This is a genomic window from Streptomyces sp. NPDC051211 (assembly GCF_040689505.1).
Classification (GTDB): Bacteria; Actinomycetota; Actinomycetes; order Streptomycetales; family Streptomycetaceae; genus Streptomyces.
Genome location: NZ_JBFBAV010000011.1, coordinates 57,672 through 172,346, shown reverse-complemented (window position 1 = coordinate 172,346; position 114,675 = coordinate 57,672). Strand labels below are relative to the sequence as shown.

The following is a 114,675-nucleotide window of genomic DNA, read 5'->3' as shown; positions in this document are numbered from 1 at the left end:
CGCTTCGGCCGCCTCCGCTGAGCGGGGGTTGGTCTCCGGATTCCGGGGAAGGATGCGGGGGGCGATGACGAGCAGGGCCGGCTCGCTGACCGCCTCACAGAGTCCGATCACGATGGCCACGGCCAGGACCAGCGCGTCCAGATTCCCGTCCCAGAACAATCCCAGCGCGAGCAGCGCCCCCACCCGGGTGGCATCCGCGCTCACCGCGGCGATGACCGGATCAATACGGTCCAGCAGGGCGCCGCTGAACAACACCACGCCGCCGAGCGCAAGGAATCGGGCGGCAAATGCGGCGCCGATCGTTTCCGCCGGAGTTCCCGCTTGCGCAGCGGAAACAACCACGATAATCGGGAAAAGCGCGTCGCCGAGCAGGGATACGGCCTGCCCGAAGCAAAGCGCTGCGAACCGCCTGTGGCCGAGCAGCTGAAGATAGGTTCTCACCGGGAATGCGAAGCCTTTCGGGCGCGGCGGCGGACCATCGGCCCCGGACGGCGCACCGCACCGTGCCGGGGCCGGCGGTGCGATCGGGTCAGTTCCGGAAGCGGAACGCGTGGAAGGCCACGCCCTCGTCCAAGTCCTCGGCCTCGAGCACTTCGAGGCTGTCGAGGGACTCGATGTCCTCGATGATGGTCTGTTCGTTCACGGACTCGCCCATAATTCCTCCGATAAGGAAGAGGGAATCGATAGGCGGCTGCCTATCTGATGTGAGCGGTAGCGAGTCTATTGAGCCGGTTTCGCAGTAGTAAAGGGCGCAATTGGATTTGGCCGGAACGGTGCCCAGCGGTGCAAAGTGCAACGTTCGGGCATCTGGCTGACCTGGTTCAACACCCGCTGAAATCCGGCGCCCGCATTCCCCGGACCCGCCGGTGGCCGAATCCCGCCCGAGGGGGCGCACTTCCTGCGCCGGAATCACGCCCCCTCGAAACCTGCTGGCCGCCCGCCCGACCGCCGCCTACGCTCGCCCCCCATGAGCACCACGCCCACCACGACCCTCTGGCGACCCACCGGCCCCGTCGAGCTGGACCTGGTCCGCGACCTCGACTGGCGGGCCTGGCCGCCCCGGCTGCCGGAGCAGCCGATCTTCTACCCGGTCCTCAACGAGGACTACGCGATCCGCATCGCCCGCGACTGGAACGTCCGGTACGACGGCGCGGGCTTCGTCACCCGCTTCGAGGTGGACTCGGCCTTCCTCTCCCGCTATCCGGTGCAGCAGGCCGGCGGCGAGACGATCCTGGAGCTGTGGGTGCCGGCCGAGGAGCTGGACGAGTTCAACGCGCACATCGTCGGCCGCATCGAGCTCGTCCACGAGTTCCGCTGACGGCAGCCGCCGCGCCGGGCCGCCCGGGTCACTCCGGGTGGCGGATCGCGATCCGGAGGGCCACCGCGTACTGCTCCACGACCTCGCCGGACGGGAACCGGGCGGTCAGCACGGCCCGTTCGGACGCCAGGAACTCCTCGCCCTCGGCGCCCCGGGTCAGGAACAGCGAGTGGGTGGACAGCTTGGCCAGGTGGACCTCGACGGGGACGGTGCGGGACCAGGTCAGGGTGTGGTCGGTGAAGCCCAGGCCGAGGTCGGTGGCCGGGATCGCATGGTCGGCGATGTACCAGCCCTCGCCGAAGCGGGCCTTGATGCGGGCGTCCTGGTCCGCGATCCACGGGACCGAGACGTCCGGCTCGTTCCAGAACAGCGCCAGCGCCCCACCGGGCCGCAGCACCCGGGCCGCCTCCGGGACGGACCGGGCCGGGTCGGTCCAGTGGAAGGACTGCCCGTACGTCAGGAAGTCCAGCGAACCGTCCGCCAGCGGCAGCCGGTTGCCGTCCCCGCGCACCACCGGCACGTCCGGCAGCCGGCGGCGGAACTCGGCCGCCATCCCGCCGCCCGGCTCCACCCCCACCACCCGCGCCCCGCGGTCCCGCAGCTGCGCGGTGGCGATGCCGGTGCCCGCCCCGACGTCCGCCACCCGCGCCCCGCGCAGCGGCCGCCCGGACACCGCCTCCAGCGTGTCGAAGAGCTCCGCCGGGTAGGAGGGCCGGTAGGTCCCGTACCGCTCGGCGGCCCGACTGAAGGACCGCGCCCGGTCCTCGTGGTGTGTCGTCATACGTCCCATCCTGGCCCGGCCCGCCTGCCGGGCGGGGGACGGACGGCCGAAATCAGCGCAGTACCTCCGCCCGGCACTCCGACGGCGACCCCCACGCGTCCCGCAGCGGCCGCGCCTTGCGCAGCCACAGCGACAGGTCCAGCTCCTCCGTGTAGCCCACCGCCCCGTGCAGCTGGAGTGCGGACATCGCGGCCCGGTAGGCGGCCTCACCCGCCGTCAGCTTCGCGGCCGCCACGTCCCGGGGGGTCAGGGTCAGGGCCGCCGCCCACACCAGGGGCCGGGCGAACTCCAGGCCCAGCAGGGTGTCCGCCAGCCGGTGCTTGACCGCCTGGAAGCCGCCGATGGGCGTGCCGAACTGGGTGCGCTGCTTCGCGTACTCGACGGTGCGGCCGAGCAGGGCCTCGCCCACGCCCAGGCACTGGGCCGCCGTGAGCAGCCGGGCCCAGCGCAGTGCGGTGCCGGCCGCGGAGAGCACCGCCGGCCCGGCCGCCAGGAGTTCCCCGCCGGCCGCCGGCGGGGACAGCCGGCGGGCCGGATCGGTCGAGGCCAGCACCCTGTCCGGGCCGGGCGCCAGCCGGAGTTCACCGGCCGCCGAGACCGCGAACCGGTGGGTGGCCGGCTCCGCGTCCAGCGCGTACGGACCACCGCCCGGCAGGGTCAGCGTGGCCACCGACTCCCCCGCCGCCAGCCCGGGGAGGAACCGCTCGGCCAGGGTCTCGTCGCCGAGCGAGGACAGGAGCACGGCGGCCGCCGCCGTCTCCACCACCGGCCCCGGCATCCCGGCCCGGCCCAGCTCCCCGTAGGCCAGGGCCAGTTCCACCGGCAGCGGGCCGAGACCGTCGTACGCCTCGGGCACCGGCAGGGCGAACAGCCCGGTGCCGGCCAGCTTCCGCCACACCTGAAGCCCCGGCGCCGGATCCCCGCCCGCCCAGGCGCGGACCGCCGCCGGCAGCTCGCAGGCACCGAGCAGCCGGTGCAGCGTACCGGCGTAGTCGGACTGTTCGGCGGTCGGCAGGAAGCGCATCAGCGGCGGCCCTTCGGGAGGCCGAGCAGCCGCTCGGCGATGATGTCGCGCTGGATCTCGTTGGTGCCGGCGTAGATGGGCCCCGCCAGGGAGAAGACCCACGGCTCGGCCCAGTCCCCGGCAGCCAGTTCGCCGTCCGGACCCAGCAGGTCCAGGGCCGTCTCGTGCAGGGCGATGTCGTACTCCGACCAGAACACCTTGTTCAGGCTGGACTCCGCGCCGATCACCTCGCCCGCCGCGAACCGGGACGCGTTCGCCCAGGTGAACAGCTCGTACGCGCGGGCCCCCACCACCGCGTCGGCCACCCGGTCCCGCAGCGCGGTGTCGGAGGGGTCGGCCGCGGCCCGCCACAGCGCGGTCAGCCGGTCCGCCGCCGCCAGGAACCGCCCGGGGGAGCGGAGCGTGAGCCCCCGCTCGTTGCCGGTGGTGGACATGGCGATCCGCCAGCCCTGGCCGGGCTCCCCGATCACGTCCTCGTCGGGGACGAACACCCGGTCCAGGAAGAGCTCGGCGAAGGCCGGCTTGCCGTCGAGCCGGCCGATGGGCCGCACCGTCACCCCGGGCGCGCGCAGGTCGAACATCAGGTACGTCAGCCCCTGGTGCGGCCGCGCCGCCTCCGGGTCGGTGCGGAAGATGCCGAAGGCCCGGTCGGCGAAGGCGGCCCGGGAGGACCAGGTCTTCTGGCCGGACAGCAGCCAGCCGCCGTCCGTCCGGACCGCCTTCGAGGTCAGCGAGGCCAGGTCGGAGCCGGACTCCGGCTCCGACCAGGCCTGCGCCCAGATGACCTGCCCGCTCGCCATGGACGGCAGCACCCGGGCCCGCTGCTCCTCGGTGGCGTGGTCGAAGAGGGTGGGGGCCAGCAGGTTGATGCCGTTCTGGGAGACCCGGCCGGGGGCGCCGGCCGCGTAGTACTCCTCCTCGAACACCAGCCACGCGGCGAGGTCCGCGCCCCGGCCGCCGTACTCGGCCGGCCAGGACACCGCCGACCAGCGGCCGGCGTACAGCTCCGCCTCCCACTCCCGGTGTGCCGCGAAGCCCTCCGCCGTCTCCAGGGAGGGCAGCGGGGCGGCCGGCACGTGCTCGCGCAGCCATTCCCGGGCCTCGGCGCGGAAGGCTTCCACCTCCGGTGTGTGCGTCAGGTCCACTGTCGGGCACTCCTTCCCTAACAAGTGTTTGGTAGGTTAACGTACGCCCATGAGCAGCGTCGAGGAATCCCGCACCGCGCCGGAGCCCGTCCCCGGACACGGGCTGCTGCGCGACCGGACCGCCGTCATCACCGCCGCCGCCGGCGCCGGCATCGGCGGGGCCACCGCCCGCCGCTTCCTGGAGGAGGGCGCCCGCATCCTCCTCGGCGACGCGCACACCCGCCGGCTGAAGGAGACCGAGGAGGCCCTCGCCGCAGAGTTCGGCCCCGACCGGGTCGCCTCCCTGCCCTGCGACGTCACCGACGAGGAGCAGGTGCAGGCCCTGTTCGCGCGCGCCGAACAGGCCCACGGCGGGCTGGACATCGTCGTCAACAACGCCGGACTCGGCGGCACCGCCGCCCTCGTCGACATGACCGACGAGCAGTGGTCCACGGTCCTCGACGTCACCCTGAACGGCACCTTCCGCTGCACCCGCGCCGCCCTGCGGTCACTGAAGGCGGCCCGCCGCGGCGGCGTCATCGTCAACAACGCCTCCGTCGTCGGCTGGCGCGCCCAGACCGGCCAGGCCCACTACGCGGCCGCCAAGGCCGGGGTGATGGCCCTCACCCGCTGCGCGGCCCTGGAGGCCGCCGAGTTCGGCGTCCGGGTCAACGCGGTCGCGCCCAGCCTGGCCATGCACCCGCACCTGGTGAAGGTCACCAGCGCGGAACTCCTCGAGGAACTGACGGCCCGCGAGGCCTTCGGCCGGTACGCCGAACCCTGGGAGATCGCCAACGTCATCGTCTTCCTCGCCAGCGGCTACTCCTCGTACATGACGGGCGAGACCGTCTCCGTCAGCAGCCAGCGCGCCTGAGGACTGGCCCCAGAATGGTCGGGTGCCAACGAACAAGAAGAAACCCCAGGTGACCGCCTCGCCCGAGCGGCGCCGCGAACTCCTCGACACCGCCGCCGAGGTGTTCGCCGCGCAGGGCTACAACGCCACCACCGTCCGCAAGATCGCCGACGCGGCCGGCATGCTCGCCGGCAGCCTCTACTACCACTTCGATTCCAAGGAATCGATGCTCGACGAGATCCTCTCCGCCTTCCTGAACGAGCTGTGGGAGGGCTACGACGCGGTGCTCGCCGCCGGGCTCGGCCCCAGGGAGACCATCGAGGCCCTCGTCACCGAGTCCTTCCGCGAGATCGACCGGCACCGCGCCGCCGTCGCGATCTACCAGAAGGAGTCCCGCACCCTGTCCTCGCAGCCCCGCTTCCACTACCTCTCCGACTCGCAGGTGAAGTTCGAGAAGGCGTGGCTGGGGACGCTGGAGCGCGGGGTCGCCGCCGGGGTCTTCCGGGACGACCTGGACGTCCGCCTGACCTACCGCTTCGTGCGCGACACCGTGTGGGTCGCGGCCTCCTGGTACCGGCCGGGCGGACAGCACAGCCCCGAGGAGATCGCCCGCCAGTACCTGTCGATGGTGCTGGACGGGATCGCCGTACGCACGTGACCCGAGACCCGTGACCGTGACCCGTGAAGGAGCATCAGCCATGCCCGAGGCCTACATAGTCGAAGCGGTACGCACCCCCGTCGGCCGCCGCAAGGGAGGCCTCGGGGCCGTCCACCCGGCGGACCTCGGCGCGCACGTCCTGAAGGCCCTGGTGGACCGCTCCGGGATCGACCCGGCCGCGGTCGACGACGTGGTCTTCGGCTGCCTCGACACGGTGGGCCCGCAGGCGGGCGACATCGCGCGGACGGCATGGCTGGCGGCGGGACTGCCGGAGGAGGTGCCGGGCGTCACGATCGACCGGCAGTGCGGCTCCTCCCAGCAGGCCGTCCACTTCGCCGCGCAGGGCGTGCTGTCCGGCACCCAGGACCTGGTGGTCGCGGGCGGCACCCAGAACATGACGATGATCCCGATCGCGTTCGCCTCCCGGCAGGCGGCCGAACCGCTGGGCCTCACCGAGGGCCCCTACCTGGGCTCGGCGGGCTGGCGGGCCCGCTACGGCGACGCGCCCGTCAACCAGTTCCACGGCGCGCAGCTGATCGCCGAGAAGTGGGGCATCTCCCGCACGGACATGGAGGAGTTCGCCCTCCGCTCCCACCGGCGGGCGGTCCGCGCCATCGACGAGGGCCACTTCGCGCGGGAGACGGTGGCGTACGCAGACGTGACCGTTGACGAGGGCCCGCGCCGCGACACCACCCTGGAGAAGATGGCCGCGCTGGCGCCGGTGGTCGAGGGCGGCACCATCACCGCCGCGGTCTCCTCCCAGGTCTCGGACGGCGCGGCGGCCATGCTGATCGCCGGCGAACGGGCCGTCCGGGAGCACGGCCTCACCCCGCGGGCCCGCATCCACCACCTGTCCGTGCGCGGCGAGGACCCGATCCGGATGCTGTCGGCGCCGATCCCGGCGACGGCGCACGCGCTGAAGAAGACCGGTCTGACCATCGGGGACATCGACCTGGTCGAGATCAACGAGGCGTTCGCCCCGGTGGTGCTGGCCTGGCTGAAGGAGACCGGGGCCGACCCCGCACGGGTGAACGTGAACGGCGGAGCCATCGCCCTGGGCCACCCGCTCGGCGCGACCGGCGTCAAGCTGATGACCACCCTCCTCCACGAACTGGAGCGCACCGGAGGCCGCTACGGCCTCCAGACCATGTGCGAGGGCGGCGGCCAGGCGAACGTCACGATCATCGAACGCCTCTAGGGGGTGTCGTGCCGATCGGCCCGCACCGGCGTGTGCTAACTTGGATGCATTGCAGTTGTGGTACCCATGAACGTTATGTGCGCCTGACGGAATGATCCTCAGGCGCATTATTGTTTTCCGGCATCTCCGGATGGGGCCCTGCCTATTTTCAGGAGATTGCTATGGCCAACGGCACCGTGAAGTGGTTCAACGCGGAAAAGGGCTTCGGCTTCATCGAGCAGGAGGGTGGCGGCCCGGACGTCTTCGCCCACTACTCGAACATCGCCACCCAGGGCTTCCGTGAGCTCCAGGAGGGCCAGAAGGTGACCTTCGACGTCACCCAGGGCCAGAAGGGCCCGCAGGCCGAGAACATCCTGCCTGCCTGACACTCGTCACACGCCGGGGTCCGCATCGCCAGGTGCGGGCCCCGGCTTGTGTGCTGTCTCGACCGATTGTGTACACCTGCCGGTTTCAGAAGGGCTACCCCGCATGACCAGCTCCAGCTCCAGCTCCGCACGTTCCGGCCGACGCCCCGCCCGGGGCCGCGGCGCTGACCAGGGACGTCCGAAGGCCGGCGCGGGCCGGTCGAAGGGCACCTCCACGTCGCAGCCCGCCCGGCCGCAGGAGTTCACGATGCCCGAGACGCTGACCCCCGGGCTGCCGCCCGTGGCGGCGTTCGAGGACCTCGACATGCCCGAGGCGCTGCTGAAGACCCTCGCCGAGCAGGGGGTCACCGCGCCCTTCCCGATCCAGGCAGCCACCCTCCCGAACTCGCTGGCCGGGCGTGACCTGCTCGGCCGCGGCCGCACCGGCTCCGGCAAGACCCTCGCCTTCGGGCTGGCGCTGCTGGCCCGGACCGCCGGCCGCCGTGCCGAGCCCAAGGCGCCGCTCGCGCTGGTCCTCGTACCGACCCGCGAGCTCGCCCAGCAGGTCACGGACGCGCTGACCCCCTACGCGCAGGGCCTGCGGCTGCGGATCACCACCGTGGTCGGCGGGATGTCGCTGAACCGGCAGGCGACCGCGCTCAAGCGCGGCGCCGAAGTGCTGGTCGCCACACCGGGCCGGCTGGCGGACCTGATCGACCGGGGCGACGTGACCCTGGAGCGGGTCTCGGTCACCGTGCTGGACGAGGCCGACCAGATGACCGACATGGGCTTCCTCCCGCAGGTCACCAAGCTGCTGAAGCAGGTGGAGGCGGGCGGCCAGCGGCTGCTGTTCTCCGCGACCCTGGACAAGAACATCGACAAGCTCGTCAAGATGTTCCTGACCGACCCGGTCACCCACTCGGTCGACCCGTCGGCGGGCGCGGTGACGACCATGGAGCACCACGTCCTGTACGTGCTGGACGAGACCGACAAGAAGGCCGTGGCGACGAAGATAGCCGCCCGCGACGGCCGGGTGATCCTCTTCCTGGACACCAAGCGTGCGGTGGACCGGATGGTGAAGAAGCTCCTGGCGAGCGGTGTACGGGCCTCCGGCCTGCACGGCGGCCGCTCCCAGCCGCAGCGCAACCGCACCCTGGACTGGTTCAAGACGGGCGAGGTCACCGCGCTGGTCGCCACCAACGTGGCGGCCCGCGGCATCCACATCGACGACCTCGACCTGGTCGTGAACGTGGACCCGCCCACCGACCACAAGGACTACCTGCACCGCGGCGGGCGCACCGCGCGGGCCGGCGAGTCGGGCAGCGTGGTCACCCTGGTCCTGCCGGAGCAGAAGCGCGAGATGACCCGCCTGATGTCGGACGCCGGGATCCGGCCGCGCACCGCCCAGATCAAGTCCTCCGACGAGGAGCTGACCCGGCTGACCGGCGCCCGCGAGCCGTCCGGCGTACCGGTGGTCCTGGACGTGCCGCAGCCGACCCCGCCGAAGGCCTCGAAGCCGGGCGGCGGCAGGCCCTCGCGCCGCCGCGGCGCGGGCCCTTCTGCCGGCGGCTCCGGCTCCGGCCAGCCGCGCCGCTCCGGCGGCGAGCAGGGTTCCGGCCAGGGCGGACGCTCCGGCTCCGGCCAGGCCCGCCGCTCCGGCGGCGAGCAGGCCGCGGGCGCAGGCTCCCGGACGCGGTCCGGCGGCCAGGGCTCGGGTCAGGGCGGACGCTCCGGCTCCGGCCAGGCCGGCAGGAGCGCCAACGGCACGGGCTCCGGCTCCGCCGGCCGCCGTACCGGTGCCGCGGGCTCCGGCGGTGCCGCCGCGGCCTCGGCACGCAGCCGCATCGGCTCCGGCCGCCGCACCGGCGCCTGACCGGCACCCCACGCCGCTCCACGACGGCCGCCGCCCCGCACCGGGGCGGCGGCCGTCCGCGTACCTGCGCGCACTCCGCGGACCGGAAATATGATGGCCTCGGGTCTTGCCCACGGCGGAAGCAGAGATCACGTGGATACAGCCCGGAGCGGTCCGTGACCCGGCGCCGCGCCCCGGGGGCGGCCAGCGCCGAGCTCCTCAGCACGCTCGGACGGCTCGCTGCCCAGGCGCGGGAAGGCGCGGAGCTGCAGCACGCCCGGCTCGAGCTGGCCGAGGCACTTCAGCGCGAGATGCTGCCCGCCGCGCTGCCCGTCGTGCCCGGCCTGCGGGCCGCGGCCCGGTACGCCCCCGCCCGCGACGGCCTGGACATCGGCGGCGACTGGTACGACGGCTTCCGGCTGCCCGAGGGCGCCCTCGCCTTCTCCATCGGCGACGTCCAGGGCCACGACGTCGAGGCGGCCGCCTTCATGGGACAGGTCCGGATCGGCCTGCGCGCGGTGGCCGCCATCGTCGGGGACCCCGGCGAGGTGCTGAGCCGGGCCAACGACGTCCTGCTCGCCATGGACTCCCGGCTCTTCGCGACCTGCTCCCTGCTCCGCTTCGACCCGGAGACCTGGGAGATCGAGAGCGCGCGGGCCGGCCACGTACCCGCCGTCTGGGCCACGGTCGACGGCCGCTACGGCGTCTCCCGGGACGAGGGCGGCCTGCCCCTGGGCATGCTGCCCGGCTCGGGATACGCGGTCACCCGGCACCGGCTGGAGCAGGCGGGGGCCATCGTCCTGCTCACCGACGGCGTGGTGGAAGGGCCGTCGTTCCCGATCGACGAGGGACTGGCGCGGGTGGTCCGGGTCGTCAGGGAGGCGGCGGCCGCCGATCCCGACGAGATCGCCGCCGAGGTGATGAAGGTGGCCGACTCCACCGGCCACGCGGACGACGCCGCGGTACTGGTCCTCCGCCACGACGCGGCGGGAGCCGCCCCCGGGTAGCGCGTGTCGTGCTCCTCCGGGGCGCGGCCGCTGTTGTCTGATGCTGGGGTGCCCACCGCGGAATGGCGACGCCTCCCCCGAACTCTTCTCGGGATCCTCGCCGTCGCCGTCGCCTACTACGCGGCCGGGCGGATCGGCCTGCTCCAGCGCGTGGTCGTGGACGGCGCCATGGTCACGCCGCTGTGGCCGCCCACCGGCATCGCCCTGGCCTGCCTGCTCTGGATGGGGCTCGGGATCTGGCCGGGGATCGCGCTGGGCACCTACCTCTCCATCGAGCGGATCAGCGAGTTCGACCCCGTCGACCTGGGGATCGTCGCGGGGAACACCCTCGCTCCGGTGTGCGCCCTGCTGCTGCTGCGCCGGGCGGGTTTCCGGGTCGAACTGGACCGGCTGCGGGACGGGGCCGCGCTGGTCTTCCTGGGCGGCCTGCTGCCGATGCTGATCAGTGCGACCGTCGGCACCGTCACCCTCATGCTCACCGGCGACATGACCCTCGCCGACGCCTGGCCGGTCTGGGCGGCCTGGTGGGCCGGGGACGCGATGGGGGTCCTGGTGCTGACTCCGCTGCTACTGGTGCTGCCCAGGGCCCGGATGCCCGAGGACCCCCTGCGGGTGGCCGAGGCGATGGCCATGGGTCTCATCGCCGTCGTTGTGACCCTGGTGGCCACCCGGAGCTCCCTGTCCCTCCTGTTCTTCGTCTTCCCCATGCTGATCTGGGCGGCGGTGCGCTTCCAACTGGCCGGGAGCGCGCCCTGCACCCTGCTCGTCTCCGTCCTGGCGATCTCCGCGGCGATCGACCGGGTCGGACCGTTCGCCGACCGCAGCCTCCTGGAGATCATGGTCAACCTCCAGGCCCTCAACGGGGCCGCCGCCCTGACCGGGCTGTTGCTCGCCGCGCTCGTCACCGAGCAGAACAACATCCGGATGAGGATCGAGCAGGCCGTCGAGGACCTCGCCGAGGTGGTGCAGCACCTCAGCCCCGGGGGCCGGCCGGCCGACGGCGGCCGGCCCCCGCCGGACCTGCCCTAGCGCACCAGCTTGTCCTGGAGCTTCACCAGATCGCGCAGGTCAAGGCCGAGGCCCTGCGTCAGGTAGCCGTAGAAGCTGCCGTAGTCGGCCGCCAGCTGTGCCGTCGCCGCGTTCAGGTAGTCCTGCCGGACCTCCTGGAGCGGGATCAGCAGATCCGGGTTCTGCATCCGCCCGGACTGCTTCAGCCCCTCCCGCACCTTCGCGTCGTACGCGGCCCGGTACGTGTTCGAGGCCAGGTAGTCCCGCTCGGCCGAGCTCTCCGGGACGGCGAGCGCCCGCAGCAGGACGTAGCTCAACCAGCCCGTCCGGTCCTTCCCGGACGTGCAGTGGTACAGGATCGGGCCCGACCCGGCGGCCGCCAGCTCCCGCAGGGTCGCCGCGAACTGCGCCCGGTTCTCGGGGCTGGTCACGAAGGTGCGGTAGATGTCGCGCATGTAGGCCTCGGCGCGGCCGCCGCCGAGCATCTGTTCCTGCTTGACCGGGTCCCCGCTGGAGATCGCGCCGACCAGGGTCCCGTACAGGCCGAGGTCGCTGACCGGCCGCGGGGTGGCGGAGAGGCCGGGCGGCAGCCGGTCGGCGCCGTCGTACTGGAGCTCCATGGGGATCCGGAAGTCCACGACCTTGGTGAGGCCCAGACCGGCGACGGTGGTGATGTCCGCGGCGGTCAGCTTGCTCAGCGCATCGGACCGGTAGACCAGCCCGTGGCGGACCTGGCCGCCGGTGTACGTGCGGTAGCCGCCGAGGTCGCGGACGTTGACGGCGCCCTGCAGGGGTATCTGGCGGATCGTCTCCGCCCACCGCAGCGCGGGAGCGGCAGCAGGGACGGGGGCCGCCTGATCGGCGTACGCGGAGGCGGGCAGGGTCCCGATGGCGAGCGCGGACAGCATCACCGCGGTCGCCAGGCGGATTCGGGCACGGCTCATCTTTGACGACTCCTTGCGGAGAAGGGGGATCACCCTGGTGGAGGCAGGGTGCGGAGCGGGTGCGGAGGGTGCGGAGGGTGCGGAGGGTGCGAAGGGTGCGGGGGGTGCGGCGACTGCAGGGTGTTCAGCGACTGCAGTGCCGCGTGTGCCTCGGCCATCACGCGGTCGACGAGCTCCGCACAGGACGGCAGATCCTCGATGACGCCCGCGACCTGGCCGGATGCCATGACACCGAGGTCCGTACGGCCCTCGACCATGGACGCCTTCAGGAGCATGGGGGTGTTCGCGGCGAGCAGGACCTGGCTCCAGGACAGGTCCTTGCCGTGTTTCATCGCCAGCCCGTCCCGGACCATCTGCGCCCAGGACAGGCCGGAGATCTTCCGGAACCCGGCCGCGTGCCGGACCGCCCGGGCCAGCGCCCCGGCGCGGCCCGCCCGCTCCAGGGAGTCGACCAGCTCGGTGCGGAGCATCCGGTGAGGCAGCCCGTCCACGGCCGTGGTGACGGTGACGTCCTTGACCGCGGCCGCCAGGTACCGGGCCTTGACCCGGTCCGGGACGGTGGAGTCGGAGGTCAGCAGGAACCGGGTGCCCATGGCGATGCCGGCCGCGCCGTAGGCGAGCGCGGCGACCAGGCCGCGCCCGTCGTGGAAGCCGCCCGCCGCGATCACCGGGATGTCGACGGCGTCGACGACCTGGGGGAGGAGGACGGTGGTGGCCACGTCCCCGGTGTGGCCGCCGCCCTCCCCGCCCTGCACGATCACCGCGTCGGCGCCCCAGGCGGCGACCTTCTCGGCGTGCCGGCGGGCCCCGATCGACGGGACGACCACCACACCGGCCTCCTTGAGCTCCGCGATCAGCTCCTCGGAGGGGGCGAGCGCGAAGGAGGCGACCCGCACCCCCTCGTCGATGATGATCCGGACCCGGTCGCCCGCATCCCCGGCGTCCGCCCGCAGGTTGACCCCGAAGGGCTCCGTCGTACGGGACCTGACCTCGCGGACCGCCGCACGCAGCTGGTCCACGGTCATGGTCGCGGAGGCCAGGATGCCGAGGGCCCCGGCGTTCGCGGCGGCCGAGACGAGGCGGGGGCCGGCCACCCAGCCCATGCCGGTCTGGACGATGGGGTGGCGGACGCCGGTCAGCCGGGTGAGCGCGGTCTCCATCAGGCGGCCGCCGTCCGGACTTCCCGCTCGCGCAGGCCCCGGGGGTCGATCACCTCGCGGATCAGCCGGAGTTCCGCCGCGCTGGGCTCCCGGGTGTACGGGACCTCGTCGGGGACGGCCAGCTCGAAGCCGGTGGCCTCCCGGACCTGCGCGACGGTGACGCCCGGGTGCACGGAGGCGAGCCGCATGCTCCGGTCGGGCGTGTCGAAGTCGAAGACACCCAGGTCGGACACCACGCGGGGGAGCCGGTGGTAGCGGGTGGCGGAGGGGCCGGCCGCGGCCGCCCGGTCGTACCCGACCCCGCTGACCATGTCGACCCGTTCGACGAAGACCCGGGTGGAGTGCTTGGGAACCCAGTAACTGACCGGGTTGTTGAGGGTGTTGACGGGGGCGCCGCGCACGCCGAGGAGCTGGCGGGCCGGACGCTCCCAGTCGCCGATGCAGGAGATGTTCTGGTTGCCGTACCGGTCGATCTGGCTGGCGCCCATCATCACGTGCCGGCGGCCGCCGGTGACCATGGTCAGGTGGCGGCGGTAGGGCAGCCAGCCCTCGACCGTGCCGTCCAGGCCGACCAGCATGGCCTCGCCGTCCGTCAGCAGCAGGTCGGGGGCGAAGGTGCGTTTGGCGAGCCGGGCCCCGAAGGAGGGGATCAGGCCCATCGGGCTGGCGAGCACCTCGCCGTTGTCGCGCCAGGCCTCGGCGCAGGCGATCAAGCAGATCTCCGGGCGGGTGGGCGGGAGAAGGGGGGTTCGACCGGTCACTGCTGCTCCTCGTGCCAGGTGCGGACGGCCCTCTGGTAGTCGTGCTCGCTCGCACCGGAGAGGAAGCGGGCGGCGAACTCGGCCCAGGGAGTGGTCGCGTACAGCTTCTGGAAGGCCTCGTCCCGGCCGTAGTCGGGGACGCAGGAGGTGAAGTGCGCGCCGTTCGGGGTCTCGCACACGCCGGTGACGGAGTGCCGGCTGACGAGGAGGGACTGCGGGGGGCCGGCCTTGGCGAGTTCGGCGGACTCGACGAGCTGCTCGCAGGAGACGTACGCGGAGTCGGCGGCCTCGCAGAACAGGTCGTCGAAGTAGGGGTCGGGTCCCAGGTACTGGCCGTTGCCGAGGCGGTCGGCCCGGTTGAGGTGGACCAGGGCCGCGTCCATGCGCAGGGCGGGGACGGCCACGAGCTCCTCGCCGTCGGCGTAGGGGGAGCGTACGGTGCGCAGTTCCGGGTTGACGCGCAGCACGTCGGAGCCGAGGCCGGCCCGGACGGGCAGGAAGGGCAGCCGGTTGGCGGCGGCGTGCAGGCCCCACATGAACATGGCCTCGTCGAGCTCGGTGAGGGCGAGGGCGCCGCTCTCGCGGGCCGCCCGGAAGTTCGGCTCCAGGGGGATGGAGTCGAGGGTGGCGAAGGGCGCGACCAGTCTGCGGATGCGGCCGGCGGCGGCCAGCAGGCCGACGTCGGGGCCGCCGTACGAGACCACGGTGAGATCGGTGATCTCGGAGCGGAGCAGTGCCCGCACCAGGGCCATGGGCTTGCGGCGCGAACCCCAGCCGCCGATTCCGAGGGTCATCCCGCTGTGCAGCCGCCCGACCACCTCGTCGGGGGTCATCACCTTGTCGGTCATCACTTCTCCTCGCTGCCGAAGGTGCCGCGGACCCGGTCGGCGACCCCGCTGAGGTTGGCCTCGAAGGTGAAGCCCTGCTCGAAGCGGTAGCTGCGGCGCACGTCCACGGGGTCGATGCCGTTGATGGCGGCCTTGGCCAGGCGGATCAGGTAGCCGTCCTTCCGGGCGATCTCCGCCGCCAGTTCGAGTGCGCCCGCGCGGAGTTCCTCCCGCGGGACGACCCGCCACACCGAGCCGTGGGCGTGCAGTTCGGCGGCGGTCGCGGTGCGGGAGGTGTAGTAGAGGGCGCGCATCAGGTGCTGGGGGACCAGGCGGGCCAGGTGGGTGGCGGCTCCGAGGGCGCCCCGGTCCAGCTCCGGCAGGCCGAAGGTGGCGTCCTCGCTCGCCACGATGGCGTCGGCGTTGCCGGCCAGGCCGATGCCGCCGCCCAGGCAGAAGCCGTGCACGGCCGCCACCACCGGCACCTCGCATTCGTACACGGCGGCGAAGGCCTCGTAGCAGCCCCGGTTGGCGCCGATCAGGGCGGTGTGGCCGGTGTCGCGCTGCATCTCCTTGATGTCGACGCCGGCGTTGAAGCCGCGCCCCTCGGCGGCCAGTACGACGCACCGGGTCCCGGGGTCGCGGCCGGCCGCGCGCAGGGCGTCGGCGAGCTCGTACCAGCCGTCCACGGGCAGTGCGTTGACGGGCGGGAAGTCGACGGTGACCAGGGCGATGCCCTTGCCCGGGCTCGAGGTGGAGACACCCATCAGCAGATCAGCTACCTTTCCACCAAACATTTGTTAGGTGAGGAAGGTAGCAGCCCATGGAGCTCGACGGGAGGGTCGTCGTCGTCACCGGCGGCACGCGGGGCGTCGGCGCCGGCATCGCGCGGTCGTTCCTCGCGGCCGGCGCGGAGGTGGTCGTCTGCGCCCGCAGACCCCCGGAGGAACCCCTGTCCGCGGACGGCCGCAAGGCCGCCTACCGGCCACTCGACCTGCGGAACCCGGCCGCCGTACAGGAGTTCTTCGACACGGTCGCCGCCGCCTACGGACGCCTCGACTGCCTGGTCAACAACGCGGGCGGGACCCCGTACCGGCTGCTCGGGGAGGGCGGCCCGGAACGCCACGCACGGGTGGTCGAACTCAACCTGATCGCGCCCCTGACCGCCTCGCTGGCGGCCCACCCGCACCTGTGGGCGGCCCGCGGTTCGGTGTTGATGACCGGCAGCGTCAGCGGAACCCGGCCCTCACCCGGCACGGCGGCCTACGGGGCGGCCAAGGCCGGACTGGAGAACCTGGCCCGCTCCATGGCCGTGGAATGGGCGCCCGAAGTCCGGGTGAACACCCTGGTCCTGGGCATGGTGCGGACCGAGCTGTCCCACCTGCACTACGGGGACGAGGCCGGCATCGCGGCGGTCGGGGCGACGGTCCCGCTGGGCCGGCTGGCCGAACCGGCCGACGTGGGCGCCGCGGCCGTGTTCCTCGCCTCCGACCGGGCCGGATACGTGAGCGGGGCGAGCCTGCTGGTGCACGGCGGCGGGGAGCGCCCCGCGTTTCTGGATGCGGCAACCGTCAACAAGGAGGACTGAGATGGCTCGGACGCCGGGATTGTGTGAAGGGCGGGTCGTGGTCGTGACGGGCGCGGGTCGGGGGCTGGGCCGGGCCCACGCGCTGGCCTTCGCGGCCGAGGGCGCCCGGGTCGTGGTCAACGACCTGGGGGTCGGCCTGGACGGGGCGGGCCCCTCCGGGAGCCCGGCCGGCGAGGTGGTGGCGGAGATCCTCGCGGCGGGCGGCTCGGCCGTGGCACACGGCGGGGACATCGCCACCGCAGAGGGTGCGGCCTCGCTGATCGCCTGCGCGGTCGACACGTACGGCCGGCTGGACACCCTGGTCAACAACGCGGGGTTCCTGCGCGACCGGATGCTGGTCAACCTCGACGAGGACGACTGGGACGCGGTGATGCGGGTCCACCTCAAGGGCCACTTCCTGCCGCTCAAGCACGCCGCGGCCTGGTGGCGTGCCGAGTCCAAGGCGGGCCGCGAGGCGGCGGCCCGGGTGGTGAACACCTCCTCGGGGGCGGGGCTGCTGGGCTCGGTCGGGCAGGGCAACTACAGCGCGGCCAAGGCCGGGATCGTCGGCCTGACCCTGGTGGCGGCGGCGGAGATGGGCCGGTACGGGGTCCAGGTGAACGCGATCGCCCCCGCCGCCCGCACCCGCATGACGGAGCGGACCTTCGCGGAGACGATGGCCGCACCGGAGGCCGGTGCCTTCGACGCGATGGCGCCGGAGAACGTCTCCCCGCTGGTGGTGTGGCTGGGCGCGGCCGCGTCCGCCGGGGTGACCGGCCGGGTCTTCGAGACGGAGGGCGGCCGCATCACGGTCATGGAGGGCTGGCGCCCGGGCCCGACGGCCGACCGCGGCGCTCGCTGGACCCCGGCGGAAGCGGGCGAGACGGCGGCCAAGCTGCTCGCCGCCTCAGAACCTCCGCTTCCGGTCTACGGCAGCCGCTGACACGGCGGCCGGGCGGGAGGGTGGGTCCTGGGGGACGACCTGAGGCCCGGCCCCCTGGCGAGGGGTCGGGCCCGGAGCCGTGACTCGTGCGATGGGGGATTCCTACCCACTCCGCCTCTTGGCTGAACCGCGTCCGGCCCCTCGTGTTGTGCGCGGCCGGGCGGCCGTCAGGTCTCGCAGTCCAGGACGGTGCCGCAGAGCGTGCAGCGGGCCTGCAGCCGCCCGCGGACCGGGACCTGGATCCGCTGCTCGCACACCGGGCAGGGGAAGCTGACCCGCAGCCCGGCCCCGCCGCTCTCGAAGCGGTACGGTTCCCCGCCCGGCGCCGCCCCGGCCCGCCGGGCCTTCGCGTAGCGCCGGCGCGCGGCCGGACCTGCCGCGGCCAGCGGGGGCCGCTGCAGGTCCTGCCGGGCGGCCGCGGCCCCGCGCGCGTACGCCTCGTACGCCTGCGGGCTGGTGAACCGGACGGAGGGGTCCTCGCCGGGCCCGAACAGCGCCGCCCGCTTGGCGAGGACGTACCCGAACTCCTCGGGGGTGAGGTAGCCGAGCTTCTGGTGGCCGAGGGAGTCCTCCCGGTAGGCGTCGAGCAGCAGCCAGCCCACGCCCAGGTAGGCGGCCGCGGTGTCGGTGAGGATCTCGTCGGCCGGGGTGCCGTCGGGTTCGGTGCCGGGCAGCCGCAGGTCCAGCCGGTGCAGCAGCACATGGGTGACCTCGTGGGCGAGGGCGGCGGCGAGATCCCGGCGGTGGGTCCGGAAGCGGTCGTGGACCTCGATGAAGTACTCGGGGCCGGCGGCGAGTTCGACGGCCGCGGCCTCCGTCATCGGCCGGAAGGAGACGACCATCCGGGCATCGGGCAGCCGCAGCTGCCGGACGATCGCGGAGGCCACCCGCTGGGCGCCCAGGTACAGGTCGTCGGCGTCGGTGAAGGCCGCGTCGGCGGGGACGAGGCCGGCCGCGTAGGTCCGGATCCCGTCACGGGAGAGCCGCCGGTGCAGTGCCGTGATGCCCGTCCGTACGGTCGCCAGGTGTGGAAACCCGTGCTCCACCGGGCTCGTCCGCCTGCGGTTCTGCGTCATGCCGCCCCCCGGACGGGAAACCTTGCCGGAGATTGGCCAAAAACGCCTTCTTGTTGAGCCCTCACCGACTGATGTGACATGGACTCGTCATTCACCCGATGACGCGCACAGCCCAACCCCCCACGAAAGGCAGCGTGTTCACCGTGTCCTTCACCCGGTTCCTCAAGCGCTCCCTCGCCGCCGGCGCCATAGCCCTCGCCGCCGTCAGCCTCCAGCCCGGCACCGCCAGCGCAGGCACCGCCCCCGTCGTCGGCGGCACCCGCGCCGCCCAAGGCGAATTCCCCTTCATGGTCCGCCTCTCCATGGGCTGCGGCGGCGCCCTCTACACCCAGCAGATCGTCCTCACCGCAGCCCACTGCGTCGGCGCCAGCGGCAACAACACCTCCATCACCGCCACCGCCGGCGTCGTCGACCTCAACAGCGCGAGCGCCATCAAGGTCAAGTCCACCAAGGTGCTCCGCGCCCCCGGCTACAACGGCTCCGGCAAGGACTGGGCCCTCATCAAACTCGCCCAACCGATCAACCTCCCCACCCTCAAGATCGCCGAGACCACCCAGTACAACAACGGCAACTTCACCGTCGCCGGCTGGGGAGCCACCCGCGAAGGCGGCGGCCAGCAGCGCTACCTGATGAAGGCCACCGTCCCCTTCGTCTCCGACGCCGACTGCCAGGCCGCCTACAGCGGCGACATCATCCCCGGCGAGGAGATATGCGCCGGCCTCCTCGACCAGGGCGGCGTCGACACCTGCCAGGGCGACTCCGGCGGCCCCATGTTCCGCCGCGACGCCGCCGGCGCCTGGGTCCAGGTCGGCATCACCAGCTGGGGCATCGGCTGCGCCCGCCCCGACTACCCCGGCGTCTACACCGAGGTGTCCACCTTCGCCACCGCCATCAAGAACGCCGCGGCCACCCTGTAACCACGGCCCGCACCGCACGCCCGCCTCGTCCTTCCGGCCGGACCCGAACCGGCCGGAAGCACGACGCGACCCGCACCACCCGCACGTACCGTCGCAAGAGGTGCCGCGAGGCCCCGGCCGCGCACCCCGCCCGGCCGGCCCCGCCCCGCACACCCCTCCCGACGGCCCGCCGTGCGGTTGCGGGCCGCCGCCCCGCCCGGTCCCATGGGAAGGACCCATCGGCAGCGGGCAACAGCGGGGCAGGCAGCGCATGGCGATCAGCGTGGTCATCGCGGACGACCAGGAAATGGTCAGAACCGGATTCCGGATGATCCTGGAGAGCCAGCCCGACATCACGGTCCTGGCCGACGTCGTCGACGGCGAGGCCGCCCTCGCAGCCGTCGAGGAACACCACCCGGACGTCCTCCTCCTCGACATCCGCATGCCCAGACTCGACGGCCTCGAAGTCACCCGCCGCCTCGCCGGCCGCACCTCACCCCGCATCGTCATCGTCACCACCTTCGACCTCGACGAATACGTCCACGCAGCCCTCCACGGCGGAGCCTCCGGCTTCCTCTTGAAGGACGCGAGCCCCGCCATGCTGGTTGAAGCCGTCCGCGCGGCCGCCGTCGGCGACGCCCTGGTGTCACCGGCCATCACCGTCCGCCTGCTCCGCGAAATGGCGCTGCGCACCCCGGCGGCCGCCGCCGCCCGCCGCCCCGCGGAGCCGCTCACCGAACGCGAACGGGACGTCGTACGCCGCCTCGCCCGCGGCCTCACCAACGCCGAGATCGCCGCCGAACTGTACGTCTCGCTCTCCACGGTCAAGACCCACCTGGCCAACGTGCAGGCCAAACTCGACGCCAGCAACCGCGTCGAGATCGCCGCCTGGGCCTGGGAAACCGGCCTGGCCCCGACCACCTCATGACCGGCCACTCCGGCGGACGCGGGCCCGCGCGGCCGCCCGGCCCGCAGACCCGTCAGGGGGCCACGGCCGGGAGGACCCTGTGAACCCGCCCGCCCGGCACGGCCCGTCCGCAGACCGGCCAGGGACCCCCGCGGCGCAGGTCCCGGAGGGTCCGGTCGGTGAGTGCGCCCGCCCGGCACGGCCGGTCCGCCTGGCCCGCAGGCCCGCGCCGCCCGCTTCACCCGCCTGGCCGCCGACCCGGACCCCGCCCGCGCCGACGAGGTCTTCGCCCGGATCGAAACCGCCGGCGACGAGGCCCTCGGCTCCATGCGCCGCCTGGTCAAGGTCCTCCGCGAAGAGGACGGCCCACCCGGCACCACCCCGGTCGCCGGCATCCAGGAGATCCGCGAGCTCACCGAACGGTTCTCCGCCACCGGCCCGCCCGTCGTCCTCTACGTCGAGGACGGACTCCAGGACCGGCTCCCCGGCGACATCGCCGCCACCGCCCACCGCATCGTCCTCGAAGCCCTCACCGACATCGGCAAACACGCCGCCACCGCCACCACCGTCCGGATCGGCCTCCGCACCACCCCCGCAGGCCTCGAACTCCGCATCGCCGACGACGGCGGCCGCCCGGCCCGCCTCTCCGACCAGGCCCGCGGCGGCGGCTACGGCCTCGCCGGCATGGCCGAACGCGCCGAAGCCATGGGCGGCACCCTCAAAGCCGGCCCCGCCCCCGAAGGCGGCTGGCGGGTCACCGCGATCCTCCCGCTCCAATGACGGCCGGAGAACACCGGAGCCCCCGTCTCACTGGCCGACTGCTCGAGAAACCCGCCGCCTCCGCCACGTAAGCTCGGGAACCATGAACAGCAGCGACATCGACGAGAACGTCCCCCACGCGAAGGCCGGCTCGGCCGCCTCCGCCGACGACGTGATTGCCGAAGCCCTCACCGCCGAGGACCTGACCGCCCCCGAGGTCATCGCCGAACTGGCCCGCCTCCGGGACAGCATCGACAACATCGACGCGGCCGTGGTCTACATGCTCGCCGAACGCTTCAAGTGCACCCAGCAGGTCGGCCACCTCAAGGCCCGGCACCAGCTGCCCCCCGCCGACCCCGGCCGCGAGGCCCGCCAGATCGCCCGCCTGCGCCAGCTCGCCGAGAACGCCAAACTCGACCCCGCCTTCGCCGAGAAGCTCCTCAACTTCATCATCGCCGAGGTCATCCGCCACCACGAGACGATCGCCGCCCGCGAAGAAGGCGACGCATAAGGCCACCGGGGGCCCCTGTGGCCCGCGCGCTCCGTGGGGCAGCATGGGCCCATGCCCGTACTGACGCGCAACGAAGCGCAGACCCGCGCCCAGCTCCTCGACGTCCACCGCTACACGGTCACCCTCGACCTGACCGGCGGCGATGACACGTTCGACTCCACCACCGTCATCCGCTTCACCACGCGCACCGCGGGCGACACCTTCGTCGAACTCAAGCCCGAAGAGCTGCGCTCCGCCACCCTCGACGGCGACCCCGTCGACCCGGCGGCCCTCACCGACAACCGGCTCCCCCTCACCGGCCTCACCGAAGGCCCCCACGAGCTGCGCGTCGACACCCGCATGCGCTACTCGCGCACCGGCGAAGGCATGCACCGCTTCACCGACCCCGCGGACGGCCGGACGTACGTCTACACCCAGATGTTCATGGACGACGTCCAGCGCGTCTTCGCCGCCTTCGACCAGCCCGACCTCAAGGCCGTCTTCGAGTTCACCGTCACCGCCCCCGCCGACTGGACCGTCCTCGCCAACGGCATCACCGAACGCACCGGCACCCGCCCCGGCGACGACGCCGGCATCTGGCAGGCCGCCGCCACCCCCGTCATCTCCACCTACCTCGCCGCCGTCGCCGCCGGCCCCTGGCACTCGGTCACCACCGAACACGCCGGCCTCCCCTTCGGCATCCACTGCCGCCAGTCCCTCGCCCCCCACCTGGACGCCGACGCCGACGAGATCCTCTCCGTCACCAAGGCCTGCTTCGACCGCTACCGGGAAAAATTCACCGAGCCCTACCCCTTCGACTCCTACGACCAGGCCTTCGTCCCCGAGTTCAACAGCGGCGCCATGGAGAACCCAGGCCTCGTCACCTTCCGCGACGAGTTCATCTACCGCTCCGCCGTCACCGACACCGAACGCCAGACCCGCGCCATGGTCATCTCCCACGAAATGGCCCACATGTGGTTCGGCGACCTCGTCACCCTCCGCTGGTGGGACGACATCTGGCTGAACGAGTCCTTCGCCGAATACATGGGCTACCAGACCGCCGCCGAAGCCACCCGCTTCACCGATACCTGGACCGAATTCGGCATCACCCGCAAGGCCTGGGGCTACGACGCCGACCAGCGACCCTCCACCCACCCCGTCGCCCCCGACCCCGACGGCGTCCCCGACACCGCCTCCGCCCTCCTCAACTTCGACGGCATCTCCTACGCCAAGGGCGCCTCCGCCCTCCGCCAACTCGTCGCCTGGCTCGGCGAAAAGGACTTCCTGGCCGGCATCAACACCCACTTCGCCCGCCACAGGTTCGCCAACGCCTCCCTCGCCGACTTCGTCGACTCCCTCGCCGCCCACACCGACCGCGACGTCCACGCCTGGGCCGACACCTGGCTCCGCACCACCGGCATCGACACCCTCAGCCCCCGCATCGAGGACAGCACCGGCGGCTGGACCCTCACCGTCGACCGCACCGGCAGCCGCCCCCACCACATCGCCGCCGGCCTGTACGACCGCACCCCCGACGGCGCCCTCGAACTCCGCGAACACCTCGACCTCGACGTCCCCTCCGACGAGATCGTGTCCGTCGCCGGGCCCCGCCCCGCACTGCTCCTCCTCAACGACGGCGACCTCGGCTACGCCAAGATCCGCCTCGACGAGACCTCCCTGGAGACGGCGCTGCGCTCCGTCTCCGCCCTCCCCGAGGCCCTCACCCGCGCCGTCGTCTGGAACACCCTGCGCGACATGGTCCGCGACGGGGAACTCGAGCCGGTCGCCTACCTGGAGACGGCACACGCGCACCTCCCCGAGGAGACCGACCTCGCCATCGTCCAGGGCGTCCTCGGCTTCGCCCGCACCCAGATCGCCGACCGCTACCTGCCGGCCGAGGACCGCCCCGCCGCCCTCGCCCTCATCACCTCCATCGCCAAGGCCCTCATCCGGAACACCGAGGACCTCACCGCCGAGGACTGGAACGGCGCACACGGCGGAACCACGGCCGGACTGCGCCTCTCGGCCGTACGCACCTTCATCGACAGCGCCACCCAGCCCGACGCCATCGCGGCCTGGCTGGCCGACGGCACCGTCACCGGCGGCCCCGAACTCGACCCCGAGCTGCGCTGGCGCATCCTGGCCCGCCTCGCCGTCCTCGGTGCCATCGGCGAACCCGAGATCGCCGAAGCCCTCGCCGCCGACCCCAGCGCCACCGGCCGGGAAGGCGCCGCCCGCTGCCGGGCCGCCCTCCCCGACGCGGACGCCAAAGCCGCCGCCTGGCAGAGCCTGTTCAGCGACGACACCCTCTCCAACTACCTGTTCAGCGCCACCGCCCAGGGCTTCTGGCAACCCGAACAGGCCGAGCTGACCGCCTCCTACGTCCCCCGCTTCTACGCCGACGCGGTCGCCCTCGCTGCCCGCCGCGGGCCCGCCATCGCGGAGGCGGCGGGGCGGCATGCGTTCCCGGCGTACGCGATCGACGAGGCCAACCTCAAGGCGGGCCGCACCTGCCTGGAGCAGGAGCAGATCCTCCCCCTCCTCCGCCGCAAACTCGTCGACCAACTGGACGACCTCACCCGCGCCCTCCACACCCGCCCAACCCCCTGACCCGTCCGGAGCACCCCAGCCCCGCCGGGCGGCACCCCCCAGCCTTGCCTGGCGGTACCCCCCCCAGCCCCTCCGGCGTTTGAGGAGCGGGGTCTGGGGCGGAGCCCCAGTTCGGGAAGGGGCGGGTAGGGGAAAGGCTCCGCGCAGCGGCCGCCTGCCCGGGTGCGGCGCCGTTGCCGGGGGCCGGCCCCCGGACCCCCGCGCCTCAATCGCTGGCGGGGCTGGAATTGCAGCTGCGCGGCAGCCCAGCCGTAACGGCCCAGCGAGCTGGAGATGCCTGCGGCAACCCAGCCGCAAGGGGCCGGCGGGGCTGCGGGCACCCGGTTGGGTGCGGCGCCGTTGCCGGGGGCCGGCCCCCGGACCCCCGCGCCTCAATCGCCGGCGGGGCTGGAATTGCAGCTGCGCGGCAGCCCAGCCGTAACGGCCCAGCGAGCTGGAGGCGCCTGCGGCAACCCAGCCGCAAGGGGCCGGCGGGGCTGGGGAGGGCGCAAACGCCGGCGGGGCGCAGGGGCTGGAAGGGCCGGTGGAGCTGGAGGGGCCTGCGGGGCTGGAGGGGCCCGCAGGATGGAAGGCCCCGCGGGGACGGAGGTGGCACGGCCGGGGGAGCGTGCCGGGGGTGATCGACCGGGTGGCCGGAAGGGGTGGTTACCTCTGGCGGCGTTCGCTCGTTGGGCCGGGCGGGAGCGACCCCCGCCCCCGCCCAGCCCACGAGGACCCCATGCCCGCGCACCCCGGCCACCCCCCACTCCCGCCCCTCGCCGGCGGACCCCCCGGCCCCGCCGCCCTGCGCCCCCTCCTCGACACCGTCCTCGACGCCCTCGCCGCCGGCGCCCGCGACCGCCGCGGCCCCCTCCCGGCCGGCGGGCCGCAGGCCGTCGCCGCCGCGATCGCCGCGCTGGGCGACGTACTCCCCACCACCGGCACCGGCGCCGCCGAAGCCCTCAGCACCCTCGTCCACGCCCTCGCCGCCGGCGCCGCCGACCCCGCCGACCCCCTCTGCGCCGCCCACCTGCACTGCCCCCCGCTCGCCCTGGCCGCCGCCGCAGACCTCGCCGCCTCCGTCCTCAACGCCTCCCTCGACTCCTGGGACCAGGCCCCCGCCGCCTCCACCCTCGAAGCCGCCCTCACCCGCGCCCTCGCCGCCGCCCTCTACCCCGGCCGCCCCACCGCCGACGCCCTCGTCACCACCGGCGGCACCGAGTCCAACCAGCTCGCCCTGCTCCTCGCCCGGGAACGCCACGGCCCCCACCTCACCGTCCTGCACGGAGCCAACGCCCACCACTCCGTCCCCCGCGCGGCCTGGCTCCTCGGCCTCCCCCCGGCCACCGCCCTCCCCACCCCCACCGGCACCCTCGACCCGGCCACCCTCGACCAGGCCCTCGCCGCCACCCCCGGCCCCGCCCTGGTCACCGCCACCGCCGGCACCACCGACGCCGGACTCATCGACCCCCTCGACGCCCTCGCCGACGTCTGCGACCGCCACCACGCCGACCTCCACGTCGACGCCGCCTACGGCGGGGCCCTCGCCCTCAGCTCCGACCCCCGCCACCGCACCCCCCTGCACGGCATCGAGCGCGCCCGCTCCCTCACCCTCGACCTGCACAAACTCGGCTGGCAGCCGGTCGCCGCCGGCCTCCTCGCCGTCCCCGACGACACCCTCCTCGCCCCACTCGCCCACCAGGCCGACTACCTCAACGCCGCCGACGACACCGAAGCCGGCCTCCCCGACCTCCTCGGCCGCTCCCTGCGCACCACCCGCCGCGCCGACGCCCTCAAGATCGCCGTAACGTTCCGCGCCCTCGGCCGCGACGGCATCGGACAGCTCATCGAAGCCACCCTCGAAGCCGCCCGCCGGCTCGCCGCACTCCTCGAAGCCCACCCCCACTTCGAACTCCACGCGGCACCCACCCTCAGCACCGTCCTCTTCCGCCCCACCGGAGCCCGCGACGAAGACCTCGCCGCCCTCCGCCGCCGCCTCCTCCACGGCGGCCACGCCGTCCTCGGCCGGGCCACCGCCGACGGCCGCCTCTGGCTGAAAGCCACCCTCCTCAACCCCCACACCACGGCAGCGGACCTGGACACCCTCGTGCGACTCCTCGAGAAACCCCCGGAAGGTACCCACCGATGACCGCCCAGCTCGATGCACCCCACGACCTCGTCGGAATCGGCATCGGACCCTTCAACCTCTCCCTCGCCGCCCTCGCCCACGGGCTCCAGCAACAGCAATGGCCCGGCGGCGGCCTCGCCACCGCCTTCTACGACGAGCGCCGCGACTTCCGCTGGCACCCCGGACTCCTCATCGACGGCACCACCCTCCAAGTCCCCTTCCTCGCCGACCTCGTCACCCTCGCCGACCCCACCAGCCCCTGGAGCTTCCTCAACTACCTGAAGCACAAGGAACGCCTCTTCCCCTTCTACTTCGCCGAGCAGTTCCACATCCAGCGCGCCGAATACGACGCCTACTGCCGCTGGGTCGCCGGCCGCCTCCCCGGCCTCCACTTCGGCCACCAGGTCGACGCCGTCCGCTGGAACCCCGAACGCGAACTCTTCGAAGTCGACTTCACCCAACTCGACGCCGACGGCGAAGCCGAAGCCCTCGGCCGCACCCACACCCGCCACCTCGCCCTCGGCATCGGCACCACCCCCTACATCCCCGAACCCCTCCGACCCCTCGCCGAAGCCCCCACCGTCCCCGTCATCCACTCCGCCGAATACCTCGACAACCGGGCCCGCATCCTCGCCGCCGAACACGTCACCGTCATCGGATCAGGCCAGTCCGGAGCCGAAGTCTTCCTCGACCTGCTCCGCGCCCGCCCCGCCGGCCGCGAACGCCTCACCTGGCTCGCCCGCACCCCCGCCTTCGCCCCCATGGAGTACTCCAAACTCGGCCTGGAACACTTCACCCCCGACTACACCCGCTACTTCCACGCCCTCCCCGAACCCGTACGCGACCAACTCGTCCCCGCCCAATGGCAGCTCCACAAAGGCATCGACGCCGACACCATCGCCGCCATCCACCAGGAGCTCTACCGCCGCACCCTCCACGGCGGCTGGCCCGACACCGTCCTCACCCCCGGAGTCACCGTCCGCACCGCCGGCCGCGTCGCCACCACCAAGGTCGAACTCCACCTCGAACACACCCAGCAGGGCGCCCGCACCCGCCTCACCACCGACGCCGTCGTCCTCGCCACCGGCTACACCGAACGCCCCCTCGACCGACTGATCGCCGGACTCGACCCCTACCTCCGCAAGGACACCGCCGGCCGCCCCCGCATCGACAGCACCTACCGCATGACCCTCGACCCCGCCGTCACCGGATCCGTCTTCGTCCAGAACGGCGAACGCCACACCCACGGCGTCGGCACCCCCGACCTCGGCCTCGCCGCCTGGCGCAGCGCAGCCATCCTCAACACCCTCACCGGCAAGAACCCCTACCCCCAGCCGGCCCGCACCGCCTTCACCACCTTCGGCCTCGACCAGCGGGAACAGCACCGCCCACCCGCCCCCGGCGCACTGCTCCCGCTCGTCGAACAGCTCTGACCGGCTAGAACACGGGCACACCCGCCCGCGTCAGCCGCCAGTCCACCGAAGCGAACTGCGCCGGATCCACCGTGCCCTTCGCCTTCACCCACTGGATGATGGTGTTACGGATCTCGTCGGAGTTCGCCCACACCTGCCGGGCCCCCGGCACATGCGGGAACGCCCCGCCACCCGAAGCCCGGTAGTTGTTCACCGCCAGCACGAACTGCGCCGCCGGATCCACCGGCCCACCCCGGAAGGACAGCCCGGAGATCCGCGACCCCGCCGGCTGCGCGATGTCGATGTCGTACGCCAACCCGTACACGGCGTCGTAGTTGTAATCCGGGATCCCCTCAGCGTTCGTCAGCTTCGCCGGATCCACCGGAGCATCCGGCGCCGTCCGCACGAAATAGCGCGCCGAATACTCCAGATAGTCCTTCAGCTGCGCCCCCGTCACCAGCCGCGCCTCCAGCGTGTTCTCGAACGGGTACAGACCCGCCGCATCCCGGATCGTCACCTGCCCCGCCGGAATCGCCGCCGTCCGCGAGAAACAGGACGCCTGCGACAGCACCGGCAACTCCGCCCACTCCGTCCCGGCAAGAGCCCCCTTCACCGTCTCCGCCTGCACGTGGTTGATCAGATCGATCACCGCCACGTCCTTGACCGGCCCCTCCGCCGACGACATCGCCTGCGTCGACGTCCCGATCACCTGGTTCACGTACGCCACGACCTTGCGGTGCTCGTCCTCCAGCAGCCGCACGACCTTCGGGTCCTCGGCAACCGTGTTCGAGTTCAACACCTGCGCCGCAACCTTCTCCACCGTCCAGCGGCCCTTCGACCAGGACAGCTCGAAATCGAAGAGGGTCAACCGCTGACCCCACTTCAGCGGCTCCGACAGCACCACGTCCTTGCCGGTCACCTTGTTCTTCACCCGGTACTCCGGGATCTCCGTGTGCGCATGCCCCACCAGGATCGCGTCGATCCCCGGCACCTGCTCCGCCACCAGACCCGCCGCGTTCTCGATGTACGGCAGCTGGTCCCCGTACGAAGACGTACCGCTCGACCCCGAATGCGCCGACACGATCACCACATCCGCACCCAGCGACCGCAACCGCGGCACGTACTTCGCCGCCTGCTCCTCCAGCCCCGGGAACGTCATCTTCCCCTGCACGTTCTGCTTGTCCCAGATCGCGATCCCCGGATTCGTCAGACCCAGCACCGCCACCCGCACATCCGGCCCGTGCGGGGTCCGCAACCGGTGCATGCTGTACGGCGGAAACGCCGGCCGCAGCGTCTTCGCATCCAGCGCGTTCGCCCCCAGCAGCGGAAAATCACACTGCTCCTCGAACTTCCGCAGCACCGGAATCCCGTAGTTGAACTCGTGGTTCCCCAACGCCGCCGCGTCATAGCCGATCGCGTTCATCGCCTGCGCCATCGGATGCACCGGACCCCGGCGCGCCGTGATCGGATCCACCTTTGCGTAGTAGTACGACAGCTGCGTGCCCTGAATCGTGTCGCCCGCATCGATCAGCAGCGTGTTGCACCGCCCCTTCTCCGCACGCACCCGCTCCACCAGCGTGGAAATCTTCGCCAGGCCCACATCGTTGTGCGCCTTGTCGTCGAACTCCTTGTCCGTGAAGTAGTCCCAGTTGAAGACGTTTCCGTGCAGATCCGTCGTACCCATCACGGTGAACGAGTACGTCCGCGGCCTCCGCCCCTTCAGTGAACCCTGCTCCGACTGAGCGGCCGCCGGGGTGCCCGCGGCCCCGGCCAGAGCGACCGCCGCCCCCGTCGCAGCCGAAGTACCCAGAAACGTCCTACGGTCGAACGCCATGCCATCTCCCCTTGGTGACGCGCCTTGGTGACGCGTGAACAACGCGCGTAGATTCTGCCCCCCAACGAGTGACAGTGCGAGAGTGATGTTCATGACCTCAGACGCAGCGCCCGCCCAGCCCTACGGAACCCCCGAAGTGCCCCGCGTCGCCGTCCGCGGCGAAGCCCGCCTCGAAGTCGACCCCGAAATCGCCCGCATCGGCATCAGCGTCAGCGCCCGCGGCACCGACCGCCGCACCGCCCTCGAAGACCTCACCCGACGCAACAACACCGTCCTCGACCTCATCAAAAGCTACGGCGACCCCGTCGAAAAACTCGAAACCGGCGCCTTCTCCATCACCCCCGAACTCACCCGCCACGGCCGCGGCGAACGCATCCGCGCCTACCACGGACGCGTCCACATCACCGCCGAACTCAACGACTTCACCGCCCTCGGCGAACTCACCACCCGCATCGCCGACCTCGACCTCACCCGCGTCGACGGCCCCTGGTGGGCCCTGCGCCCCGACTCCCCGGCCCACGGCCAAGCCCGCCGCCAAGCCGTCCTCGAAGCCGTCCAACGCGCCCGCGAATACGCCGAAGCCCTCGGCGCCCGCCTCGCCGCCCTCGTCGAGCTCGCCGACCTCGGCGCCGAGAACGCCACCCCCGTCGCCATGGCCGCCCCCGGCGGCATGCTCCGCTCCATGGCCTACGGCGCAGCCGAAGAAGCCGGAGCACCCCCGCTCGACCTCGAACCCCAACGCCAGACCGTCTACGCCCAGGTCAACGCACGCTTCACCATGACCCCGCCACAGCTCTGACCGCGACACCCGGGGGTGCTCATCAGAGCACCCCCGCGCCCATTCAATAAATGTCAACAACCTTTTGCCCAAAGGTTGTTGAGCAGACACCCACACCCCATTTCCTACCGCCCGGTAGGGCATACCCTCGCCCCATGCGCCGAGCAAAAATCGTATGCACCCTGGGCCCCGCAACCGACTCATACGACCAGATCAAAGCCTTGGTCGAAGCCGGAATGGACATCGCCCGCCTCAACCTCAGCCACGGCACCTACGCCGAACACGAGGAGCGCTACCAGCGCGTACGAAAGGCCTCCGACGAGACCGGCCGCAGCGTCGGCATCCTCGCCGACCTTCAAGGCCCGAAGATCCGACTCGGCCGCTTCCACGAAGGACCCGTACTCCTTGAACGCGGCGACGACTTCACCATCACCGTCGAAGACATCGAAGGCGACCGCCACACCTGCGGCACCACCTACGAAGGCCTCGCCGACGACGTCACCACCGGCGAACGCATCCTCGTCGACGACGGCCGCGTCACCCTCCAGGTCACCGCAATCGAAGGCCCCCGCGTCCACACCACCGTCATCGAAGGCGGCATGGTCTCCGACCACAAAGGCCTCAACCTCCCCGGCGTAGCCGTCTCCGTCCCCGCCCTCTCCGAGAAGGACGTCGAAGACCTCCGCTGGGCCCTGCGCACCGGCGCCGACGTCATCGCCCTCTCCTTCGTCCGCAGCGCCGACGACATCAGGGACGTCCACCGCATCATGACCGAGGAAGGCCGCCGCCTCCCCGTCATCGCCAAGATCGAAAAGCCCCAGGCCGTCGAAAACATCGACGAAATCGTCGCCGCCTTCGACGGCATCATGGTCGCCCGCGGCGACCTCGGCGTCGAAATGCCCCTCGAACTCGTCCCCATCGTCCAAAAGCGCGCCATCAAACTCGCCAAGCGCAACGCCAAACCCGTCATCGTCGCCACCCAGATGCTCGACTCGATGATCGACAACTCCCGGCCCACCCGCGCCGAAGCCTCCGACGTCGCCAACGCCATCATCGACGGCACCGACGCCGTCATGCTTTCGGGCGAAACCAGCGTCGGCAAACACCCCGTCGAAACCGTCCGCACCATGTCCCGCATCGTCGAAGCCGCCGAAGAGGACATCCTCGCCAAGGGCCTCCCACCCCTCACCGACCGCAACAAGCCCCGCACCCAAGGCGGCGCCGTCGCCCGCGCAGCCGCCGAAATGGGCGACTTCCTCGGCGCCAAGTTCCTCGTCGCCTTCACCCAGAGCGGAGACACCGTCCGCCGGCTCTCCCGCTACCGCTCACCCATCCCCCTCCTCGCCTTCACCCCCGAACCCGCCACCCGCTCCCAGCTCAACCTCACCTGGGGCGTCGAAACCTTCCTCGGCCCCCACGTCGACTCCACCGACGCGATGGTCGCCCAGGTCGACGAAGAACTCCTGCGCATCGGCCGCTGCGTCCCCGGCGACATCGTCGTCATCACCGCCGGCTCCCCGCCCGGAGTCCCCGGCTCCACCAACCTCGTCCGCATCCACCACATCGGCGACCCGGCCAGCTGACCCCCGTCCCGCTCCGCCCCGCTCCAGCACCGGCCCTGAGCTCAGTACTTGGGGCCGACGTGGACGTCCATGAGCGCGACGGACGCCTTGCGGGCGACGGAGATGTTGTAAGGCTTCCCGTACCGGGTGCAGCTCTTCCACGCGACCCCGAGGCGGTCGAGCGTGTCCGTCAGCAGGCGCCGGATGTCATCGGACCGGTTGGTGAAGAAGTAGCGGGGGTACTCGTACCGCTTGCCGTTCCGCTCGGTCCAATTGGTGATCCGGCACCCGTCGGAGTGGATCAGCCCCCTCACGAGCTTCCAGGGGTGGGCGTCCACGATCTCCTGCTGCCAAGGTTCGAGGGCGATCCGCCGCTCGTGCTTCTTCCCCGGCCCGTGCTGTGGGAACAGGCACGTCCAGTGGCGCCCGTAGCTGGTGACGGCCACGCAGCCTTGGCGCTGGAGGACGTAGACGCTGTCGTCGGGACGTACGGCTCGGATCGCCTCCCGGCAGAGATCGATGAGGCCGGGCCAGGCGTCGGCGCAGGCGATGCGGAGGTGATGTCCGCCGCGCGGATGCGGGCTGATGCAGCCGTCGCCCAGGTAGAGGCCGAGGAGATAGGCGTACGCGGCCGTGTCGGTCGGACGTGTGCACGGTGCGTCCTGCATCCGGGGGAGGGGATCGATGCGGGTCCGCCAGGCGCGGATCGCGGCGCGGGAGATCCCGGATTCCCTGCTCACCGAGCTGATGCTGCGTCCGTCTGCGAGCAGGTTCAACGCATGTCGGCGCGTCTCGAGGTCGTACATAAGGTCGACGCTGGGGAATTTTTTCCACTCGCGAGTGCCGAATGGCTCTGGGTTCGTCCGATAGAGCGGATAACGCTCGATTGGCTGTGACCTTGGAATTCGAGGAAAGGTGCCCCAGGTGGGATTCGAACCCACACTGTCCGCTGTTTGAGAGCGGCCTCTCTAACCAGTTGGAGTACTGGGGCCTACGAAACGAAGGTCTGCGTGAACCCTGCGTGACACCACCTTACAGGAGCTAGGTAGGCTCGTGGCGAGCAGTTCTGCCCCGCATCAAGGAGCCACCGTGACCGCCGAGCACGAGTCGACGCCCGCGCCCGACGCCGACCAGTCGCACATCCCCCCGCTGACGACCCGCGTCGTCATCGCCGAGGACGAGGCGCTCATTCGGCTCGACCTCAAGGAGATGCTGGAGGAGGAGGGCTACTCCGTCGTCGGCGAGGCCGGGGACGGGCAGACGGCCGTGGAGCTGGCTCGGGAGCACCGGCCGGATCTGGTGATCCTCGATGTGAAGATGCCGGTGCTCGACGGGATCTCGGCGGCGGAGAAGATCGCCGAGGAGTCCATCGCGCCGGTGCTGATGCTGACCGCGTTCTCGCAGCGGGACCTGGTCGAGCGGGCCCGGGACGCCGGGGCCATGGCGTACCTGGTGAAGCCGTTCAGCAAGAGTGATGTGGTGCCGGCCATCGAGATGGCGGTGTCGCGGTTCTCGGAGCTGAAGGCGCTGGAGAAGGAGGTCGCGGACCTCTCGCAGCGGCTGGAGACGCGGAAGCTGGTGGACCGGGCGAAGAGTGTGCTGCAGACGCAGTACGGGCTGACCGAGCCGGCCGCGTTCCGGTGGATCCAGAAGACGTCGATGGACCGGCGGATGTCGATGCAGCAGGTGGCCGAGGCCGTCATCGAGGATGCCGAGGAGAAGAAGAACGCCGCCAAGGGGTGACCTTGTGCAACGCGTGAGGCCCGGCTCCCCCGAGGGAGCCGGGCCTCACGTCGTTCGGCCTGGGCGGGAGGTCAGTCCTCGCCGAGGTAGGCCTTGCGGACGTCCTCGTTGGTGAGGAGGTCGCGGCCGGGGCCGGAGAGGACGACCTTGCCGATCTCCATGACGTGGCCCTGGTCGGCCAGCGAGAGCGCGGCCTGGGCGTTCTGCTCGACCAGGAGGATGGTCGTGCCGGCTGCCTTGAGCTCGGAGATCGTCGCCATGATCTTCTGCATCATGATCGGCGAGAGGCCCATGGAGGGCTCGTCGAGCATGAGCAGCTTGGGCTGGGACATGAGGGCGCGGCCCATGGCCAGCATCTGCTGTTCGCCGCCGGAGAGGGTGCCGGCGGCCTGCTTGCGGCGCTCTCCCAGGATGGGGAAGAGGTCGTAGGCGCGCTGGACGTCCTTCTGGATGCCTTCCTTGTCCTTGCGGAGGAAGGCGCCGAGGAGGAGGTTGTCCTCGATGGTCATGCGCGGGAAGATGTGCCGCCCCTCGGGGGAGTGGGCGAGTCCGAGCGAGACGATCTGGTGGGCGGGGACCTTCTTGAGGGACCGGCCGTTGAACTTGATCTGGCCGCCCTTGGGCTTGATCAGGCCGGAGAGGGTCCGCAGGGTGGTGGTCTTGCCGGCGCCGTTGGTGCCGATGAGGGTGACGACCTGGCCGGCGTCGACCTTGAAGGAGATGCCCTTGACGGCTTCGATTTTGCCGTAGGCGACGCGGAGGTCCTCGACCTCCAGGAGTGCGGTCACTTGGCTTCTCCGTCCGTGCTGGTGGTGCTGTCCGCCGTGGTGTCCGCCGTGGTGTCCGGGGCGGTGTCCTCCTGGGCGATGGCCTCGGCGGCCTCGATCTCGGCGGCTTCGACTTCGGCGACTTCTTCGGCGCCGGGGGCGCCTTCGAAGGGTTCGCCGAGGTAGGCGGCGATGACGCGTTCGTCGCTCTGGACTTCGGTGGCGGTGCCTTCGATGAGCTTTTCGCCCTGGACGAGGCAGGCGACGCGGTCGCAGAGGTTGAAGATGAAGCGCATGTCGTGCTCGATGACGAGGACGGCGATGCCCTGGTCCCGGATGGCGAAGATGAGTTCTTCGGTGGCCCGGGTTTCCTGGGGGTTCATGCCGGCGGTGGGTTCGTCGAGCAGGATGAGGCCGGGGTCGCTGGCGAGGGCGCGGGCGATTTCGAGCTTGCGCTGTTCGCCGTAGGGGAGGTTGCGGGCGAGGTGTTCGGCCTTGTGGGCGAGGCCGATGAACTCGAGCAGCTCCATGGCCTTCTCGCGGCTGGCGGCTTCTTCTTTGTGGAAGCCGGGCAGGCGGAGGAGGGCGGACCAGAGGCCTTCGCGGGTCCTGGTGTGGCGGCCGACGAGGACGTTTTCCAGGACCGTCATGTTGTTGAAGAGACGGATGTTCTGGAAGGTGCGGGCGATGCCGGCCGCGGTGACCTTGAAGGACTTGGGGGGCAGGACCGTGCCCTTGTACCGGACTTCGCCCTCGGTGGGGATGTAGAGGCCGGTGAGGCAGTTGAAGAAGGTGGTCTTGCCGGCGCCGTTGGGTCCGATGAGGCCGACGATTTCGCCGCTGTTGACGGTGAGGTCGACGTTCTTGACGGCGGTGAGGCCGCCGAACCGCATGGTGACGCCGCGGGCGTCCAGGACCGTTTCGGTCGTGGTGGTCGTCATGGGTCAGGCCCCTGTCTTGCCGAGGACTGTGGGCGCTTCGAGGTCCTTGTGGAGTTCGAGCTGGTTGCGCCGGTTGGGGATGAGGCCTTCGGGGCGCAGGCGCATCAGGATGATGAGTGCGACGCCGAAGGCGAAGAGCTGGAGCTCGCCCAGGGACTGGAGCTTGTTGGGGAGCAGGAAGAGCAGTGCACCGCCGACGAGGGGGCCGGAGATGGTGCCCATGCCGCCGAGGACGACGGCTGCGAGGAGGAAGGCGGAGTTCGGCGGGACGGCGTTGGCGAACACGTACTGGTCGGGGGTGACCGTGTAGTTGACGTGTGCCTGGACGGCTCCGGCGAGTCCGGCGAGGGTGGCGCCGAGGGCGAAGGCGACGAGCTTGACGCGGAAGCCGTTGATGCCCATGGCTTCGGCGGCGGTTTCGTCTTCGCGGATGGCGACCCAGGCGCGGCCGATGCGGGATTCGGCGCTGCGGCGGAAGACCAGCACCACGATGAGGGTGATGATCAGCATCAGCAGGAAGTAGTTGCTGAAGCGGCCGATGGTGAATCCGGCGAAGCTGTGGGATGCGCCGAAGTCGAACCCGAAGAGGTTGATGTTCGGGATGTTGGCGATGCCGTTGGGGCCGTTGGTGATGTCGGGGCCGGAGACGCCGTCGAGGTTGTTCATCGAGATCCGGAAGATCTCTCCGAAGCCGAGGGTGACGATGGCGAGGTAGTCGCCGCGGAGTCGCAGGGTGGGGGCGCCGATGAGGACGCCGAAGACCATGGATGCGGCGGCGCCGACGAGGAGTGCGGCCCAGAAGGGGAGGTGCACGCCGAACGGCGAGTTGGGGGAGCCGGAGACCAGGGCCGCGGTGTAGGCGCCGACGCCGAGGAAGGCGACGTAGCCGAGGTCGAGGAGGCCGGTGAGGCCGACGACGATGTTCAGGCCGAGGGCGACGGTGGCGAAGATGAGGATGTTGACGCCGAGGGTCGCGTACTGGTCGTCGGACTGGGTGAGCGGGAAGGCGGCGGCGGCCGCGAACGCGCCGATGAGGGCGACGTTGCGGTGCTTGGCGGTGAGCGCGGAGAGGCGGGCGACGAGGCCGGCCTTGTTGAGCGCTGCGAAGCCGAATCCGGCGGTGATCAGGAAGCCGATGAAGAGTTCCTGGTACGGGGTGGTGATGCCGTAGGTGAAGACGGCGAGGCCGAGTCCGAGGACGGCGGCGATCAGCAGGATTTCGGCCCAGGCCGGGAGGGCGCGGGCGGGTGCTGCGGTGCCGGTGGTGAAGGCGGCCTTGACGGTCGTCCAGCGGTTGGCGGCGCCGTGCTTGAACTGGTCCCAGGGGCCGTCGTCGGGGTCTGCTGCTTCGAGCGCGGGGCGCTTGAAGGGCAGTGCGAGGGCGCCGAGGAGGGTGATGAGGGTGGTGAGGGCGACGACGGCGCCGCCGGGTTCGAGGTCGACGATCGCGCCGAGCTTGGCGATGATCGCGATGACGGTGTACCAGGCGGTGGCGAACGCGGCGAGGGCGGAGAGCTTGATGGCCGCGTCGGTGCCGGCGGGGGCGAGCCAGCCCAGGCCCTTGACTCCGTAGGAGGCGAGGCCGAAGAGGGTGGTGAGGGCGCCGCCGACCAGGACGAGCCACTGGAGGCCGCCGGGGTATCCGTAGACGGTGAGGTCGCCGGGGAATGCGGCGGTCCAGGTCCAGGAGAGGAAGCAGGAGGCGACGGTGAGGAGGCCGCCTGCGGTGGCGAGGGCTCGGGCGGTCTTTTCGGGGATGCCGATGAAGCCCTTGTCCGCTGCGGGGGTCTTTGCGGTGTCCGCGGTGATGGTCGTCATGGTTCTCACGCCCTGTCCGCCACGCGCTCGCCCAGCAGGCCCTGGGGCCGGAAGAGGAGCACGAGGATGAGGAGGACGAACGCCCAGGTGTTGCCCCAGGACTGTCCGCCGAGCTGCTGCATGCCGGGGATCTCGGAGACGTAGACCGTGGTCAGGGTTTCGGCGAGGCCGAGGACGAGACCGCCGATCATGGCGCCGTAGATGTTCCCGATGCCGCCGAGGACGGCGGCGGTGAAGGCCTTGAGGCCGAGGAGGAAGCCCATCTTGAACTGGACTTCGCCGTACTTGAGGCCGTAGGCGACGGCTCCGACGGCGGCGAAGACCGCGCCGAGGGCGAAGGCGACCGTGATGATGCGGTCGGTGTTGATGCCCATGAGCTTGGCGGTGTCGGGGTCCTGGGCGGTGGCCTGCATGCCGCGGCCGGTGCGGGTCTTCTGGACGAAGAAGCCGAGGAACGCCATGGAGACGGGGGCGGCGATCAGCAGGAAGACGTCACCGGTCTGGATGGTGATGCTGCCGAGGTGGAAGGGGCCGCCGGGGATCTCGGGGAAGACTACGGAGGACTTCGCGTCGGGGTACCAGGCCCAGACCGCCTGCTGGAGGGCGAGGGAGAGGCCGATGGCGGTGATGAGCGGGGCGAGCCGTGGGGCGTTGCGGAGGGGGCGGTAGGCGAAGCGTTCCGCGCCGACGGCGATCGTTGTGGCGACGATGACGGCGCCTATGAGCATGAGGGGCAGGGCGACCCACATGGTGGTGCCGCTGGGGAGCATCAGCCAGACCGTGAGGGCTCCGAACCCGCCGGTCATGAAGATCTCGCCGTGGGCGAAGTTGATGAGCTGGACGATGCCATAGACCATCGTGTAGCCGATGGCGACGAGCCCGTACATGGATCCCAGTAGCAGGCCGTTGACCAGCTGTTGCGGCAGTTCGTGCACCGCAGGTCCTCCGAGTCTTTCGACGGATGTGACACCGCGCGGGGCGCATGTGCGCGCCCCGCGCGGCAGGTGTGGTGGGTGCTAGCCGGTCAGTGGGCTAGCGGGAAGGTGTCAGCCGCCGTAGGTGCCGGACTCGACGGACTTCCATTCCGTGCCCTCGACCTTGTAGACGGTCAGCTGCTTGTTGGTGGCGTCGCCGAACTCGTCGAAGGAGACCTTGCCGGTGACACCTTCGAAGGAGACGCCCTGGACGGCCTCGAGGACCTTGGCGCGGGCGCCGTCGGGCAGCTTGCCGCTGTTGCCCTCGACGACCTTCTTGACGGCCTCGATGATCGCCCAGGCGGAGTCGTAGGAGTAGCCGCCGTACGCCGCGAACGGGTCCTTGAAGCCGGCCTTCTCGTAGTTGGCGATGAACTCCTTGGCCGAGGGGAGGGTCTCGACCGGGGCGCCGACGGAGGTGGCGAGGTCGCCGGCCGCGCCGGTGCCGGCCAGCTCGACGTACTTCTTGTCGTAGATGCCGTCACCGCCGACGAGCGGGATGTTGGCGCCTGCGGCCTTGATCTGCTTGCTGAGCGGGCCGGCCGCCGGGTACTCGCCGCCGTAGTAGACGGCTTCGGCGCCGGAGCTCTTGACCTGGGTCACGATCGAGGAGAAGTCCTTGCTCTCCGGGTCGATGTGGCCCTCGCCGGCGACGGCGCCGCCGAGCTTGGTGAATTCGCCCTTGAAGGTGCCCGCCAGGCCGGCGCCGTAGGTCTTCTTGTCATCGATGATGAAGACCTTCTTCTTGCCCGCCTTGTTGTAGAGGTACTGCGCCGCGAACGGGCCCTGGATGGCGTCCGTGGTGGCGGTGCGGAAGTAGCTCTTGTAGGTGCGGGTCTTCTGGCCCTCGGCCCACTTGGGGCCCTGGGTCAGGGACGGGCTGGTGTTGGCCGGGGAGATCTGGGCCAGCTTGGCGTCGTCGAAGACCTTCTGCATGGACTCGGAGACCGAGGAGTTCAGCGGGCCGACGACGCCGAGGACGTCCTTGTTGGCGACGAGCTTGGTGGCGTTCTGCTGGCCGGAGGAGGCCTGCGCCTGGTCGTCGAGGGCCTCGATCTTGAAGGTGACGCCCTTGACGTACTTCTTCTCGTTGGCCGTGCGGGCGGCGAGGTCGGCGGAGTTCTTGATGCCGAGGCCGAGGGCGGAGAGGTCACCGGTCAGCGGGGCGTCGACACCGATGACGACCGTGACGTCGCCGGCGTTGTCGCCGGTCTTGTTGCCCTCGTCGCGCGATCCACAGGCGGTGAGCGTGAGGGCTCCCGCTGCGAGCGCGGCGGTCACGGCAATGAGCTTGGTTTGACGCACGATCAGTCCTTTCCAGGCACGGCGTCCCCCCTGGGACGCACCGAGTCGAACGCGGGAAACCGAACTGAATGGAATCCGGTGTCGCGGTGACTGGCCGTGACTCTAGGCGGCGGACCGGAGGTTATGGAGGGCTCGGGCCAATGATGTGACTCTCTTGTTATGCCACGGCGTAATGCATAGCGGATGACTGCGGGTGGAACGGGGGAATTCCGGCCGGTTCGTCTTGTCCGGATGCTGAGATGGTGCAGGACTGTCCGTGGGTTTGAGTCCTGACCGCCCAGGAGTCTGAAGGGTTTTGGTCATGACGGCCCTGTTGCCCTCTGGTCTCGATCTTCGGGACAGGCCCTGGTCAGAGCGGCGGAAAGATCCCTGGCATATCGGTCACCGAGGATGTAACTGTGCGCCTCTTTTCGGATTTCATTACTGAGGGTTACCTCCAGGAAAGGGAGCCCCGCATTCCGTGCTACATGCACGCAATCGGCCGCCAGAATCTCCACGAGAACCTCACGCACCCCGCCCGCCACCACCGTCACGGGCGGTTGTGGCCGGACGGTCACCCTCAGTGCCCGTGAAGGCTGGTCGATCCGCTCGATCGTCACGGGCTTCGGGGAGGAGCTGCGAACACGGACGGTGAACGCGAACGCGCTTCCCGCCGGGGCCGGATCCGCCGGTTCCCCGTACGTGAACGACACCTGCTGGGAGGGTGCGGGAGGGGGCGCCGGCTCCGGCGCGGGGGCGCGCTCCGGGCGGGTGGCGAGGAGGTATCCGGCGGTCGCGCAGACCGCGGCCGCGGTGGCCGCGGCCAGGGCGGTGCGGCGGTGGCGGAAGGCGGGCGCACGGGTGCGGGCGGGCGGCGGCGGTGCGCTCTCCGCGGTGCCCTCTCCGGGCTCGACCGGGCCGATGCCGTTCATGTCCACGGGCCTGTGGTCGGCGTGCCGGAGCGGTGGCGTTCGACGCACCGCCGTTCGGCCTCGCGTGCGGCCAGGTCGCGGGCGGCGGCCCTGCCGCGTGTCCGCTCCGCGGTACGGGCGTCGGCGACGACGGCGCGCAGGATGTCGTTCTGGTCGCCGGACAGGCCCATCGCCTGGTAGTCGAGGCCGGCCTGCTCGCCGCCGTCGAGGACGACCCCCGACCAGTGGGTGATCAGGCGGGTGCACAGCTCCTGTGCGGAGGTGGTCGGCGGGGTTCCGTCCGGGGGGTGCGGATCGGGGCGGCCGGAGGGTGCCGAGCAGCCGGCGAGGGCGGCGGCGAGGGCGGTGGCGAGGAGGGCTGGCAGGAGGGCGGCGCGGAGAGTGGCGTGGAGGGCCGCGCGGAGGGTGGCGGCGTGGAGGGTGGCGGCGTGGAGGGCCGCCGCGCCGGTCGCGCGGGCGGCTGCCGAGGTGCGCCGCGGCGCCGGTCCCGTGCCCATGCGGGCACGCTAGACCGGCGCCGGGAGAGTTACAACGGTCAGTTGTCGCCGGGCTGTTGCGGGTTTGCGTCGCGGAGCAGGCAGGTGAGGCGTGCGGTGCAGACCCGCTTGTCCTGATCGTCGGTGATGACGATCTCGTACGTGGCGGTGGACCGGCCGCGGTGGACGGGGGTGGCGGTGCCGGTGACCAGGCCGGACCGGGCGCCGCGGTGGTGGGTGCAGTTCAGGTCCACGCCGACCGCGATCTTGTTGATCCCGCCGTGGAGCATCGAGCCGACGGATCCGAGGGTCTCCGCGAGCACCGCGGAGGCGCCGCCGTGGAGCAGGCCGTACGGCTGGGTGTTGCCCTCGACCGGCATGGTGCCGACCACGCGCTCGGCCGAGGCCTCCAGGATGCGGATGTCCATCCGCTCGCCGAGGTGGCCGGCCGAGAACAGCGAGGGCAGGTCGATGCCCAGGGCTGCGTACTCGTCGAGGACCTCCTGCGGGAACTTCACCGCGTGCTGCTCGCCCATGGGCCGTCTCCGTTCTCGTTGCGTCAACGCTCGTTAACGCACACTTCCTATCAGCCTACTGAGCGAGCGCTTGCTCGGGGGTCGGTTCGGTGGGCTCGAAGCGGACGATCACGGATTTGCTCGCCGGGGTGTTGCTGACGTCCGCCGTCGAGTCCAGCGGCACCAGCACGTTCGTCTCCGGGTAGTAGGCGGCCGCGCAGCCGCGGGCCGTCGGGTAGTGCACCACCCGGAAGCCGGGCGCCCGCCGCTCCACCCCGTCCGACCACTCGCTCACCAGATCGGTGTACGCGCCGTCGGCGAGGCCGAGCTCCGCCGCGTCCGCCGGGTGGACGAGGACCACCCGGCGGCCGCCGGTGATGCCCCGGTAGCGGTCGTCGAGCCCGTAGATCGTGGTGTTGTACTGGTCGTGGCTGCGCAGGGTCTGCAGCAGCAGCCGGCCGGCCGGGACCTCGGGGTACTCGACGGGGGCGGCGGTGAAGTTGGCCTTGCCGGTCTTGGTAGGGAAGCGGCGCTCGTCGCGCGGGGCGTGCGGCAGGGTGAAGCCGCCGGGGCGGGCGATGCGGGTGTTGAAGTCGGCGAAGCCGGGGACGACGCGGGAGATCCGGTCGCGGATGGCGGCGTAGTCCCGCTCGAACTCCTCCCAGGGCGTGGCGGAGGCCGGGCCGAGGACGGCGCGGGCCAGCCGGGCGACGATGGCCGGTTCGGAGAGCAGGTGCGGGGAGGCGGGGGCGAGGTTGCCGCGGGAGGCGTGGACCATGCCCATGGAGTCCTCGACCGTGACGAACTGCTTCCCGGAGGCCTGTACGTCCTTGTCGGTACGGCCGAGGGTGGGCAGGATCAGGGCGCGCCGGCCGGTCACCACGTGGGAGCGGTTGAGCTTGGTGGACACGTGGACGGTCAGCCGGGCGCGGCGGATCGCCGCCTCGGTGACCTCGGTGTCGGGGGTGGCGCCGACGAAGTTGCCGCCCATGGCGAAGAGGACCTTGGCGCGGCCGTCGCGCAGGGCCTGGATGGAGCGGACCACGTCGTAGCCGTGGTGCCGGGGCGAGGTGATTGAGAATTCCTTGTCGAGGGCGTCGAGGAAGGCGGCGGCGGGGCGTTCGAAGATGCCCATGGTGCGGTCGCCCTGGACGTTGGAGTGGCCGCGGACCGGGCAGACGCCGGCGCCGGGGCGGCCGATGTTGCCGCGCAGCAGCAGCAGGTTGACGACCTCGCGGATGGTGGCGACGGCGTGCTTGTGCTGGGTGAGGCCCATGGCCCAGCAGACGATGGTCCGCTCCGAGGCGAGGATCATGGCGAGGGCGCGCTCGATCTCGGGCCGGGTCAGGCCCGTGGCGGTGAGGGTCTCCGCCCAGTCCGCTTCCTTGGCGGCGGCGGCGAGCTCCTCGTAGCCGTGGGTGTGTTCGCGGATGAAGGCCTCGTCGGTGGCCCCGTCCGTCTCGATGACGAGCTTGTTGAGGAGACGGAAGAGGGCCTGGTCGCCGCCGATGCGGATCTGCAGGAAGAGGTCGTTGAGGGCGGTGCCCTTGAGCATGCCGAGGGGGGTCTGCGGGTTCTTGAACCGCTCCGTGCCGGCCTCGGGCAGCGGATTCACCGAGATGATCTTCGCGCCGGCGGACTTGGCCTGCTCCAGGGCGGAGAGCATGCGCGGGTGGTTGGTGCCCGGGTTCTGCCCGGCGACGATGATCAGGTCGGCCCGGTGGAGGTCTTCGAGGGAGACGCTGCCCTTGCCGACGCCGATCGTCTCGTTCAGTGCGGAGCCCGAGGACTCGTGGCACATGTTGGAGCAGTCCGGCAGGTTGTTGGTGCCGAACTCGCGGGCGAAGAGCTGGAAGAGGAACGCGGCCTCGTTGCTGGTCCGGCCCGAGGTGTAGAAGAGGGCCTCGTCGGGGGAGCCGAGCGCCTTCAGCTCCTCCGCGATGATCGCGAAGGCCCGCTCCCAGCTGACCGCCTGGTAGCGCTCGCCGCCCTCGGGCAGGTCCCCTCTTTCCAGAAGCATCGGCTCGGTGATCCGGCCCTGCTGGCCGAGCCAGTAGCCGGAGCGCGCGGCCAGGTCGGCGAGCGGGTGGGCGGCGAAGAACTCGGGGGTGACCCGGCGCAGCGTGGCCTCCTCCGCGACGGCCTTCGCGCCGTTCTCGCAGAATTCCGCGGTGTGCCGCTTCTCGCCCTCGGGCCAGGCGCAGCCGGGGCAGTCGAAGCCGTCCTTCTGGTTGACCTTGAGCAGGGTGCGGGCGGCACGGGCCAGGCCCATCTGCTGCTGCGCGACCTTCAGGGTGTGCCCGATGGCCGGCAGCCCGGCGGCCGCGTGCTGGGGAGGCGCGACCTGGGGTGCGTCCTGTACCGGATCACCTGCGGGCGGCTTGGTGGCCATGGCGCTCCCCTTCGAGCAGTCTTCGCGTACGCCTCCGATCCTGTCACGCCCGGCCGACATCGCCGACGGCGGAATTGTCGGTGGGGGCGCCTAGGATCGGGGGCGTGGCAGATTCAGCATCGAAGAAGACCGACCAGACGACCGCAGCGGACCGCCCCCGCCTGATGCTCATGGACGGGCACTCCCTGGCGTACCGGGCGTTCTTCGCGCTGCCCGCGGAGAACTTCACCACCGCGAGCGGCCAGACGACCAACGCCATCTACGGCTTCGCGTCGATGCTGGCGAACACGCTGCGCGACGAGGCGCCCACGCATTTCGCGGTGGCCTTCGACGTGTCGCGCAAGACCTGGCGTTCGCAGGAGTTCCCCGAGTACAAGGCGAACCGCTCCAAGACCCCCGACGAGTTCAAGGGGCAGGTCGAGCTGATCGGCGAGCTGCTCGACGCGATGAGCGTGCCGCGGTTCGCGGTGGACGGCTTCGAGGCCGACGACGTGATCGCCACCCTGGCCACGCAGGCGGAGGCCCTCGGCTTCGAGGTGCTGATCGTCACCGGTGACCGGGACTCCTTCCAGCTGGTGTCCGACCACGTCACCGTGCTGTACCCGACCAAGGGCGTTTCCGAGCTCACCCGGTTCACTCCGGAGAAGGTCGAGGAGAAGTACGGACTCACTCCGCAGCAGTACCCGGACTTCGCGGCGCTGCGCGGCGACCCGTCCGACAACCTGCCCGGCATCCCGGGCGTCGGCGAGAAGACCGCGGCGAAGTGGATCAACCAGTTCGGTTCGTTCGCGGAGCTCGTGGAGCGGGCCGAGGAGGTCAAGGGCAAGGCCGGGCAGAACCTCCGGGACCACCTGGAGGCGGTGAAGATGAACCGGGTCCTGACCGAGATGGTCAAGGACGTGGAGCTGGGGAAGACCCCCGCCGACCTGGCCCGGCTGCCGTACGACCGCTCGGCCGTGACCGGCGTGCTGGACGTGCTGGAGATCCGCAACGCCTCGCTGCGCGAGCGGCTGCTGGCCATGGACCCGGGCGCCGAGCAGGAAGAGGCGCCCGCGCCGGCCGCCGGGGTGGAGCTGGACGGGTCCGTGCTGGCCGCGGGCGAGCTGGCGTCCTGGCTGGAGGCGCACGCGGGCGGCCCGCTGGGCGTCTCCACCGTCGACAGCTGGATGCTGGGCGCCGGCAGCGTCAGCGAGATCGCGCTGGCCGCGGCCGACGGCGCCGCCGCCTGGTTCCAGGCCGCCGAACTGGACGAGGCCGACGAGCGGGCGCTGATCGGCTGGCTCGCCGACGCGGACCGGCCCAAGGTGGTCCACAACGCCAAGAACCTGTGGCGGGTCTTCCCGGAGCACGGCTGGCCCACGGCGGCCGGTATCACCATGGACACCGCCCTCGCCGCCTACCTGGTCAAGCCGGGCCGCCGCTCCTTCGCCCTGGACGTGCTGTCCGTCGAGTACCTGGGCCGCGAGCTCCAGCCGCCGGCCGCCGACGGCCAGCTGGCCTTCGGCGCCGACGAGACGGCCGAGGCGGAGGCGCTGATGGCGCAGGCCCGCGCCGTCCTGGACCTGGGCGAGGCCTTCACCGCCAAGCTCGCCGAGGTCGGCGCCACCGCCCTGCTGCACGACATGGAACTGCCCACCTCCGAGCTGCTCGCCCGGATGGAACGCAACGGCATCGCCGCCGACCGCGACCACCTGGAAGCGATGGAGCAGCAGTTCGCGGGCGCCGTGCAGCAGGCCATAAAGGAGGCGCACGCGGCGGTGGGCCACGAGTTCAACCTCGGCTCGCCCAAGCAGCTCCAGGAAGTCTTCTTCGGCGAGCTGGACCTGCCCAAGACGAAGAAGACCAAGACCGGCTACACCACGGACGCGGACGCGCTGGCCTGGCTGGCCACCCAGACCGACCACGAACTGCCGGTGATCATGCTGCGGCACCGTGAGCAGGCCAAGCTGCGGGTCACCGTAGAGGGCCTGGTCAAGACGATCGCCGCGGACGGCCGGGTGCACACCACCTTCAGCCAGACCGTCGCCGCGACCGGCCGGCTGTCCTCCACCGACCCCAACCTGCAGAACGTGCCGGTCCGCACCGACGAGGGCCGGGCCATCCGCCGCGGCTTCGTCGTCGGCGAGGGCTTCGAGTCCCTGATGACCGCCGACTACAGCCAGATCGAACTGCGCGTGATGGCCCACCTGTCCGAGGACGCGGGCCTGATCGAGGCCTTCCTCTCCGGCGAGGACCTGCACACCACCGTCGCCTCCCAGGTGTTCGGCGTGGAGCGGTCCGCGGTCGACGCCGAGATGCGCCGCAAGATCAAGGCGATGTCGTACGGCCTGGCGTACGGCCTGTCCGCCTTCGGCCTCGCGCAGCAGCTGAACATCGAGCCCGCCGAGGCGCGCGGCCTGATGGAGACCTTCTTCGAGCGGTTCGGCGGCGTCCGCGACTACCTCCAGCGGGTCGTCGACGAGGCCCGCGCCACCGGCTACACGGCCACCGTCTTCGGCCGCCGCCGGTACCTGCCCGACCTCAACAGCGACAACCGCCAGCGCCGCGAGGCCGCCGAGCGGATGGCGCTGAACGCCCCCATCCAGGGCACCGCCGCCGACATCGTCAAGGTGGCCATGCTCCGGGTGGACAAGGCACTCGTCGAGGCCGGGCTGGCCTCCCGGATGCTGCTCCAGGTCCACGACGAAATCGTGCTGGAGATCGCCCCCGGCGAGCGCGAGCGGGTCGAGGAACTGGTGCGCCGCGAAATGGCCGCCGCCGTCGACCTCCGGGCCCCGCTCGACGTGTCGGTGGGTGTGGGCGCCGACTGGGAGTCCGCCGCGCACTGACGCTCCGTACGGACGTCGCCCACGGGCGACGGGGCGCCCGCTCCTACCGGTGGCCGGTGGGGGCGGGCGTCCGCGTACGGTGCCGCAGCCGGACCAGCACGGCGTACAGCACCAGACCCGCCAGCAGCCCCGTCCCCGCGCCGAAGCAGACGGTCGGCACGATGTCGAGCGGAGTGCGGACCCGGTCGAAGTACGTGAACCAGCGCAGCACCCGCTGCGTCACCCCCACCGCCACGCACACCGCGATCAGCGCCAGCGCACCCCACCACTCGCTCCGGCCCAGCACCGGAACGGACTCCGGAGCCTGCGAGACGGGCAGCCGGCGCAGCGCCGTCACCAGGAACCACACCAGCGCCCCGGCCGCGAGCGCGGAACTCCCGTACTGCAGGTACGTGTAGAGGGGGAAGCCTCCGTAGTAGCCGGACAGCCACGGCCACATGTCCGTCCCGTACCGGTCCATGTGCGTGAAGCTGTCCCACACCACATGCGTCAGCGAGCCGACGACCGCCGACAGGTAGAACCAGACGGCCAGCCGTGCCGACGGCCTGCCCGCAGGCCACCGCGCCCCGCGCACCAGCACGTACGCACGCCCCCGCCAGGCGGCCGGCAACAGCGCCGCCAGCGGCTCGCGCAGCAGCAGCCAGCACCCGACCAGTGCGGCCGTGATCAGCGCGTCGACGGTCAGCACCCCGGTCAGGGAGTGGGTGACCGAACCGAACGCCATCGCCCCGGGCACCACACTCGCCGTGAAGTAGGTCATGTCCGGCGCGAACGACCCCATGACCAACGCCGAGGCGACCAACGGCCCCCGGCCCCGGCCGTCCCGCCGGACGGCCGGCAGCACGGCGGCGGCATGGCTGAGAGTGAACGGCATCGAACCTCTTTCCCACTTGACGGACCGGCCCAGTATGCGGGGCCGTGCGCGGCTCGTGGAAAAACGGTGAACGCGCAGGCCAGACCGTTTCCTCCGCAGCCCTGTTGACATAGCGTCAGCCGGACGTCGACGGGGAGGGGTGCGTCACATGACCAGGACGGCTCGGTACGGACGCAGGCTGCGCAGGGGCGGTACGGCCGCCGTGGTCTCGGCGCTGGTGGCCGCCGCGGTGACGGCATCGCAGGCCCCGCCGGGCCCGGGAGACCGGATACGGGCGGCCGGCGCGGGCGGCCCACGGGCCCAGGCGGCCCCGCCCGCGCCGGCCGAACCCGGCGGCGACTCGGCGTACTTCACCGAACTCCCGCCCCTGATCAGCCCCGAACCGCCGGCCGTGATCCTGGACGACGCACCGCCCGCCCCGGCCCCCACCGCCACACCCGGCCCCACGGCTCCGGCCACCCCGCCCGGCGGGCCGCGCACCCCGCCGGCGGTGCTCACCGGCGGCGCCCGAGGCATACCGGCGAGCGTCCTGGCCGCCTACCTCAAGGCCGAGCGGACGGTCGCGGCCAACGACCCCGGCTGCGGATTGCGCTGGCAACTCCTCGCGGCGATCGGCAAGGTCGAGTCCGGGCAGGCCCGCGGCGGCCGGGTGGACAGCACGGGCACCACCCTGACCCGCATCCTGGGACCCGTACTGAACGGCAACGGGTTCGCGAACATCCCGGACACGGACGGCGGGGCCTACGACGGCGACCCCGTCTACGACCGGGCGGTCGGGCCGATGCAGTTCATCCCGTCGACCTGGGCGGCCTGGGGCCAGGACGCGGACGGCGACGGCCGCCGGAACCCCGACAACGTGCACGACGCGGCCCTGGCGGCGGGGCGCTACCTGTGCGCCGGCAGCCGCGACCTGCGGCAGGTCGCCGACCTGGACCGGGCGATCCTCTCCTACAACCACTCGTCGGAGTACCTGCTCACGGTGAAGTCCTGGTTCGCCTACTACGACAAGGGCACGCACGCGATCCCGGACACTCAGGGCCCGGCCCCGGCCCCGAAGCCGCCCGCCAAGCCCCACCCGAAGCCCACACCGACCCCGCCCAAGCCAAAGCCGACGCCGAAGCCGACTCCGACCCCTGAACCGAAGCCGACGCCCAAGCCGACGCCCACCCCGACGCCGACCCCTCAGCCGAAGCCGACGCCCACGCCGAAGCCGACTCCCACGCCCACGCCGAAGCCGACCCCCACGCCGACGCCTACGCCTACGCCGAAGCCGACCCCCACCCCTACGCCTACGCCTACGCCGAAGCCGACCCCCACCCCTACGCCGACCCCGAAGCCCAAGCCGACGCCCACCCCGAGCCCCACCCCCACGCCGACCGGGACGGCGACGGAGGCTGCGACTGCGACTGCGACTGCGACTGCGACTGCGACTGCGACTGCGACTGCGACGGAGACGGAGACGGAGACTGCGCGGGAGGCGTGACTCCGCCCGGCCCGCCCGCTTTACCGCCCCGCCGACCGGGCGGGGCGGCCGGGCGACGAACCGTGGCCGAGACGGTTCTCATCTCACCCCCGCGTTGCTACGGTGCCCCGTCCCTGACGCCGTATCAGATCTCGGAGGCTCCGGCATGCGCGCACTCGTCGCCGCCGCCATCGGGCTGGGCTTCGCGCTGGCCATCGTCTTCGCCATCACGGCGCTGGGCGTGCCGGAGGGCAAGACCTCGCCCAAGCCCCTGCTCACCACCGCGCCCGCCGCGCCCGGACAGTAGAGGAGGCCGACCGTGCGACGCCGAGCCAGCCTGGTCCTGCTCGCCCTCGCGGTGTTCTGCACCGCACTCGCGCCGCTGCTGCGCTGGTACGCGTACCCCCGGCTCGCCAAGATCCCCCCGAACCAGTACCAGGAGATCGTGCTGGAGGCGAAGGACGCGACCCTCCTCGACTACTTCGACGGCATGAAGCCCAAGAAGGTCGACAAGGTCACGATCATCCAGACCCTCAAGGGCAACGTCGAAGCCTCCCGCGAGATCGAGGCGAGCGCCGGCAAGGACGTGGTGGTCTGGGACGGGCTCTCCCACGTCGTGGGACCGGACGGGAAGATGGTCTCCCAGATACCCGAGCGGTACATCTTCGACGCCCACACCCAGGACCCGGTGCACGCCACCGGCGAGATGGTCGACGGGGACGAGGTGAAGCGCGAGGGCATCGAGTTCAAGTTCCCCTTCTTCACCGAGCCCCGCGACTACCTCTACTTCGACGCGCAGACCCGCACCTCCGCGCCGATCCACTACGTGGGCCCGCGGACGTTCCGCGGGATGGACGTCTACTACTTCGAGCAGACCGTCCCGTGGACCAAGGTGCCCATGCCGAAGAAGATGCCGATCGAGGGCATCGACCCGGCGACCATCGAGGCGACCACCGGAACCACCCTCTGGTACACGGCCAAGAGGATGTTCTGGGTCGACCCGGTCACCGGCGCGCCGGTCAACGGCGAGCAGATCATGGAGCAGGAGCTGCGCGGCGGCATCGCCGCGAGCGGCGAGGGTGGCAAACTCACCGCCTTCTCCGGGCACGTGAAGATGCGCGAGGACTACATCAGGCACACCGTGGACCTGGTTTCCGCGAACCGCACCAAGGTGCTCGCCCTGCACACGTACGCGCCGATCGGCCTCGGCGTCACCGGGCTCGCCCTGCTCGGGCTGGCCCTGTGGCTGGAGGCCCGCAGCCGGCGCGGGCCGTCCGGAGCCGAGCCGTCCGAAGCCGGGCCGTCCGGCGCGGGTTCGTCCGGAGCCGGACTTGCCGGTGCCGGGCCGACTATCCCCGCCTGAGCCTGGCGTTGGTGTGCCGGGTGGGCTCGGCGGTCGCAGGGTCCTCCGGCCACGGGTGCTTGGGGTAGCGGCCGCGCAGCTCGGCCCGCACCGCGCGGTAGCCGCCCTGCCAGAAGGAGGCGAGGTCGGCGGTCACGGCCGCGGGCCGGCCGGCGGGCGACAGCAGATGGACGAGCACGGGCACCCCCGGCGTTCCGCCCACCCTGGGGGTCTCGGCGAGCCCGAACAGCTCCTGGAGCTTCACCGCGAGGACGGGCTGCTCGGCGGAGTAGTCCACCCGGATCCGGGACCCGGACGGCACCTCCAGCCGCTCCGGAGCCAGCTCGTCCAGCCGGGCCGCCTCCCCGGTCGCCCAGGGCAGCAGCCGGGTCAGGTCCTGTCCGGCGTCGATCCGGCCCAGGTCGGCGCGGCGCCGGGCCCGGGACAGCTCGGGCTCCAGCCAGTCGCCGGCCCGCGCCAGCAGTGCCTCGTCCTGTACGTCGGGCCAGTCGCCGCCGAGCGTCCGGTGCAGGAAGCCGAGCCGGGACCGGAGCCCCGCTCCGTCCGGGGTCCAGCGCAGCAGGCCGAGCCCGTCACGGCGCAGCCCGTCGAGCAGGGCCTCCCGGACCGGTTCGGGGTCGGGGTCGCGCAGCGGGCGTACGGTCAGCTCGATCGCGCCCACCCGGCTCACCCGGCGGGCGACGACATCACCCTCCTCCCAGTGCACCTCCTCCCCTTCGGACAGCAGGTGCGAGGCAGCGGCCTTGGCGGTCTCCTCGTCGATCACGGCCGCGAGCCGCACCCGGGCGGAGGCGGAGTGCGCGGACCGGTCGGCGACGGCCACGGCCAGCCAGGGCGCGCTGCGCAGCCCGGAGCCGTCGCCGAGCTCGGCCCCGGTCCCGTTGGCCATCAGGAACGCGCCTTCCCCCTTGGCCCTGGCGACCCGCTCCGGGAACGCCAGAGCCGCGACCAGCCCGGCGGTGGTGTCGTCGGGCGGGGCGGGGGACGGGCTCCGCGCGGCGGTGCCCGCGCCGGGCCCGCCGGCGGGGGCGGGCGCAGAGGAGCCCAGGGCGCGGCGCAGCCGGGTCGCTTCGGCGCGCCAGCGCGCGGCGTACCCGTCGCCCCCGCGCCGCGCCGCCCGCCACGCCCCCGCCAGATCGTCCCCGTACTCCCGCGGCGGCTCCTCGCTCAGCAGCGCGACCACCTCCGCGGCCCCCGGCGGCCCGTCCAGCAGGGCGCGGGCCAGCCGCGGGTGCAGGCCGAGGCGGGACATCCGTACGCCCCGGTCCGTCGCCCGCCCCGACTCCGCGTCCACCGCACCCACCGCGGCCAGCACCTCCCGGGCGGCGGCCATCGCCCCGGCCGGCGGCGGGTCCAGCAGGGCCAGCCCGGTCGCGTCCGGGTCGCCCCAGCAGGCCGCCTGAAGGGCGAACTGTGCCAGGTCGGCGATCCGGATCTCGGGGGAGGGAAAGGCGGGGAGCCGGCCGTGCTCGGCCTCCGGCCAGCAGCGGTAGACGGTGCCCGGGGCCTCCCGGCCGGCCCGGCCGGCGCGCTGCTTCGCCGCCGCCCGGGACGCCCGTACGGTCGTCAGCGCGCCCAGTCCCCGCGCGTGGTCCACCCGCGGCTCCCGGGCCAGACCCGCGTCCACCACCACCCGGACCCCCGGAACCGTCAGCGAGGACTCCGCGACGGCGGTCGCCAGGATCACCCGGCGGCCCGCACCGGGCCCGGAGCCGGCCAGGACCGCGTCCTGGACGGCCGCCGGAGCCCGCCCGTGGATCTGCAGGACCTCCGCGTCCACCCCGGCCAGCTGCCCGGCCACCCGGGAGATCTCCCCGACCCCGGGAAGGAAGACCAGGACGTCACCGGAACGTTCCGCCAGCGCCCGCCGCACCACGGCGGCCACGTGCGCCAGCTGCGCCGGATCCACCCGCATTCCGTGCGGCGGCCGCACCGGCCGGGCCGGCGGGGACCACACCACCTCCACCGGATGCGAGACCCCGGCCGCCGTCACCACCGGGGCGTCGCCGAGCAGCCGCGCCCAGCCCGCCGCATCGGTGGTCGCGGAGGCCGCGACCAGCCGCAGCTCCGGCCGCAGGGCCGCCCGTACGTCCAGCAGGAAGGCCGCGACGGTGTCCGCGTCCAGGTGCCGCTCGTGGCACTCGTCGAGGATGACCACGTCGGCGCCGGCGAGTTCCTGGTCGCGCTGGAGGCGCTGGAGCAGGACGCCGGTGGTGACCACCTCCACCGCGCAGTCCGGGCCGACCACGCGTTCGCCGCGCACGGTGAAGCCGACCGAGGCGCCCACGGCCTCGCCCAGCAGCCAGGCCATCCGGCGGGCCGCCGCCCGGGCCGCGATCCGCCGCGGCTCGGCCACCACCACCCGGCGCCGCGGCCCGCCGCCCACCAGGCCGGCCAGCACCAGCGGCACCAGCGTGGTCTTGCCGGTGCCGGGCGGGGCGCACAGCACCGCGGTGCCGTGCGCGTCGAGCGCCTCCACGAGGGAGGGGACGGCCTCGCGGACGGGCAGCGCGTCCAGGGCGGCGGAACGGATCACGCGCCGTACCTCCTCAGTCCCGTTCGCAGACGAAGATCGCCGTGCCCGGGATCAGGTTGCCGCGCAGCGGGGACCAGCCGCCCCACTCCTGGCTGTTCCAGGCCGGCCACTCCGGCTCGACCAGGTCGAGCAGCCGGAAACCGCCCGCGACCACGTCACGGACCCGGTCGCCGATCGTCCGGTGGTGCTCGACGTACACGGCCCGGCCCTGCTCGTCCTGCTCCACGTACGGGGTCCGGTCGAAGTAGGAGGCGGAGACGGACAGGCCCTCGGGGCCCGGCTCGTCGGGGAAGGCCCAGCGGAGGGGGTGGGTGACGGAGAAGACCCAGCGGCCGCCGGGGCGCAGCACCCGGTGCACCTCGCGCATCACGTTCACCGGGTCGGCGACGAAGGGGATCGCGCCGTACGCGGAGCAGGCCAGGTCGAAGGAGCCGTCGCGGAACGGCAGCGCGGCGGCGTCCGCCTCGACGAGCGGTACGTCCCCGCCGATCCGCAGGGCGTGCTGGAGCTGGCGGTGCGAGAGGTCCAGGGCGACCGGGCGGGCGCCGCGGGCGGCCAGCCAGCGCGAGCACTGGGCCGCGCCGGCGCCGATCTCCAGTACGTCCTTGCCCTTCAGGTCCGCGGCCGGGCCCAGCAGGGCGGCCTCGGCCTCGTCCAGACCTTCCGGTCCCCATACGAAGCGGTCGTCCCCGAGGAACGCTCCGTGTTCGCTCTGGTACTCGTCGGCGTTGCGGTCCCACCAGCCGCGGCTGGCCCGGCTGCTCTCCGCATCCCCGGCGTCACGGCGCGTGGCCTCGGCGTCGTCCTGCGCGTCGTACGCGTCTTCCGGGGCGTAGTCCTCTTGGTTCATTGGGCCCATCGTCGTAGTCTGCGAAAAAGCTTTTGGGACGGGCTGAGGCGGTCGCTCGCCCACGAGTTGTGCCGGGTATGCGGCGATCTGCCCCGGGTGTGCGCCTTCGCGCATTGACCCTGTCCGGCTGCCCCCGTATGCTACAAGTTGCGCTGCGAGCCTGTGCTCCTCAGACCTAGCAGGCTGCGCTCGCTCTGTTGTTGTCCCCTCGGTTTTCGAGGCCCTCGCCGTTTCGTGCGGCGAATCCGGGCCTCCTTGGCTGTCCGGCGTATGCAGAGGCGATAAGGGCTCCCGGCGTAGCAGTACCTACGACCTTCTGTCCGTAACCGGAGCCCTTTCCCACATGACGAGCAGCACCGAGACCACCGCCACCACCACTCCGCAGGTAGCGGTCAACGACATCGGTAACGAGGAAGCCTTCCTCGCCGCGATCGACGAGACGATCAAGTACTTCAACGACGGCGACATCGTCGACGGCGTCATCGTGAAGGTCGACCGGGACGAGGTCCTGCTCGACATCGGTTACAAGACCGAAGGCGTCATCCCGAGCCGCGAGCTCTCGATCAAGCACGACGTCGACCCGAACGAGGTCGTCAAGGTCGGCGACGAGATCGAGGCCCTGGTTCTCCAGAAGGAGGACAAGGAAGGCCGTCTGATCCTGTCCAAGAAGCGCGCTCAGTACGAGCGTGCCTGGGGCACGATCGAGAAGATCAAGGAAGAAGACGGCATCGTCACCGGTACCGTCATCGAGGTCGTCAAGGGTGGTCTCATCCTCGACATCGGCCTCCGTGGCTTCCTGCCGGCCTCCCTCGTCGAGATGCGCCGCGTCCGCGACCTCCAGCCCTACGTGGGCAAGGAGCTCGAGGCGAAGATCATCGAGCTGGACAAGAACCGCAACAACGTGGTCCTGTCCCGCCGTGCCTGGCTGGAGCAGACCCAGTCCGAGGTCCGCCAGACGTTCCTCACCACCCTGCAGAAGGGCCAGGTCCGCTCCGGCGTCGTTTCCTCGATCGTCAACTTCGGTGCCTTCGTGGACCTGGGTGGCGTCGACGGTCTCGTCCACGTCTCCGAGCTGTCCTGGAAGCACATCGACCACCCGTCCGAGGTTGTCGAGGTCGGCCAGGAAGTCACCGTCGAGGTCCTCGACGTCGACATGGACCGCGAGCGTGTCTCCCTGTCGCTGAAGGCGACCCAGGAGGACCCGTGGCAGCAGTTCGCCCGGACCCACCAGATCGGCCAGGTCGTCCCGGGTAAGGTCACCAAGCTGGTTCCGTTCGGTGCGTTCGTCCGCGTGGACGAGGGCATCGAGGGCCTGGTCCACATCTCCGAGCTGGCCGAGCGCCACGTGGAGATCCCGGAGCAGGTCGTCCAGGTCAACGACGAGATCTTCGTCAAGGTCATCGACATCGACCTCGAGCGTCGCCGGATCTCGCTGTCCCTGAAGCAGGCCAACGAGTCCTTCGGTGCCGACCCGGCGTCGGTCGAGTTCGACCCGACCCTGTACGGCATGGCCGCGTCCTACGACGACCAGGGCAACTACATCTACCCCGAGGGCTTCGACCCCGAGACCAACGACTGGCTCGAGGGCTTCGAGAAGCAGCGCGAGGAGTGGGAGCGCCAGTACGCCGAGGCGCAGGTCCGCTTCGAGCAGCACCAGGCGCAGGTCATCAAGAGCCGCGAGGCCGACGAGGCCGCCGCTGCCGAGGGTGCTGCCGCCCCGGCCGCCGGTGCCGGCGCCGGTGCGGGCATCTCCGGTGGTTCGTACTCCTCGGAGTCGGACGACAACGCCGGTGCGCTCGCCTCGGACGAGGCCCTGGCCGCGCTCCGCGAGAAGCTGGCCGGCGGCCAGAGCTGATCGCAGCAGCGCATCACGCCTCGGCGTGAGCTGAGCTGAAACGGTAAGGCCCGCCCCCTTCGGGGGCGGGCCTTACTGCGTTTACTGCGTTTACTGCGTTTTCTGGGTGCACATGCATGCACAGGCGTGCACTGCGTTTTCTGCGTGCACTCCGTTTGAGCGTTGCCGGGCTGCCGCGTGGTGGCGATGGCGTCCTCCCTCGACTTGAGGAAGTGTGCGGCGTTCATGGCGCTTTCGTGTGTCGGGCGCGTCAACTGGGGAATGGTGCGGACTCCTTGGACGTTCCTGTCAGAGAACGCGGCGAGGAGGAGTGGTGAGGGTGCTGGATCCAAAGGGTTTGTACGCATGGGACGCGCAAGGCCTGGCGGTGGTCGACCTGGCGCTCGCCCAGGACTCGGCCGGACTGGTCATGCTCTACCACTTCGAGGGATACATCGACGCAGGTGAGACGGGGGAGCAGATCGTCGAGCGGCTCCTGGACACGCTGCCGCACCAGCTGGTGGCCAGCTTCGACGCCGACCGGCTGGTCGACTACCGGGCCCGCCGGCCGCTGCTGACCTTCCAGCGCGACCGCTGGACCGAGTTCGACGCGCCCAAGCTGGAGGTGCGGATCGTCCAGGACGCCACCGGCGCCCCCTTCCTGCTGCTCTCCGGGCCGGAACCGGATGTGGAGTGGGAGCGGTTCGCGATCGCCGTCCGGCAGATCATCGAGCGCCTCGGAGTCCGGCTCTCGGTCAACTTCCACGGCATCCCGATGGGCGTCCCGCACACCCGCCCCGTCGGCATCACCCCGCACGGCAACCGCACCGACCTGATGCCGGGCCACCGCAGCCCCTTCGACGAGGCGCAGGTGCCGGGCAGCGCGGAATCCCTGGTCGAGTTCCGGCTCGCCGAGGCAGGGCACGACGTCCTCGGTGTCGCCGCGCACGTCCCGCACTACGTCGCGCGCTCGCCCTACCCGGATGCGGCCCTGACCACCCTGGAAGCCATCACGGCGGCGACCGGCCTGGTCCTGCCGGGCGTGGCGCACGCGCTGCGCACGGAGGCGCACCGCACCCAGACGGAGATCGACCGGCAGATCCGCGAGGGCGACGAGGAGCTGGTCACGCTGGTGCAGGGCCTGGAGCACCAGTACGACGCGGCGGCTGGCGCCGAGACCCGCGGGAACATGATCGCCGAGCCGGCCGAGATCCCCTCGGCCGATGAGATCGGGCGCGAGTTCGAACGCTTCCTGGCGGAGCGCGAGGGCGACGGATAGCGGGGGCGGCGGATGGCGGGGGCGGCGCGGCCGCGATGGCCATCCTGGCCGTCGTAGCCGTCGTAGCCGTCGTAGCCGTCGTGGGCGTCGTGTGCGTCGTGGCGGGAGATTAAGCTGCGGCCCATGCTGAAGGTGGGCCTGACAGGCGGAATCGGTGCCGGCAAGAGCGAGGTCTCGCGGCTGCTGGCGGGGTACGGGGCGGTCATCGTCGATGCGGACCGCATCGCGCGGGAGGTCGTGGAACCGGGCACGCCCGGTCTCGCGGCCGTGGTCGAGACCTTCGGGGAGTCGGTGCTCACCCCCGAAGGAGACCTCGACCGGCCGAAACTCGGCTCGATCGTCTTCGCCGACCCGGCGAAGCTGGCCGCCCTGAACGCCATCGTGCACCCGCTGGTCGGGGCCCGGTCGGCCGAGCTGGAGGCCGCCGCCGGGCCCGACGCGATCGTCGTGCACGACGTACCGCTGCTCGCCGAGAACGGGCTCGCCCCGCTGTACGACCTGGTGGTCGTGGTGGACGCCGCGGCCGAGACCCAGCTCGCCCGGCTCACCGGGCTGCGCGGCATGGCCGAGGAAGAGGCGCGGGCCCGGATGGCGGCCCAGGCCACGCGCGAGCAGCGGCTGGCCGTCGCCACCCTGGTGATCGACAACAACGGGCCGCTGGAGGAGCTGGAGCCGCAGGTCCGCAAGGTGTGGGCGGAGCTCACCGCGCGAGCGGGCGCCTCCTAGGTGGTGTCCGAGCCTGAGCCGCGCGCCGCGCTCGCTGACGTGTTCATGGAATAGCGGGCGGGGTCGGGGCGTTGAAGGCGCCCGTAGAGGGAAGGAGACACACTGTGTCCGAGACAAGGCAGCCCACGCCGTCCTCCGCCAGCCCCGAGACGCACGTCATCGACTACCGCGCCGCCGAGCAGCTGCTGGCGGCCCGGGACCCGCGCGGCGCGGTGCGGCTCCTCGACTCGGTCATCGCGGCCCACCCCGAGAACACCGCGGCCCGGCTGCTGCGCGCCCGCGCCTTCTTCGCGGCGGCCCAACTGAGGCCCGCCGAGCTCGAGTTCGAGCTGGTGCTGGAGCGGGAGCCGGACAACGCGTTCGCGCACTTCGCCCTCGCCCGCACCCACCAGCGGGCCGGACGGCCCGGGCCGGCCCGCAAGCACTTCCGGCTGGCCGCTGCCCTGGACCCGCAGCCCGAGTACCTGGAGGCGGCCCGCTTCGAGGGCTGAGCCCCACCCGCGGGCCCGCGCCCGCTGGGGCACCTCCGGGTCCTCACCCGCGGGGCGGCTCGTACGGCGGGATGTCCGGGCCGGGCTGGTAGTGCGGCCCCTGGCGGATGTGCCGGACCACCATGACCAGGTCCACGACCACGATCAGGGCCAGCACCCCGCAGGCGGCCGCCCACCCCGGGCGGCCCGCCAGCGAGAAGGCGGCCGTCCCGCCGGCGGCCCAGAGCAGCCCCCAGACACCCAGCCAGAACCGCAGGCGCAGCGGGCTGCGGGCGGTCACCGGCTCGTTTCCGGAACGCATGGACCTCGCCTCCCGGGCTCAGCTTCCCGTGCCCTTCCATGGTCCCACCGGTGCCGCCGGCCCCCGGTCCTACCGGGTTCCCCCGCCTACCGGGTCCCCCCGTTCCCCGGTCCCCACGGTCTGCCGGACCCCCGGACCCCCGGACCCCCGGACCCCCCGACCCCCCGGTTCCTCCGACCCCCCGGACCCCCCGACCCCCCGGTTCCTCCGACCCCCCGGTTCCTCCGGGCCCCCGGTTCCTCCGGGCCCCCGGTTCCTCCGGGCCCCCGACCCCCCGGTTCCTCCGGGCCCCCCGACCCCCCGGTTCCTCCGGGCCCCCGGTTCCTCCGGGCCCCCGGTTCCTCCGGGCCCCCGGTTCCTCCGGGCCCCCGGGTCCCCCCGATCCCCCGGGTCCCCCGGGTCCCCCGATCCCCCCCGAGCCCCCGGTCCCACTGGGGACCCGTACGGCTACGGGTTGAGCTTGTTGACGGCCGTGGTCGTGGTCTTCTTGAAGGCCGGGACCGGGGCGTCGGACAGGTGTCCCATCTGGCTCCACTTCACGACGGTCACCGTGGAGCCGTCGCGCCCGATGCCGTAGAGGCCCACGCCGGGCTCGGACTCGGGGATCGAGGTGTGCACCCCGTAGACGTGCGCCCCCTCCTCGACCTTGATCTTTCCGTAGTCCTGCCAGGAGGCCGTGCCGCCCGGGTTGGTCCGCAGCCAGTCGGCGGCGCAGGCCGCCACCTTGCGCTCCAGGGCCGCGGCCAGCTTGGCGGCCGCGGCGCCGGAAGCGGTCCGCACCGAGATCTGCAGGGCGCCGGTGTCGAACTCGGTGCCGAAGGTGCGGTGCCAGGTCTTGGCCGTCGGCAGGGCGCCCTCCAGGCAGAACACCGGCCACTCGGGCAGTCCCGCGGTGACCGGGCCGGTGAACCACGGCGAGGTCGGGTGCGGGGGCAGGTCGCGGCCGGTGATGAACCCGGGGGCGGTGGCGGCCGTGGCAGTGGCCGAGGCCGTGAGGGTGAGGGCGGCGGTGGCCGCGAGGACGGCGGTGACAGTGGTGCCGAGGCGCTTGAGCATGGTGGTGCTCCCCGTTGTCGTGAGTGTGGTGCGGATGCTCGGTCAGCATTCCCCCGGACCGGGGTGTCGGGCGACGGATCGCGGCGGATTCGGGACACTGGAATGGCCGTACGTGCTGTCACCTGGGGGAACACCCCCGGCATGGAACGGCCGCTCGGGACGGTGCCAGGGGGTGCCGGCAGGGGATGGGGGGCGCGCCGTGGACGAAACGGCGATGTTTGCGCGGCTGATGCGGGAGCTGAAGGAGCGGTCCGGGCTGAGTTACGGGACCCTCGCGCGCAAGCTGCACACCAGTACGTCGACGCTGCACCGGTACTGCAACGGCGAGGCGGTGCCGACGGAGTTCGCGGCGGTGGACCGCTTCGCGCGGGCCTGCGGGGCCTCGCCGGGGGAGGCGGTGGACCTGCACCGGGCCTGGCTGCTGGCGGACGCGAGGCGAAGGGCGGCGGCCCGCGCGGAGCGGGTGCCGTTGGGTCGGGGCACGGCCGCGGCGCCCGGCAGGCCGGTCCACGGCACACCCGGCCCGGCGGACGAGCCGGGGCCGGGGCCGGGTGCCCAGCCTGGCCCCCGGCGGCCGGCGCCCGATGCGGGGCAGGGGCCCTTGCCGGCCGAGGGGCAGGCGGAAGCCACCCGACCCGAGCGGGCCTCCGAGCCGGCGGCCGGGGCTGCACCGGCGCCGGAGCACGCGCCCCAGGTGCAGCGGGGCACCGAGCCGCAGTACGGAGCGGCGGCCGGGGTTGCGCCCGGGGCGGAGCGGTCGACGCCCGCCGACGGGCCCGGCGGTGTGGTGGACGGCAGGGGGCGGGCGTCGGCCGGCGGGCCGGCGACGCCGGACGAGGAGGCGGACCAGAGCGCGGATGCCGCACCGGAGGCGGGCGTCGACCGGGTGCCGGTCACGGGCGGCGGGCCGGCCGATGGGCCTCAGGCCGTGCCGGCCGCGGAGGCGGAGCGACGTCCCCCGGACGCGGTCGTCGTACCGGAGGGTCAGGTGGCGGCGGTGCCGGCCGGTGGGCCTCAGGCCGTGCCGGCCGCGGGGGTGGAGCGACGTCCCCCGGAGGCGGTCGTCGTCGTACCGGAGGGTCGGGGCGGGGCGGGCCCCGACGGCGGGGCGAGCGGGGAGCCGGGCGCGGTGGCGGCGCCGGCGCCGGCCGTCGGGCTGGCCGATGGGGCTGAGGCCGTGCCGGCCGCGGGGGCGGAGCGACGTCCCCCGGAGGGGGTCGTCGTCGTACCGGAGGGTCGGGGCGGGGCGGGGCCCGACGGCGGGGTGACCGGGGAGCCGGGCGCGGTGGCGGCGGTGCCGGCCGGCGGGCCCAACGGCCACGGGCGGGGCCGTTGGTATCGGGGGCGGCGGGCCGTCGCCGGGGCGGCCGTGGGGGTGGCGGCGGTCGCGCTGGCCGCCACCGGACTGGCCATGGCCGGTTCCTCGGGAGCGGGCGGGGCGGACGGGGCCGCCGGCGCCCGGAGCGGCACCTCCGCCCCGTCGGCAGGCGCGGGCGCGGGGGCGGGCGGGCAGCAGCCGACCGGCACGTCCTCCGGACCGGGCCGAGGCGCCGACGGGACCCTGAGCCCAAGCCCAAGCCCGAGTCCGAGTCGGAGTTCTGGTCCGAGTCCGAGTTCCAGTCCGAGCGGGTCCGTTTCGGGCGGCACCGGCAGCGGCCCGGCGCCGGGGTCGAATGCCTCCGCGCCCCCGGCCGGCACCGCATCGCTGCGTACCGCCGTCCGCTCGCACGTCTGGACCAACGGCTGCGACCACGCCTATCTGCTCCGGCAACAGCCGCAGGCGGTGCCCCCGCCCCCGGTGGAGGCGGACGCACCGGCCTGGGCGGCGGCCCGGCAGGCCGTGCACGCCGGGCAGCAGATCGTCGAGGTGACCGTGCACGGCACCGGCCAAGGCGCCGTCGTCCTGCAGGACCTGGAGGTACGGGTGACCGCGCGGCGCACCCCGCCGCCCTGGAACGTCTACCTGATGTCCCAGGGCTGCGGCGGCTCGCTCACCCCCGCGGGCTTCGCCGTCAACCTGGACGCACCCCGGCCGCTGGCCCGTCCGGTCACCGGCCACGACGGGGAACGGCCCCTTCCCGCCCCGGTGTTCCCGCTGCGCGTCACCGCCGACGACCCGGTGGTGCTGCGCATCGAAGCGTCCACGACCGGCTGCGACTGCGACTGGTACGCAGAGCTGCGCTGGACCGGCCCGGCCGGCTCCGGCGTGACCCGCATCGACGACAACGGCCGGGCCCTGCGCACCAGCGCCGCTGCCGGCCGCCCCCAGTACGGGTACGCGAGCGAGCTGGGCCGCTGGTCCTCCGGCTGACGCCCGGCCCCGCCCAGGCCGGGTGTCTGTGCAGGTCAGCGGTGTTGTCAGTAGCCGGACCTAGACTCGGCAGCAGTGATATCCGCGCCGAGTCGGCCGAGGCGGATGTCCTTGCCGAGCCGAGCCGCGCCGAGTCGAGTCGAAACCAGAGCCGAGGGAGGGAGCCCGCCATGACGGTCGCACCGGGCCGCCCCGCCCCGCTGAGGACGGCCGACCCACTGCCCGCGCCCGGCGCCCCCATGGCCGGGGCGGGCTCCGGGCTCCGCCGGCGCGCCGCGCTCTTCCTGCACGCCGCCGTGCCCCGGGAGAGCCGCATTGCCTTCTGGTGCCCCGACGGAGACCCCCTCCCCGCGGACGCCGGAGCCCCCGTCGAGCTCACCGTGGTGCGGCCGCACGGCGCCGGCGTGCGGAGCCGGACCGTGCCCGCCGTGATCCTGTCCGTCACCGATGCGCTCCCGCTGCTGGTGCGGGCTGCCCAGGATCCGGCGGCCCACCCCGCCACCCGCTGCTGGGGAGTCGCCGCCCGGCAGGCCCTGGCGCTGGTCGCGCGGGGGCGCCTGCTGCCCGGCCTGACCCCGGAGGGGTACGACGCCTGGCGGGCCGGCCCGCTGGACGCCGCGGATGTCGCCCAGCTCCGCGCGGTCGCGGCCGCCCTGCCGTACGAGGGATACGCATGCCCCCTGGCCGGGCGCCGCCCGCTCCAGCTGCCCGAGCCGGAGGCGCTGGTCCGGGCCTTCCTCGATGCCGTCGCCGACACCCTGCCCCGCACCCCGGCCGCCCCGTTCGCCGTCGGCCGGCCCTTCGCGGCGGCCGAGCCGCAGCGGGTGCCCGGGATACAGGACTGGGCCGCCCAGGTCGCGGCCGGCTCCGACGCGGGCGTCGGCATATCGCTCCGGCTCGACCTGTCCTCGTACCGGCTCTTCGACGAGGCCGAGCCGGAGGACATCCGGCGCGCGGGCGCCGCCGTGGTCCAGCTGCACAGCCTCGCCGACCCGACCCTCGTCACCGACGCCGCGCAGCTGTGGGCGGGCACGGCCGCCGCCGGGTTCGGTCCGCGCACCCGGGTCGACGCCGTGCTCGCGCTGCGCCGGGCCGCCCGGGTGTGGCCCCCGCTGCTGCGGCTCCTCGACCAGCCGGTGCCCGATGCGCTCCCGCTGTCCGACCCCGAGCTGGAGGAGCTCCTCGGCACGGCCGCGACCCGGCTCGCCGACGCCGGGGTCCTCGTGCACTGGCCGCGGGAGCTCGCCCGTACGCTGACCGCCACCGCCGTGGTGCGGTCCACCGCGCCCGGCTCCGCCACCGACGGCACCGCATTCTTCGACGCGGCCGGGCTGTTCTCCTTCTCCTGGGAGCTCGCCCTCGGCGGCGACCGGCTCACCCCCGGCGAGATGGACGCCCTCGCCCAGGCGCACCGGCCGGTGGTGCGGCTCCGGGACCAGTGGGTGCGGGTGGACCCGGAGCTGGTCCGCAAGGCGCGCAAGCGGGAACTCGGCCTGCTGGACCCGGTGGAGGCGCTGGCCGTCGTACTCGGCGGCACCGCCGAGGTGGGCGGGGAGCCGGTGCCCGCGGTGCCGGTCGGGGCGCTGGCCGCCCTCCGGGACCGGCTGACCGGGGAACTCGCCCCGCTGCCGCAGCCGTCCGGCCTCAAGGCCACCCTCCGCGACTACCAGGCGCGGGGCCTGGCCTGGCTCGACCGGATGACCTCCCTCGGCCTCGGCGGCTGCCTCGCCGACGACATGGGCCTCGGCAAGACCGTCACCCTGATCGCCCTGCACCTGCACCGGGCCCGCCCCGAGCCCACCCTGGTCATCTGCCCCGCCTCCCTCCTCGGCAACTGGCAGCGGGAGATCGAGAGGTTCGCGCCCGGCGTCCCGGTCCGCCGCTACCACGGGGCCGGCCGCACCCTCGACGGCCTCCCCGGCGGTTTCGTCCTCACCACGTACGGGACCATGCGGGCCGGCGCCGCCCGGCTGGCCGAGCAGCCGTGGGGGATGGTCGTCGCGGACGAGGCCCAGCACGTGAAGAACCCGCATTCGGCGACCGCGCGGGCCTTGCGCACCATCCCGGCGCCGGCCCGGGTGGCGCTGACCGGCACCCCGGTGGAGAACAACCTCTCCGAACTGTGGGCGCTGCTCGACTGGACCACGCCCGGGCTGCTCGGACCGCTGACGGCGTTCCGGGCCCGGCACGCGCGGGCGGTGGAACAGCAGCAGCAGGAGGACGGGGCCAACGAGGAGGCGGTAGCCCGGCTCGCGGCGCTGGTCCGCCCCTTCCTGCTCCGCCGCAAGAAGTCCGACCCGGGCATCGCGCCCGAACTCCCCCCGAAGACGGAGACGGACCACCCGGTGTCCCTCACCCGGGAGCAGGCCTCCCTCTACCAGGCGGCGGTGGACGAGGCGATGGCGGTGATCGAAGCCAGCGAGGGCATCGAACGCCGCGGCATGATCATGAAGCTGCTCGCCTCCCTCAAACAGATCTGCAACCACCCGGCGCAGTTCCTGAAGGAGGACCCGCCCCGGATCCCGCACCGCTCGGGCAAACTCGCCCTGCTCGACGAGCTGCTGGACACCATCCTGGCCGAGGGCGGCTCGGTGCTGGTCTTCACCCAGTACGTCACCATGGCCCGGATCCTGGAGAAACACCTGGCCGCCCGCGGGATCAACTCGCAGCTGCTGCACGGCGGCACCCCGGTGCCGCGCCGCGAGGAGCTCGTGGACCGCTTCCAGTCCGGCGAGGTCCCCGTCTTCCTGCTCTCCCTGAAGGCGGCCGGCACCGGACTGAACCTGACCCGGGCCGCCCACGTCATCCACTACGACCGCTGGTGGAACCCGGCCGTGGAGGAACAGGCCACCGACCGCGCCTACCGGATCGGCCAGACCCAGCCCGTCCAGGTCCACCGCATCATCGCCGAAGGCACCGTCGAGGACCGCATCGCCGAGATGCTGGAGATGAAACGCGCCCTCGCCGACGCGGTCCTCGGCTCCGGCGAAGCCGCCCTCACCGAGCTCACCGACCGGGAGCTCGCCGACCTCGTCTCCCTGCGCAGGCCCGCATGATCACCGCCAGGGACGACCGCCGCCGCACCTTCGACTCCGTGCCGCCGGGAGCCGACCCCGCCACCTGGTGGGGCCGGGCCTGGACCGAGGCGCTGGAGCAGCTCTCGCGCGACTCCGCCCGGCTGGCGCGCGGCCGCGACTACGCGGCCTCGGGACAGGTCGACGCCATCACCGTCACCCCCGGCCGGATCGTGGCGTACGTCCGGGGCAGCCGCCCCCGCCCCTACCGCACCGAACTCGCCCTGACCGCCCTCACCGACGGGGAATGGAGCGACCTCCTCGCCGGCCTCGCGGCCGACCCGGCCGCTCTCGCCGCGCTCGTCGAGCGGGAGGTCCCGCGCTCCCTCGCGGAGCGGATCCTCCCCGGACCCGGCGATCTGCTCCCGCACTGCTCCTGCCCGGACACCGGCCGCCCGCCCTGCAAACACGCGGCCGCCCTCTGCTACCGCACGGCCCGCCTCCTCGACCAGGACCCGTTCGTCCTCCTGCTGCTGCGCGGCCGCGGCGAGCGGGAGCTCCTCGAGGAACTCACCCGGCTCAACGCCGCCCACGCGGCCCGCGAACAGCCGGCGTCCACCCCGGACTTCCCCGGCATCCCGGCCCGTACGGCGCTCTCCCGCGCCTTGGCGCCGCTGCCCGCCCCGCCCGCGCCGCCCACCACCGCAGGCGCACCCCCGGCCTACCCGGGGGACCCGGCCGCCCCCGACCCGCTCGCCCTGGACCAGCTCGCCACCGACGCGGCCGCCCGCGCCCTCGCCCTGCTCTGCACCGGCGAGGACCCGTCCGCCGGGCTCACCCTGTGGCAGGACGCCGTCCGGCTGGCCTCCGCCCACCCCACATCCGGCCTCACCGCCACCGCCCGCCGCCTCTACCGCGACCTGGCCCACGCCACCGGCCGCACCACCACCGACCTCGCCCGCGCGGCCGCGGCCTGGCGCCAGGGCGGCCCGGCCGGCCTCGCCGCCCTCGACGAACCCTGGGACCCGCCGGCCGGCCCCTTCGACCGTGCCCGCCCCGCCCTCCTCGCCGCCGGCCACGGCCCCTTCCGCCCGCACCGCAACCACCTCACCGCCGCCACCCGCCAACTCCGCCTGGGCCGCGACGGCCTCTGGTACGCCTACGAGTCCCGCCCCTCCGAATCCGACTGGTGGCCCACCGGCACCCCCTCCCCGGACCCGATCCGCGCCCTCAGCCCGGCCGCAGGCCCATGAGCGGTCCCGGAACCGGGACGAACGGGAGCCCGTCCGCTGCCCGGAATCGACCGAACATGGGCAAGCACGTCCGTGCGAAGGTGGGATCCATGACGTTCGATGAAGAGTGGTTACGTGCGAAGGGCGAGGCGACCATGCGTCACGCGTCCGCCGGCGGTAATCCCAGCCCTGCCCCCGGACCCCAACCGGGGCCGAGCCCATCAGCGGACGCAGCCGATCTCGGGCTGGCCGACGGACCGGTTCGCTCCTCGGCGTCCGGTCTTCGGACGGCGAATGCCGACGCTCGCGGCAAGTCGACGCTGGACGACGCGGAAGCGGTCGGCGGGCTACACGCAGGCTGGACGGCCGGCCCGGCCAGCGACGACTGCGTCGGTGCCTGGCAGCGCAGGCTGCGGGAGCTCGCCGACCTGGTGGACGATGCGGCCGACGCTCTCACCCGCGGCATGAACGTCACGATCGGCGAGGACCGGGCGATCGCCGACCGCCTGCGCGCAGCCGGCGGCGTGCTGGAGGACGTCTGATGGTCTCCGTACCCGAACTGAACCAGGCGGACCCGCAGAAGTGGCGTGCGGCAGCCGATGACGCGGTGGCCGTGGCGAAGCAGTGCGACACCCTTGGCGCGTACGCCCGCGAGGACGTCGCCCGCACCGTCAACCGATGCTGGACGGGAGACACCGGCCGCGCGGCCACCGAGACCTTCGTCAAGCACGCCGACGACTACGAGACGGCCGCACTGGCACTGCGCGGCATGGCCAAGGTCTACGACACCCTGGCCGATGCGATATCCGGCGCTCAGGGAGACCTGCGCAGTGCCCTGGAGTACGCGCGCAGCCGCGAGCTGAAGGTCGACGAGAGCGGCCGGGTGCAGCTGTCCCGGCCGGTGATGGTGCCGCAGGGCAGCACGGAGCATCTGGCCTCGGTCAACCATGCGCAAGGCATCATCACCGATGCGCTGCGCAAGGCCACCGACGCCGATACGGAAGCCGCACGCTCCCTCCGCACCATCGAGGGCCTCACCACCGTCTCGGACCCGAAGCTAGCCAGGGAAGCGCTCACCCCCGGCTCGCCGATCGCCATCGCCCTGGCCCTGGCGGGTGGCACGGACGGCCTGCACCCGATCAACGTCTCACCGATGCAGATCGCGGCCGTGAACCGCGCAGCAGCGGAAACCGGCATCAGCCGCAAGCTGCTGCTGGCGGTCCTCTGGCAGGAGCAGCAGTGGTACCAGAACTTCAGCCCCGGGCTGGGCGGTCCGCTGACCCAGGCCGGCCGGATCTTCAACTGGGCGCTCCAGCAGTCGATCAAGCCGGACAAGTCTCTCGGCATCACCCACATCAAGCCGGAGACGGCGCGCGCCACGATGCGTGAGTACCGGGAGTCGTTCACGCTGCCTGACGGCACCTTCCTCGGGGATCTCAGCGATGCGCAGCTCACCAAGTACATCGAGGAGAACCCGAACGAGGACATCCGTCTCAGCGCCTTCCACCTGAAACAGTTGAGCGAGCAGCCGTACGGGGCCGAAACGGACAAGCAGCGCTTCGTCCTCTACGCAGCCGACACTCCCGATGTACGGGAGAAGAACGAGCAGCACGGGGATGAATCGGGCGCCCGTGGCGGCGACATCAAGGTCCGGGGAGAGAACTGGGACCGACTGGAACCTCACCTCGACGACGCCATGGCGTGGCACGCGCTGACCGAGGAGCAGCGGGCCACCGCGATCCGCCAGCTGGAATCCCAGACACCGGGCGGGCACCATGTCTCGGTCGGCCCGATCTACGACGACGGCGCCGGCCCGCACACCGGCACGGGGACCGGTGCTCCGGAGCCCGGCACCCCGTCCCCGAGCCCTGGGCCCGCGCCGACTCCGCCGGGGAGGGACTGAGCTGTGAGGGCGCCCCTGGGAACGTCCTTTCGGGTAGCGGCGGTCTGTGCTGCGCTGGTCTTCGCGCTGGGCGGCTGCGGGATGCCGTCCGGGAGCGGGGAGGAGGGGCGGCGGCCGCTCGTGCCCATGCCGAGCGAGGTTCCGGTCGGCCCGGAGTTCGCCACGGCCGACGACGTGGTGGCGGCGATGGCGGCTGCGGGCATCACCTGCGAGGTGCTGAGGCGCCGGCCGGCCGCGGAGACCGCCGGGTCCGGCCTGGACTGTGTGGCCGTGATGGACGGGGCCCGGGTGGAGCACGACGTCCACGTGCTGAACCCGCAGCGGTTCAGCCGCGACGAGGTGGGCGACTCGATCGCCGCAGGCCGCGGCGCCCCGTACCACCACACCCTCGTGGCGGCCGGCAACTGGTACATCCGCGTGCTCGTACCGGACTACGCGCCGCGGGTGGCGAAGGCGCTCGGCGGAGTCGTCCTGGGCCCCCTGCCCCAGGGCGAGCGGGGTGCCGCGCCGGACGGTGTGGGGGCGCGTCGGCCATCAATCGTGAAGTAGGCAGGGCGGAGTACACGATGGAGTGAAATACCTACCGGCTCTATAACCCGTATGGGTTTACCGCGTTGTTTCCGGTGCGGGTGGAACGCCCGTGAACACTCCGGAAGGCAGGGAAGCTCATGCGTCAGGGTCGTCGGAATGGCTTGATCGCGGCGGTGGTCGTGGGAGGTGCGGTCTCGGTCGGAGCCGGCGGGTTCGCGTTCGCCGACGCGGAGGCGGGCGGGCAGGCGGAGCGGTCGCCCGGGGTGCTCGCCGGGAATCTGGTGCAGCTGCCGGTCCACGCGCCGGTCAACGTCTGCGGGAACACCGTGAACGTGGTCGGACTGCTCAACCCGGCCGCGGGAAACACCTGCGTCAACGCGGACGGGAAGGGTTCCGGGCATCCCGGGTCGCGGCCGTCCACGCATCCGTCCAAACCGGGGGGCGGGAATCACGGGGGAGCGGTCGCCGAGGGGGGCGGAAAGGATTCGCCGGGGGTGCTGTCCGGCAACGGCATCCAGCTGCCCGTGCAGCTCCCGGTCAACGTCAGCGGGAACTCGGTGAACGTGGTCGGAGTCGGGAACGGCTCCCACGGCAACGAGTCGGTGAACGGGACGCGGCCCACCACCCGGCCGCAGCCCGTGCGGCCGCCGGCCGTGGCCCGGCCCGTCACACCGCCGCCCGCGGCCGCACCCGCGCCCGCACCCCTGCAGCCGACGGGTTCCTCGCTGGCGCAGACCGGGGCCGACGGCATGGGCTACCTGCTGCCGGGCGGCGGGGCGCTGCTGCTCGGCGGGGCGCTGCTGTACCGCAGGTTCCGGCTCAACTAGCCCTGTCCGGGGCCGGGGCCGGGGCCGGGGCCGGGGCCGGGGCCGGGGCTGGAGCCCGGACCTGGGCCGTGGCCGGGGGCGGAATCCGCCAGGAGTCCAGGATCGCGTCGATCCGGGGCGCCAGCTGCGCCCTGGCCCGGAACCGGGGAGTTCCGGCCATCAGGAGCGCGTCGTACTCGGTGTCGTCGTGCCGGACAGCCGCCCGCACCGCGACCGAGACGGCGAGCTCGTCCAGAGCCCGGCCGGCCGCGCTGCGGCCCACCCGGCCGCTGCCGCGCACCGAAGCGTGAGCGGCGATGGCCAGCGCGCGGTCGGCCGGGCAGCCCGGGAACAGCCGGCGTATCTCGGCGGCGAAGGCCGCCGTGAACCGGATGTCCTCGGCGGCCCGGCGCGCCCGGGCCCGGTCCCGGTGCCGGGCCCGGGCGTCCGCGTCGGCCAGGCAGGCCCGTTCGGCCCGGGCCAGGGCACCCCCTTCGACGAGCAGGCCCTGCCGCTCGTACCGGCGGCGCCGCTTGTTGAAGCGGACGACGACGGCACTGAGCGAACTGCCCTCGCGGGCGCGGCGGGTGAGCGCGGCATTGCCGCGCGGCAGGTAGACGAGATGCCCGAGGTCGGCGCAGTCCAGGCAGCGCGGCACACCGGATTCGCGGACCAGGTGCGGGATCGGACCGGTCCGGCACTCCGCGCAGCTGATCTGCTTCAGCGGCTCGAACACCACGAGGTTCATGGAGAGTTGATACCGCCGTCCGGGGGCCTTATCACCTCGGCGCCGATGATGTTCGGTGTTTCGGGGAATACGCCGAAACGGCCGATATTCGTCCTACGGTATGACGATGCTCAAGACGCAGTGGCCGGCCGATGTGGTGGTCAACCAAATCACCCTCAATCCCGGCGATTCCACGGGCTGGCACTACCACCCCGTCCCGCTCTTCGCCGTCGTGATCTCCGGCACCCTCACCCGGGTCCTGCACGACGGAACCGTCGAAGTCAGCCGGCCCGGCGCGATGTTCGTCGAGGCCGCCGGCCGCGACCACATCCACCTCGGCCGCAACCTCGGCACCGACCCGGTGGTCCTCCAGGTCGCCTACACCCTCCCTGACGGTGCCCCGCTCACCGTCGACGTGCCGGACCCGACCTGCTCCCACGGCCGGAGAATCCACTGGCGCGGCCCCCGGCCGCATGGCAGTCTGGCGCTGCCGGGAGGGGCGTAGCTCAATGGCCAGAGCGCCGGTCTCCAAAACCGGGCGATGTGGGTTCAAGTCCCGCCGCCCCTTCCGGCGCTGACCCCGCCGCTCAGACGAGCCGGCGTATCTCTCCGCGCACCCGGTAGAAGCCTCCCGAGGAGGCATGCAGCCCGTCCACCACGTACCGGGCGCCCACCTCGCGGATGCCGCGAGGGAACTGCACGTTCCAGGAGGGCTCGAAGCCGCCCGAGACCACCTGCACCCGCAGTCGCCCGCCCTGCTGGACGCACTCCACCACCACACCGCCCGCCGGCGCCGCGGCCGCCGACACCGTCGCCACCGCGGCCGCGGACACGGCCGGGGTGTAGACGGGCAGCGCCGCCGCCGACTTCACGTCCACCGCCGTCGGCACCGTGCCCTGCTGGGCGGCGGCGATGGCCGCCTCGCTCGCATCCACGCACACCAGCGAACCGTCCGTGGTCACCAGGTACAGACGCTCCTCCAGGTACTGCATGGACAGCGCGGAACCGCTCCCGGTGCCCAGTTTCCACAGCCGCCGCCCATCGGCGGCGAAGCAGTACACCGAGGAGCTGGAGTCACCGGCGAACACATGCCGGCCGTCGGGGGACGTCGCGCACGCGTACACCGCGGCATCGCACCGGTACGAGGCCTCGACCGCGCCCGTCGCCTTCGAGAGCCGCTGCACCAGGTTCCGCCCGGTGCCCGCGTACACCGCGTGCTCCTCCTGCCAGCCGAACAGCACTGCGCCGCTGGTCGGCGCGTGCCACAGCTCGCTGCCGCCGTCCGCCGCGTACGCCGTCACGCCCCGGGTGTGCCCGTGGTAGACGGCGCGCTCGTCGGCCCGCACCATCCACGCGTTGCTGCCCTCGGACTTCCGCGACCACTGGTGCTCCTCCTCGTGGTCGATGACCGTCAGACCGCCGTTGCGATCGGAGACGTTCAACACGCCCTCACGGATGTCCAGCCAGAAGATGTCCACGTCCGGCGCGATGTCGTACGCCCCGAACGGCACCTTCGCCGACAGGTCGTACACCGTGCCGTCATCGCATCCCGCGTATATCCAGAACTCGTCCGCGACCAGGCACTTCACCCCGTCCGGCAGCGAGTACCGGGCCAGCACCTCACCGCCGTGGCTCAGCGTGTAGACGTCCCCCGCCTGGTTGCCGACCCAGCAGCGGTCCTCGTCCACGTGGATGCCGAAGGCCGAGGCGCCCGTCCGGAACCGCCACAGCACCGGGGCCACCGCCCGCGCCGTGGACGGCGCAGAGGCGACCTGGCGGCGGGTCACCGCCCGCGCGGCCCGCTGCCCGGGGACCGCCGGCGCGTACCCCTTGCGGACCTTCTCGCCGATCTTCTTCGCGGCGGCGGCCCGCGCCTTCTCGGCCGTCGGGAACGAGGAGCTCTGCAGCTGGCCGTCCGCGCCGATCCGGCCGTACCGCACCGAGACGGCCGTGCCGTCCACGGTCACCTCGTAGAACTTGTGCGCACCCCCGCCGTCCTGGGACAGCTCCAGATACGTCGTCTCGCGAGCCATGACAGACCCCTCCCCAAGGCCGGGCCCGACGGCTCTGCCCCGCCGGTGATCCCTCGTTGAAAAACGCTACGGGCCACCACTGACAATGGGACCGTGCATCAACTCGAAGCGATCACCTGGGAGCGGCTGGCCGAGCGCATCGCCGCGCACCTCGACGAACGGGCCTCCGAAGACGCCTGGTTGAGGGTGGCCGTCGACGGGGCGCCCGCCGCCGGCACCGGCCCCCTCGCCGGGCTGCTCGCGGACGCGCTCCGCCTGCACGGGCGTTCGGTGCTGACCGTGGCCGCCGAGGGCTTCCTGCGGCCGGCCTCGCTCCGCTTCGAGCACGGCCGGCAGGACGTCGACTCCTACCTCGGCGGCTGGTACGACACGGCGGCGCTCTGGCGCGAGGTCTTCGACCCGCTGGAGCCCGGCGGCACCGGGCGGGTGCTGCCCGATCTGTGGGATCCGGTCACCGACCGGGCCACCCGCAGCCGGTACGTCGAACTCCCGCCGGGCGGTGTGCTGATCCTGCACGGCCCGCTGCTGCTGGGGCACTGGTTCCCCTTCGACTTCAGCGCGCACATCGCGCTCTCCCCGGGCGCGCTGGCCCGCCGCACCGGGGAGGCCGAACGCTGGACCCTGCCCGCCTTCGCCCGGTACGCGGCCGAGACCGACCCGGCCGCGGCCGCCGACACCCTCATCCGCGCCGACGACCCCCGCCGCCCCGCCTGGACCGGCCTTCCCTAGAGGTGTCTTCGGCCTGCCCGAGGCAGCCCGGGACGGCGTCCGAGGCGGCGCCTGAGGCAGCGTCCGAGGTGGCGTCGTGGCAGCGCCCGAGACGGCGTCCGTGGCAGCGCCCGAGACGGCGTCCGAGACAGCGCCCGAGACAGCGCCCGAGGTGGGCCCGAGGCGGGCCCGAGGTGGTGCCCGAAGCGGTCAGACCGGGCGGCCGCCCAGCCGGGTGACCGCCAGTGCCGCCGCCAGGCAGCCCGCCCGGGCCGCCTCCACCGCCGACGCGCCCGACAGCCGGGCCGCCAGGAAGCCGCCGGTGAACGCGTCCCCGGCCCCCGTGGTGTCCACCGCCCGGGAGGGAGCCGCGGCCACCTCGGCCGTGACCGCGCCCTCCCGGGCCACCAGGGCCCCGGCCTCACCCCGGGTGACCACCACCAGCGGCACCCGCCGGCTCAGCTCCGCGGCGGCCCGCGCGGCAGGGGCGTCCGGCGGCAGGCCGGCCAGCAGCCGTGCCTCGGCCTCGTTGGGCAGCAGTACGTCCGTTCCCGCGGCCGCGGCGAGGAAGCCCTCCGTACCCAGCCCGGCCAGGAACCCCACCGACGCCGGGTCCACGCTCACCGGCACCCCCCGCGCCACGGCCGCCCGGAGCGCCACCCGGGCCAGCTCCCGGCTCGAATCGGCGAAGAACAGGTAGCCGGACAGGTGCAGATGGGCCACCCCGTCCAGCAGGGCGGGGGCCCAGTCGGCCGGGGACAGGCGCAGCGCCGCCCCGCTGTCGGTGAGGAAGGTGCGCTCCGCGTCCCCGCCCACCAGGGCCACCACGGTCCCCGTCGGCACCGCCGGATCGACCACCAGCCGGGGCCGCACCCCGGCCGCCAGCAGCGCCCGGTGGTGCCAGTCGGCCGAGTCGGTGCCCACCCGGGCCAGCAGACCGACATCGGCCAGCCCCTCGTGCGCCGCCCAGCAGGCCGCGTTGGCTCCGGCGCCGCCCGGCAGGGTGCGGATCCGGGCGGCCGTGTCCGTGGCCGGGGTCAGCGGCTCCGTATGCACCGCGACGACATCCGTCACCACGTCCCCGACCACCAGCAGGGCTCCGCTCACCGGGCCGCCCAGGCCGCCGCGATCCGTGCACCCAGCCGCACATTGCCGCGCACCGCCGCCAGATTCGCCTCCAGGGAGGCCCCGGCGGTCGCCCGTACCAGGAAATCCAGCAGGAACGGGGTCACCGCCTGTCCGCCGATGCCCCGCTCCCGGCACGCGGCGAGCGCCTCCGCCAGCACCCGGTCGTGCAGCGCCGGATCCAGCTGCTCCGCCTCGGGCACCGGGTTGGCGACCAGCACCGCCGACTCCGGCCCGCCCAGGCCGTCCTGAGCCGCCATCACATCCGCCACCTCCTCCGGCCGCTGCACCGTCCAGTCCACCGGCAGCCCGGAATCGGCCAGGTAGAAGCCGGGGAAACGTTCCGTCCCGTAGCCGAGCACCGTCACCCCCAGCGTCTCCAGCCGCTGAAGCGTGGCCGGTACGTCCAGGATCGACTTCACGCCGGCGCACACCACCGTGATCCGGGTCCGCGCCAGCAGCGGCAGGTCCGCCGACTCGTCCTGCGTCTGCGCGAACTCCCGGTGTACGCCGCCCAGCCCGCCCGTCGCGAACACCCGCAGCCCCGCCCGCGCCGCCAGGAAGGCCGTGGCGGACACCGTCGTCGCCCCGGTCGCCCCGGCCGCCAGCGCAGGCGCCAGATCCCGGTGACCCAGCTTCCGTACGCCCTCCCCGCCCGCGATCCGCTCCAGCTGCGCCTTGTCCAGGCCGACCCGGGGGACCCCGTCGAGCACCGCGACCGTGGCCGGCACCGCCCCCTCCGCCCGGACCAGGGCCTCCAGTTCGGCACCCACCGCCAGGTTCCGGGGACGCGGCAGGCCGTGCGCGATGATCGTCGATTCGAGCGCCACGACCGGCTGCTGCCGGGCGAGCGCCTCGTGTACCTCTTCGGACAGGACCGGGATCTCTGCGTGCTGTGGCATGTCCCCATCCATGGCACGGCAGCCGGGCCCCCAAACTCCCTCCCGCGCCCCTGTCCGAGTAGCGTCGTTCCCGGTCGACAGGGTGACGGGCCGGACCCGCGGATCGTGGACGATGTGGTGACCCTGGCCGGCGGCCCGCCCGGGCTAGGGTGACGCGCCATGAGCACCAGTGATCACACCACCGCACCCGCCCCCGCACCCGCCCCCGGCCCTGCCTCCTTCGCCGTCCCGGTCCCCGACGTCCCGGACGCCGAACTGGAGGTGGAGGACCTCGATCCGGAGCAGATCGTCTCCGGCTCGCCCGTGGTGTCCGGCAAGGTGCTGTGGGAGTCCGCGGACGGCAAGCAGCTGCGCGGCATCTGGCAGATCACCCCGGGCGTGGTCACCGACACCGAGGCCGACGAGCTGTTCGTGGTGGTCAGCGGCCGCGCCACCATCGAGGTGGAGGGCGGAGCGACCCTGGAGGTCGGCCCCGGTTCGGCCTGTGTGCTGCGCGAGGGCGACCGGACCACCTGGACCGTCCACGAGACGCTCCGCAAGGCCTACCACATCAGTCTTTGACGGCCGGCCGCCGCGCGGTGAACAGGGCCAGCACCGCCAGCGGGACCAGCAGTGCGGCACCGAGGACGTTCAGCCAGCCGTAGCCCGCCTGGGCCACGACCAGGCCGGCCGCGGCGCCGCCCAGTCCGGCCGCCGTGTTCATGCTCAGGTCGGACAGGCCCTGGACGGCGGCCCGGGCGGCCTGCGGAACCGAGTCGGTGAGCAGCGCCGACCCGGACACCAGGCCCGCCGACCAGCCCAGACCGAGCAGGAACAGGCCGGCCGCGCTCTGCGCGTGGCTGTCCCCGGCGGTGCCGGCGAGCAGCGCGGCGATGCACAGCAGCCCGCCGGCCAGACCGATCACCGAGAGCCTGCCGATCCGGTCCGCCAGCCACCCCCACACCGGGGAGAAGGCGAACATGCCCGCGATGTGGCCGCTGATCACCAGGCCGATCAGGTCCAGCGAGGCGCCGTGGTGGGTGCGGTCGAGCGGGGTCATCACCATGATCGACACCATGGCGGTGTGCGTCACCGTGACCGTGACCAGCGCCAGCCGGGCCCGCGGCGATGCCTTCACCGCGGCCAGGCCGGCCCGCAGCGACCGGGCCTCCGCGGCCTGCTCCGCGGGCTCTGCCAGGGCGCGGGCGGTCAGCAGCGGGTCGGGGCGCAGCAGGACGGATATCAGCGCGGCGGTGACCAGGAAGATGACGGCGGCCCACAGGAAGGGGCCCGCCGTCTCGGGTATGGAGGTCCCGGCGAAGCTGCGGCTGGCCGGGGCGGACAGGTTCGGACCCAGTACCGCGCCCAGGGTGGTGGCCCAGACGACCGTGGAGATCGCACGGGCCCGGTGGTCGGGCGTGGCGAGGTCGGCGGCGGCGAACCGGGCCTGGAGGTTCGCTGAGGAAGCGGCGCCGAACGCGGCCATGCCGAGCAGCAGCAGCGGGAAGTTCTCGATCGCCGCCGCGAGGACGACCACCGCCGAGCCCAGCGCGCCGATCAGGTAGGCGAGCACCAGCCCGGGCCGCCGGCCGCGCCGGGTCATCAGGGCGGCCAGCGGCAGCGACAGCAGGGCGGTGCCGGCCACGGAGGCGCTGGAGGCCAGGCCGGACAGTGCCTCCGAGCCGCTGACCTCGGTGGCCATCACCGGCGCCAGGGCGATGCTGATCGGCACCCCGAGCCCGCCGATGACCTGGCTGGCCATGAGGACCGCCCGGGTGCGGCGCTGGATCCCCGGGAGGTCCTCGGGGGAGACGGGCACGGTGTGCGGGGTTTCGGCGGCGCTAGTGGTCACCGCCGCAGTCTTGCAGCCCTGACGCGGCAGGGGAACGGGATATGCGGTGCTCGGGAGACCGGGCAGAAGGCTGCCCGGAAGACTGCTGGGAGGAGGGCTCAGAAGAGGGGCTGCGGCAGTACGCCTTCCAGCGCGAGCAGCGCCCGCTTGGTCTCCACCCCGCCGCCGAAGCCGCCGATCCCGCCGTCGTTCTCCACCACCCGGTGGCAGGGCACGACCACCGGGAGCGGGTTCGACCCCATGGCAGCGCCCACCGCCTGGGCCGCGCCCGGCTGCCCGACGCGGGCGGCCAGTTCCCCGTACCCGACGACCGATCCGTACGGCACCGAGCTCGCCAGCTCGCGCAGGACGAGGCGGTTGAACCCGGCCGAGAGCCGCCAGTCCAGGGGCAGCTCGAAGCGGCGCAGGCTGCCCGCGAAGTAGGCCGTCAGCTGGCGTATGGGCTCGGCGAGCAGGTCCTCCCGGCCCGGGTCCGGGCGCCGGGCGTCGGCGCCGAGCCGGGACACCAGCGGATCGGCGAGATCCGGCCGGTCCGGCTCGGCATGGAACTCGACCCGGACCAGACCCTCCTCGGTCGCGGCCAGGAAGAGCGGACCGATGTCGCTGGCGACCACGGTCCATTCGAGGCGCGGCCCCCGGGGCCGCTCGGTGCTGTCCACGCATCCACCGTACGGCGCCCCACTGACAGCGCCGACTACGCCGACTACGCCGACAACGGCGACAACGGCGACGGCGCTGCCCGGAACCGGCTCAGAACCAGCCCACGGCCTCCCTGACCACGTCCGGAGCGTTGGTGATGATCCCGTCCACGCCCATCGCCTGGACCTTCCGGGCGAGCGCCGCGTCGTCCACGATCCAGGTGTCCACCCGCATGGTGTCGCCGTGCGCGCCCCGCACCCCGTGCACCGCCGCGACCCACTCGGCCGAGATCGTGGTGTGCCACGGGTTGATCCGGTCCGCGAACTCGGCGTACCGGGCGAGGTCGCCGACCGGCGGGGTGCCCAGGAAGGCCGTGATCAGGTCGGGCCGCAGGCTGTGCACGGTGCGGACGCAGTCGGCGCTGAAGCTCTGGACCACCAGGCGGTTCCGCACGGTGTCCTCGCCGAGCCAGCCGGCCTGCTCCAGGACCCGCAGGGTGTCCCGCTCGATCCCCGGGTACAGCTCGGGCTTCTTGATCTCCAGCAGCAGCCGCTGCTCGTTGGACCGCACCCGGTCGAGGTACTGGCGCAGGGTCGGCACCCGGGCGCCCGCGAACTCGGGGCCGAACCAGCTCCCCGCGTCGAGCCGGGCGATCTCGGCGGCCGTGAAGTCGCCGACCTTCCAGGACGTGCGGTTCGGGAAGACCTTCTTCACGTCCGTGGTGCGGGTGAGGGTGTCGTCGTGGATGACGACCAGCTGGCCGTCCTTGGTGCGCTGGACGTCGTTCTCCACCCAGTCCACGCCCAGCTCGTAGGCCGCGTCCACGGCGGCGAGGGTGTTCTCCGGGGCGTAGGCGGACGCCCCCCGGTGGGCGTAGAGGACGGGTACGCCCAGCAGCCGGTCCAGCTCCGGTCCGGCGGAGCGGACCGCACCGGTGCCGGGGGCGGCGACGCGGGCACCGGCCGCGGCGGAGGGAGCGGTTCCGCCGGTCAGTGCGAGGGCCAGGCCCAGGAAGGCGGCGGTTGCCGCGGCCAGGGGTCGTAGGTACATGCGCGTTCCCCTCCTGTGTGACTGTTGCATTTGTCCGGGATCATGCGGTTCGTGATCAACGCGACGCCAGTGAACTACGACAAACGGCCCACGTCGCCGCGTGTCGGGGTGACTGTCGGTGGAGGGTCGTACGGTGGACTCATGCGGCCCGTATCGAAGATCGAACGCACGGTGGCCCCCTTCGAGGTGGTCAGTTCCTACCAGCCCAGCGGAGACCAGCCGGCGGCCATCGCCGAGCTGGAGAAGCGCATCCGCGCGGGCGAGAAGGACGTCGTACTGCTCGGCGCCACCGGCACCGGCAAGTCGGCGACCACTGCGTGGATGATCGAGAAGCTCCAGCGCCCGACACTCGTCATGGCACCGAACAAGACCCTCGCGGCGCAGCTGGCGAACGAGTTCCGCGAACTGCTGCCCAACAACGCCGTCGAGTACTTCGTCTCGTACTACGACTACTACCAGCCCGAGGCGTACGTCCCGCAGTCGGACACGTACATCGAGAAGGACTCCTCCATCAACGAGGAGGTGGAGCGGCTGCGGCACTCGGCGACCAACTCGCTGCTCACCCGCCGCGATGTGGTCGTGGTCGCCTCCGTGTCCTGCATCTACGGCCTCGGCACCCCGCAGGAGTACGTGGACCGGATGGTCCCGCTCAAGGTCGGCGACGAGATCGACCGCGACCAGCTGCTGCGCCGCTTCGTCGACATCCAGTACACGCGCAACGACCTGGCCTTCACCCGGGGCACCTTCCGGGTCCGCGGCGACACCATCGAGATCTTCCCGGTTTACGAGGAACTCGCCGTCCGCATCGAGATGTTCGGCGACGAGATCGAGGCGCTCTCCACGCTGCACCCGCTGACCGGCGAGGTGATCAGCGACGACCGGATGCAGTACGTGTTCCCCGCCAGCCACTACATCGCCGGCCCCGAGCGCATGCAGAACGCGATCCGCGGCATCGAGACGGAACTCGCCGAGCGGCTCGCCGAGCTGGAGAAGCAGGGCAAGCTGTTGGAGGCGCAGCGGCTGCGCATGCGCACCACGTACGACCTGGAGATGATGCAGCAGATCGGCTCCTGCTCCGGCATCGAGAACTACTCGCTGCACATGGACGGCCGCGAGCGCGGATCCGCGCCGAACACCCTGATCGACTACTTCCCCGAGGACTTCCTCCTCGTCATCGACGAGTCGCACGTCACCGTCCCGCAGATCGGCGCGATGTACGAAGGCGACGCCTCCCGCAAGCGCACCCTCGTCGACCACGGCTTCCGGCTGCCCTCCGCCCTGGACAACCGCCCGCTGAAGTGGGAGGAGTTCCTGGGGCGGATCGGCCAGACCGTCTACCTGTCGGCCACCCCCGGCAAGTACGAGCTGTCCCGCGCCGACGGCTTCGTCGAGCAGATCATCCGCCCCACCGGCCTCGTCGACCCCGAGGTGGTCGTCAAGCCCACCGAGGGGCAGATCGACGACCTGGTCCACGAGATCCGGCAGCGGGTCGAGAAGGACGAGCGGGTCCTGGTCACCACCCTCACCAAGAAGATGGCCGAGGACCTCACCGACTACTTCCTGGAGCTCGGCATCCAGGTCCGCTACCTGCACAGCGACGTGGACACCCTCCGCCGGATCGAGCTGCTGCGCGAACTGCGGGCCGGCGAGTACGACGTCCTGGTCGGCATCAACCTGCTCCGCGAGGGCCTCGACCTGCCCGAGGTGTCGCTGGTGGCGATCCTCGACGCCGACAAGGAGGGCTTCCTGCGCTCCGGCACCTCGCTGATCCAGACCATCGGCCGCGCCGCGCGCAACGTCTCCGGCCAGGTCCACATGTACGCGGACAAGATGACCCCGGCGATGGAGAAGGCCATCGAGGAGACCAACCGGCGCCGGGAGAAGCAGATCGCGTACAACACGGCCAACGGGATCGACCCGCAGCCGCTGCGCAAGAAGATCAACGACATCGTCGCCACCATCGCCCGCGAGGAGGTCGACACCGAGCAGCTGCTGGGGTCCGGCTACCGGCAGGCGAAGGACGGCAAGGGCGCGAAGGCCCCGGTTCCCTCGCTCGGCGTGCACGCGCCCAAGGCGGGCAAGGGCGCCAAGGCGGCCAAGGGCGCGAAGGGCGCCGGCGCGGCTGTGCCCACCGACCGGCCGGCCGCCGAACTGGCCGGGATCATCGAGGAGATGACGGAGCGGATGAGGGCGGCCGCCGCCGACCTCCAGTTCGAGGTCGCGGCCCGGATCCGCGACGAGGTGAGCGAACTGAAGAAGGAGCTGCGGCAGATGAAGGAGGCGGGCCTCGCCTGACCGGGCCCGCGGTCAGTAGGGTGGCCGGGTAGGTGGCGAACGAGAGGGGACAGCGCGTGACGGTCAACATGACCAAGGGCCAGGCCATCAGCCTCGAGAAGTCCGACGGGGGGACGCTGACCGCGGTCCGCATGGGCCTCGGCTGGCAGGCGGCGAAGCGGCGCGGACTGTTCGGATCCCGGACCCGCGAGATCGACCTGGACGCCTCGGCGGTGCTGTTCGCCGGCAAGGAGCCGCAGGACGTCGCGTTCTTCCAGCAGCTGGTCAGCAAGGACGGCTCGGTCCGGCACACCGGCGACAACCTGGTCGGCGGCGTCGGCCAGGGCGGGGACGACGAGGCGATCCTCGTCGACCTGGCGCGGGTGCCGGTGCACATCGACCAGATCGTCTTCACGGTGAACTCGTTCACCGGCCAGACCTTCCAGGAAGTGCAGAACGCGTTCTGCCGGATCGTCGACGAGACCAACGGCCAGGAGCTGGCCCGGTACACGCTCGACGGCGGCGGCGCGTACACCGCGCAGATCATGGCCAAGGTCCACCGGGTCGGTTCCGGCTGGCAGATGACGGCCCTGGGGATCCCGGCCAACGGCCGGACCTTCCAGGACCTGCTGTCGGCCATCGCATCGCACGTCTAGCAGAACGCACAACGGGGGAGGGGCTGCAGGATGACGGCCGAACTGGTCCGGGGGCAGAACCATCCCCTGTCCCGGAGCCGGGTGGAGATCAGGGTCTCGGCGGGCACCGCTGTGCTCGCCCTGGCCCTGCTCACCGACGAAGCGGGCCGGCCGACCGGCCCCGCCGCGCTGGCACACCCCGGCGCCCGGCAGCTGCCGGGGCTGGAGGTGCCCGGCGAGGCCGCCGGGCAGCACCGGTTCGCCGTCGACCTCGACGCGGTCGGCGAAGAGGTGCACAGGGTCGGCGTGCTGCTCGTGCTCCCGCCGAACGGGCCGATCGGCTTCGGGGCCGTACCGGCCTCCCACGTCACGGTGGCCGACCCGGCGGGCGAGGAGCTCGCCGGGTACACCCTGTCCGGCCTGGCGACCGAGACCGCCGTGGTGGCGGTGGAGCTGTACCGCCGCCAGGGCGCGTGGAAGGTCCGCGCAGTGGGCCAGGGGTACGCCGACGGGCTCGGCGCCCTCCTCACCGACGCCGGGCTCGGCGCCCCGGCGGCGGCCGGGCTGGCCGCCGAGGCACTGGGCGCGGCCGCGCCCGCGCCCGCCCAGGTACCGGTCTCCGGCGTCCCCTACCCGGGCACGCCGGGCCCGGCCCCGGCTCCCCCCGCTCCGACGCCCGCACCGGCCTCACCCGACGGCACGCTCGGCCAGGGAGGCGGTCACGGCCACGGAGGCGGACCTGGCCGCGGCTCCGGCACGACCGGCGCCCCCGGTACGCCCGGTACGCCCGGGCCGGCGGAGGGCGCGGGTCCGCCCACCATCGACTACGCGCATCCGCGGCGCTCGCGCACCGTGCCGCCCCCGGCCGCACCGGAGGTGCCGCCCGCGGCTCCCGGCGAGCCGCCCCGGCCGGTCGCCGGCGATGCCAGCGGCTGGTCCATGGACGAGCGGCTCTACAACCAGGTCTGGGGCATGTTCGAGGACCTGGCCCGGGCCGTCGCCGCCTACCGCAGCGCCGTCGAGTTCGCCGACTCCCGGCTCGACCGCGAGCTGGACGAGGTCCTGTCCGACCCCCGGCACCGCCTGGGCGGCTCCGGCAACGCCGCCCGGGATGCCGCCCTGGCCCGCCGTACGGAGCTCGTCGACCAGGCCAGGTCCGTGCTGGACCGGGATCTGGCCCAGCTGACCGCCGAGATCGAGGTGGTCGAGCCCGCGCTGCCGGCCGCGTACGCCCGCTGGGACAACCCCGTCTGGCACGCCCACCGCGTGCCCGGCCCGGGCGAGGACGGCCCGATGGCGCTGCGCCTCGGCGACCTCCACCTGCCCGAGTGCCCCGGCCTGCGCATTCCCATGCTGGTCCGGCTCCCGCTGGAGCGCGGCCTCTGGATCGACAACGGGCGCACCGGCTCGGAAGCGGCCATGGCCATGGACACCGACCGGCTGCGCCGGGCCGCGCTGGACATGGCGGTGGCGCACGCCGCGCGGATGCTCGCCGTCCACCCCGGCGGCGGGCTCGGCGTCCACGTCATCGACGCCGCCGGGGCCGGCTCGGCCGCCCTGGAGCCCCTGGTCCGGTCGGGGGTGCTGGCCGCGCCGCCCGCCGCCGGAGCCGCGGGCGTCAGCCGGACCCTGGAAGAGCTCACCCGGCGGGTGGACCTCGTACAGATGGCGGTGCGGGCCGGGGCCCCGGAGGACCTGCCGCCCGACCTGGACACCGGCGAGCAGCTGCTGATCGTGCACGACTTCCCGCACGGCTTCGACGACCGGGCGGTCACCCGGCTGCGCTACCTGGCCGATGAGGGCCCGCGGGTCGGCGTGCACCTGCTGATGGTGGCGGACCGGGACGAGGCCTCGGCCTACGGGCCGCTGCTGGACCCCCTGTGGCGTTCGCTGATGAGGCTGTCGCCCGTTCCGGACGACCATCTCGCGGACCCCTGGGTCGGCCATGCCTGGACCCTGGAGCCGGCCCCCGTGCCGGCCGGCAGCGCGGTGCTGGACCGGGCGCTCGCGGCGGTCGCCCAGGTCCGGCGCACCACCGGCGGGTGACCGCCGCAGGCCCCGCCCTGACCATCAGCTGACCACTCCTTGGGCATCCCTTTACCTTTCCTACCCCATACGGGTACTCTTGGGCCTGCGGAGGGGAGTATTCCCGCTGTTTCCTGCTGCGACGTACCCGTCAATACGGACCGCGATCGGTCCCGGGGCGTCGGCCCGCGGCCCTCGGGCCGCAGGTGGAAGAGACCTCCGGCAGCGATGACGCTGACCTTGTGCTCGAGCCATCTGCCGGAGGCGTGGAAGTAGTGGACGTTTCGTGGACCCTCTGGGTGCTGACCATTGCCGGTCTGTGCATCCTCATCGGCGCCGATTTCTTCATCGGCCGCAAACCGCACGACGTATCGATCAAGGAAGCCGGCACCTGGACGGTCGTCTGGATCGTCCTGGCTGCGCTCTTCGGCCTCGGCCTGCTGTTCTTCGGCAACGGCCAGGCCTCCCAGGAGTTCTTCGCCGGGTTCATCACCGAGAAGTCGCTCAGTGTGGACAACCTGTTCGTGTTCGTGCTGATCATGGCGAAGTTCTCGGTGCCCTCCCACCTCCAGCAGCGCGTGCTGCTGGTGGGCGTGCTGATCGCCCTGGTGCTCCGCGCGATATTCATCGCGGCCGGCGCCGCGATCATCTCCAGCTTCGCCTGGGTGTTCTACATCTTCGGCGCGTTCCTGATCTACACCGCCTGGAAGCTCATCCAGGAGGCGCGCTCCGACGATGAGGACGAGGAGTTCGAGGAGAACCGCCTCCTGAAGTCCGTCGAGAAGAAGTTCGGTGTCGCCGACCGGTACCACGGCACCAAGCTCTTCATCGAGAAGAACGGCAAGCGCATCCTCACCCCGCTGATGGTGGTCATGCTCGCCATCGGCACCACCGACGTGCTGTTCGCCCTGGACTCCATCCCGGCCATCTTCGGCCTCACCCAGGACCCGTACATCGTCTTCACCGCCAACGCCTTCGCCCTGATGGGCCTGCGCCAGCTGTACTTCCTCATCGGCGGACTGCTCAAGAAGCTGGTCCACCTCAGCTACGGCCTGTCCATCATCCTCGGGTTCATCGGCGTCAAGCTCGTGCTGCACGCCCTGCACGAGTCCGGCGTACACGTCCCGCAGATCTCCATCCCCGTCTCCCTCGGCGTCATCTGCGGCGTGCTGGTGATCACCACGATCACCAGCCTGATGGCCTCGAAGAAGCAGGCGGCCGCGGAGGCCGCCCGCCAGGAGAGCATCGACGCCTAAGCCCTTGTCCGGGCGGCGTGCCCGGTCCGGGTCATGCGGGGGCGGCCGCTTCGGCCGCCCCCGTCCGCGTACCCGCGGCCACCGCCGGATTGGTCTCCGGCAGCAGCGCGAAACAGCCCAGGCTGAGCAGGGCGACCGCCGTCAGGTACGCCGCGACACCCCACGGCGGACCCGAACCGTCCGCCACCGCGGTCGCCACCAGCGGTGTCAGGGCCCCGCCCAGCACCCCGCCCAGGTTGTACCCGACCGCGGCACCCGTGCAGCGGATCCTCGGCTCGTACAGCTCCGGCAGGTACGCCCCCACCACCGCGAACATGGTCACCATGCCGAACAGCGCCCCGATGAAGCCCAGGGTCATCAGCAGCGGGTCGGCCGTCCGCAGCAGGGCGATCAGCGGGAACATCCACAGGGCCGAGGCCGCGCAGCCGGCCAGGCAGAGCGGCCGCCGGCCGTACCGGTCGCCGAGCACCGCCACCAGCGGGGTGACCGCCCCCTTCAGGGCGACGGCCGTCATGATGCAGGCCAGCATCACCGTCCGGTCCACCTTCAGGTGCTCCGTCGCGTACGCCAGGGACCAGGTCGTCACGGCGTAGAACACCGCATAGCCGACGGCCAGCGCCCCGCCGGTGAGGAGCAGCAGCCGCCAGTGGCCGCGCACCACCTCGGCGAGCGGCGCGCTCGCCGTCTCCCGGCGCTCGGCGAGCTCGCGGAACTGCGGAGTCTCCTCCACCGAGTGGCGCAGCCACAGGCCGACCAGGGCCAGCAGCCCGGCCGCCCAGAACGGCACCCGCCAGCCCCAGGAGGTGAACTGCGCTTCGGTCAGGCCGGCCGACAGCCCCAGGGTGATGCCGTTGGCCAGCAGGAAGCCGACGGCCGGGCCGACCTGCGGGAAGCTGGACCACAGTCCGCGCTGCCGTTCCGGGGCGTGCTCGGCGGTGAGCAGCACGGCGCCGCCCCACTCCCCGCCCAGCCCCAGGCCCTGCAGGAAGCGGAGCAGGAGCAGCAGGACCGGCGCGGCCACGCCGATGCTTCCGTACGTGGGAACGCAGCCGACCGCGACCGTCGCCAGGCCGGTCAGCAGGAGTGAGGCGAGCAGGACGGGGCGGCGGCCGTAGCGGTCGCCGATGTGGCCGAAGACGGCCGATCCGAGGGGCCGGGCGACGAAGCCGACGCCGAAGGTGGCGAAGGCGGCGAGGGTTCCGGCGAGCGGCGAGAAGGTCGGGAAGAACAGCGGGCCGAGGACCAGGGCGGCGGCGGTGCCGTAGACGAAGAAGTCGTAGAACTCGATGGCGGTGCCGGCCAGGGAGGCGGAGGCGAGCCGCAGCATGGACGGCCGGGGGGCGGCGGGGGATGCCGGGGTGGTGGCGGGGGCGGTGGCGGATGTGGGAATGGCGGGGTCTGTGCCGGGGGAGTGATCTTCGTGCATGGAGCTCCAACTACCCCTTCACGCGCGCTCGGGGGGTGCGTTCGGTCACGCTCGACCGGAAGGAGTGCACCGTACCCCGGTGTTGACCGGGGACCGACGGGTTCTCGCCAGGCGGCGGACGCGCGGGAGCGCATGCCCCGGCCGGTCCTCCCGAGGGGTCGGGAGGACCGGCCGGGAAGGGATCACCAGCCGCGCTCGCGCCACTCGGCCAGGTGCGGCCGCTCGGAGCCGAGCGTGGTGTCGTTGCCGTGGCCCGGGTAGACCCAGGTCTCGTCGGGCAGCTGCCCGAAGATCTTCTCCTCCACGTCCCCGATCAGGCTGGCGAAGGCGTCCTCGTCGCCCTGGGTGTTGCCGACGCCGCCGGGGAAGAGGCAGTCGCCGGTGAACACGTGCGGGTGGCCGTGCGGGTCGTCGTAGACCAGCACGATCGAGCCGGGGGTGTGGCCGACCAGGTGGCGGGCGGTCAGCGTGACCCGGCCGACCTGGATCGTGTCCCCGTCCTCGACGGGCACGTCGGTCGCGACCGGGATGCCTTCGGCGTCGTACGCCCCGGCGTACGTCCGTGCGCCGGTCGCCTCGACCACCGCCTGCAGGGCGCCCCAGTGGTCACCGTGCCGGTGGGTGGTGACGACGGACGCGATGCCGTCGTCGCCGATCAGGTGCAGCAGGGTGTCGGGCTCCGCGGCCGCGTCGATGAGCAGCTGCTCGCCGGTGGCCCGGCAGCGCAGCAGGTAGGCATTGTTGTTCATCGGGCCCACGGCGACCTTGGAGATCATCAGATCCGCGAGTTCGTGCACGTCGGCCGGTCCGCCGACCTTCACCGCTCCGCTGTACGTCATGTACGCAATCCTAGAGCGGCGGGAGGGCCGGAAGGGGGCCGCCCTCGGTGGTCAGGGAGGCGCCCTTGTCGGCGCGGCCGGCCAGCCAGGCCAGCAGCTGCGGGGCGGTGCCGCGGACGGTGACGGCGGGCTCCCCGGCCGAGCCGGTGCGCCAGGTGCCGCCGTCGGCGGAGACCAGCTCGGTGGCCGGTACGCCGGCGTTGCCCGACCAGCGGTCGGCGAGGAAGTCGATCTCCCGCGCGGTGAACTCCGCCGGCAGGTCCGCCAGCTCGTAGCCGATGTTCAGGTCGACGTGGTGCAGCTCGACCTCGACGAGGCGGCGGAAGGGGATCCGGGAGGCGGTGTCGGTGACGCCGTTGCGGAGTTCGACGGTCCGGGACCAGTCCTGCGGGGTCTCGGTGGTGGCCTGGAAGCGGGTCCAGGAATCACGGAGGTCCGCCAGCTGTTCTTCCAGAGGCCGGTCGGCGTCGCGTGCGATGTCGGCGTCCCGGGCCTCACCGCTCACGTACATCGGGCGGCCCTCGAAGACGTTGACGAGGGCGTCGGCGTTGCGGGCGAGGTGGGCCAGGACGTGGCCGCGGGTCCAGCCCGGGAGGTGTGACTCCTCGGCCAGGGCGGCGTTGTCCAATTTCGCGACCGCGCTCAGCAGCCGCTCGGTGGCTTCACGTACAGATTGCAGGTCGTGCACATGATCAATCATGGGCCGACCCTAGCCGTCGCCACACGATCGGGTGAAGCACCCGGTCGAGTGCCGAAAATCGAATGCACGTGCTATACGCTCGGAAGTCCGGACTCAATCCAGACTCCATCCGTTGCCGAGCCGCCCCCCATACCCTGGGACGGGGGCCCGTGCCCCCACCCTCTCCAGAAAGGTGCGGACCGGCGTGACCGACCGTCTCATCGTTCGTGGCGCTCGCGAGCACAACCTGAAGAACGTCTCGCTCGACTTGCCCCGCGACTCCCTCATCGTCTTCACCGGACTCTCCGGGTCGGGCAAGTCCTCCCTGGCCTTCGACACGATCTTCGCCGAGGGCCAGCGCCGCTACGTCGAGTCGCTGTCCTCGTACGCGCGCCAGTTCCTCGGCCAGATGGACAAGCCCGACGTCGACTTCATCGAGGGCCTCTCCCCGGCCGTCTCGATCGACCAGAAGTCCACCTCGCGCAACCCGCGCTCCACCGTGGGCACGATCACCGAGGTCTACGACTACCTCCGCCTGCTCTTCGCCCGCATCGGCAAGCCGCACTGCCCCGAGTGCTCCCGCCCGATCTCCCGGCAGTCGCCGCAGGCCATCGTCGACAAGGTGCTCGCCCTGCCCGAGGGCAGCCGGTTCCAGGTGCTCTCGCCGCTGGTGCGCGAGCGCAAGGGCGAGTTCGTCGACCTCTTCGCGGACCTGCAGACCAAGGGCTACAGCCGGGCCCGGGTGGACGGGGAGACCATCCAGCTGTCCGAGCCGCCCACCCTGAAGAAGCAGGAGAAGCACACCATCGAGGTGGTCGTCGACCGCCTCACGGTCAAGGAGAGCGCCAAGCGCCGGCTCACCGACTCCGTGGAGACCGCCCTCGGCCTGTCCGGCGGCATGGTCATCCTGGACTTCGTCGACCTCGCCGAGGACGACCCCGAGCGCGAGCGGATGTACTCCGAGCACCTCTACTGCCCGTACGACGACCTGTCCTTCGAGGAGCTGGAGCCGCGCTCCTTCTCCTTCAACTCGCCCTTCGGCGCCTGCCCCGACTGCACCGGCATCGGCACCCGCATGGAGGTCGACCCGGAGCTGATCATCCCCGACGAGGACAAGTCCCTGGACGAGGGCGCGGTCTCCCCGTGGTCCCTCGGCCACACCAAGGACTACTTCCAGCGCCTGATCGGCGCCCTCGCCGGTGAGCTCGGCTTCCGGACCGACATCCCCTGGGCCGGGCTGCCGCAGCGCGCCAAGAAGGCCCTGCTGTACGGCCACAAGACGCAGATCGAGGTCCGCTACCGCAACCGGTACGGCCGCGAGCGGGCCTACACCACCGCCTTCGAGGGCGCCGTGCCGTTCGTCAAGCGGCGGCACTCGGAGGCCGAGAGCGACTCCAGCCGGGAGCGCTTCGAGGGCTACATGCGCGAGGTGCCCTGCCCGACCTGTGAGGGATCCCGGCTCAAGCCGATCGTGCTCGCGGTCACCGTGATGGAGAAGTCCATCGCCGAGGTCTCCGCCATGTCGATCAGCGAGTGCGCGGACTTCCTCGGCCGGCTCCGGCTGGACGCACGCGACAAGAAGATCGCCGAGCGGGTGCTCAAGGAGGTCAACGAGCGGCTGCGGTTCCTGGTCGACGTCGGCCTGGACTACCTGTCCCTGAACCGCGCGGCCGGCACCCTCTCCGGCGGCGAGGCCCAGCGCATCCGGCTGGCCACCCAGATCGGCTCCGGCCTCGTCGGCGTGCTGTACGTCCTGGACGAGCCGTCCATCGGCCTGCACCAGCGCGACAACCACCGGCTGATCGAGACCCTGGTCCGGCTGCGGGACATGGGCAACACGCTCATCGTCGTCGAGCACGACGAGGACACCATCAAGGTGGCCGACTGGGTCGTCGACATCGGCCCCGGCGCCGGCGAGCACGGCGGCAAGGTGGTCCACAGCGGCTCGCTGAAGGAGCTCCTGAAGAACACCGAGTCGATGACCGGGCAGTACCTGTCCGGCAAGAAGTCGATCGCCGTGCCGGACGCCCGCCGCCCGGTCGACGGGGACCGCCGCCTCACCGTCCACGGCGCGCGCGAGAACAACCTGCGCGACATCGACGTGTCCTTCCCGCTGGGCGTCCTCACCGCGGTCACGGGTGTCTCCGGCTCCGGCAAGTCCACCCTGGTCAACGACATCCTGTACACGCACCTGGCGCGCGAGCTGAACGGCGCCCGGTCGGTACCGGGCCGGCACACCCGGGTCGCCGGCGACGACCTGGTCGACAAGGTGGTCCATGTCGACCAGTCCCCGATCGGCCGGACGCCCCGGTCCAACCCGGCCACGTACACGGGCGTCTTCGACCACGTCCGGAGGCTGTTCGCGGAGACGATGGAAGCCAAGGTGCGGGGCTACCTGCCCGGCCGCTTCTCCTTCAACGTCAAGGGCGGCCGGTGCGAGAACTGCTCCGGCGACGGCACCATCAAGATCGAGATGAACTTCCTGCCGGACGTGTACGTGCCGTGCGAGGTCTGCCACGGGGCGCGCTACAACCGGGAGACCCTGGAGGTCCACTACAAGGGCAAGTCCATCGCCGAGGTGCTGGACATGCCGATCGAGGAGGCACTGCACTTCTTCGAGGCGGTGCCGACGATCGCCCGCCACCTGCGGACGCTGAACGAGGTCGGTCTGGGTTACGTCCGCCTCGGACAGTCGGCGCCGACCCTGTCGGGTGGTGAGGCACAGCGCGTGAAGCTGGCGTCCGAGCTGCAGAAGCGGTCGACGGGGCGCACGGTGTACGTCCTGGACGAGCCGACGACGGGCCTCCACTTCGAGGACATCTCGAAGCTGATCAAGGTGCTGTCCGGGCTGGTCGACAAGGGCAACTCGGTGATCGTCATCGAGCACAACCTGGACGTCATCAAGACCGCGGACTGGGTCATCGACATGGGTCCGGAAGGCGGATACGGGGGCGGGCTGGTCGTCGCCGAGGGGACGCCGGAGGAGGTCGCGTCCGTGGGGGCCAGCCACACCGGCAAGTTCCTGCGGGACATCCTGGGGGACCGGGTGTCTGACGCGGTGCAATCGACGCCGGGTCGGCGGGCGCCGGCCAAGAAGGCGGCGGCGAAGAAGACGACGACCCGGGCGCGCAAGGCGTAGCGGGGCGGGGCGCGGGGATCCGCTGCGCGCGGCTGTTCCCCTACCCGCCCCTTCCCGAACTGGGGGCAAGCCCCCAGCCCCCCGGTCCGGCGCTTCGCGCCGGGTGCGCTCAAACGCCGCGCGGGCTGCTTGCAGCCCCGCCGGCGCTTGAGGCGCGGGTCTGGGGCGGAGCCCCAGTTCGGGAAGGGCACCGCGCAGCGGCTACGCCGAGATGCCGACCGTCTGGCGGACGTACGCGGGCTCCGCCACCGCCAGGAGCAGCGCGTCCGCGACGTCCGCGCGGGGGATCGACCGGCCGCCGGGGACGTTGCCGCCGAACACCCGGCGGTACCGGCCGGTGTGCGGCTTGTTCAGCAGCCGCGGCGGCCGGATCACCGTCCACTCCGTGTCGCTCGCAGCGATCACCGCCTCCATCACCGCCAGATCCGCGTACAGATCCCGCAGCGCCCGCCGCAGCAGCGGCAGCAGCACGGTCCGGGTCAGCACCCCGTCCTCCGGCACGTCCGGACCCACCGGCGCCGCGCTCACCACGACCAGCCGCCGCACCCCCGTCCGCCCCATCGCCTCCAGGATCGCTCCGGCCGCCGGCCCCGTGACCGGAGCCGCCTTCGCCTTCTTGTTCGTTCCGGCGCCCAGCGCCGAGATCACCGCGTCCCGGCCGGCCAGCACCGGCAACAGCGCATCCGCGTCGGTGAGATCCGCGACCGTGGCGATCAGCAGCAGAGGGTGCGCGGGCACCCCCAGCCGGCCCGGATCACGGACCACCGCCGTCACCTCGTGACCCGCGTCGAGTGCCTGCCGGACGACCTCGCGGCCGACCCCGCCGCTGGCACCGAACACCGTGAGTTTCATGGGCCCCCCAGGGCAGTCAGCGATGAGTGGTCAGTGAAAAGAGGCGCCCAGTGCACCGGCGCGCCTGCATTCACTCATGCCGCGCTTCAGGCCCGGCGGATACGCACTCGAGCTCGGCCGCATGCGGCGGCTCCGCCCCCGGGCGGGTGCAGGTGATGGCGGCGGCCCGGGCCGCGTACGCGAGAGCGGCGGCCCAGTCCACCGGGCCCGGCCCGGAAAGCCGGTGCAGCAGCGCCGCGTTGACCGTGTCGCCCGCCCCGATGGTGTCCGCCACCCGGACCCGCACCCCCGCCGCGCGGTGCTCCTCGCCCGCCCGCGTGCGGACCGTCAGGCCCGCCGCGCCCCGGGTCAGGACGACCGCCGAGGCCCCGGCCGCCAGCCAGTCCTCCGGCCGTCCGCCCAGCCACTGGGCGTCCTCCTCCGACAGCTTCAGCACGGACACGTACGGCAGCCAGGACCGGAAGCGGGAACGATACGCCTCCGGGTCCGCGATCAGCGCGGGCCGGATGTTCGGGTCCAGCAGGGTGAGCAGCCCGCGCCCCGCCTCCCGCCGCAGCAGCGCCTCGTACGCGCTCGCGCCCGGCTCCAGCACCAGCGAGCAGGTGCCGAGGGCCAGCGCCCGCGCCCCGGCCGGAAGCCGCTCCGGCAGGGCGAACAGCCGGTCCGCGGTGCCCTGCGTGTAGAAGCCGTACGCCGCCGAGCCGTCGGGGGCGAGCGAGGGCACGGCCAGCGTGGTCGGCTCGGGCCCGCGCTGCACCAGCGACAGGTCCACCCCCGCCGCCCGCAGCCCGGCCAGCAGGGTCTCGCCGAAACCGTCCGTGGACACCCGGGAGCAGAACGCCACCTCGGCACCGAGCCGGCCCAGCGCCAGGGCGGTGTTGTACGGGCCGCCGCCCGGCCGGGGCAGCAGCGCGCCCGGCGGCTGCGCCACGGGCACCAGGTCGATCAGGGCTTCTCCACCGACGACGATCACAACCGGAACCTATACCGGCCGGGGGCGGCCGGACCCCCGCCGGTAGGGTCGGAACCCTCCGTACCGCCCGCCCCGCCCCTGGGAGAGAACCGATGTCCGCGCAGCCCGCCGCCCGCCGTACCGTGCTCAAGGGCGCCGCCGCCCTCGCCGGGGCCGCCGGCGCCGGAGTGTCCCTCTCCGCCTGCTCCACCGCGACCAACAGCGGCGGCAACACCCCGGCGACCCCCACCGCCCCCGTGGAACTGGGGCCCGCGGCCGACGTCCCGGTCGGCGGCGCCAAGCTCTACCGGGAGCGGAAGGTCCTCGTCAGCTGCCCGGCCGAGGGCCAGTACAAGGCGTTCAGCGCCCAGTGCACGCACGCGGGCTGCGTCCTCGACAAGATCGTCGAGAACGAGGGGAACTGCCCCTGCCACGGCAGCCGCTTCGACGTCACCACCGGCAAGGTGCTGCGCGGCCCGGCCGACACCCCGCTGCCGGCGGTACCGGTGCGCGCCGAGGGCGGCAAGCTCATCGCCGGCTGAGGCCACGGCAAGAGGCCACGGCAGGGGTCAGGGCCAGGGAAAGGGGCCAGGAGCCAGGGCCAGGGGAAGGGGCCGGGAGCCAGGGCCGGGGGAAGGGGCCGGGGCCGCGGGCCGGGTGCTCATTCCCAGTCCCAGCCGATGCCCAGGATGCCCCGCCGGACCCCCTGCTCCACCAGGTGCACGCTGCGGTGCCGGCCGCTCGGCGTCAGGTCCGCCAGGCCGGTCCGCGGGGCGCCGGGCCCGGCCTGGCCGAACCGGGTGCAGCGCACCGGGAGGGCTGCCTCGTCGAAGCGGATCTGGAGCACGTACTGGCCGCCCGCATAGCTGAAGCCGCGGATGTACTCGCTGCTGCTGCCCGCGGTGCCGTCCTCGAAGCCGTACCCGAAGACGTAGGTGTCCCCGCTCCGCAGCCGGGCGTCGAAGAGCAGCTCGGCGACCACCACCCCGGCCTCCCGGTGCCACCGGATCCGCCCGGTCCGGCAGTTCTCCTCCGCCCGCACCCGCACCCGGGCCGGGTCGCAGCCCGGGTCGCCGTGGTGGATGGCCAGGTAGCGGTCGACGCCGTCGCGGTGCGCCCGTACGACGTGCTGGGAGTCGCGGCCCTGCAGCTCGCGGCCGGGCCCGATGCGCACCCGCTCGTGATGGCCGAGGGTGTGCAGGCCGCCGTCCGCCGGCACCTCCAGCCCGGCCAGCAGCTCCTCCACGGCCGCCCCGACCCCGATCAGCGCGCGGTACGGGCGTGCGGCCGGCCGGACCGGCTCGGCCGTGCCGTCCTCCGGGCCGAGCAGCCGCGCCAGCGAACCGCCCGGCAGCTCCAGGATCTGCTCCAGGGCACGCACCGCCTTGAGGGACTCCGGCCGCCGGGGCCGCCGGGCGCCCTGTTGCCAGTAACTGAGGCTGGTCACCCCCAACTTGATGCCGCGGGCGGCGAGCCGGTGCTGCACCCGGTGCAGCGGCAGCCCGCGCGCGGCGAGCGCGGCCCGCAGTGCGAGGTGGAAGGGACCGGCCCGGAGCAGCTGCGCGAGTTCGGCGGAATCCGTTCGGTCCGCAGGGTCCGTTGCGCGGTTTCCGGACGAGCGCATGGCGGCTCCTTACGTGAACGTTCACGCGGGACGGGGCGGGAGGGGGCGCCGGTGACTCCTGTGGTCCAGGTGGCAGCGCGACGGCCGTTCACACCGCAGTCTCCCCGTTCACACTGCAATGTCACCGTGCATTGAAGCCTGTTGACCTGATCGCGACAACAGCCTGATGCTCCTGCACAGCGTCCGGACGCGCTCCTCCACCCCCACTTCCCCACTGGGAGGAACGCGATGCGCAACCGAAAGGGGCGGCTTTCCCTGGCCGCCTTCATCACCACTCTGCTGTTCGCACTGCCCGCCGGCACGGCAACCGCCGCCGATGCCGGGGCCGCGGACGCGAACGCCGCCCTCGCCTACAAACGGCTGAACATCACCATGCAGGCCCAGCAGAAGACCAACTGGTGCTGGGCCGCGGGCGGCAACACCATCGCCACCTGGTTCGGCCGCAACTACAGCCAGAACCAGTTCTGCAACGCCGCCTTCAACCGGCAGCAGGGCACCGAGTGCCCCAACAACCAGGCCACCCTCGGCAACGTCCAGAACGGCCTCAGCTGGGCCGGCATCAACCCCGGCTCGTACGTGACCGGATGGCTGCGGTACAGCACCGTGCAGACCGAGATCAACGCGAACCGGCCGATCGAAACGCGGATCCAGTGGTCCAACGGCGGCGGGCACATGCACGTCATCTACGGCTACGACACCGCCAACAGCTGGGTGTACTGGGGCGATCCGTGGCCCTCCAGCGACCGCTACAACTGGGCGTCGCACGCCTGGTACGTCAACAACGACACCTTCTCCTGGACCCACTCGCTCTACCGGATCGGGGCGTGACCGCCATGAGCCTCCGCGCAGCCGCCCTCACCGGCGCCCTCACCGCCGCCGTACTCGGCCTGGCCCCGCAGGCCGCCTCGGCCGCCCCCGTCCCGCAGCCGCCGGCCGCCACCGCCGAGGTCAAGGCCGCCGCCCGGCAGGCCGCCGGGGCGCCCGACAGCCTCGCCACCCTGTCCCGGTTCTTCGCCCGCGAGGGCAAGGTCACGCTCGCCGCGGCCCGGCCCAGAGTCGAGGGCGAGGCGATACCCGTCCACTACCTGTCCCCGGACTTCGTCGCCGGCAAGGCCGGAGCACCGGTGGCCCGGCTCGAGTTCCTGGCCAGCAAGGCGGTCTCCTCGGACGGACAGCAGGCCGCCCTGTGGACCGCGAAGACCGCGGCCGGCTGGCAGGTCGTCAACATCGCGACCGGCGACGACGAATTCCGGTACGCCGGGCTGGGCGCGGCGAAGCTGCCCGGCGGGACGGTGTTCCGGGAACCGCAGATCGACGCGTGGTACGTGGCCGGGGGCGAGCGGGTGCTGCCGCTGGACGAGGACGCGGTGCGGGCGGTCGGCCAGGGGACCACGCTGGCGGCGTACCGGGAGCGGGTTGCTGCGGCGTACGGGGACAAGTTGCCGGGGTCGGCGTATGCGAAGGGGGGGAAGGCCGGTGGGTACGCCGCTGTGGAGGCGGCGGCCTCCCCGGGTGGCTCGGGCGGACCTGGCGGACCTGGCGGAATCGCGGTGGCCGGGGCCGGGGCCGGGGCGCTGGCGCTGGCCGGCACCCTGCTCCTGCGCCGCACCCGCCGCACCTGACCCACGGACCCCTGGGGCCCCGCGCACCCGCTGCGCGGGGCCTTTCCCCACCCCGCCCCTTCCCGAACCGGGGCTCCGCCCCGGACCCCGCGCCTCAAACGCCGGCGGGGCTGGGTAGGGCTCCGACGCCGGTGGGGCTGGGTTGCTGCGCAGCGGCAATTCCAGCCTCGCCGGCGTTTGAGGGGCGGGGGTCCGGGGGCAGGCCCCCGGCAGCGGCGCCGCACCGCACCGCGTGTCGGTGGGCGCCAGTAGGGTGGACGGCATGGCCGACCCTTCCAGCTACCGCCCTCAGCCGGGGCAGATCCCCGACTCCCCGGGCGTCTACCGCTTCCGCGACGAGCACCGCCGGGTGATCTACGTCGGGAAGGCCAAGAGCCTGCGCCAGCGCCTGGCCAACTACTTCCAGGACGTGGCCGGGCTGCACCCCCGTACGGCCACCATGGTCACCACCGCCGCCTCCGTCGAGTGGACCGTGGTGTCCACCGAGGTCGAGGCGCTCCAGCTGGAGTACTCCTGGATCAAGGAGTACGACCCCCGGTTCAACGTCAAGTACCGCGACGACAAGAGCTACCCCTCCCTGGCGGTGACGCTGAACGAGGAGTACCCCCGCGTCCAGGTCATGCGCGGCCCCAAGCGCAAGGGCGTGCGGTACTTCGGGCCGTACGCGCACGCCTGGGCCATCCGCGAGACCGTCGACCTGATGCTCCGGGTGTTCCCGGTACGCACCTGCTCCGCGGGCGTGTTCAAGCGGTCCGCGCAGATCGGCCGGCCCTGCCTGCTCGGCTACATCGGCAAGTGCTCGGCCCCCTGCGTCGGCCGGGTCACCCCCGAGGAGCACCGGGAACTCGCCGAGGACTTCTGCGACTTCATGGCCGGCCGGACCGGGACCTACCTCTCCCGGCTGGAGAAGGAGATGCACGCCGCGGCCGAGGAGATGGAGTACGAGAAGGCCGCCCGGCTGCGCGACGACATAGGGGCGCTGCGCCGCGCCATGGAGAAGAACGCCGTCGTCCTCGCCGACGCCACCGACGCCGACCTGATCGCCGTCGCCGAGGACGAGCTCGAAGCGGCCGTCCAGATCTTCCACGTCCGCGGCGGCCGGGTGCGCGGCCAGCGCGGCTGGGTCACCGACAAGGTGGAGGCCGTGGACACCGCCGGCCTGGTCGAGCACGCCCTCCAGCAGCTCTACGGGGAGGAGACCGGCGAGAGCGTCCCCAAGGAGGTGCTGGTTCCGGCGCTGCCCGAGGACACGCCCGCGCTCAGCCAGTGGCTCGCCGAGCGGCGCGGCTCCCAGGTCAGCCTGCGGATCCCGCAGCGCGGCGACAAGAAGTCGCTGATGGAGACCGTCCACCGGAACGCCCAGCAGTCCCTCGCCCTGCACAAGACCAAGCGCGCCAGCGACCTCACCACCCGCTCCCGGGCCCTGGAGGAGATCGCCGAGGCCCTGGACCTGGACAGCGCCCCGCTGCGGATCGAGTGCTTCGACATCTCGCACCTGCAGGGCGAGGACGTGGTCGCCTCGATGGTGGTGTTCGAGGACGGGCTGGCCCGCAAGAGCGAGTACCGGCGGTTCCAGATCAAGAGCTTCGCGGGGCAGGACGACGTACGGTCCATGCACGAGGTGGTCCAGCGGCGCTTCCGGCGGTACCTCCAGGAGAAGCTGAAGACGGGGGAGTGGGAGCCGGAGGACCCCGAGGAGGGTGCGGAGGTCCGCGCCGAGGACGACGGGCGGCCCAAGCGGTTCGCCTACCCGCCCCAGCTCGTCGTGGTCGACGGCGGGCAGCCCCAGGTGGCGGCCGCCCAGCGGGCCCTGTCGGAGCTCGGCATCGACGACGTGGCCGTGTGCGGCCTGGCCAAGCGGCTGGAGGAGGTGTGGCTGCCCGGCGAGGACGACCCGGTGGTCCTGCCCCGCACCAGCGAGGGCCTCTACCTGCTGCAGCGGGTCCGTGACGAAGCGCACCGGTTCGCCATCCGGTACCAGCGCAACAAGCGGGGCAAACGGCTCAGGGTCAGCCCGCTGGATGACGTGCCCGGTCTCGGTGAAAGCCGTAAACAGGCCCTCGTCAAGCATTTCGGTTCGGTGAAGAAGCTGAGGCAGGCGACAATTGATCAGATCTGCGAGGTCCCGGGCATAGGACGCAAGACGGCCGAGACCGTGGCCGCGGCCCTCGCCCAGGCGGCCCCCGCAGGCCCTGCCGTCAACATGGCGACAGGAGAGATCATGGAGGACGAGGAGCCCGCAACCGCGGAAACCTCATCCGGACGGGGATCTGAACGGGGAGCCGAGAAATGACCGCGCACGACCGAGACGGAGCACAGGTGAGTACGGGCACGACAGTGGAGCCCGGCGAGGTCGCCGAGGCGGCCATCCCCGAGCTGGTGATCATTTCCGGTATGTCCGGAGCGGGCCGGAGCACGGCCGCCAAGTGCCTGGAGGACCTCGGCTGGTTCGTCGTGGACAACCTGCCGCCGGCCCTGATCCCCACCATGGTGGAGCTGGGCGCCCGCTCCCAGGGCAATGTGGCCCGCATCGCCGTCGTCGTCGACGTCCGCGGCCGCCAGTTCTTCGACGCCCTCCGCGAGGCCCTCGCCGACCTCGACTCCCGCGGGGTCACCCGGCGCATCGTCTTCCTGGAGTCCTCCGACGACGCCCTGGTCCGCCGCTTCGAGTCGGTCCGCCGCCCGCACCCCCTGCAGGGCGACGGCCGCATCGTCGACGGCATCGCCGCAGAGCGCGACCTGCTGCGCGAGCTGCGCGGCGACGCCGACCTGGTGATCGACACCTCCAGCCTGAACGTGCACGAGCTGCGCGCCAAGATGGACGCCCAGTTCGCCGGCGACGAGGAGCCCGAGCTCCGCGCCACCGTCATGTCCTTCGGCTACAAGTACGGCCTCCCGGTCGACGCCGACCTGGTCGTGGACTGCCGCTTCATCCCCAACCCGCACTGGGTGCCGGAGCTGCGCCCGTTCACCGGCCTCAACGAGGAGGTGTCCGGCTACGTCTTCAACCAGCCCGGCGCCAAGGAGTTCCTCGACCGGTACGCCGAACTGCTCCAGCTCATCGCCACCGGCTACCGCCGCGAGGGCAAGCGCTACGTGACCATCGCGGTCGGCTGCACCGGCGGTAAGCACCGCAGTGTCGCCGTGTCCGAGAAGCTCGCAGCACGCCTCGCCTCCGAGGGAGTCGAGACCGTCGTCGTACACCGGGACATGGGGCGCGAGTGACCGGACGGAGCCTGCGGCTGCGCCGCCTGCGCCGGCTGATCCTGGGACGTGACGAGACGTCCCGGGCGGCCCGCCGTCGCGGCGCCCAGCCCAAGGTGGTCGCCCTCGGCGGCGGCATGGGCCTGTCGGCCTCGCTGGCCGCGCTGCGCCGCATCACCGGCGACCTGACGGCCGTGGTGACCGTCGCCGACGACGGCGGCTCCAGCGGCCGGCTCCGGGAGGAGCTCGGCGTGCTGCCCCCCGGCGACCTGCGCAAGGCGCTGGCCGCGCTGTGCGGGGACGACGACTGGGGCCAGACCTGGTCCCGGGTGATCCGGCACCGCTTCGAGTCCGAGGGCGACCTGCACGGGCACGCGGTCGGCAACCTGCTGATCGTCGCCTTGTGGGAGCAGCTCGGCGACCCCGTCCAGGCCCTCGACCTGGTCGGCAAGTTGCTCGGCGCGCACGGCCGGGTCCTGCCGATGTCGGCCGTCCCGCTGGAGCTCCAGGCCCTGGTGCGCGGCCACGACCCGGCCCGCCCGCAGGAGGTGGACACCGTCCGCGGGCAGGCCACGGTGGCCCTCACCCCGGGCGAGGTGCAGTCCGTCCACGTCGTGCCGCACGGCCCGCCGGCCGTGCCGGAGGCCGTCGAGGCGGTCCTCGATGCCGACTGGGTGGTGCTCGGCCCGGGCTCCTGGTTCTCCTCCGTGATCCCGCACCTGCTGGTGCCGGAACTGCTCGACGCGCTGTCCCGGACGAAGGCCCGGCGGGTCCTCTCGCTGAACCTCGCACCGCAGCCCGGCGAAACAGAGGGCTTCTCTCCGCAGCGTCATTTGGAGGTTTTGGCCCGACACGCCCCTAAACTCGCCCTGGACGTGGTGCTGGCCGACCAGGCCGCCGTGCCCGACCGCGAGTCCCTCGCCGATGCCGCAAAACGCTTCGGTGCCGCGGTCGAGCTGGCGCCGGTGGCCAGGGAAGACGGCTCTCCGAAGCACGACCCGGAGCTGCTGGCCGCTGCGTACGACCGTATTTTTCGGATGCATGGAAGGATCGGCCCATGGCGATGACGCCAGCGGTGAAGGATGAGATCTCCCGGCTCCCCGTCACCCGGACCTGCTGCAGGAAGGCGGAGGTCTCGGCGATTCTTCGGTTCGCGGGCGGGCTGCACCTGGTGAGCGGGCGGATCGTCATCGAGGCGGAGCTGGACACCGGGATCGCGGCCCGCCGGCTGCGCAAGGACATCCTGGAGATCTTCGGCCACTCCTCGGACCTGGTGGTGATGGCCCCGGGAGGTCTGCGGCGCGGCAGCCGGTACGTCGTACGGGTCGTCGCCGGCGGGGACCAGCTGGCCCGCCAGACCGGGCTCGTGGACGGCCGCGGACGGCCCATCCGGGGTCTCCCCCCGCAGGTGGTCTCCGGGGCCACCTGTGACGCCGAGGCGGCCTGGCGCGGTGCATTCCTGGCCCACGGCTCGCTGACCGAGCCCGGCCGGTCCTCCTCCCTGGAGGTCACCTGCCCCGGCCCGGAGGCCGCCCTGGCCCTGGTGGGTGCCGCCCGGCGGCTCTCCATCGCCGCCAAGGCGCGCGAGGTGCGCGGCGTGGACCGGGTCGTGGTCCGGGACGGCGACGCGATCGGCGCCCTGCTGACCCGGCTCGGCGCCCACGAGTCGGTGCTGGCCTGGGAGGAGCGGCGGATGCGCCGCGAGGTGCGGGCCACCGCCAACCGGCTCGCCAACTTCGACGACGCCAACCTGCGCCGCTCGGCGCGGGCCGCCGTGGCCGCCGGCGCCCGGGTGCAGCGCGCCCTGGAGATCCTCGGCGAGGAGGTCCCCGAGCACCTCGCCGCGGCCGGCCGGCTGCGCATGGAGCACAAGCAGGCCTCCCTGGAGGAACTCGGTGCGCTCGCCGACCCGCCGCTGACCAAGGACGCGGTCGCCGGCCGGATCCGGCGCCTGCTGGCGATGGCCGACAAGCGCGCCCAGGACCTCGGCGTCCCGGGCACCGAGTCGAACCTCAGCGAGGAGATGGCCGACAACCTCGCGGGCTGACCCCCCCGGTGTGGGCAGTCGTTCCGCCGGGGCGGAACGGGTGGGCACACCGGAACGGCGGCCCGCAGGGACCGCGCAGCGTGAACGGCCACCGCCCTCAGGGCGGTGGCCGTTGCCGTACCCGGGGCCCGGGCCGCGGGCCGGGGCCGGGGGCACGCTGCGCGACCGGCGCGGGCCGTCGTGCCGTGTGCCCACCCGTGCCGCCCTGCGGCACGACTGCCCACACGGCGCGCCCGCACGGCCGGGGGTGGGAAAAACGCCGCGCGCGCCGGTACGCCCCATTGACATGGGCACGGAGGGTCGTGAGCCTGGCCTGCGAAACGCAATGCTTTCGTGGCTGACGACGCCCAGGGGGGCATATGAGGCACCGCGCGAGAACGATCCTCGCGGCCAGCGCACTCGTCTTCGGTTCACTCGCCGCCTTACCCGTGGCGGCCCAGGCCCAGCCCGGCGCCGACCGGGGCCAGGCCCGCGACGAGGTACGGGTCTACGACGCAGACATCACCCGGGAGCAGGTCCCGCTCGTCCTCGCCGCCGGCCAGGACGCACACGAGCTCTCCGAACAGGCCCCCGCCCAGGGCACCGCCCGGGTCGAGCTCTTCCTCACCGGAGCCCAGGCCGAGCAGCTCGGCGCCCAGGGCGTCAAACTCGCCGAACGCAAGGCGAAAGCCGGCGCCTCGGCCCGCGCCCGGGCCGCCGGGGACGGCGTGTTCCGCCCCTACAGCGGCAAGGGCGGACTGGCCGAGGAGATCGTCCGCACCGGCCAGGCCAACCCGGGGATCACCAAGGTCGTCTCCATCGGCAAGACCGTGCAGGGCAAGGACATCCTGGCCGTCAAGGTCAGCAAGAACGCCCGCCGGGCCGCGGACGGCTCGAAGCCGTCCGTGCTCTACATGTCCAACCAGCACGCCCGCGAGTGGATCACGCCGGAGATGACCAGGCGGCTGCTCCACCACTACGTCGACAACTACGGCAAGGACCAGCGCATCACCCGGCTGATCGACTCCACCGAGCTGTGGTTCGTGCTCTCCGCCAACCCGGACGGGTACGACTACACGCACGCCCCCGACGGCCGGCGGCTGTGGCGGAAGAACCTCCGCGACAACAACGGCGACGGCAAGATCACCACTGGAGACGGGGTCGACCTCAACCGGAACTTCGCCTACAAGTGGGGCTACGACAACGAGGGCTCCTCGCCGAACCAGTCCAGCGAGACCTTCCGCGGAGCCGGCCCGAACTCCGAGCCCGAGACCGTCGCCCTGGACCGCTTCCAGAAGCGCATCGGCTTCGAGTACGGCATCAACTACCACTCCGCCGCCGAGCTGCTCCTGTACGGCGTGGGCTGGCAGGTGGCCACTCCCACCCCCGACGACGTGCTCTACAAGGCACTCGCCGGCACCCCGGAGAACCCGGCCGTCCCCGGCTACCACCCGCAGCTCTCCTCCGAGCTGTACACCACCAACGGCGAGGCCGACGGCCACGCCGCCAACGTCAACGGCATGATGATGTTCACGCCGGAGATGACGACCTGCCGGACCGCCTCCCAGGCCGACCCGGACGACCCGTGGAAGCCCGAGGACTGCGCCTCCGGCTTCAACTTCCCCGACGACGAGAAGCTCATCCAGGCGGAGTTCGCCAAGAACATCCCCTTCGCGCTGTCCGTCGCCGAGACCGCCGGCCACCCCGACCGGCCCTCCTCCACCGTGGGCCTGAGCGCGGCCGACTTCACCCCCGACGCGTTCACCACCTCCTGGGCCGGCCGCGGCCAGGACCAGGAGATCGCGGTCACCGCCCGCAAGTCCTTGCGGGACAAGGAGCTCAACTACCGCATCAACGGCGGCCGCACCCACGACGAGGACCTCGAGGCCTGGAAGGGCGGCGAGACCTACGGCGGCGAGGACAACAACTGGTTCGACGAGTACCGGGCCGAGGTCGACGGGGCCCGTCCCGGAGACCGGGTAGAGATCTGGTTCACCGGCCGCGACCGGACCACCGGCAAGCAGGTCTCCAGCGAGCACTTCACCTACACCGTGGCCGACCGGCCCCGCGCCGACGTCCTGGTGATCGCGGAGGAGGGGGCGAAGGCCCAGCACGCCCAGGCCTACGTCGACGCGCTGCGCGCCAACGGCAAGTCGGCCGCCGTCTGGGACGTCGCCGTCCAGGGCGCCCCGCACCGGCTCGGAGTGCTGTCCCACTTCTCCACGGCCGTGCACTACACGGGCGCCCAGGTGCCCGGCGGACCCACCCAGCTCGCCCTCCGCGCCTTCCTCAACGAGGGCGGCAAGCTGATCGAAGCCGGCGAGCGGGCGGGCGGCAACGCCCAGGTCGGCCCCGCCGTCACCGACGACTTCAGCCAGTACTACCTGGGTGCCTACGGGCGGGCCGGGACCAAGGGACCGACCGGCTTCACCGGCACCGGCACCCTGTCCGGAGCGGCCGGCGGCCTCGCCGGGGCGGCGGGCAACCCGCTGGACACCCCCGGCGCCTACACCGTCACCTCCGACACCCTCTCCCCGGACCTGTTCCCGCAGTTCAAGAGCGCGCAGGCGGGCCAGTACGCCGGCGTCGTGAATCCGTACGCCCCACAGGCCGGCGCGTGGATGGCCTCGGCCACCCACGCGGACGACGACTGGAAGCGGCTGGTCCGGACCGTGGATCTCACCGGGGTGAGCGCCGCCGACAAGCCGGTGCTGAAGCTGGCCCTCAACTGGAACACCGAGCCCGGGTACGACCACGCGGTCCTGGAGGCCCGTACCGCCGACGGCGACGACTGGACCACGCTGCCCGAGGCCGGCGGACTGACCGGCACCACGGTGCCCGAGGAGTGCGAGGCCGGGTTCTTCCTCAACGGCCACCCGTTCCTGCGCCGCTACCTGACCCTGGACGGCGCCGGCTGCACCCCGTCCGGCACCAGCGGCTCATGGAACAGCTTCACCGGGTCCTCCGGCGGCTGGAAGCAGGTCTCCTTCGACCTGAGCCGGTACGCGGGCAAGAAGGCGGAGCTGTCGCTGGCGTACATCACCGACCCGGGATCCGGCGGCCGCGGCGTCTTCATGGACGAGGCCCGGCTGTCCGTGGGCGGCACCGACCAGGCCGCCGAGGGCTTCGAGACCTCGATGGGAGTCTGGTCCGCCCAGGGTCCACCTGCCGGAAGTCCCGTGGTTCCGGGCGATTGGTCCCGAACCGGCGAGCTGTTCAAGTCCTACGCGGCCGTCACAACGCGTGACACCGTGCTCCTCGGATTCGGGCTGGAACACGTCGCCGTGTCCGGGGATCGAGATGTACTGATCAGTAAGGCCCTCCGGTCCCTTCGCCGCTGACCCGACGCTGACTCTCCGTGACGGGCAGGCGGTCCCGAACGGCCCGTACCGGACCCCCGGTACGGGCCCGGGACAAGGCCTCCCCCCATGAACTCCGGCGAGTGTCAGAAGGCACTCGATGTCACCCGGAGGCTCACGGAGAGGTAGGGTCGTAAGCGGTCGGGGACATCCCATTCAGATCGCCGGCGTCCAGACCGGCGCACCAACGAGGAGATCGGTTCGTGACGATCCGCGTAGGCATCAATGGTTTTGGCCGTATCGGCCGCAACTACTTCCGGGCGCTCCTGGAGCAGGGGGCGGACATCGAGATCGTCGGTGTCAACGACCTGACTGACAACGCCACCCTGGTGCACCTGCTCAAGTACGACACCATCCTCGGGCGCCTCAAGGCCGAGGTCAGCCACACCGAGGACACCATCACGGTGGGTGGCAACACCTTCAAGACCTTCGCCGAGCGTGACCCCGCGAACCTCCCCTGGGGCGAGCTGGGTGCCGACATCGTCGTCGAGTCGACCGGCATCTTCACCAAGAAGGCCGACGCCGCCAAGCACCTTGCGGCCGGCGCGAAGAAGGTCCTCATCTCGGCTCCGGCCAAGGACGAGGACATCACCATCGTGATGGGCGTCAACCAGGACAAGTACGACGCGGCCAACCACCACGTCATCTCCAACGCCTCCTGCACCACCAACTGCGTGGCGCCGATGGCCAAGGTCCTCGACGAGAACTTCGGCATCGTCAAGGGCATGATGACCACGGTCCACGCGTACACGAACGACCAGCGCATCCTGGACTTCCCGCACTCGGACCTGCGCCGCGCCCGCGCCGCCGCCGAGAACATCATCCCGACCTCCACCGGTGCCGCCAAGGCCACCGCGCTGGTCCTCCCGCAGCTGAAGGGCAAGCTGGACGGCATCGCCATGCGCGTCCCGGTCCCCACCGGCTCGGTCACCGACCTGGTCCTGGAGCTCGACCGCGAGGTCACCAAGGACGAGATCAACGCCGCCTTCCAGAAGGCCGCAGAGGGCCAGCTCAAGGGCATCCTCGACTACACCGAGGACGCGATCGTCTCCTCCGACATCGTGAACTGGCCGGCCTCCTGCACCTTCGACTCCTCCCTGACCATGGTCCAGGGCAAGCAGGTCAAGGTCGTCGGCTGGTACGACAATGAGTGGGGCTACTCCAACCGCCTCGTCGACCTCACCGTCTTCGTGGGCGGCCAGCTCTAAGTCCTAGGGTAGGCACCACGATGTGAAGCCGCAGGGCTCGGGCAGCGCGACGAAGCGCTGTGCGGGCCCTGTTGCTTGCCGCGTCCACCTCGTTCCCGGGCTTCGCAGCTCACAAGGAGTCAGAAACACATGAAGACGATCGACCAACTGCTTTCCGAGGGCGTCTCCGGCAAGCGGGTCTTCGTCCGCGCCGACCTCAACGTGCCGCTCTCCGGCGGCACCATCACCGACGACGGCCGCATCCGCGCCGTGCAGCCGACCATCGCGAAGCTCGCCGAGGCCGGCGCCCGCGTGGTCGTCGCCTCGCACCTGGGCCGTCCCAAGGGCGCCCCGGACCCGGCCTTCTCGCTCGCCCCGGCCGCCAAGCGGCTCGGCGAACTGCTCGGTGCGGACGTCGCGTTCGCCACCGACACGGTCGGCTCGTCCGCCAAGGAGACCGTTGCCGCCCTCGCCGACGGCCAGGTCGCGGTCATCGAGAACCTCCGCTTCAACGCCGGTGAGACCTCGAAGGACGACGCCGAGCGCGGCGCCTTCGCGGACCAGCTCGCCGAGCTCGCCGACGTCTACGTCGGCGACGGCTTCGGCGCCGTCCACCGCAAGCACGCCTCGGTCTTCGACCTGCCCGCGCGCCTCCCGCACGCGGCCGGCTACCTGATCGCCACGGAGATCGGTGTGCTCAAGAAGCTCACCGCCGACGTGAAGCGCCCGTACGTGGTCGTCCTCGGCGGCGCCAAGGTCTCCGACAAGCTCGCCGTCATCGACGAGCTGCTCGGCAAGGCCGACCGCATCCTCATCGGCGGCGGCATGGCGTACACCTTCCTCAAGGCCAAGGGCTACGAGGTCGGCATCTCCCTCCTGCAGGAGGACCAGATCCCGACGGTCGAGGAGTACATGGCCCGCGCCGAGAAGAACGGCGTCGAGCTGGTCCTCCCGGTCGACGTGCTGGTCTCCGCCGACTTCCCCGACCTCAAGGGCAAGACCCCGGCCGACTACGAGATCGTCGACGCGGACAAGATCCCCGCGACGAAGGAGGGTCTGGACATCGGCCCCAAGACGCGCGAGCTGTACGCGTCGAAGATCGCCGATGCCGAGACCGTCTTCTGGAACGGACCCGTCGGCGTGTTCGAGCACCCCGACTACGCCAACGGCACCAAGGCCATCGCGCAGGCCCTGCTCGACAGCCCCGGCTTCACCGTCGTCGGCGGCGGCGACTCCGCCGCGGCCGTGCGGATCCTGGGCTTCGACGAGGACGCCTTCGGCCACATCTCGACCGGCGGCGGCGCCAGCCTCGAATACCTCGAGGGCAAGACGCTGCCCGGCATCGCAGCTCTGGAGGGCTGAACCAAAGTGACTGACCGTACCCCGCTGATGGCGGGCAACTGGAAGATGAACCTCAACCACCTCGAGGCCATCGCGCACGTCCAGAAGCTCGCCTTCGCACTCGCCGACAAGGACTACGCGGCCGTCGAGGTCGCGGTGCTGCCGCCCTTCACCGACCTGCGGTCCGTCCAGACCCTGGTCGACGGCGACAAGCTGAAGATCAAGTACGGCGCCCAGGACCTCTCCGCGGAGGACTCCGGCGCCTACACCGGCGAGATCTCCGGCCCCATGCTGGCGAAGCTGAAGTGCACGTACGTGGCCGTCGGCCACAGCGAGCGCCGCCAGTACCACGGCGAGAACGACGAGATCTGCAACGCCAAGGTCAAGGCCGCCTACCGGAACGGGCTCACCCCGATCCTCTGCGTGGGCGAGGGCCTGGACGTCCGCAAGGCCGGCCGGCAGGTCCCGCACACGCTGAGCCAGGTCGACGGCGGGCTCAAGGACATCCCGGCCGACCAGGTCGAGTCCATCGTCATCGCCTACGAGCCCGTCTGGGCGATCGGCACCGGCGAGGTCGCCACCCCCGAGGACGCCCAGGAGGTCTGCGGGGCGATCCGCGGCCGGCTGGCCGAGCTGTACTCCCAGGAGCTGGCCGACAAGGTCCGCATCCAGTACGGCGGCTCGGTGAAGTCCGGCAACATCGCGGCGATCATGGCCCAGCCGGACGTCGACGGCGCCCTGATCGGCGGCGCGGCGCTGGACGCGGACGAGTTCGTCAAGATCGTCCGCTTCCGCGACCAGTAGGCACTGCCGTGAGTATGCGGTAGGACGGATCCGTCGTACCCTTGCGGGGGCCAGGAGCGCTGATCAGCAGCCACTGGCCCCCGCATCAATTCCAAGGAAGTAGGGTCCAGCCGTGATTATGGGGTTCTCGATCGCCCTGATCGTCTTCAGCCTGCTGCTGATGCTGCTGGTGCTGATGCACAAGGGCAAGGGCGGCGGCCTCTCCGACATGTTCGGCGGCGGCATGCAGTCCTCCGTCGGCGGCTCCTCGGTCGCCGAACGCAACCTCGACCGGATCACCGTCGTGATCGGTCTGCTGTGGTTCGCGTGCATTGTCGCCCTCGGCCTGCTGATGAAGTCCAGCACCTGACCCCAACTCGGGTACAGCGCGGTACACTCACGCTTCGCGGCACCATCACGCAGGGAGTTACGACCGTGGCAAGTGGCAACGCGATCCGTGGAAGTCGGGTCGGAGCGGGGCCGATGGGCGAGGCCGAGCGCGGCGAGTCCGCACCCCGCCTGCGCATCTCCTTCTGGTGCTCCAACGGGCACGAGACACAGCCGAGCTTCGCCAGCGACGCGCAGGTACCGGACACCTGGGACTGCCCGCGCTGCGGCTTCCCGGCCGGCCAGGACCGGGACAACCCCCCGGCGCCGCCGCGCACCGAACCGTACAAGACCCACCTGGCGTACGTACGGGAACGGCGCACCGACGCCGACGGTGAGGCCATCCTCGCCGAGGCCCTCGCCAAGCTCCGCGGCGAGATCTGACCGCGCAGGACTTCGGGCCCGGCCCGCTGGAGACCTTCTCCAGCAGGCCGGGCCCGTTTGTGTGTGTCGGTCCGGTTCTGATCCCTTAGGTTGGGAGGTGGCGGGGCACAACAGGACGGAAGAAGTGGGTTGATGTCCGAGATGAACGCAGACGGCCGCAGGAGGCTCAACCGGACTCCCGAGTGGCAGGCACTCGGAAAGCACCGGGACGAGCTGGGGCAGACACATCTGCGGGAGCTGTTCGAGGCGGACCCCGGCCGGGGCGCCGGCTACACCCTGCAGGTCGGCGACCTGCACATCGACTACTCCAAGCACCTCGTGACCGACGAGACGCTGGCACTGCTGCGGGACCTCGCGGCCGCGACGGGCGTCGCGGAACTGCGCGAGGCCATGTTCCGCGGCGAGAAGATCAACACGACCGAGAACCGGGCGGTCCTGCACACCGCGCTGCGCGCACCGGCCGGCACGGACATCGAGGTGGACGGCGAGGACGTCGTCCCCGCCGTGCACGCCGTACTCGACAAGATGGCGGCCTTCTCCGACCGGGTCCGGTCGGGGGAGTGGACCGGCCACACCGGCAAGCGCATCCGCAACGTCGTCAACATCGGCATCGGCGGCTCCGACCTCGGACCGGCGATGGCCTACGAGGCGCTCCGCGCCTTCACCGACCGGGACCTCACCCTGCGCTTCGTCTCCAACGTGGACGGCGCGGACCTGCACGAGGCCGTGCACGGCCTCGACCCGGCCGAGACCCTCTTCATCATCGCCTCGAAGACCTTCACCACCATCGAGACGATCACGAACGCCACCTCGGCACGGGAATGGCTGCTGGCGGGCCTCGGCGGGGACACCGCGGCGGTGGCACGGCACTTCGTCGCCCTTTCGACGAACGCCGAGAAGGTCACCGAGTTCGGCATCGACCCGGACAACATGTTCGAGTTCTGGGACTGGGTCGGCGGCCGCTACTCCTTCGACTCGGCGATCGGCCTCTCCCTGATGGTCGCCATCGGAGCGGACGCCTTCCGCGAGATGCTGGCCGGCTTCCGGCTGGTCGACGAGCACTTCCGCACCGCCGCACCCGAGGACAACGCCCCGCTGCTGATGGGCCTGTTGGGCATCTGGTACGGAGCCTTCTTCGACGCCCAGTCGCACGCGGTGCTCCCGTACAGCCACTACCTCTCGCGCTTCACGGCCTACTTGCAGCAGCTGGACATGGAGTCCAACGGCAAGTCCGTGGACCGGGACGGCAATCCGGTGGACTGGCAGACCGGCCCGGTGGTGTGGGGCACCCCCGGCACCAACGGCCAGCACGCCTACTACCAGCTCATCCACCAGGGCACCAAGGTGATCCCGGCGGACTTCATCGGCTTCGCCCGCCCGGTGGCCGAACTCCCTCCGGCCCTCGCGGCCCAGCACGACCTGCTGATGGCGAACTTCTTCGCGCAGACCCAGGCGCTGGCCTTCGGCAAGACCCCCGAAGAGGTCCGGGCGGAGGGCGTCGCCGAGGAACTCGTCCCGCACAAGACCTTCCGCGGCAACCACCCGACGACCACCGTCCTGGCGGCCGACCTCACCCCGTCCGTGCTCGGCCAGCTGATCGCCCTGTACGAGCACAAGGTGTTCGTACAGGGCGCGGTGTGGAACATCGACTCCTTCGACCAGTGGGGCGTGGAACTCGGCAAGGTCCTCGCGAAGCGGGTGGAGCCGGCGCTGACCGAGGGGGCGGAGGTGCCCGGGCTGGACGCGTCGACTAAGGCACTGGTGGCGAAGTACCGGCAGCTGCGCGGCCGCGGCTGACCGAGCCGACGCAAGAGCGCCGCGCACCGGTCTCGTCCGGTGCGCGGCGCTCTCGTCTCCGCCGGCGGTCAGGAGAGCGCGGGCGGGTACATCCCGGTGGGCAGCTTGGCCGCGGCGGCGCGGTCCAGCAGCCAGAGGGTGCGGGTGCGGCCGTACGCGGCGGAGGCCGGGGCCTGCACCTCGCCGGCCCCGCCGAGCGCCAGGGCGACCGCCCCGGCCTTGTCCTCGCCGGCCGCCAGCAGCCACACCTCGCGGGCCGCGCGGATGGCGGGGAAGGTGAGCGAGACCCGGGTCGGCGGGGGCTTGGGCGCGCCGTGCACGCCGACCACGGTCCGCTCGGTCTCCCGGGCCGCCGGGTGCTCCGGGAACAGCGAGGCCACGTGGGTGTCCGGTCCGACCCCGAGCATCAGGACGTCGAAGCGGGGGACCGGGCCGTGGTCCTCGGGGGTCGCCGCCTTGCGGAGTTCCTCGGCGTAGGCGGCGGCCGCGGCGTCCACGTCCTCGCCGTACGGGCCGTCGGAGGCGGGCATGACGTGTACGCGCGCCGGATCCACCGGGACGGAGTCCAGCAGGGCAGCGCGGGCCTGGGTGTGGTTGCGCTCGGGGTCCTCGGCGGGGAGGTACCGCTCGTCGCCCCACCAGAGGTCGAGCCGGCCCCAGTCCACGGCGTCCCTGGCGGGGGCGGCGGCGAGGGCGGCGAGGAGGCCGTTGCCGTTGCGCCCGCCGGTCAGCACGACGGAGGCGCTGCCGCGGGCGGCCTGGGCGTCGACGATCTTGGTGATCAGTCGGGCTGCGGTGGCTTGGGCCATCAGGTCTTTGTCGCGGTGGACGACCACCTGGGGAGTCGTCATACCCATGTCGGTGCCGCCTTCTTGTCGTCTTCGGTCTGTGTCCGGCCCCGGCCGGGCCGGTGGGTACCGCTGCGCGGGCTTTTCCCCACCCCGCCCCTTCCCGAACTGGGGGCAAGCCCCCAGACCCCGTACGTGCGCTCCGCGCCCGTGCGCTCAAACGCCGCGCGGGCTGATTTCAGCCCCGCCGGCGTTTGAGGCGCGGGCTCTGGGGCGGAGCCCCCCACGCGGCGGAGCCGCATATCCGGCACAGCGGGAAGGGGCGGGTAGGGGAAAGAGCCGCCCGCAGGGCCCGGCGCCGGGCGCCCGGAGGGGCCGCGGCGCCGGGCGGGCGGTCACTTGCCCGGGGCCTTCTTGGCAGCCGCCTTGCCGCCGGGCTTCACCGCCGCAGCGGAGCCGTCCGTGGCATCGGCCGCAGCCGAGTCGGCCTTGGCCGAGGCCGAGCCGGAGCCCGAGCCGGGCTTCACCGCCGCAGCGGAGCCGTCCGTGGCATCGGCCGCAGCCGAGTCGGCCTTGGCCGAGGCCGAGCCGGAGCCGGGCTTCGTCGAGCCGGAGCCGGAGCCGGAGCCGGAGCCGGGGTTCGACGGGTTCACCGCGGTCAGGCGGGCCACGCCGAACTTCAGCGACGCCTCGTACGTGTTGTCCGGGTCCAGCCGGCGGAGCTCCTCCGCCAGGAGTTCCGCCGTCTCGCGACGCTTCAGCGCCACCGCCCGGTCCGGCTGCCCCGGCATGCACAGCGTCGCCAGGGAGCCGTCCGCGCGGTCCAGGACGATGTCGCCTTCCTTGGTCTCCAGGCGGACCGCGGTCAGGCCCGGGCCCTTGGAGAGGGTGCGCAGGACCGGGACCTGGAGCCGGTCAGCCAGCCACATGCCGAGCAGCTCGCAGCTGGGGTTCTCGTCCTCGCCCTCGACCGTGGCCGAGACGACCTGGAGCGCCTGCTGGTCCAGCGCCGCGGCCAGCATCGAGCGCCACGGGGTGATCCGCGTCCAGGACAGGTCGGTGTCGCCCGGCGCGTACGAGGAGGCACGGGTGCCGAGCGTTCCGATCGGGTCCTCGGAGGCGTACGTGTCGGTGATCCGGCGCTGGCCCAGCGCGCCCAGCGGATCGCCCGCCGCGTCCTGGGGTGCGTCCTCCGGCCACCACACCACGACGGGCGCGTCCGGCAGCAGCAGCGGCAGGACCACCGACTGGGCGTGGTTGACCAGTTCGCCGTGCAGGCGGAGAACAACCGTTTCGCCGGTGCCGGAGTCCGCCCCGACGCGGACTTCCGCGTCGAGCCGGGCGTCCCGCCGCGACCGCGGCGAGCGGCTGACCCGCCGGATCACCACGATGATCCGCGAGGGGTGCTCGTGCGAGGCGTCGTTCGCCGACTTGAGCGCGTCGTACGCGTTCTCCTCGTCGGTGACGATGACCAGGGTGAGCACCATGCCGATGGCAGGCGTGCCGATGTCCCGGCGCGCCTGCACCAGCGCGGAATTGATCTTGCTGGAGGTGGTCTCCGTGAGATCGATCTTCATGGCCGCCGCCAGCTCCGTCCGTCTCGTGCGAGCATCTCGTCCGCCTCGACCGGCCCCCAGGTGCCCGCCGGGTACTGCGCGGGCTTGCCGTGCTGGTCCCAGTACTCCTCGATCGGGTCGAGGATGTTCCAGGAGAGCTCGACCTCCTGGTGCCGCGGGAAGAGGTTCGCGTCGCCCAGCAGCACGTCCAGGATGAGCCGCTCGTACGCCTCGGGGCTGGACTCGGTGAAGGACTCGCCGTACGCGAAGTCCATGGTCACGTCCCGGACCTCCATGGAGGTGCCGGGCACCTTGGAGCCGAACCGGACCGTCACGCCCTCGTCCGGCTGGACCCGGATGACCAGGGCGTTCTGCCCCAGCTCCTCGGTCGCGCCCGACTCGAACGGCAGGTACGGGGCGCGCTTGAAGACCACCGCGATCTCCGTCACCCGGCGGCCCAGGCGCTTGCCGGTCCGCAGGTAGAAGGGGACGCCCGCCCAGCGGCGGTTGTTGATCTCCAGGCGGATCGCGGCGTAGGTGTCGGTCTTCGACTTGGGGTCGATACCGTCCTCTTCGAGGTAGCCGACGACCTTCTCGCCGCCCTGCCACGCCGCCGAGTACTGGCCTCGCACGGTGTGCTTGCCCAGGTCCTCCGGCAGTTCCACCGCCGTCAGCACCTTCAGCTTCTCCGCCACCAGCGCCTTCGGGTGGAAGGAGCCGGGCTCCTCCATCGCGGTCAGCGCGAGCAGCTGCAGCAGGTGGTTCTGGATGACGTCGCGCGCGGCGCCGATGCCGTCGTAGTAGCCGGCCCGGCCGCCGATGCCGATGTCCTCGGCCATGGTGATCTGCACGTGGTCGACGTACGACCGGTTCCAGATCGGCTCGAACATGGTGTTGGCGAAGCGGAGCGCCAGGATGTTCTGGACGGTCTCCTTGCCGAGGTAGTGGTCGATCCGGAAGACCTCGTCACGGGGGAACACCTCGTGAACGACCTTGTTGAGCTCCTCGGCGCTCTTCAGGTCGTGGCCGAAGGGCTTCTCGATGACGGCACGCCGCCAGGATCCCTCCTTCTGCGCCAGCCCGTGGTCCTTGAGCTGCTGGACCACCTTGGGGAAGAACTTGGGCGGCACGGAGAGGTAGAAGGCGAAGTTGCCGCCCGTGCCCTGCTGCTTGTCGAGCTCCTCGATCGTCGCCTTCAGCGTCTCGAACGCCGCGTCGTCGTCGAAGTTGCCCTGGACGAACCGGCAGCCCTGAACCAGCTGCTGCCAGACTTCCTCCCGGAACGGCGTGCGCGAGTGCTCCTTGACGGCCTCGTACACCTCCTGGGCGAAGTCCTCGTGTTCCCATTCCCGGCGGGCGAAGCCGATCAGCGAGAAGCCCGGTGGCAGCAGCCCCCGGTTCGCCAGGTCGTAGACGGCGGGCATCAGCTTCTTGCGCGACAGGTCACCCGTAACGCCGAAAATGACCAGGCCGGACGGCCCCGCGATGCGCGGGAGCCGCCGGTCCTGTGCGTCACGAAGCGGGTTGTTCGCTCCGTTCACCGACAAATTACTCAGTCCTCCGCGGGGGCGAGGCGCGCCAGCTCCGCCTCGGTCGACTTCAGCAGGTCGTTCCAGGACGCCTCGAACTTCTCGACGCCCTCGTCCTCGAGCAGCTGAACGACATCGTCGTACGAGATGCCGAGCTTCGCGACCGCATCGAGCTCGGCGCGGGACTGCTCGTAGGTGCCGCGCACCGTGTCGCCCGCGACCTCGCCGTGGTCGGCGGTGGCCTCCAAGGTGGCCTCCGGCATGGTGTTGACCGTGCCCGGGGCGACCAGGTCCACCACGTACAGGGTGTCCTTGTACGCCGGGTCCTTGACGCCGGTCGAGGCCCACAGCGGCCGCTGCCTGTTGGCCTGCGCCTTGTCCAGGGCCGCCCAGCGCTCGGAGGAGAAGACCTCCTCGTACGCCTCGTAGGCCAGGCGGGCGTTGGCGAGCGCAGCCTTGCCCTTGAGGCCCTTGGCCTCGTCGGTGCCGATGGCGTCCAGGCGCTTGTCGATCTCGCTGTCCACGCGGGACACGAAGAAGGAGGCGACCGAGTAGATCATGGACAGGTCCAGGCCGGCGGCCTTGGCCTTCTCCAGACCCGCCAGGTACGCGTCCATGACCTCGCGGTAGCGCTCCAGCGAGAAGATCAGCGTGACGTTGACGCTGATGCCGCGGCCGATGACCTCGGTGATCGCCGGCAGGCCGGCCTTGGTCGCCGGGATCTTGATCAGCGTGTTCGGGCGGTCCACCAGCCAGGCGAGCTGCTTCGCCTCGGCGACGGTCGCCACCGTGTTGTGGGCCAGCCGGGGGTCGACCTCGATGGAGACCCGGCCGTCCTGGCCCTCGGTGGCGTCGAACACCGGGCGGAGGATGTCGGCGGCGTCCCGGACGTCCGCCGTGGTGATCATCCGGATGGCCTCGTCGACCGTCACCTTGCGGGCCGCCAGGTCGGCGAGC

At 72.3% G+C, this 114,675-nt stretch carries 100 protein-coding genes and 2 tRNA genes (2 of these 102 running past the window's edge); 58 read left to right on the top strand and 44 right to left on the bottom strand.

Annotated elements, in window-relative coordinates; translation table 11 throughout:
• A protein-coding gene (locus AB0447_RS14285; RefSeq protein ID WP_366476916.1) for an MFS transporter crosses the window boundary here: on the bottom strand, positions 1-441 show its start. The gene continues 990 nt to the left of window position 1, outside the view; only the first 441 of its 1,431 coding nucleotides appear in the window; it begins with the start codon at positions 439-441; its stop codon lies off the left edge, out of view.
• Positions 442-967: 526 nt separating this feature from the next.
• Here AB0447_RS14285 and AB0447_RS14280 point away from each other — a divergent pair.
• The gene (locus AB0447_RS14280; protein WP_366476915.1) at positions 968-1,318 is read left to right on the top strand and encodes a hypothetical protein; all 351 of its coding nucleotides are present in this window, start codon (positions 968-970) and stop codon (positions 1,316-1,318) included.
• 28 nt (positions 1,319-1,346) lie between these two features.
• Here the strand turns inward: AB0447_RS14280 and AB0447_RS14275 are convergent, their stop codons facing one another.
• The 3 genes from AB0447_RS14275 to AB0447_RS14265 are packed head-to-tail and all read right to left on the bottom strand — an operon-like array spanning position 1,347 to position 4,268.
• A complete protein-coding gene (locus AB0447_RS14275) occupies positions 1,347-2,099 on the bottom strand; it encodes a class I SAM-dependent methyltransferase (protein WP_366476914.1) in 753 nt (250 codons plus the stop codon).
• Between the two features lie 52 nt (positions 2,100-2,151).
• Positions 2,152-3,123, bottom strand: a complete 972-nt coding sequence (locus tag AB0447_RS14270; RefSeq protein ID WP_366476913.1) for an acyl-CoA dehydrogenase family protein — start codon at positions 3,121-3,123, stop codon at positions 2,152-2,154.
• Positions 3,123-4,268, bottom strand: a complete 1,146-nt coding sequence (locus AB0447_RS14265) for an acyl-CoA dehydrogenase family protein (RefSeq protein ID WP_366476912.1) — start codon at positions 4,266-4,268, stop codon at positions 3,123-3,125. The genes AB0447_RS14270 and AB0447_RS14265 overlap by 1 nt, the downstream gene beginning before the upstream one ends.
• Positions 4,269-4,317: 49 nt before the next feature.
• Here AB0447_RS14265 and AB0447_RS14260 point away from each other — a divergent pair, with 49 nt between their 5' ends.
• The 7 genes from AB0447_RS14260 (at position 4,318) to AB0447_RS14230 (ending at position 11,188) form a co-directional block, all read left to right on the top strand.
• Positions 4,318-5,121, top strand: coding sequence for an SDR family oxidoreductase (locus AB0447_RS14260; RefSeq protein ID WP_366476911.1), 804 nt, complete (start codon positions 4,318-4,320; stop codon positions 5,119-5,121).
• A gap of 22 nt (positions 5,122-5,143) precedes the next feature.
• Positions 5,144-5,758, top strand: coding sequence for a TetR/AcrR family transcriptional regulator (locus AB0447_RS14255; RefSeq protein WP_366476910.1), 615 nt, complete (start codon positions 5,144-5,146; stop codon positions 5,756-5,758).
• Positions 5,759-5,798: 40 nt separating this feature from the next.
• Positions 5,799-6,956, top strand: coding sequence for an acetyl-CoA C-acetyltransferase (locus tag AB0447_RS14250; RefSeq protein ID WP_366476909.1), 1,158 nt, complete (start codon positions 5,799-5,801; stop codon positions 6,954-6,956).
• Positions 6,957-7,117: 161 nt separating this feature from the next.
• A complete protein-coding gene (locus AB0447_RS14245; protein WP_366476908.1) occupies positions 7,118-7,321 on the top strand; it encodes a cold-shock protein in 204 nt (67 codons plus the stop codon).
• A 103-nt stretch (positions 7,322-7,424) separates the two neighbouring features.
• Positions 7,425-9,173, top strand: a complete 1,749-nt coding sequence (locus tag AB0447_RS14240) for a DEAD/DEAH box helicase (RefSeq protein ID WP_366476907.1) — start codon at positions 7,425-7,427, stop codon at positions 9,171-9,173.
• A gap of 155 nt (positions 9,174-9,328) precedes the next feature.
• On the top strand, positions 9,329-10,159 hold the full coding sequence (locus tag AB0447_RS14235) for a PP2C family protein-serine/threonine phosphatase (RefSeq protein WP_366476906.1): 831 nt from the start codon (positions 9,329-9,331) through the stop codon (positions 10,157-10,159).
• Positions 10,160-10,207: 48 nt separating this feature from the next.
• Positions 10,208-11,188, top strand: a complete 981-nt coding sequence (locus AB0447_RS14230) for an MASE1 domain-containing protein (protein ID WP_366476905.1) — start codon at positions 10,208-10,210, stop codon at positions 11,186-11,188.
• Here the strand turns inward: AB0447_RS14230 and AB0447_RS14225 are convergent.
• From AB0447_RS14225 to AB0447_RS14205, 5 genes are read right to left on the bottom strand one after another with little or no spacing between them, the layout of a single operon-like run.
• Complete coding sequence (locus AB0447_RS14225; RefSeq protein ID WP_366476904.1) at positions 11,185-12,111, bottom strand: tyrosine-protein phosphatase; 927 nt, start codon at positions 12,109-12,111, stop codon at positions 11,185-11,187. The two genes, AB0447_RS14230 and AB0447_RS14225, sit on opposite strands and share 4 nt — an antisense overlap.
• Positions 12,112-12,140: 29 nt before the next feature.
• On the bottom strand, positions 12,141-13,271 hold the full coding sequence (locus AB0447_RS14220; RefSeq protein ID WP_366476903.1) for a nitronate monooxygenase: 1,131 nt from the start codon (positions 13,269-13,271) through the stop codon (positions 12,141-12,143).
• On the bottom strand, positions 13,271-14,032 hold the full coding sequence (locus tag AB0447_RS14215; RefSeq protein WP_366476902.1) for a CoA-transferase: 762 nt from the start codon (positions 14,030-14,032) through the stop codon (positions 13,271-13,273). The genes AB0447_RS14220 and AB0447_RS14215 overlap by 1 nt, the downstream gene beginning before the upstream one ends.
• A complete protein-coding gene (locus AB0447_RS14210) occupies positions 14,029-14,880 on the bottom strand; it encodes a CoA-transferase (protein ID WP_366476901.1) in 852 nt (283 codons plus the stop codon). The genes AB0447_RS14215 and AB0447_RS14210 overlap by 4 nt, the downstream gene beginning before the upstream one ends.
• On the bottom strand, positions 14,880-15,626 hold the full coding sequence (locus AB0447_RS14205; protein WP_366476900.1) for an enoyl-CoA hydratase family protein: 747 nt from the start codon (positions 15,624-15,626) through the stop codon (positions 14,880-14,882). The genes AB0447_RS14210 and AB0447_RS14205 overlap by 1 nt, the downstream gene beginning before the upstream one ends.
• A 56-nt stretch (positions 15,627-15,682) precedes the next feature.
• Here AB0447_RS14205 and AB0447_RS14200 point away from each other — a divergent pair, with 56 nt between their 5' ends.
• Positions 15,683-16,447, top strand: coding sequence for an SDR family oxidoreductase (locus tag AB0447_RS14200; RefSeq protein ID WP_366476899.1), 765 nt, complete (start codon positions 15,683-15,685; stop codon positions 16,445-16,447).
• 1 nt (position 16,448) lies between these two features.
• Positions 16,449-17,369, top strand: coding sequence for an SDR family oxidoreductase (locus AB0447_RS14195; RefSeq protein WP_366476898.1), 921 nt, complete (start codon positions 16,449-16,451; stop codon positions 17,367-17,369).
• A 167-nt stretch (positions 17,370-17,536) separates the two neighbouring features.
• Here the strand turns inward: AB0447_RS14195 and AB0447_RS14190 are convergent, their stop codons facing one another.
• Positions 17,537-18,445 carry a hypothetical protein gene (locus tag AB0447_RS14190; RefSeq protein WP_366476897.1) on the bottom strand — a complete coding sequence of 303 codons (909 nt, stop codon included), beginning with the start codon at positions 18,443-18,445 and terminating at the stop codon, positions 17,537-17,539.
• A 98-nt stretch (positions 18,446-18,543) separates the two neighbouring features.
• On the opposite strand from AB0447_RS14190, the gene AB0447_RS14185 reads away from it, so the two are divergent.
• The 7 genes from AB0447_RS14185 to AB0447_RS14155 all read left to right on the top strand — a co-directional run bounded on the left by AB0447_RS14185 (position 18,544) and on the right by AB0447_RS14155 (position 27,647).
• Positions 18,544-19,362 (top strand): serine protease, encoded by an 819-nt coding sequence (locus tag AB0447_RS14185; RefSeq protein ID WP_366476896.1) that lies wholly within the window; start codon positions 18,544-18,546, stop codon positions 19,360-19,362.
• A 250-nt stretch (positions 19,363-19,612) separates the two neighbouring features.
• A complete protein-coding gene (locus AB0447_RS14180; RefSeq protein ID WP_366476895.1) occupies positions 19,613-20,269 on the top strand; it encodes a response regulator transcription factor in 657 nt (218 codons plus the stop codon).
• A 162-nt stretch (positions 20,270-20,431) separates the two neighbouring features.
• On the top strand, positions 20,432-21,028 hold the full coding sequence (locus AB0447_RS14175; RefSeq protein ID WP_366476894.1) for an ATP-binding protein: 597 nt from the start codon (positions 20,432-20,434) through the stop codon (positions 21,026-21,028).
• A 154-nt stretch (positions 21,029-21,182) separates the two neighbouring features.
• Positions 21,183-21,518, top strand: a complete 336-nt coding sequence (locus tag AB0447_RS14170) for a chorismate mutase (protein ID WP_366476946.1) — start codon at positions 21,183-21,185, stop codon at positions 21,516-21,518.
• Between the two features lie 51 nt (positions 21,519-21,569).
• Positions 21,570-24,107: an aminopeptidase N gene (pepN, locus tag AB0447_RS14165; RefSeq protein ID WP_366476893.1), complete on the top strand. Its 2,538-nt coding sequence runs from the start codon at positions 21,570-21,572 to the stop codon at positions 24,105-24,107.
• Between the two features lie 718 nt (positions 24,108-24,825).
• On the top strand, positions 24,826-26,235 hold the full coding sequence (locus AB0447_RS14160; protein ID WP_366476892.1) for an aminotransferase class V-fold PLP-dependent enzyme: 1,410 nt from the start codon (positions 24,826-24,828) through the stop codon (positions 26,233-26,235).
• On the top strand, positions 26,232-27,647 hold the full coding sequence (locus AB0447_RS14155; protein ID WP_366476891.1) for a SidA/IucD/PvdA family monooxygenase: 1,416 nt from the start codon (positions 26,232-26,234) through the stop codon (positions 27,645-27,647). The genes AB0447_RS14160 and AB0447_RS14155 overlap by 4 nt, the downstream gene beginning before the upstream one ends.
• A gap of 4 nt (positions 27,648-27,651) precedes the next feature.
• Here AB0447_RS14155 and AB0447_RS14150 read toward each other — a convergent pair whose 3' ends face one another.
• Positions 27,652-29,460, bottom strand: coding sequence for a 5'-nucleotidase C-terminal domain-containing protein (locus AB0447_RS14150; RefSeq protein WP_366476890.1), 1,809 nt, complete (start codon positions 29,458-29,460; stop codon positions 27,652-27,654).
• A 91-nt stretch (positions 29,461-29,551) separates the two neighbouring features.
• On the opposite strand from AB0447_RS14150, the gene AB0447_RS14145 reads away from it, so the two are divergent.
• On the top strand, positions 29,552-30,259 hold the full coding sequence (locus tag AB0447_RS14145) for an SIMPL domain-containing protein (RefSeq protein ID WP_366476889.1): 708 nt from the start codon (positions 29,552-29,554) through the stop codon (positions 30,257-30,259).
• A 134-nt stretch (positions 30,260-30,393) separates the two neighbouring features.
• Positions 30,394-31,821: a pyruvate kinase gene (gene pyk, locus AB0447_RS14140; RefSeq protein WP_366476888.1), complete on the top strand. Its 1,428-nt coding sequence runs from the start codon at positions 30,394-30,396 to the stop codon at positions 31,819-31,821.
• Between the two features lie 41 nt (positions 31,822-31,862).
• Here the strand turns inward: pyk and AB0447_RS14135 are convergent, their stop codons facing one another.
• Positions 31,863-32,606: a helix-turn-helix domain-containing protein gene (locus AB0447_RS14135; RefSeq protein ID WP_366476887.1), complete on the bottom strand. Its 744-nt coding sequence runs from the start codon at positions 32,604-32,606 to the stop codon at positions 31,863-31,865.
• A gap of 110 nt (positions 32,607-32,716) precedes the next feature.
• Positions 32,717-32,791 (bottom strand) — tRNA-Leu (locus tag AB0447_RS14130).
• Positions 32,792-32,889: 98 nt separating this feature from the next.
• On the opposite strand from AB0447_RS14130, the gene AB0447_RS14125 reads away from it, so the two are divergent.
• The gene (locus AB0447_RS14125; protein ID WP_366476886.1) at positions 32,890-33,543 is read left to right on the top strand and encodes a response regulator; all 654 of its coding nucleotides are present in this window, start codon (positions 32,890-32,892) and stop codon (positions 33,541-33,543) included.
• 71 nt (positions 33,544-33,614) lie between these two features.
• On the opposite strand, the gene AB0447_RS14120 is transcribed toward AB0447_RS14125, so the two are convergent.
• From AB0447_RS14120 to AB0447_RS14080, 9 genes are all read right to left on the bottom strand, one after another.
• The gene (locus AB0447_RS14120; RefSeq protein ID WP_366476885.1) at positions 33,615-34,331 is read right to left on the bottom strand and encodes an ABC transporter ATP-binding protein; all 717 of its coding nucleotides are present in this window, start codon (positions 34,329-34,331) and stop codon (positions 33,615-33,617) included.
• Entirely contained in the window at positions 34,328-35,251 is a 924-nt protein-coding gene (locus AB0447_RS14115) for an ABC transporter ATP-binding protein (RefSeq protein WP_366476884.1), read from the bottom strand. Before AB0447_RS14115 ends, AB0447_RS14120 begins: the two co-directional genes overlap by 4 nt.
• Positions 35,252-35,254: 3 nt before the next feature.
• A complete protein-coding gene (locus AB0447_RS14110) occupies positions 35,255-37,069 on the bottom strand; it encodes a branched-chain amino acid ABC transporter permease (RefSeq protein WP_366476883.1) in 1,815 nt (604 codons plus the stop codon).
• 5 nt (positions 37,070-37,074) lie between these two features.
• On the bottom strand, positions 37,075-38,004 hold the full coding sequence (locus tag AB0447_RS14105) for a branched-chain amino acid ABC transporter permease (RefSeq protein WP_366476882.1): 930 nt from the start codon (positions 38,002-38,004) through the stop codon (positions 37,075-37,077).
• A gap of 111 nt (positions 38,005-38,115) precedes the next feature.
• Positions 38,116-39,348, bottom strand: a complete 1,233-nt coding sequence (locus AB0447_RS14100) for a branched-chain amino acid ABC transporter substrate-binding protein (protein WP_366476881.1) — start codon at positions 39,346-39,348, stop codon at positions 38,116-38,118.
• A gap of 299 nt (positions 39,349-39,647) precedes the next feature.
• The gene (locus AB0447_RS14095) at positions 39,648-40,265 is read right to left on the bottom strand and encodes a Tat pathway signal sequence domain protein (protein WP_366476880.1); all 618 of its coding nucleotides are present in this window, start codon (positions 40,263-40,265) and stop codon (positions 39,648-39,650) included.
• Positions 40,256-40,756 (bottom strand): hypothetical protein, encoded by a 501-nt coding sequence (locus AB0447_RS14090; protein WP_366476879.1) that lies wholly within the window; start codon positions 40,754-40,756, stop codon positions 40,256-40,258. The genes AB0447_RS14095 and AB0447_RS14090 overlap by 10 nt, the downstream gene beginning before the upstream one ends.
• Before the next feature lie 38 nt (positions 40,757-40,794).
• On the bottom strand, positions 40,795-41,271 hold the full coding sequence (locus AB0447_RS14085) for a hotdog fold thioesterase (RefSeq protein WP_366476878.1): 477 nt from the start codon (positions 41,269-41,271) through the stop codon (positions 40,795-40,797).
• Positions 41,272-41,326: 55 nt separating this feature from the next.
• Entirely contained in the window at positions 41,327-43,642 is a 2,316-nt protein-coding gene (locus AB0447_RS14080) for an FdhF/YdeP family oxidoreductase (protein WP_366476877.1), read from the bottom strand.
• Positions 43,643-43,746: 104 nt separating this feature from the next.
• On the opposite strand from AB0447_RS14080, the gene polA reads away from it, so the two are divergent.
• Entirely contained in the window at positions 43,747-46,470 is a 2,724-nt protein-coding gene (gene polA, locus AB0447_RS14075; RefSeq protein WP_366476876.1) for a DNA polymerase I, read from the top strand.
• A gap of 43 nt (positions 46,471-46,513) precedes the next feature.
• Here the strand turns inward: polA and AB0447_RS14070 are convergent, their stop codons facing one another.
• Positions 46,514-47,344, bottom strand: a complete 831-nt coding sequence (locus tag AB0447_RS14070) for a DUF4184 family protein (protein ID WP_366476875.1) — start codon at positions 47,342-47,344, stop codon at positions 46,514-46,516.
• A gap of 148 nt (positions 47,345-47,492) precedes the next feature.
• Here AB0447_RS14070 and AB0447_RS14065 point away from each other — a divergent pair, with 148 nt between their 5' ends.
• From AB0447_RS14065 to AB0447_RS14055, 3 genes are all read left to right on the top strand, one after another.
• Positions 47,493-48,827 carry a lytic transglycosylase domain-containing protein gene (locus tag AB0447_RS14065; protein ID WP_366476874.1) on the top strand — a complete coding sequence of 445 codons (1,335 nt, stop codon included), beginning with the start codon at positions 47,493-47,495 and terminating at the stop codon, positions 48,825-48,827.
• Positions 48,828-48,972: 145 nt separating this feature from the next.
• Entirely contained in the window at positions 48,973-49,113 is a 141-nt protein-coding gene (locus tag AB0447_RS14060) for an SPW_0924 family protein (protein ID WP_366476873.1), read from the top strand.
• Positions 49,114-49,125: 12 nt separating this feature from the next.
• The gene (locus AB0447_RS14055) at positions 49,126-50,169 is read left to right on the top strand and encodes a DUF3068 domain-containing protein (protein WP_366476872.1); all 1,044 of its coding nucleotides are present in this window, start codon (positions 49,126-49,128) and stop codon (positions 50,167-50,169) included.
• On the opposite strand, the gene hrpB is transcribed toward AB0447_RS14055, so the two are convergent.
• Positions 50,156-52,705, bottom strand: a complete 2,550-nt coding sequence (gene hrpB / locus AB0447_RS14050; protein ID WP_366476871.1) for an ATP-dependent helicase HrpB — start codon at positions 52,703-52,705, stop codon at positions 50,156-50,158. The two genes, AB0447_RS14055 and hrpB, sit on opposite strands and share 14 nt — an antisense overlap.
• Before the next feature lie 13 nt (positions 52,706-52,718).
• Entirely contained in the window at positions 52,719-53,555 is an 837-nt protein-coding gene (locus AB0447_RS14045; RefSeq protein WP_366476869.1) for a class I SAM-dependent methyltransferase, read from the bottom strand.
• Between the two features lie 343 nt (positions 53,556-53,898).
• On the opposite strand from AB0447_RS14045, the gene rpsA reads away from it, so the two are divergent.
• The 4 genes from rpsA (at position 53,899) to AB0447_RS14025 (ending at position 57,885) form a co-directional block, all read left to right on the top strand.
• Positions 53,899-55,410, top strand: a complete 1,512-nt coding sequence (gene rpsA / locus AB0447_RS14040; RefSeq protein WP_366476868.1) for a 30S ribosomal protein S1 — start codon at positions 53,899-53,901, stop codon at positions 55,408-55,410.
• Positions 55,411-55,729: 319 nt separating this feature from the next.
• Positions 55,730-56,668 (top strand): PAC2 family protein, encoded by a 939-nt coding sequence (locus AB0447_RS14035; protein ID WP_366476867.1) that lies wholly within the window; start codon positions 55,730-55,732, stop codon positions 56,666-56,668.
• A gap of 123 nt (positions 56,669-56,791) precedes the next feature.
• Positions 56,792-57,394, top strand: coding sequence for a dephospho-CoA kinase (gene coaE, locus AB0447_RS14030; protein ID WP_366476866.1), 603 nt, complete (start codon positions 56,792-56,794; stop codon positions 57,392-57,394).
• A gap of 104 nt (positions 57,395-57,498) precedes the next feature.
• Positions 57,499-57,885: a tetratricopeptide repeat protein gene (locus AB0447_RS14025; protein WP_366476865.1), complete on the top strand. Its 387-nt coding sequence runs from the start codon at positions 57,499-57,501 to the stop codon at positions 57,883-57,885.
• Between the two features lie 43 nt (positions 57,886-57,928).
• On the opposite strand, the gene AB0447_RS14020 is transcribed toward AB0447_RS14025, so the two are convergent.
• A complete protein-coding gene (locus AB0447_RS14020; RefSeq protein WP_366476864.1) occupies positions 57,929-58,186 on the bottom strand; it encodes a DUF6343 family protein in 258 nt (85 codons plus the stop codon).
• Between the two features lie 447 nt (positions 58,187-58,633).
• Positions 58,634-59,242, bottom strand: a complete 609-nt coding sequence (locus tag AB0447_RS14015) for a hypothetical protein (RefSeq protein ID WP_366476863.1) — start codon at positions 59,240-59,242, stop codon at positions 58,634-58,636.
• Positions 59,243-59,441: 199 nt separating this feature from the next.
• Here AB0447_RS14015 and AB0447_RS14010 point away from each other — a divergent pair, with 199 nt between their 5' ends.
• From AB0447_RS14010 to AB0447_RS13980, 7 genes are all read left to right on the top strand, one after another.
• Positions 59,442-61,553, top strand: coding sequence for a helix-turn-helix domain-containing protein (locus AB0447_RS14010; RefSeq protein WP_366476862.1), 2,112 nt, complete (start codon positions 59,442-59,444; stop codon positions 61,551-61,553).
• A 239-nt stretch (positions 61,554-61,792) separates the two neighbouring features.
• Complete coding sequence (locus tag AB0447_RS14005) at positions 61,793-64,609, top strand: DEAD/DEAH box helicase (RefSeq protein ID WP_366476945.1); 2,817 nt, start codon at positions 61,793-61,795, stop codon at positions 64,607-64,609.
• On the top strand, positions 64,606-65,820 hold the full coding sequence (locus AB0447_RS14000; RefSeq protein WP_366476861.1) for an SWIM zinc finger family protein: 1,215 nt from the start codon (positions 64,606-64,608) through the stop codon (positions 65,818-65,820). Before AB0447_RS14005 ends, AB0447_RS14000 begins: the two co-directional genes overlap by 4 nt.
• Positions 65,821-65,909: 89 nt before the next feature.
• Positions 65,910-66,341 carry a hypothetical protein gene (locus AB0447_RS13995; protein ID WP_366476860.1) on the top strand — a complete coding sequence of 144 codons (432 nt, stop codon included), beginning with the start codon at positions 65,910-65,912 and terminating at the stop codon, positions 66,339-66,341.
• Positions 66,341-67,702: a hypothetical protein gene (locus AB0447_RS13990; protein ID WP_366476859.1), complete on the top strand. Its 1,362-nt coding sequence runs from the start codon at positions 66,341-66,343 to the stop codon at positions 67,700-67,702. Before AB0447_RS13995 ends, AB0447_RS13990 begins: the two co-directional genes overlap by 1 nt.
• 126 nt (positions 67,703-67,828) lie before the next feature.
• Positions 67,829-68,251, top strand: a complete 423-nt coding sequence (locus tag AB0447_RS13985; protein ID WP_366476858.1) for a hypothetical protein — start codon at positions 67,829-67,831, stop codon at positions 68,249-68,251.
• A gap of 155 nt (positions 68,252-68,406) precedes the next feature.
• Positions 68,407-69,060: a chaplin gene (locus AB0447_RS13980; RefSeq protein ID WP_366476857.1), complete on the top strand. Its 654-nt coding sequence runs from the start codon at positions 68,407-68,409 to the stop codon at positions 69,058-69,060.
• Here AB0447_RS13980 and AB0447_RS13975 read toward each other — a convergent pair.
• Entirely contained in the window at positions 69,053-69,787 is a 735-nt protein-coding gene (locus AB0447_RS13975) for a DUF2293 domain-containing protein (protein WP_366476856.1), read from the bottom strand. The genes AB0447_RS13980 and AB0447_RS13975 overlap by 8 nt on opposite strands.
• 106 nt (positions 69,788-69,893) lie before the next feature.
• On the opposite strand from AB0447_RS13975, the gene AB0447_RS13970 reads away from it, so the two are divergent.
• Entirely contained in the window at positions 69,894-70,271 is a 378-nt protein-coding gene (locus AB0447_RS13970) for a cupin domain-containing protein (RefSeq protein ID WP_366476855.1), read from the top strand.
• Positions 70,262-70,334, top strand: a tRNA-Trp gene (locus AB0447_RS13965). Before AB0447_RS13970 ends, AB0447_RS13965 begins: the two co-directional genes overlap by 10 nt.
• Before the next feature lie 19 nt (positions 70,335-70,353).
• Here AB0447_RS13965 and AB0447_RS13960 read toward each other — a convergent pair.
• Positions 70,354-71,799, bottom strand: coding sequence for a WGR domain-containing protein (locus tag AB0447_RS13960; RefSeq protein ID WP_366476854.1), 1,446 nt, complete (start codon positions 71,797-71,799; stop codon positions 70,354-70,356).
• A 93-nt stretch (positions 71,800-71,892) separates the two neighbouring features.
• On the opposite strand from AB0447_RS13960, the gene AB0447_RS13955 reads away from it, so the two are divergent.
• Complete coding sequence (locus AB0447_RS13955) at positions 71,893-72,528, top strand: uridine kinase (protein ID WP_366476853.1); 636 nt, start codon at positions 71,893-71,895, stop codon at positions 72,526-72,528.
• Positions 72,529-72,717: 189 nt separating this feature from the next.
• Here AB0447_RS13955 and AB0447_RS13950 read toward each other — a convergent pair whose 3' ends face one another.
• Together AB0447_RS13950 and AB0447_RS13945 are read right to left on the bottom strand one after the other, a co-directional pair.
• Positions 72,718-73,614: a PfkB family carbohydrate kinase gene (locus AB0447_RS13950; RefSeq protein WP_366476852.1), complete on the bottom strand. Its 897-nt coding sequence runs from the start codon at positions 73,612-73,614 to the stop codon at positions 72,718-72,720.
• Entirely contained in the window at positions 73,611-74,534 is a 924-nt protein-coding gene (locus AB0447_RS13945) for a pseudouridine-5'-phosphate glycosidase (RefSeq protein ID WP_366476851.1), read from the bottom strand. Before AB0447_RS13945 ends, AB0447_RS13950 begins: the two co-directional genes overlap by 4 nt.
• Before the next feature lie 159 nt (positions 74,535-74,693).
• On the opposite strand from AB0447_RS13945, the gene AB0447_RS13940 reads away from it, so the two are divergent.
• On the top strand, positions 74,694-75,095 hold the full coding sequence (locus AB0447_RS13940) for a cupin domain-containing protein (protein WP_366476850.1): 402 nt from the start codon (positions 74,694-74,696) through the stop codon (positions 75,093-75,095).
• Here AB0447_RS13940 and AB0447_RS13935 read toward each other — a convergent pair.
• The 3 genes from AB0447_RS13935 to AB0447_RS13925 form a co-directional block, all read right to left on the bottom strand.
• Positions 75,085-76,365, bottom strand: a complete 1,281-nt coding sequence (locus AB0447_RS13935; RefSeq protein ID WP_366476849.1) for an MFS transporter — start codon at positions 76,363-76,365, stop codon at positions 75,085-75,087. The genes AB0447_RS13940 and AB0447_RS13935 overlap by 11 nt on opposite strands.
• 98 nt (positions 76,366-76,463) lie before the next feature.
• The gene (locus AB0447_RS13930) at positions 76,464-77,024 is read right to left on the bottom strand and encodes a methylated-DNA--[protein]-cysteine S-methyltransferase (RefSeq protein WP_366476848.1); all 561 of its coding nucleotides are present in this window, start codon (positions 77,022-77,024) and stop codon (positions 76,464-76,466) included.
• 91 nt (positions 77,025-77,115) lie between these two features.
• Positions 77,116-78,054 carry a glycerophosphodiester phosphodiesterase family protein gene (locus tag AB0447_RS13925; protein ID WP_366476847.1) on the bottom strand — a complete coding sequence of 313 codons (939 nt, stop codon included), beginning with the start codon at positions 78,052-78,054 and terminating at the stop codon, positions 77,116-77,118.
• A 141-nt stretch (positions 78,055-78,195) separates the two neighbouring features.
• On the opposite strand from AB0447_RS13925, the gene uvrB reads away from it, so the two are divergent.
• The 4 genes from uvrB to AB0447_RS13905 all read left to right on the top strand — a co-directional run bounded on the left by uvrB (position 78,196) and on the right by AB0447_RS13905 (position 84,244).
• The gene (uvrB, locus tag AB0447_RS13920) at positions 78,196-80,349 is read left to right on the top strand and encodes an excinuclease ABC subunit UvrB (RefSeq protein WP_366476846.1); all 2,154 of its coding nucleotides are present in this window, start codon (positions 78,196-78,198) and stop codon (positions 80,347-80,349) included.
• A 56-nt stretch (positions 80,350-80,405) separates the two neighbouring features.
• A complete protein-coding gene (locus AB0447_RS13915) occupies positions 80,406-80,984 on the top strand; it encodes a TerD family protein (RefSeq protein WP_366476845.1) in 579 nt (192 codons plus the stop codon).
• A gap of 30 nt (positions 80,985-81,014) precedes the next feature.
• Positions 81,015-83,009: a TerD family protein gene (locus tag AB0447_RS13910; protein ID WP_366476844.1), complete on the top strand. Its 1,995-nt coding sequence runs from the start codon at positions 81,015-81,017 to the stop codon at positions 83,007-83,009.
• A gap of 254 nt (positions 83,010-83,263) precedes the next feature.
• Positions 83,264-84,244: a TerC/Alx family metal homeostasis membrane protein gene (locus tag AB0447_RS13905; RefSeq protein WP_366476843.1), complete on the top strand. Its 981-nt coding sequence runs from the start codon at positions 83,264-83,266 to the stop codon at positions 84,242-84,244.
• A 31-nt stretch (positions 84,245-84,275) separates the two neighbouring features.
• Here the strand turns inward: AB0447_RS13905 and AB0447_RS13900 are convergent, their stop codons facing one another.
• The 3 genes from AB0447_RS13900 to AB0447_RS13890 form a co-directional block, all read right to left on the bottom strand.
• A complete protein-coding gene (locus AB0447_RS13900) occupies positions 84,276-85,571 on the bottom strand; it encodes an MFS transporter (protein WP_366476944.1) in 1,296 nt (431 codons plus the stop codon).
• Between the two features lie 281 nt (positions 85,572-85,852).
• Positions 85,853-86,509: an MBL fold metallo-hydrolase gene (locus AB0447_RS13895; protein WP_366476842.1), complete on the bottom strand. Its 657-nt coding sequence runs from the start codon at positions 86,507-86,509 to the stop codon at positions 85,853-85,855.
• Positions 86,510-86,519: 10 nt separating this feature from the next.
• Complete coding sequence (locus tag AB0447_RS13890) at positions 86,520-87,209, bottom strand: maleylpyruvate isomerase family mycothiol-dependent enzyme (protein WP_366476841.1); 690 nt, start codon at positions 87,207-87,209, stop codon at positions 86,520-86,522.
• 172 nt (positions 87,210-87,381) lie between these two features.
• Between AB0447_RS13890 and uvrA the strand changes: the two genes are divergently transcribed.
• Complete coding sequence (gene uvrA / locus AB0447_RS13885; protein ID WP_366476840.1) at positions 87,382-90,327, top strand: excinuclease ABC subunit UvrA; 2,946 nt, start codon at positions 87,382-87,384, stop codon at positions 90,325-90,327.
• Positions 90,328-90,528: 201 nt separating this feature from the next.
• Here uvrA and AB0447_RS13880 read toward each other — a convergent pair whose 3' ends face one another.
• Together AB0447_RS13880 and AB0447_RS13875 are read right to left on the bottom strand one after the other, a co-directional pair.
• The gene (locus tag AB0447_RS13880; protein WP_366476839.1) at positions 90,529-91,179 is read right to left on the bottom strand and encodes an NAD(P)H-binding protein; all 651 of its coding nucleotides are present in this window, start codon (positions 91,177-91,179) and stop codon (positions 90,529-90,531) included.
• Between the two features lie 70 nt (positions 91,180-91,249).
• Positions 91,250-92,152, bottom strand: a complete 903-nt coding sequence (locus AB0447_RS13875) for a carbohydrate kinase (protein ID WP_366476838.1) — start codon at positions 92,150-92,152, stop codon at positions 91,250-91,252.
• 92 nt (positions 92,153-92,244) lie between these two features.
• Here AB0447_RS13875 and AB0447_RS13870 point away from each other — a divergent pair, with 92 nt between their 5' ends.
• Positions 92,245-92,673 carry a Rieske (2Fe-2S) protein gene (locus AB0447_RS13870; protein WP_366476837.1) on the top strand — a complete coding sequence of 143 codons (429 nt, stop codon included), beginning with the start codon at positions 92,245-92,247 and terminating at the stop codon, positions 92,671-92,673.
• Positions 92,674-92,792: 119 nt separating this feature from the next.
• On the opposite strand, the gene AB0447_RS13865 is transcribed toward AB0447_RS13870, so the two are convergent.
• Positions 92,793-93,755 carry a hypothetical protein gene (locus tag AB0447_RS13865; RefSeq protein ID WP_366476836.1) on the bottom strand — a complete coding sequence of 321 codons (963 nt, stop codon included), beginning with the start codon at positions 93,753-93,755 and terminating at the stop codon, positions 92,793-92,795.
• Between the two features lie 228 nt (positions 93,756-93,983).
• Here AB0447_RS13865 and AB0447_RS13860 point away from each other — a divergent pair, with 228 nt between their 5' ends.
• From AB0447_RS13860 to pgi, 13 genes are all read left to right on the top strand, one after another.
• Positions 93,984-94,583: a papain-like cysteine protease family protein gene (locus AB0447_RS13860; protein WP_366476835.1), complete on the top strand. Its 600-nt coding sequence runs from the start codon at positions 93,984-93,986 to the stop codon at positions 94,581-94,583.
• Between the two features lie 5 nt (positions 94,584-94,588).
• Positions 94,589-95,377 (top strand): hypothetical protein, encoded by a 789-nt coding sequence (locus AB0447_RS13855; protein WP_366476943.1) that lies wholly within the window; start codon positions 94,589-94,591, stop codon positions 95,375-95,377.
• A 262-nt stretch (positions 95,378-95,639) separates the two neighbouring features.
• Positions 95,640-97,670 carry an excinuclease ABC subunit UvrC gene (uvrC, locus tag AB0447_RS13850; RefSeq protein ID WP_366476834.1) on the top strand — a complete coding sequence of 677 codons (2,031 nt, stop codon included), beginning with the start codon at positions 95,640-95,642 and terminating at the stop codon, positions 97,668-97,670.
• Positions 97,667-98,602, top strand: coding sequence for an RNase adapter RapZ (gene rapZ, locus AB0447_RS13845; protein ID WP_366476833.1), 936 nt, complete (start codon positions 97,667-97,669; stop codon positions 98,600-98,602). Before uvrC ends, rapZ begins: the two co-directional genes overlap by 4 nt.
• Positions 98,599-99,648 carry a uridine diphosphate-N-acetylglucosamine-binding protein YvcK gene (yvcK, locus tag AB0447_RS13840; RefSeq protein ID WP_366476832.1) on the top strand — a complete coding sequence of 350 codons (1,050 nt, stop codon included), beginning with the start codon at positions 98,599-98,601 and terminating at the stop codon, positions 99,646-99,648. The genes rapZ and yvcK overlap by 4 nt, the downstream gene beginning before the upstream one ends.
• Entirely contained in the window at positions 99,639-100,628 is a 990-nt protein-coding gene (gene whiA / locus AB0447_RS13835; RefSeq protein WP_366476831.1) for a DNA-binding protein WhiA, read from the top strand. Before yvcK ends, whiA begins: the two co-directional genes overlap by 10 nt.
• A 359-nt stretch (positions 100,629-100,987) precedes the next feature.
• A complete protein-coding gene (locus AB0447_RS13830) occupies positions 100,988-103,948 on the top strand; it encodes a M14 family zinc carboxypeptidase (protein WP_366476830.1) in 2,961 nt (986 codons plus the stop codon).
• Positions 103,949-104,169: 221 nt separating this feature from the next.
• Entirely contained in the window at positions 104,170-105,174 is a 1,005-nt protein-coding gene (gene gap / locus AB0447_RS13825; protein ID WP_366476829.1) for a type I glyceraldehyde-3-phosphate dehydrogenase, read from the top strand.
• 129 nt (positions 105,175-105,303) lie between these two features.
• Complete coding sequence (locus AB0447_RS13820) at positions 105,304-106,515, top strand: phosphoglycerate kinase (protein ID WP_366476828.1); 1,212 nt, start codon at positions 105,304-105,306, stop codon at positions 106,513-106,515.
• Between the two features lie 6 nt (positions 106,516-106,521).
• Complete coding sequence (gene tpiA, locus AB0447_RS13815; protein ID WP_366476827.1) at positions 106,522-107,298, top strand: triose-phosphate isomerase; 777 nt, start codon at positions 106,522-106,524, stop codon at positions 107,296-107,298.
• 112 nt (positions 107,299-107,410) lie between these two features.
• The gene (secG, locus tag AB0447_RS13810) at positions 107,411-107,647 is read left to right on the top strand and encodes a preprotein translocase subunit SecG (protein WP_351315642.1); all 237 of its coding nucleotides are present in this window, start codon (positions 107,411-107,413) and stop codon (positions 107,645-107,647) included.
• 65 nt (positions 107,648-107,712) lie between these two features.
• Positions 107,713-108,048, top strand: coding sequence for an RNA polymerase-binding protein RbpA (locus tag AB0447_RS13805; RefSeq protein ID WP_007263454.1), 336 nt, complete (start codon positions 107,713-107,715; stop codon positions 108,046-108,048).
• A gap of 141 nt (positions 108,049-108,189) precedes the next feature.
• Positions 108,190-109,845 carry a glucose-6-phosphate isomerase gene (gene pgi / locus AB0447_RS13800; protein ID WP_366476942.1) on the top strand — a complete coding sequence of 552 codons (1,656 nt, stop codon included), beginning with the start codon at positions 108,190-108,192 and terminating at the stop codon, positions 109,843-109,845.
• Positions 109,846-109,913: 68 nt separating this feature from the next.
• Here pgi and pgl read toward each other — a convergent pair whose 3' ends face one another.
• From pgl to tal, 4 genes are all read right to left on the bottom strand, one after another.
• Positions 109,914-110,696: a 6-phosphogluconolactonase gene (gene pgl / locus AB0447_RS13795; RefSeq protein ID WP_366476826.1), complete on the bottom strand. Its 783-nt coding sequence runs from the start codon at positions 110,694-110,696 to the stop codon at positions 109,914-109,916.
• 332 nt (positions 110,697-111,028) lie between these two features.
• The gene (gene opcA / locus AB0447_RS13790; protein ID WP_366476825.1) at positions 111,029-112,210 is read right to left on the bottom strand and encodes a glucose-6-phosphate dehydrogenase assembly protein OpcA; all 1,182 of its coding nucleotides are present in this window, start codon (positions 112,208-112,210) and stop codon (positions 111,029-111,031) included.
• Positions 112,207-113,736 carry a glucose-6-phosphate dehydrogenase gene (zwf, locus tag AB0447_RS13785; RefSeq protein WP_366476824.1) on the bottom strand — a complete coding sequence of 510 codons (1,530 nt, stop codon included), beginning with the start codon at positions 113,734-113,736 and terminating at the stop codon, positions 112,207-112,209. The genes opcA and zwf overlap by 4 nt, the downstream gene beginning before the upstream one ends.
• Positions 113,737-113,741: 5 nt before the next feature.
• Positions 113,742-114,675 carry the 3' portion of a transaldolase gene (tal, locus tag AB0447_RS13780; protein WP_366476823.1) on the bottom strand. Its footprint extends 185 nt past the window's final position, so only the last 934 of its 1,119 coding nucleotides appear in the window; its start codon lies beyond the right edge, outside the window; it ends in the stop codon at positions 113,742-113,744.

Excerpts from the sequence above, each read along its gene's own strand:
- AB0447_RS13860 (WP_366476835.1), top strand. The coding sequence starts at position 93,984 with ATGCGCAACCGAAAGGGGCGGCTTTCCCTGGCCGCCTTCATCACCACT.
- AB0447_RS14180 (WP_366476895.1), top strand. The coding sequence starts at position 19,613 with ATGGCGATCAGCGTGGTCATCGCGGACGACCAGGAAATGGTCAGAACC.
- rapZ (WP_366476833.1), top strand. The coding sequence starts at position 97,667 with ATGACCGCGCACGACCGAGACGGAGCACAGGTGAGTACGGGCACGACA.
- AB0447_RS14200 (WP_366476899.1), top strand. The coding sequence starts at position 15,683 with ATGGAGCTCGACGGGAGGGTCGTCGTCGTCACCGGCGGCACGCGGGGC.
- AB0447_RS13945 (WP_366476851.1), bottom strand. The coding sequence starts at position 74,534 with ATGCCACAGCACGCAGAGATCCCGGTCCTGTCCGAAGAGGTACACGAG.
- AB0447_RS14020 (WP_366476864.1), bottom strand. The coding sequence starts at position 58,186 with ATGCGTTCCGGAAACGAGCCGGTGACCGCCCGCAGCCCGCTGCGCCTG.
- AB0447_RS14150 (WP_366476890.1), bottom strand. The coding sequence starts at position 29,460 with ATGGCGTTCGACCGTAGGACGTTTCTGGGTACTTCGGCTGCGACGGGG.
- AB0447_RS14225 (WP_366476904.1), bottom strand. The coding sequence starts at position 12,111 with ATGAGCCGTGCCCGAATCCGCCTGGCGACCGCGGTGATGCTGTCCGCG.
- AB0447_RS14250 (WP_366476909.1), top strand. The coding sequence starts at position 5,799 with ATGCCCGAGGCCTACATAGTCGAAGCGGTACGCACCCCCGTCGGCCGC.
- AB0447_RS14260 (WP_366476911.1), top strand. The coding sequence starts at position 4,318 with ATGAGCAGCGTCGAGGAATCCCGCACCGCGCCGGAGCCCGTCCCCGGA.
- AB0447_RS14080 (WP_366476877.1), bottom strand. The coding sequence starts at position 43,642 with ATGGCCACCAAGCCGCCCGCAGGTGATCCGGTACAGGACGCACCCCAG.
- AB0447_RS14245 (WP_366476908.1), top strand. The coding sequence starts at position 7,118 with ATGGCCAACGGCACCGTGAAGTGGTTCAACGCGGAAAAGGGCTTCGGC.
- whiA (WP_366476831.1), top strand. The coding sequence starts at position 99,639 with ATGGCGATGACGCCAGCGGTGAAGGATGAGATCTCCCGGCTCCCCGTC.
- pyk (WP_366476888.1), top strand. The coding sequence starts at position 30,394 with ATGCGCCGAGCAAAAATCGTATGCACCCTGGGCCCCGCAACCGACTCA.
- AB0447_RS14240 (WP_366476907.1), top strand. The coding sequence starts at position 7,425 with ATGACCAGCTCCAGCTCCAGCTCCGCACGTTCCGGCCGACGCCCCGCC.
- coaE (WP_366476866.1), top strand. The coding sequence starts at position 56,792 with ATGCTGAAGGTGGGCCTGACAGGCGGAATCGGTGCCGGCAAGAGCGAG.
- pgl (WP_366476826.1), bottom strand. The coding sequence starts at position 110,696 with ATGACGACTCCCCAGGTGGTCGTCCACCGCGACAAAGACCTGATGGCC.
- uvrB (WP_366476846.1), top strand. The coding sequence starts at position 78,196 with ATGCGGCCCGTATCGAAGATCGAACGCACGGTGGCCCCCTTCGAGGTG.
- AB0447_RS13910 (WP_366476844.1), top strand. The coding sequence starts at position 81,015 with ATGACGGCCGAACTGGTCCGGGGGCAGAACCATCCCCTGTCCCGGAGC.
- AB0447_RS13890 (WP_366476841.1), bottom strand. The coding sequence starts at position 87,209 with ATGATTGATCATGTGCACGACCTGCAATCTGTACGTGAAGCCACCGAG.
- AB0447_RS14280 (WP_366476915.1), top strand. The coding sequence starts at position 968 with ATGAGCACCACGCCCACCACGACCCTCTGGCGACCCACCGGCCCCGTC.
- AB0447_RS14195 (WP_366476898.1), top strand. The coding sequence starts at position 16,449 with ATGGCTCGGACGCCGGGATTGTGTGAAGGGCGGGTCGTGGTCGTGACG.
- AB0447_RS14160 (WP_366476892.1), top strand. The coding sequence starts at position 24,826 with ATGCCCGCGCACCCCGGCCACCCCCCACTCCCGCCCCTCGCCGGCGGA.
- AB0447_RS14085 (WP_366476878.1), bottom strand. The coding sequence starts at position 41,271 with ATGGGCGAGCAGCACGCGGTGAAGTTCCCGCAGGAGGTCCTCGACGAG.
- AB0447_RS13940 (WP_366476850.1), top strand. The coding sequence starts at position 74,694 with ATGAGCACCAGTGATCACACCACCGCACCCGCCCCCGCACCCGCCCCC.
- AB0447_RS13900 (WP_366476944.1), bottom strand. The coding sequence starts at position 85,571 with ATGCTGCGGCTCGCCTCCGCCTCCCTGGCCGGCACCGCCATCGAGTTC.
- AB0447_RS14275 (WP_366476914.1), bottom strand. The coding sequence starts at position 2,099 with ATGACGACACACCACGAGGACCGGGCGCGGTCCTTCAGTCGGGCCGCC.
- uvrC (WP_366476834.1), top strand. The coding sequence starts at position 95,640 with ATGGCCGACCCTTCCAGCTACCGCCCTCAGCCGGGGCAGATCCCCGAC.
- AB0447_RS14145 (WP_366476889.1), top strand. The coding sequence starts at position 29,552 with ATGACCTCAGACGCAGCGCCCGCCCAGCCCTACGGAACCCCCGAAGTG.
- AB0447_RS13975 (WP_366476856.1), bottom strand. The coding sequence starts at position 69,787 with ATGAACCTCGTGGTGTTCGAGCCGCTGAAGCAGATCAGCTGCGCGGAG.
- pgi (WP_366476942.1), top strand. The coding sequence starts at position 108,190 with ATGAACGCAGACGGCCGCAGGAGGCTCAACCGGACTCCCGAGTGGCAG.
- AB0447_RS14090 (WP_366476879.1), bottom strand. The coding sequence starts at position 40,756 with ATGGGCACGGGACCGGCGCCGCGGCGCACCTCGGCAGCCGCCCGCGCG.
- AB0447_RS14065 (WP_366476874.1), top strand. The coding sequence starts at position 47,493 with ATGACCAGGACGGCTCGGTACGGACGCAGGCTGCGCAGGGGCGGTACG.
- AB0447_RS14005 (WP_366476945.1), top strand. The coding sequence starts at position 61,793 with ATGGCCGGGGCGGGCTCCGGGCTCCGCCGGCGCGCCGCGCTCTTCCTG.
- AB0447_RS14210 (WP_366476901.1), bottom strand. The coding sequence starts at position 14,880 with ATGACCGACAAGGTGATGACCCCCGACGAGGTGGTCGGGCGGCTGCAC.
- rpsA (WP_366476868.1), top strand. The coding sequence starts at position 53,899 with ATGACGAGCAGCACCGAGACCACCGCCACCACCACTCCGCAGGTAGCG.
- AB0447_RS14115 (WP_366476884.1), bottom strand. The coding sequence starts at position 35,251 with ATGACGACCACCACGACCGAAACGGTCCTGGACGCCCGCGGCGTCACC.
- AB0447_RS13880 (WP_366476839.1), bottom strand. The coding sequence starts at position 91,179 with ATGAAACTCACGGTGTTCGGTGCCAGCGGCGGGGTCGGCCGCGAGGTC.
- AB0447_RS14045 (WP_366476869.1), bottom strand. The coding sequence starts at position 53,555 with ATGAACCAAGAGGACTACGCCCCGGAAGACGCGTACGACGCGCAGGAC.
- AB0447_RS14205 (WP_366476900.1), bottom strand. The coding sequence starts at position 15,626 with ATGGGTGTCTCCACCTCGAGCCCGGGCAAGGGCATCGCCCTGGTCACC.
- AB0447_RS13970 (WP_366476855.1), top strand. The coding sequence starts at position 69,894 with ATGCTCAAGACGCAGTGGCCGGCCGATGTGGTGGTCAACCAAATCACC.
- AB0447_RS14270 (WP_366476913.1), bottom strand. The coding sequence starts at position 3,123 with ATGCGCTTCCTGCCGACCGCCGAACAGTCCGACTACGCCGGTACGCTG.
- AB0447_RS14070 (WP_366476875.1), bottom strand. The coding sequence starts at position 47,344 with ATGCCGTTCACTCTCAGCCATGCCGCCGCCGTGCTGCCGGCCGTCCGG.
- AB0447_RS13830 (WP_366476830.1), top strand. The coding sequence starts at position 100,988 with ATGAGGCACCGCGCGAGAACGATCCTCGCGGCCAGCGCACTCGTCTTC.
- AB0447_RS14110 (WP_366476883.1), bottom strand. The coding sequence starts at position 37,069 with ATGACGACCATCACCGCGGACACCGCAAAGACCCCCGCAGCGGACAAG.
- AB0447_RS13995 (WP_366476860.1), top strand. The coding sequence starts at position 65,910 with ATGACGTTCGATGAAGAGTGGTTACGTGCGAAGGGCGAGGCGACCATG.
- AB0447_RS13985 (WP_366476858.1), top strand. The coding sequence starts at position 67,829 with ATGCCGAGCGAGGTTCCGGTCGGCCCGGAGTTCGCCACGGCCGACGAC.
- AB0447_RS13925 (WP_366476847.1), bottom strand. The coding sequence starts at position 78,054 with ATGTACCTACGACCCCTGGCCGCGGCAACCGCCGCCTTCCTGGGCCTG.
- AB0447_RS13895 (WP_366476842.1), bottom strand. The coding sequence starts at position 86,509 with ATGACGTACAGCGGAGCGGTGAAGGTCGGCGGACCGGCCGACGTGCAC.
- opcA (WP_366476825.1), bottom strand. The coding sequence starts at position 112,210 with ATGAAGATCGATCTCACGGAGACCACCTCCAGCAAGATCAATTCCGCG.
- AB0447_RS13990 (WP_366476859.1), top strand. The coding sequence starts at position 66,341 with ATGGTCTCCGTACCCGAACTGAACCAGGCGGACCCGCAGAAGTGGCGT.
- AB0447_RS13855 (WP_366476943.1), top strand. The coding sequence starts at position 94,589 with ATGAGCCTCCGCGCAGCCGCCCTCACCGGCGCCCTCACCGCCGCCGTA.
- AB0447_RS14220 (WP_366476903.1), bottom strand. The coding sequence starts at position 13,271 with ATGGAGACCGCGCTCACCCGGCTGACCGGCGTCCGCCACCCCATCGTC.
- AB0447_RS14000 (WP_366476861.1), top strand. The coding sequence starts at position 64,606 with ATGATCACCGCCAGGGACGACCGCCGCCGCACCTTCGACTCCGTGCCG.
- AB0447_RS14060 (WP_366476873.1), top strand. The coding sequence starts at position 48,973 with ATGCGCGCACTCGTCGCCGCCGCCATCGGGCTGGGCTTCGCGCTGGCC.
- AB0447_RS13870 (WP_366476837.1), top strand. The coding sequence starts at position 92,245 with ATGTCCGCGCAGCCCGCCGCCCGCCGTACCGTGCTCAAGGGCGCCGCC.
- AB0447_RS14015 (WP_366476863.1), bottom strand. The coding sequence starts at position 59,242 with ATGCTCAAGCGCCTCGGCACCACTGTCACCGCCGTCCTCGCGGCCACC.
- pepN (WP_366476893.1), top strand. The coding sequence starts at position 21,570 with ATGCCCGTACTGACGCGCAACGAAGCGCAGACCCGCGCCCAGCTCCTC.
- AB0447_RS14185 (WP_366476896.1), top strand. The coding sequence starts at position 18,544 with ATGACGCGCACAGCCCAACCCCCCACGAAAGGCAGCGTGTTCACCGTG.
- AB0447_RS13865 (WP_366476836.1), bottom strand. The coding sequence starts at position 93,755 with ATGCGCTCGTCCGGAAACCGCGCAACGGACCCTGCGGACCGAACGGAT.
- AB0447_RS13960 (WP_366476854.1), bottom strand. The coding sequence starts at position 71,799 with ATGGCTCGCGAGACGACGTATCTGGAGCTGTCCCAGGACGGCGGGGGT.
- AB0447_RS13820 (WP_366476828.1), top strand. The coding sequence starts at position 105,304 with ATGAAGACGATCGACCAACTGCTTTCCGAGGGCGTCTCCGGCAAGCGG.
- AB0447_RS14190 (WP_366476897.1), bottom strand. The coding sequence starts at position 18,445 with ATGACGCAGAACCGCAGGCGGACGAGCCCGGTGGAGCACGGGTTTCCA.
- AB0447_RS14135 (WP_366476887.1), bottom strand. The coding sequence starts at position 32,606 with ATGTACGACCTCGAGACGCGCCGACATGCGTTGAACCTGCTCGCAGAC.
- AB0447_RS14155 (WP_366476891.1), top strand. The coding sequence starts at position 26,232 with ATGACCGCCCAGCTCGATGCACCCCACGACCTCGTCGGAATCGGCATC.